Here is a 111,246-nt window from a genome sequence, read left to right as displayed (position 1 = left end):
CAATGAATCGATGACGCAGCTGGCGCCGGTGGCGGCCGAGTTCTCGTCGCAGGTGGGGCGCGGTTTCGTCGAGGGACTCGGCGCGAAGGCGGAGGAGAAGAGCGATGCACTCGCTGCCCTCCTCGAGGTGGCGGGGCGGAACTTCGTTCACTCGCTCGTGGGGCAGCTCGACACGGAGCTGCGGGAACGGTGGCACGCGAGGGAGGGGGAAGTGAGCCGGGCCGTGGCGGACACGGCCGAGCAGGTGGCAGCGGCATGCGTGCGGGGCGCCACCGAGGAGCTGGTTCGCCAGGTGCGCTCCCTGGGCAGCTCCACATCGCCCGGGGTTGCACTCCGGCAAGCGAGCCGCGAGGTGTCCAGCGGCATCCTGGCCGCGCTGGGAGAGGGCCTGCGCAGGCCCCTCGTGCTCGCGGCGGGAACGGGCAGTGCGCTCCTGCTCACCGTGCTCCTCGTCACCAGGCTCCGTTGAGTGGCCGGTGGTGGATGGAGTGTGCCTCAGAGCAGGTTCTGGGCGAGCTGCACCACGACGGCGAGGAACTGCCGGTCCACGATGAGCAGCGGCACCAGGGGCGCCAGGGCCGCGGCGGCGACGGCGATGATCGGCCAGCGGCTCCAGGGGAAGAGCCGCATCCGGTGCGTGACATCGAACGCCGTTCCCAGGTCCGCGAGCGAGGAGAACTCGGCGGCACCCAGGAGGCGGCGCTCGATGGTGTCCGCGGGCCGCTGCTGGTCGCCCTGGGGCTCGAACCACTTGCGTTCGAAGTCTCGCGAGTGAAGGGCCGCCAGCGCGGAGAACTGGAGCTCTCCACGCCGCTTCGCCCTCACGAGCGGGAGCCAGAAGGACAACAGCGGACCGAACACGAGGACGAGGGCAACGAATGCGAGGGCGAGCAGGGGAAGGGCGTACTTCAGCGGATCCTCGGTGGGGGACACATGGCTGAGGCGACGGGTGGCACTGGCGGAAGAGCAGGCCACGGCGAAGGTGACGATGGCGAAGCTGCCCTGGCAGGTGCACAGGAACCGCAGGCCGCCCGCGAGGTCCGGGTGGGTCGGTCTCAGCGCGAGGGGCAGCCGTGAGACGCGGAACAGGAACAGGGCCCACACGGTGCCGCGCCACAGCCACCAGAGCACCAGGAACCGGAAGATGGGCAGGCTCACCGCCGCGTACCACGTGCCGGCTGGAGAGAGCTGTCCCTCGCCGCCCGCGAAGATCCACTCCGGGTGCTGCTCGGAGAACTGGTGCGTGAAGGAGAGCAAATAGCTGACGGCCAGCAGCCCGACCTCGACGAACCCCAGGCTCCGGAGCCGCGTCGCCTCGCGCGCGGCGTCGTCGAGGGCGCGCAGGCTCCGCGCTTCGACGAGCTCCGAGGAGACGAGCTGGCGCACGGCCACCGCGAGGCGCCCGTCCACATAGCGCTCGGCGACGATGAGCAGGGGCAGGGAGAGCAGCAGCTGGATGTGGACATGGAAGTCGAGCAGGAAGGCACGACGCCCCTCGGGCTCTGCACGCAGGAGCGTGAGGAGCAGGAGGGGGAGCCAGCTCAGGAGCGAGAGGGCGAGCAGGCGCCAGCGCAGGGTTGGGCTTCCCGGACGGAGGAGATGGAGCCGCCGCCGCAGCTTGAGGAACGGGCCTCCCTGGAGCAGCGAGAAGTCCTGCAATGACGCGGGTATGTCCATGGCCGTGTTCAATCTAGGAATCGGTCCGTGGGCGTGGCGAGCGTCACTCCGTGCACGGCAGGCAGGCGGAGAGTGGGCCTGGTGCCGTGCGGCAGTCGTCCGGAGCGCTCAGGCCCGCGCGCCGGTGGAGAACGGATCCACATACGGCCTGGAGGCGAGCTCCGCCCAGGTGTCGTGGAGTCCGTCGAGGTAGGTGACCTTGATGCCGGCGAGGTTGGCGCCGTCGAGGCAGTGCGCGTTCACGGCGTAGTATTCCCCGCCTAGCTCCGGGATGTTCCCGTGACCGAACGAGCGGAGTCCGCACACCTTGCAGAACCGGCTATGTGAGGCCTCGGACTTCGAGTAGTCGCCCAGGACCTCCTTGCCGGAGAGGAGACGGAAGGCGTTCGGCTTCACGTTGATGCCCCACCACTGCGTCTTGGTGCACACGGTGCAGTTGCACCGGGTCGTCCCCTGGCTCGGGTCGAAGTCGACCTCGAAGCGCACGGCGCCGCACTGGCAGCTGCCTTTGTACGTCTTGAGGCCAGGGGAGATGTCGCTCTTCGCGGAGGTGGGGTTGCTCATGGCTGGATGCTCCAGGGTTCTGGGCGGGAGCCTTCTGGGCTCGCCCTTGGGATGAGTTGAAGGTAGGAAGGGTTGCGGACAGATTCGGTCCGCAATGAGAGGAGCCGTACCGTGGTCCAGACGTCCGCCCGGCTGCTGAAGGTCCTGTCGCTGTTGCAGTCCCGGCGCTTCTGGGCGGGCGGGGACCTGGCGCGGGAGCTCGGGGTGACGGAGCGCAGTGTTCGCCGGGACGTGGATCGGCTCCGGACCCTTGGCTACCCGGTGCATGCGGCCGCGGGCGTTGGTGGCGGATACCAGTTGGGGGCCGGGAAGGAGCTGCCCCCGTTGCCGCTCGAGGACGATGAGGCAGTGGCCGTTGCGATCGGGTTACGCGTGGCGGCGACCGGGCCGGTGAAGGGGCTGGAAGAGGCCGCGGTGCGAGCGCTCGGGAAGCTGGAGCAGGTGCTGCCGAAGAGGCTCCGGCGGAGGGTGAACGCGCTCCAGGCCGTGAGCGTGCGGCTCGGCGACCCGGTGCCCAAGGTCGACGCGGAGGTGCTGGCGGTGATCGCCAGTGCGTGCCGTGACTCCGAGTTGCTGCGGTTCGATTACAGCAGTCGCGGGGGCACGGCGAGCGCGCGGTCCGTCGAGCCCTACCGTCTCGTGCACACCAGCTACCGTTGGTACCTGCTGGCCTACGACCTGGAGCGGGAAGGGTGGAGGACGTTTCGCGTCGACCGCATCGGTCCGGGGCCGAGAACCGGGCGTTCCTTCAAGGCCCGCCCGCTTCCGTCCGAGGATGTGGCCGCCTACGTGTCGCAGGCGGTCTCGACGGACGCATACCGGTTCCGCGCGCGCGTGACGGTGCATGCCCCTGCGCGCGAGGTCTCCGAGCGGTTGTCCGGAGTAGCGGGCCGCATCGAGGAGCTGGATGCGGAGCGCTGCCTGGTCCACGCCGGCGGAGACAGCCTCGAGTCGCTCGCGTTCTACTTCGGGTGGCTGGGATTCGAGTTCGAGGTGCACGAACCCCGGGAGCTCATCGAACACCTTCGCCGCCTGTCCGAGCGTCTCTCGCGGGCCGCGCAGCGGTAGTCGTGCTCAGACCTTCGTGAAGCACGCACTCGCTATTCCGTACTCGCGGGAGGGGGTACCCTGCGGCGCAGGAGAACCCAAGGAGTCACCTCGTGAAAAAGCTGCTGGTAGTCAGTTGTCTCCTGTGGTGTGGCCTGAGCCTGGCGGCCCCTCGGATCCCCAAGGCCGCCGCCAAGGCCGTCCCAGACAAGGCTGCGGTCCAGAGCGTGAGGACTCCCCCGAATCCAAATGGACGGAAAGGAGGGACAGAGCATCAGACGAAGGTCAAGGAGGTGGCCCAGGAGGTCGAGGCGCGCGGACTGCAGCCCAAGACCGAGCACATGGTCGAGACCCCTGGGGGCTCCAAGGGCAAGCGTCCAGAGTTCCATCCTTACAACAAATGAGGCTCCTATGGGGCACCAGGTCAATTTCTTCCTGATGCCAGAAGACACCCGGCTCCTCGAGCAGAGGCTCAGGGAGGAGTGCTCGGTGGTCTTCCTGGATGGTGAGTCGCGGGGCTCCACTCCCGTGCGGCTTCCTGGCCTCGAAGTCTCCGAGTTCGGCAAGACACGGCTGAGGGTCATGCTGGCACAGCCGGAGGATCTGAAGTCAGTCATCCTGAGGCACGTCCCTCAGCAAGGATACTGGGCGGTGGAATCGGATCGTTCGCCGGTGATCGAGCTGGATCGCTGCTACTATGACGGCAAGATACTCAGGGCGGGACGACTGTATTACCAACGGCAGTTCGCCGAGGATGGTGTCTGGGTGGAGAAACCCGAGGTCTTCCAGGCGTGGGCAAGGAAGGTCTTCTCGGTCACCCGTAAGACACTCCAAAAGCTACCAGACAGGCCATACTACGTCGGGCCTCATGCCTTGGCCGGACAGGAGCAGGGGCGCGTCAAGCTGATGGTTTCCACGAACAAGTCGTTGCTCCCATGACCTCAGGCCACCTGGCTGCTGGGCTCCTCGCTAGAAGCTGGGCCGCTTCTCCGAGCCGCCGAACTTCAAGACGCGGCCCGTGAGCTCGAGCAGGACGTAGTTGCGCGGGAGCCGCTCCGCCTGCACGCCCAGGGAGACGTTCTGTTCGATGACGATGTCCGCGCCCAGGATGTGGTTGTAGGTCACCCCGAGGCGGAGGCCGCCGAAGTCGATGCCGAGCTGCGGCGCGATGCCGTAGAACTGGCCGCCCGTCTGCGAGATACCCGCACCACCGTTTCCCGCGCTCACGCTCTGCCCGGCGATCACGTAGGTGCCGCCTCCGAAGCCGACGAACGGCCGCACACCGGAGGACCCGAGGAGGAGTTCCGCCTTGATGAGCGTGCCCACCGAGGCCCCGAGCGCGATCGACGTGGTCCCGGACGGCACAATGCGGCCGCCGAATATCAGGCCCACATCGACCCGCGTCCCCACCGCGAGCCAATCGGTGATGTTCCACTTCGGCTCGACCACCACCCCGAATCCGTAGCTCTGCGTGCCGTAGCCCCACACTCCGCCCATGCCCGAGTGGACGACGATGAGAGGCTGCTGGCGGCCCCTGGGCGCATCGACCGCCGCCGGGTACGCGTCGTCCGTCGTCGAGTACTCCGCGTACTCGTCAGCCGCCTTGGCGACGGGGGCCGTGTTGGCCGCGGGAGCGTTATTGGCCGTGCTGCCGAAGCCACCCGCCTTGGGGGCTGGCGCGGTGGCCACCGCGGGGGCGGGCGCGCTGGTCACCGCGGGGGCGGGCTGCTGGGCCGCCTGGGCCTTCCGGGCCTCCTCCAGCTTTCCGGCCTCGGCGAGGATCTCCTGCGCCATGACCGTCACGCCCTTGTCGCTCAGCTTCGGGGTGGTGAACTCATAGGCGAGCTGGTTGTGGAGCTTCGGCGCCTGCTTCGTCTGGAGGACATAGACGAGGCGGAACTTCGCACCGTTGCGATCCAGCTTCGCCCCCACCACCACATCCGCGCCCTCGGTCGCTCCGGCGGGCACCAGCGTGGCCTTGTCCTGCTCGGCCTTGAGGGCCTGCGTCAGTCCGTAGAGGGTGCGCTCCTGCAGCGACTGCGTGCTCAGCTCGGGGATGTCGGTGATGGTGCTCTCACCGCGCAAAAACTGGACGCGCAGCGGTGAGGCGAAGACGCAGAGGGGGAGCAGGGAGACGGCCAGCACGGCGCTGGCTCGGAGCGGAGGGAGTGCACGGCGCATCGAAAGTCCTCGGGGGTGGTGTGAAGCCGCCCTTGGACTATCAGCCTGTGCACAATATTCACATGAGGCCGTACCCCCTCCCACAGGGAGAGGGGGCCAGCCCGGGTGCAGCGGGCCTTGCTCAGTAGGCCTTGGAGAAGACGATGCGGCCCTGAGAAGGCTCGCCCGTCACCACGCACTTGCCCGGCTCTTGTTTGAGCGCAAACGGCCGGTTGCGCGTCGTCAGGCCCGTCTCATCCTTGATGCGCGCCTCCACCTTGGGGTCGCCGTTCCAGTGCGCCAGCAGGAAGCCGTCGTCCGCCTTCGCCTTCATCTCCTCGTAGCTGTTCACCTCGAAGGTGCGCGAGTCGCGGAACGACTTCGCCTTCTCGAACAGGGACGTCTGCATCTGCTCGAGCATCTCCTGGGCCTTGGCCACCGCCTGGTCCAGCTGCACGAACTCCTTCTGCTTCACGTCCCGGCGCACCATCACGCACGAGCCCTTGGCCAGGTCCTTGGGGCCCAGCTCCACCCGGAGGCAGGTGCCAATCAGCTCGTGCTCGCTGTACTTCCAGCCCGGGCTCTTGGTGTCGTCGTCGTCCACCACCACGCTCAGGCCGGCCTTCTTCAGGTCCGCCGCGAGCGCGTGCGACTTCTCCAGCACCTGGGTCTTCTCGGCGTCCGTCGCCTTGCCGGCGATGGGGATGATGACCACGTGCGTGGGGGCCAGGCGCGGCGGGACGATGAGGCCCGCGTCATCCGAGTGCGTCATGATGAGGCCGCCGATGAGGCGCGTAGACACGCCCCAGGACGTCTGCCACACGTGGTGCTGCTTGCCGTCACGGCCCTGGAACTGCGTGTCGAAGGCCTTGGCGAAGTTCTGCCCCAGGTTGTGGCTGGTTCCCGCCTGCAGCGCCTTCTTGTCCTGCATCATCGCCTCGATGCTGTAGGTGCGCAGCGCGCCGGCGAACTTCTCCGACTCCGTCTTGCGCCCCGTCATCACCGGCATCGCCATGTAGTCCTCGGCGAACTTCCGGTAGACCTCCAGCATCTGCAGCGTCTCCTTCTCCGCGTCCTCCTCCGTCTCGTGGCAGGTGTGGCCCTCCTGCCAGAGGAACTCGGTGGTGCGCAGGAACAGGCGCGTGCGCATCTCCCAGCGCATCACGTTCGCCCACTGGTTGATGAGCAGCGGGAGATCCCGATAGCTCTGAATCCACTTGGAGAAGCTGCGGTTGATGATGGTTTCCGAAGTGGGCCGGATGACGTAGGGCTCCTCGAGCTTGGCGCCGCCGGCGTGCGTGACGACGGCGAGCTGGGGGTTGAAGCCCTCGACGTGCTCGGCCTCCTTCTTGAGGTAGCTCTCGGGGATGAGCAGCGGGAAGTAGGCGTTCTTGTGGCCCAGGTCCTTGAACATCTTGTCCAGGACGCGCTGCATGTTCTCCCAGATGGCATAGCCATTGGGACGGATGACCATGCAGCCCTTCACGTCCGAGTAGTCGGCGAGCTTCGCCTTCTGGACCAGGTCCACATACCACTCGGAAAAGCCCTTCTCGCGCGGTGCCAGCTTCTCGGCCATCTGCTTGAAATCCTTCGAAAATGAGTGAGGGCCGTTGCCTACGCCGGCCCCCGTCGGAAATCAATGGTTGCGGGCTACTCGCAGCGCTGGGCCTCGTGCCGGCAGTCATGGCCGGAACGGTCCAGCTCCAGCTGGTAGAGGGACTGGAGGGCCTCGTTCTCCAGGGAGACCCCCACCCGGCGGGGCCCCGTGCCCGGCTCGTTGAGGAGGATGTCCACCGTCTCCAGGCCGCGCTGGGGCACCGGGTCCGCCGGGGCCGCCACCACGTCCCGCTGCTCGAAGCGCTTCCAGCTCCGGCTGCCGGAGCCCGCTACGGCGGAGAAGCCCTCGGCACAGCTTGCCGTGCCCCCCACGAAGTCCGCCTGGTAGACGCGGGCGCTATGGCCCCCCGAGGCCGCGCACAGGCCCCCGGCCGTCCCGGGCTCGAAGCTGTTCCATAGCACGCACCCGTTGACGATGGCCGTTCCACTGCCCGTCTGCTCTCGGGGGGCGTGGTAGCTCACGTACCAGCCTGCTTCCAGCGAGCCGGCCTCCCTCGCCCCCGACGTCACCCGCCCGTCCGAGGCGAACTGGGACACGTCCACCAGCCGGTCCTCCGTCAGCAGGCCGGACTCGTACGTCGTGGCCGAGGCAGCGGTGTCGAAGGTGCGTGCCTTCTTCACCCCGTAGCTCCAGAAGCCGTAGAAGCGGTGGGCGCTGGTGGCCGGTAGGGGCTTCGTCGCGGCCACGGGCATCCAGTCATCCCGCGACACCCGGCAGCCGGTGCCATCACAGGTGTACTCCAGCCGCCCCGAGACGCTCGCCGAGCAGCCGTTGGCCGAGCCGTAGTCCCAGTCCAGCGACACCTTCGTCGCACCACAGACGGCCCCCGCGGCTCCGGGGGCGGTGGGGACGGTGCTGGTGTTCGTGTAGTTGTCATAGGTGGTGCGGGTGCTCCAGGCCGTCGAGCCGCCGCGCTCCACGGTGACGGTCTGGCTCGCGCGGCAGCCGAGCTGGGCGCACCCCAGCGGGTTGGAGAGCCGGCACGTCGTTCCGCCGCTCTCCGCGAGGTTGTAGCGGTCGCCCGTCCCCACGAAGGTGCGCAGGTAGCCCGTGTCCGGCTGCACCGTGTTGGAGGTCATGTAGCTGAAGGCGGGCCGCACGGCGTTCGGGCCAGAGCCCTTCACCTGGAAGGCGCGGGCGGCGAACCAGTTGTTCACCGGGCCTCCCGCGGCGGGCCGCTCCCCGGGTTGCCAGAAGCGCACCGTCCACACCTGGCCGCCGTAGTCCGCCACCGTCGCGGTGTCGAAGAGCAGGTCCCCATCTGGCTTGGAGCTGAGCTCACCGCCAATGTCCATCATCGCCACGCTGGCCGCGAAGGGATTGCGCAGGTGCTCGGAGCGTGCGCTGCCGTCGCCATGGAAGAAGCTCCACAGCGTCTCGCCCGTCTTCATGTCCACCATGGCCAGGCCCCGGCCCCGGTTGAGCGAGCGGTCATACCCGCCGTTGAGGATGACGACCCACGCCTCACGGGCCTGCGTGCCCGCGACGCGCCACGGGCCGGCAGGGTCCGCCATGGCCACGGGGCCGATGGGTGGAGGACGGGGCGCGAAGTGTCCATCGCTCTCGCCGAGCTGGAGCGCCAGTGCGTCACACGGCTGCGGCCACATCCACAGGAAGTCCCCCTTCTGGTTGGGGGCACGGCCCGGCTGACCCACGCCGGGGCTGGCCAGCAGCGCCGTCACGTCCAGCGCGAAGCGGTGCACCCCGCCCGTACCCGAGCCCACCACGGTCACGGTGCGGAACTCGCTGGCCTGTTTCTTCCCGTCGGCCGCCGCGTCTCCGGCCTTGCCCACCCCGTCCAGCCAGACCTCGCGCACCATGGGAGTGCCGTCCACGAACCAGCCATGCTGGCCCAGCTTGGGCAGCAGCTTGGGCAGCAGGTCCGGCGGGACGAAGGCCCAGAGCTCTTCGCCCGTGCCCTCATCGTATTGCGGTAGGCCGGTGAGGGGATCCTTCCCCGTGCGGCTGCCGTTGTGAATGGCGTGCAGCATGCCGCCGTTGGAGCCCACCAGCACCACCCGGTCTCGCTGCTCGTGGCGTGCCACGTACTCGTCATAGGCGTCGTGCGTGCGGCCCGAGCTCGTGCTCGTATAGCTCTGCTGCGGTGTGCGGCCGTCGTAGAGCGTCTGCAGGCACTGCGGCGAGAAGCCACAGAACTCCCGAGGCATGGGCGGCTCCACGCTCTGGGGCGCCGAGTGGAAGATGTCGTGCAGCAGGAAGGGTCGGTCAAAGTCACGCCGGGTCGTGTCTGTGTTCAGCACGTCCGCGCCCCGGTAGTAGCGGATGACGGCCCGGGCGCAGTCGTCTGGGCTGAGCTTGTCACCGGCCACGGTGCACCCGCTGGCGCTGATGCCCAGGGCCTCGCGCAGCAGCGGGGCATTGGCCTCGGTGAAGGCCACCGGGGTGTCGTGCGAGTCCAGCATCCCGTCCGGCCCGCCCGAGGGGCCTCCGTTGTCCACGAGGGTGTAGATGTCGCGCGTCTTCCAGCGCTGTGTGGGCGCCGACGTGGGCTTGAGCTTCTGGCCCGCCTCCCAGAAGGGCTTCGTCGGCAGCAGCCGGTCCCTCACCTTCACGAAGTCCCCCACCTCGTTCTCCACGACGGCGTCCCCGTCCATGTCGATGAGGTGAACGTCCTCACAGTCCTTGTCGTGGTTGAGGTCCCACGGATCCCCGCCCGCGGTGGCCAGTGACGGCTTGCAGCCGAGCAGCAGCTCCGAGGCGAGCTTGTAGCGGTAGAGGTAGCCGCGCCATGGCTCCTGCTTGTCGCGGCCAGGGCGCAGACGGGGCACCAGCGTGCCGCTCGCCGAGCCGAGCTGCGAGCCGGACGTGGACGCCGCCGAGAAGGAGGTGGAGCGCCGGTTCACATTGGCGATGATGTCCTCCAGGGCCTGCTTGAGCCCCGCGCCGTCGTTGGCCTGGTAGTAGAGGCCGCCACCCACGCGGGCGGCGTTCTTGAGGATGTTGGCGTTGATGCCGAAGCCGATGGCATGGACGGTGAGGCTCTGTCGGCCGTTGGTGTCGAAGTCCCCCACCACCGCTGGGCTGCTCTGCTGCAGGTCCTGCGTGGCGAGCAGCTTCGCTACGTCGTCCAGCTTGTGAAGCGCATCCTCCGGGCAGGGCTCGGAGGAGGGACACGCCACCGGCCCTCCGTTGAGGGCCTCGATGCTGGCGGCGGGGAGGTGCTCGTCGGCGCTCGGCTCGCCGTCCGTGACGATGACGATGGAGGTGGACTGGCAGCCCCAGCACCAGCTCCGCTCTGGGAGCGAGAGGGACATGTTCTGGAAGCCTCCCTTGAGGAAGCTGCCGTCGAAGCCGAAGAGGCTCGTGTAGATGGAGTCGCTCGAGGAGAAGTACTGCCCGAGGTTGAGGAGCGACTCGGCCAGCGGGGTCGCGGCCTTGAAGCGCAGTGCGTCCACGGCCGCCAGGTAGTTGGCGCGCACGGTGGCGAAGGCCCGAGGGTCCGTCCCGAGCTGCGTGCACGAGGGGCCCTGCGGCATGGACATCAGCGCGCCGTGCGCCGAGTTGTCCGCATCGAAGTAGCTGATGCCCACGCGCACCTGGCGCATGTCTCGGAGAATGGACTTGAGGACGGTCTTCGCCGTCACGTACTTGGGCGGGTTGAAGTTGAGGAAGCGGCCCGAGAAGGCGAAGGTGTAGCGCCTCGGGTCAGTGCCCGGCCGCGAGCCCGTGGCCCCAGGCCGCTTGTAGAAGCCCTTCGTCTGCATGCAGGAGAGGCAGGTGTTGTAGAGCGCTCGCGTTGGATCCGCGCTCGCCGGGTGCTGGTAGGCGCAGACCTCCTCCTTCGTGTTCCACTGAGCGGTCGGCGCGTTCAAGTCCTCCCAGAACATGTACGCGTAGAACTTGTCGTCCTTGAACAGGCCGGGGTGGTCCGCGTCCGGCACCGGGTAGGCGACGCTGGGGTCCCACCCGTTGGCGGCCTGCATGGCGAGCAGGTCCGGGTTGGAGCAGCCATCGCCCGCGGCGAAGAAGGCCTCGTGGTTGCCCTCGTCCACCTGGGGCAGCTCACGCATGGACGCCGAGGTGTCGATGAGGAAGTGGACGTTGGGCGGCGTGCCCTCGCTCATGAAGAAGCGCTCGTCGCCGGTGATGTCCTGGCCGCGCAGGGCCTCGGAGGCGAGCGAGGTGGTGAGCTGGCAGCAGGCGGCCTTGGCACCCGGGGGCTCCGGCGTGGAGGACCAGGCCGGGGCGCAGGTGAGCAGGATCGCGGGGACGGAGAGGCGGAGGAGACGGCTCCGGGGGTTCATGGATTCCTCAGGCAGGAGCTACTGAAGGCCGACACGGATGACGAACTCGACCTCGCGCTCGGGGCCGCCCGGGTACTCCTGGCAGAGCGCCGTCACGGAGTACCAGTAGGCGCCCTCGGCGGCGTCGCCGAGCGTGTTGCTGATGTCTCGGGCCGCGCCGCGCGAGGCTCCCACGGCGTTGGCGGGCAGCCGCTCCACATGCGTCAGCGTGGGCGCTGGCGTCGAGCCGGTGAAGTGGCCCGCGCGGATGAGGCCCTGGCCGTATGCGTCGTCGAGCTGTACCTGGCCAGTGCTGCTCGGGGTGAGCACCCGCAGACGGGCGAGGAAGAGATTGCGCGCCGCCTGGGTGCAAGCCGAGAGCGAGTCCTCACGCGTCTGGAGCGCGGAGGCATTGCGCTCGGTGCCGGTGAAGGAGATGGCGCCCGCCACCAGCAGGGTGACGAGGACGACGACGAGGAGCGCCATGATGAGGGCCATGCCGCGAGGGCCGGTAGGGCGGGAGTGCATGGGCTCAACCTCCACCGAGGTGGACGGGGGTGAACTGGGAGCGCATCAGCAGGTTCTTGGGAGCGATGGAGCCGCGCAGCACGGCGCGGGAGAAGCCGCCGCCGCGCGGGTCGAAGGCCTTGGCGGGCGTGGTGCCGAGGTTCTCGAGCTGTCGCCAGGAAGTGGTGCCAGAGGGGAGCGGGGGGCCCTCGGAGCCCAGGACGCCGGGGGTGAGCACGTCATCTCCGGGGCGCTGCGTGTCGGCCCGAGTGCTGCGCGCCACGAGGGTGAGCCGCACCTGTCGGATGTTGGCCGGGTGCGAGCCGAGGCGTCGGGGCGAGGCATAGGCGTCCACCAGGCGCGGCCGGTCCAGCTCGGGCGTGGCGATGTGCCACGTCTCGCCCCAAGGCACGGCGTCGTCCACGCCCACCAGCGGCGGTGGCGTGTCTCCCAGGGTGTTGAGGATGTAGGCCACCTGAAGCTGCTCGATGCCCACCGCGAGGGGCGTGGCGTCGGCTGTATCGACATTGCCGTCCTCGTTGATGTCCACCCCCCGGTGCAGCATGAGGTAGGGCGTGGTGCCGGCGGTGGCCGGGTCTCCGTCATCGTCGAAGGACGAGACGTAGAAGCTGGTGCGCTCCACCCGCACCACCACGGGGGGCTCCGTGTCGTGGAAGCAGGCCTCGTTCAGCGTGCTCAGCTCGCGGAAGAGCGAGCCTGGAGGCCCCGAGGGCGAGTCCAAGGGCGCGGGGGTGGTGTCCAGCCGAACGGAGGTGGCCTTGGCCTGGGCCGTCTCTCCCACCGTCACGTAGGCGTAGCGGACGGCACCGGGGCAGAGGACGAGCAGTATCTCCCCCTTGTGCAGCGTTCGCTGGAGCGGGAGATCGAAGCGCAGGAAGTCCGTGCCCACCTCGGTGGCGCGACGGCGGAAGTACAGGTCGCGCGCGTGGACGGTGATGCCGTCTGGGTACCCGACACCGCGCGCGTTGCCGACGGCGTCGAAGGAGTCGTAGGCGAGGATGGCCCGGTCCGGATCCACGCCGTAGCCCGCGTTGCGCACGTGGCGCTCCACGAAGCTCATGGCCTGGCGCACGCTGGACTGCACCGCGCGGCGGCTCGCATGGGCCTGGTACTGCGTGGCCTGTGAGACGAAGACGAGGCCGATGCCGGTGAGCACCAGGGCGCCGATGGCGGTGCCGACGAGCAACTCGATGAGGGTGAAACCGCGAGGGCGGTGAGGCGCGGGCATGCTCAGATCTCCGGGATGGCCGCGGCGCCCCGGCCCAGGGCCTGGGGGTTGAACTTCACCGCCCAGACGTTGACCTGCTTGAAGCCGCCCGCCGTGGTGGGAAAGCGCACCATCACCAGGATGCGGCGGGCCTCGGTGCTGCCGTCCGCGGCCTTCACGGGAGCCACCCGCCAGGCCACCTCATAAATGGGCTGGGAGCCGGGCTTGGAGCCGCCCTCGGTGCTCACGCTGGCGTGCGCCGCGCCGAGAAGCGGACGCTCCCCGACGAGGGCCAGCGCGTCCGTCAGCTTCACCCGGCCGTCGGCCTCATCGAAGTTCGTGAAGCGCGGATCCGCGGGGTTGATGGTGCTCTCGTTGGACAGCAGCGTGTGGCCGTAGGGCAGCCGCTCGAAGGCATCCACCAGGTCTCGCGCCACCTTGCTGGCGGTGGACTGGCGCCGGGCGAGCCCGTTCTGCTGGCTGGCCAGCACGTTCATGTGCAGCACGCCGAGCAGGCCGATGGAGAAGATGGCGAGTGCCGCCATGGCCTCGACGAGGCTGAATCCACGGGAGCGAGGAGTCGGAGACATGGAGAGGGGTCCTCCTAGTAGACGCGGATGGCACCGGCGGGAGCGGCGATGACGACCCAGCGGGGCGGGCTGGACTGGCCGCTGCGCGAGCCGGCAGCGAAGGCGATGACGCCGCCGGCCTCCGCTGTGCCCGTCATCACGCGGACGGTGCCATCGGGAGAGAAGCGGATGACGCCCCGAGCGCCGCCGGTGCCCTCGGTGCAGAAGGTGCACCCGCCGAGCAGCCGGCTCGCGCCGGAGGGCGTGAGGAGGATGGCGGCGAAGGGGGCGGGCAGCGTGTGGAGCTGCGTGCGAGGGGCTGCGAGGTCGAGGAAGCCCAGGCCGCCCTCGTTGGAGAGCCGGAGCTGCTCGTGGCGGACGCCGCCCACGGTGGAGGGGGTGAGCACGTCCTCGCTGGCCCAGTTGAAGGCGCCGAGGGAGTCCGCGCGCTCGAGCAGGTAGACGCCGAAGTCCTTGCCGTCGTCGTGGAAGACGACGTAGTGGGGCACGCCCATGCTGGTGGCCCGCATCTGTGCGGCCGTGTACAGGGCGCCCACCTCGAAGGCGGCATTGCTCACGCGCACGCGAGCGGTGCCGTGGAACACGGCGAGGCTGGCGAGTGTCGCCAGGATGGCGAAGATGGCGGCGACGACGAGCGCTTCGACGAGGGTGAAACCTGCGGAGCGGGATCGGACGGACAAGCGGAGACTCCTCCCGCCCGGCTGCTTGTGCAAAGTGTGGCCCACCTACCCCACAGGGCAGGGATTACCTGTGCAAGCCCTTGGAACGAGAGGGAAGCCCGCTACCTCACGTGACCGCCGGAGTTACCTCTGGCTGGCCTTTCTACTGGGAAAGAATTATCCCTCCATGTAACGAATGCACCCCCGCCTGCCCCCGACTTTGGGACAGGGGGTGGCCTGCGCGACCCCCCTGTTCTCGGGGTACCCAGCACCTGCATCTCCAGGTCATGTTCGTGGAGCCTGTTCACGGCCCGACAGCTGTTCGAAGGCCGTGCACGGGTTCACATCCAAGAGGGGTTTGAACATGAGGAATGCACTGCGTCTCGCGGGATCGGGTTTGCTGGCTCTGGGGCTGATGGCATGTGGGGGCGAGGAGGTGTCGCAGCCCAAGATGTCGGAGCTGCACGTGAACCGCGAGGCTCGGGCAGCCGCGGCCGGGCGCGTGGCCGAAGGTGCGGAGGGGAGGGTGCACCAGCTCGGACCTGCACCGAACCTGTCGTCGATACACGTCATCGCGGTCTGCTCGGCGGACTTCTACGCCACCTATGCGCCCTATGACTGCGAGGACGTCTCCACCAGCGGCTCCACCGTCTTCAATCACGGTGGCGCCTGGATGGAGGTCATCACCCAGGAGATGGGCTACCGCGCCTATGGCTCGGCCACGATGGCGGGCAACTCGGTGTCGGAGATCCACAACCAGGGCATCCTGAACGTCTACAACGAGTACATCGGCTGGTACCGCTGGTTCGACGTGAGTGCCTATTCGAGCGGGTACTTCTACTACTCCGCCGCGTCCATCAACACCTACGCGGTCTATTCGGACTCCGTGACGGTGCTGTAGCTCGCGCGGGTGACTGGCTGGCCGACGGTCCCATCGTGGGCCAGCCTCACTCCGCCCTGAGGAACCACCTCGAGTACGAAGCGTATGAGCCATGCGCGCGGCCATGAGGGCCGCGCCGGGCCCGTCCCTCAGCGTGCTCCGAGGAAGTCCGCCTTGCCGATCTCCAGCCCGTTGTGGCGGAGGATGGCGTAGGCGGTGGTGACGTGGAAGTAGAAGTTGGGCAGCACGAAGGTGATTAGGTAGGCTTGGCCCGTGAACTGGGCCTCCCGGCCGCCCATCTTGAGGACGATGTTGCGCTCCTCGCTGCCGTCGATCTGCGCCGGGGTCAACGATTGCAGGAAGGTGATGGTCTTGGCGAGGCGCGCCTGCAACTCGGGGAAGGTAGTCTCCGTGTCGGGGAAGCTGGGGACCTCGACTCCTGCCAGCCGGGCGCCACAGCCCTTGGCCAGGTCGCTCACGCTCTGAATTTGAAAGGACAGCGGGCGCATGTCGGGCGCCAGCCGGGCGTTGACGAGGACGGACGGCTGGATCTTCTTCGTCTCCGCATAGGCGGCGGCCTTGTCGAGGATCACCGACAGGTTGCTCATCATGCGGATGAGGACGGGGATGGAGGCCTGGTACATGGACAGGGACATGGGGTCGCTCCGGTTGGGGAAAGGGAAAAGCGGCCCTGGTATGTGGACCGGACCGTGCCCTGTCAACCAGATCGCCCAGGCCCGGAATTCAGGGGTGCAGCTTCTCGTGCCGCGCTAGCATCTCGACGAACTGGGTGATGCGCTTGGTACGGGTCTCGGCCTTCTTCGCGGTGTGGATACGGAACAGCACGGCGTAGCGGTTGGCCGAGTTGAGTGTGGCGAAGAAGGCGGCCGCACGGGGGTTGGCGGCGAGGGCAGCCGACAAATCCTCGGGCACGGCCGCGCGGCTCGGCGAGTCGTAGGCCGCCTCCCAGCGACCGTCCTGTTTCGCGCGCTCGACCTGCTCGAGCCCTGGGGGCTTCATCTTGCCCGCCTCGATGAGCGCCAGGGCCTTCTCGCGGTTGATCTTCGACCAGATGCTCTTGGGGCCGCGCGGGGTGAACTTCTGGAGCCACGCCGAGTCGTCGTGGCTGGCTTTCTGGCCGTCGATCCATCCCCACGCGAGCGCGACCTCGAGTGCCTCCGGGTAGGTGACCGACGCGACGCCGGACGCCTTCTTGGCGAGCTTCAGCCACAGGCCGCGCGAGGACGCATGATTCGAGGCGAGCCAGTCCGCCCAATCGCTCGGCTTCGAGAAGGCGATGGTCGGAATCTCCCCCGCGGGCTCCTTCTTTGGCGTCTTGGCCGTGGCAGTCTTTTTCGCCGTCGCGGCCTTCTTCGCGGGCGTCTTCGCCTTCTGGGTCGTGGCCTTCTTCTTCGTCGGGCTCATCGGGTCCCCTGTTGGACTTCCTATCGGGACTTCTTGCGGCTGGAGCGTTCGCCCGCCTCGCCATTGAAGCCCGAGACGCGCATCCCCAGCGACTGCGCCAGGAGCACGGCTGTCTCGACGGGGACGTGGGTGCCCTTGATGCGGTTGTTGGTCGGGTCGAGGAAGGCGCCCACCGAGGTGGAGAAGTCCGCCTTGGTGAGGTTGCAGCCCCGGAAGTTGCTGCCCGTGAGGTCCGTGCCGGAGAAGTCCGCTTCCGTCAGGTCCAGGTCGAAGAAGTTCGCCTCCATGGCCGAGCAGCCCAGGAAGGCGGTGCGCCGCAGGCTGAGGCCGACGAAGGACGTGTAGCGCAGGACGCACTTGTCGAACGCCAGCTCGGGGTTGGGCGACACGGGCGTCCAGTCAATGCCCATCAGCTTCGAGCCCTCGAAGCGCACGTCCCGCAGCGCGGTGGACTGGAGCTGGGCGCGGCTGAGGTCGCAATCGCTGAAGACGCAGGCCTCGAGCTTGGTGTTCTTCCAGCGGCTCTCCTGGAGCTGACACCTCTGAAAGGTGCACCGGTAGAACTCCTTCTGGCCGAGGTCACCTCCCTGGAGGTCCAGGTCCGTGAACGTCTCGTTCTCGAAGTAATCCTCTTTCGCGAGCCGCTGCGCATCCATGCCGCCATCCTAGGGAGCGCGGCGGATTTTCCAAGTAGCTTGAAAAGGATGAAGCCGGACGGCCGAGAGAGGGGCGGCGCGTCCGGCTTCGTGCTGTACTACACCCTGCTGCGAGTTCTGCTCATGCGGCCGAGCTGGACGTCTCCGAGCTGCTCGACTCCAGCTCCGCGAGCATCCGCTCCCCCTCCAGCTCATCAATGGGGGCGAAGCGCTCGAGGTCCGGGCGGTAGGCGTGCACCCGCGCGTGGCCGATGTCGAACCACCAGCCGTGCAGCCGCAGCGTGCCGGCCGCCAGGCGCTCGCGCACCAGGGGATAGGTGCGCAGGTGCGCGAGCTGCTGCAGCACGCTGTACTGGCTGAGCCGGTCATACGGGGGCAGCCCCTCGCCGAGCTTTCCACCGCGCTCGAAGGCGGCCAGGGCGGGGCGGCCCACGTCCAGCCAGCTGCTGAGGTTGGGCGTCTTCTGATCGTTGTACCCGGAGAGGATCGCCTTCATGGCTCCGCAGCCGGAGTGGCCGCACACCACGATGTCCTTCACCGGCAGGTTCAGCAGGGAGAACTCCAGGGCCGCCGCCTCGGAGCGGTCACTCAGGGACAGGCCCGTGGCGTCCGAGGGCGGCACCATGTTGCCCACGTTGCGCATGACGAAGAGGTCACCCGGGTCGGTGGACACGAAGAGGTTGGGCACCACGCGGCTGTCGGAGCAGGCGATGAACAAGCAGTCGGGGGACTGTCCATGGGCCAGGCGCGCGAAGGTGGCGCGGTAGGCCGGAAGTCCGTGGCGCTGGAAATCGAGGAGACCCTGAACGAGCTTCTTCATCACGCACCTTCCGAGGAGAGAGTTGTAGAAGAGGAAACGGAAACAACGGGCTTGGAGGCGGCGGCAGCGCCCTTGCGCGTCCACACCTCCTCGAGCGGCTCCATCCACACCTTGCCGCCCGTCTTGCGGTGGTTCTGGCACCAGCTCTCCAGCGCCTCGTAGCCGGAGTGGTCCAGCGTCTCCACCGCGAGGTCCAGCTCCACGTGCGCGCCATTGGGCACCGCGGCGAGCGCGGCGGACAGCTGAGGCACGCCCACGAAGGTGAGGGCGCCGCCCACGCGCACCTGGTGCACCTCACCCTCCTTCTTCACTTGCACCTGCACACGGCCCAGCCGCCACAGCAGCCGCGCCACCGCCACGCCGAAGCCCAGCGCGATGCCGGCCAGCAGGTTGATGCCCACCACGCCCACCACCGTCACCACGTACACGGACAGCTCGCCGCGCCGGCGCAGCTCCTGGATGTGGTGCATGTTGACCAGCTTCGCGCCCACGTGGACGAGCAGGCCGGCCAGCACGGTGAGGGGCACCAGTCCGAGGTACGAGCCCAGCAGCGAGACGAAGAGCAGCATCCACACGCCGTGCAGGACAGCGGACACGCGCGTCTTTGCTCCCGCGGCGATGTTGGCGGCGCTGCGCACGATGACGCCGGTGATGGGCAGGCCGCCCGCCAGACCCGAGAGGGTGTTGGCCAGACCCTGTGCGAACAGCTCCTTGTCCAGGTTGGCGCGATCGCCGGTGTGCAGCTTGTCCGTGGCCACCGCGCTCAGCAGCGACTCGGCGCTGGCCACCAGGGCGAGCGAGAACACCGCGGCCGCGAAGGCGCCCCAGTTGCTGGGCAGCGCGGGAAGCTGGAGGCTCTCGAAGAGGCTGCCGGCCAGCTCCACCCGCTTCACGTCCGTGCCCCACACCGCCGCGGCCACCGAGGCGCCCACCACGGCCACCAGCGGTCCGGGCACCTTCTTGAGGCGGCTGTTGGGCATCACCTGCCACAGCACCAGGATGCCGATGGTGATGAGACCCAGAATCGTGGCGGGGCCGTGCAGGTCGGCGATCTGCCCTGGCAGCTCGCGCAGGTTCGCCCAGGCGTTGGACTGCGGAGCGCCGCCCAGGACGATGTGCAGCTGGCCCAGGACGATGAGGATGCCGATGCCCGCCAGCATGCCGTGGATGACGGCCGGGGAGATGCCCAGCGCGGCGCGGGCCACCCTCAGGCCGCCGAGCGCCATCTGGATGACCCCCGCGGCGGCCACCGCGGCGCAGGTAGCGGCGAAGCCCAGCTCCTGAATGAAGCCGAACACCATCACCGCCAGACCCGCTGCCGGGCCACTCACCAGCAGCGGCGCACCTCCAATCAGCCCGACCACCAGGCCGCCCACCACACCGGCGATGAGGCCGGACATGATGGGGGCGCCCGAGGCCAGGGCGATGCCCATGCACAGCGGCAGGGCGACCAGGAACACCACCAGGGAGGCGGGCAGGTCGCTCGCCAGCATTGCCTGGAGCCCGGTCTTCTGCTCGTTGGACTTCATTCTCTCAGCCTCCACACCGAAGTAGGCGCCGCACCCTGGAGGGGGACGGCGCGTTTCCAGCCCTACAGGGCAAACGGCGTGCCACCTATGTGGAGCGGGCCTCCCTCTGAAGGACGTCGAGAGAGGCCCCGGAGGACTTCAAGAATTTTGAAGTGCGGCCGGGGCGATGAAAGAACTTTAAAGAAAGATTCTTGAACTACTCCTCGCCGAGCCGACGCAGGAAGGTGGGATAGGAGATGCCAAGCGCGCGGGCGGCATCCATCCGGCGCCCCTCCAAGCGCTCGAGGACATGTCGGACATACATCCGCTCCACCTCTTCCAAGGGAAGCGGGGGGCCGGCCACGATGAAGGCATTCGGGTCCGTCGGCATGGCCTGGCCGCCGGTGCTGGGCGCGAGCGCCTCCAGCTCCAGGGTCGAGCCGCTTTCGAGCACCAGGGCTCGCTCGAGCACGTTGCGCAGCTCGCGCACGTTGCCAGGGAAGGGGTAGCGCTCGAGCCGCCCGCGTGCGGCGGCGGAGAAGCCCACGGGGCGGCGGCCCAGCTCCGCGCACAGCTCGACCACCAGTGACTCGGCCAGCGGCAGCACGTCCTCGCGCCGTTCCCGCAGCGGGGGCACGTCCACCTTGAAGACGCTCAGGCGGAAGTAGAGGTCCTCGCGGAATCGGCCGGCGGCCACTTCTTCGTTGAGGTTGCGGTTGGTCGCAGCCACCACGCGCGCGCTGCTGCTCAGCTCGCTGGTGCCTCCCAGCCGCCGGAAGGCGCCCTTGTCCAGGAAGGTGAGCAGCTTGGCCTGCAGGGGCAGCGGCAGTTCACCCACCTCGTCGAGGAAGAGCAGGCCGCCGTTGGCCACCTCCACCAATCCGCGCCGAGCGGTGCGCGCGTCGGTGAAGGCGCCGCGCTCGTGGCCGAACAGCTCGCTCTCCACCATGGTGTCTGGCAGGGCGGCGCAGTTGACGTGGACGAAGGCTCCCTGCTCCTCGCGCAGCAGGTGCAGGTGGCGGGCGATGACCTCCTTGCCCACGCCCGTCTCCCCCAGCAGGAGGACGGGGCTGCGGGGCGAGGTGGCGATGCGCTCGAGCATCCGCAGGGTGTTCTGCATGGCGGGCGAGCGCGGCTCCAGCAGGCGGCGCCGGCCCTCCAGTGCGCTCTCGGCCCGGCGCAGTCGCTCTTGCAGCCGCACGTCCTCGGCGGCCCGGCGTGCGCGCAGCACCAGGTCATCCAACTCCACTGGCTTGGACAGGTAGTCGCGCGCGCCCGCCTTGATGGCCTCCACCGCGCTGGCGATGTCCCCGTGTGCCGTCACCATCAGCACCACGGTGCCGGGCGCCTGGGTGCGCAGCTCCGGCAGGAAGGCGAGCCCGTCCCCATCCGGCAGCCGGCGGTCGAGGATGACCAGGTCGGGGGACTCGCGGGCGAGGGCCGTGCGCGTCTCGTGCAGCGAGCGGGCGGTGCGGACGCGGAACCCCTCCTGGCTGAGCACGGAAGCGGCGAGCGAGGAGAAGGTGCGGTCGTCATCCACCAGGAGCAGGGAGGTGCTCATTCGGTGCTCTCCAGGGGCAGGCGCAGGGTGAAGCGGCTGCCATCAGGCAGGCGGGTGAAGGTGAGGTTGCCACCGTGAGCCTCCACAGCGGTACGGGCCATGGGCAGTCCCAGGCCTACGCCCTTGGCTCGTGCGGTGGCGAAGGGCTCCCACAGGCGCGGCTCCAGTTGCGGGTCCACTCCGCCCGCGTTGTCCTCCACGCGTAGGACTGCCTCGTGGTCCTCGCGCGCGAGGCTCACCCGGACCCAGGGCGAGGGACGCAGGCCCGTGTCGCGTGCCACCGCGCCCGCCTCCACCGCGTTGCGCACCAGGTTGTCGATGGCGGACACCAGCAGCGCTGGGTCGGCCTGCACGGTGAGGTTCTCCTCCAACGACACATGCACGGGCACGTCCTCGGCCTCCGGCAGCAGGCGCACCGACTGCAGGGCCTCCTCCACCAGCAGGCGCAGCTCGCAGGTTCGGCGCAGGGCGGCCCGCGGAGCGCCAAAGGACAGCAGCGAGCGAGCCAGGTGCCCCAGCCGTTGCACCTGAGCACGCAAGGCGGGCAGGGCCACCTCTCCAGCGGTGGCGGCGGGCCTCAGCAGCGAGAGCGCCGCCTGGATGCCATTGAGGGCGTTCTTCACCTCGTGGGCGATGAGCTGGCTGGCGGCACCCAGCGCGGCCATCGTCTCCTGGTGTCGCAGCCGCTCCTCGGCGGCCAGCAGCGAGCGGTACGAGCGCCGCAGCAGGAAGGTGAAGAGCAGCAGGGTGCTGCCCAGCAAGGCGATGTGGAAGAGCAACTGCCCGAGGAAGCGGCGCTGCAGCCGGGCGATGTCCCGCTCCTCTTCCTCCAGCACGGCCAGGACCATGCCGCTGACGCCGGGGACGGGGACCCGGGCCGCCGCGCCCAGCATTCGCTTGCCGTCCAGCACGAGCGGGCCGGGGGCCTCGGCCAGGGCGCGCAGGCTCGCGGCGCGCTCCGGGGTCCAGGCGAAGTTCGGCATGGGGACGGGCAACAGGAGCTGGCCGCTCTCATCCAGCAGCAGGGACATGTCCGCGCCCCCCGAGTGGACACCCGGAAGCGGACGGGCCCCTGCGCGCAGCTCGCCCACCAGCAAGCCCGTCACCATTCCGCCGTGGAGGATGGGGACCGCCACTACCAGTGGTCCGTCCGTCCCCTCCAGCAGATCAATGTCCGAGACGCCTTCGGCCAGCACCCTGCGGAACCAGGGGCGGGTGTTGAGGGGAGAAGCCCCCAGCGACATCTGGGTAGGGTCGCTCCACACGCGGCGTCCCGTGGGGGTGAGCAGGGCCACGCCCTCGGAGAAGAGGGGCGAGTGGTGGAAGGCGCTGTCCAGCATGGCGACCTCCGGGCTGGAGGAGCCATCTTCGGGGATGAGCTGGGGGTTCTCCGCCAGACGGCGCAGCTCCGCCTCCAGCAGCCCCAGGTGCACGCCCAGCGCCTCGGCCTGCACCTGGGCCTGGCTGGAGAGGTTGCCGAGCACCTCCTCGCGGGCGTTGCTCAGATCCTCCCGGTAGGCGAGCAAGGGACTGGCCAGCGCCACCACGCCGAGCAGTGCCAGTCCCACCGTGGCGGAGCGTCCGGCCCGCTGCTGGGTGCGCGCGAGCTCTCCGAGGGCGGAGGGCAGAGAAGGGCCCGGTAGGGGAGGCGGTCGCGACATGGGGCGCATCATGCGTCAAACAGCGGGGAGGCCACCTTCTTTCCGTGCCACGGGTTGACCCCGTGACGGGAGGCGGGCTTCAATCCTCGTGCTTCGGAGGGTCGCGGTGGGGCCGGCGCCAGCACTCCGACGCGGAGTAAACGTGAGCCCTCCGTGGGTAGCGCTGGTCGGCCCTGAAATCGAAGAGAACCTTTCACTCCGCGATGAGCACGCGCTTCGACGTGGAGGTGGTGCGCCGCTTCCACCCGGAGCAGCTGCGGCCCGAGTGGTCTGGCGAGGGCCAGGCGCTCTGCCGTGCGTTGGGGACGGGCAGCGTGCGCGCGATGCGCGACATCATCGCGCGGGTGCGGCAGGGAGCAGCGCCTTCCGGTGACGAGGCGTTCTCCCAGGAGCTCGCGGCGCGGCTGCGCGCAGAGGAGTCGGAGCTCCGAGAGCGGGCGAGGAATCTGGCGGCACGGCTCGCCCGAGTGGTTCCGGTGGGCCGGCCATTGACGGAGATTGGTGACCGGGTGGCGACACCGCTCCAGCGGGCCCGTGCGGAGGTGCGGCCATGAAGGACGATCGCAAGCGGTTGATGCCCGAGATTCTTCCCGGACCGGGGCCGGTGGTGTCCTCCACCTCGGTGCGTCAGCGGGTGCTCCGGCACATGAAGCTGCTCATCGCGACGGGGGCCGCGACCACGACCCTTGCGGCATGCCCGTACGGAGTGGTGGACCCGTTGCCGCCTCCCGCGCGTTGCCGCACCACGGGGAGCGTGCTCGAGGACCTCCGGGTCGAAGTAAGGCCCAGCGCTCCTGGTGGTGAAGTGGTGGTGGAACTCCACTTGGACGAGGGCGGAGAGCCCGTGGATGTCCCCTCTCCCTCTGGGAGAGGGCTAGGGTGAGGGTGTTCCCTTGGACTGCGTCATCGCGAGGGAACTCAAGGCAGAGGGCCGCAATGGGGCACGGATGCTCCGCGATGCGCGCCGGGGCGCGGAGCACGGGTGAAGACCCTCACCCCCCGCCCTCTCCCAGAGGGAGAGGGGGCATGCGCAACACGACCATGTCCGAGAACTTCGTGGACACTCCACTCACCCCTCCGCGGCGGGCCATGAAGAATGCTGGCGTTTTTCTGACCGTTAGTTAGATTCTGATGCGACGGTTGAAAAAGGAGCCACGCCATGTTGCGTCCGCTGTCCGATGACCTCTTTGTCTTGGATGTGCCCTTCCGCATTGGAGGCATGGCGCTGGGCGGGCGGATGACGGTGATCCGCCTGCCAGATGGCGGATTGTGGCTCCACTCGCCCGTGAAGCTGGACGCGGACGCGCGGAGCGCCGTGGATGCCCTGGGGCCGGTGCGCTTCCTGGTGGCGCCCAACACGATGCATCACCTGTCACTCGGGGACTGGGCCGCGGCGTACCCCTCGGCGAAGGTGCTCGCGCCCGCGGGGCTGCGCAAGAAGCGGCCGGAGCTGCGCATCGACGTGGAGCTGTCGGACGTGATGGACGTGGGCCAGTCGCCATCTATCGAGCTGCTTCTGGCGCACGGCATTCCCAAGCTCGAGGAGTTTGTCTTCTTCCACCGTCCCAGCCGCACGCTGCTGCTCACGGACCTGGCCTTCAACATCCACGAGACGCCCTCGTGGCTGACGCGCACGTACCTGAAGCTGTGCGGGGCGTACGGGAAGCTGGGCGCCACCTGGCTGCTCAAATCGATGGTGAAGGACAAGGCCTCGTTGCGTGCCTGGCGGGACCGCGTGCTCGGGTGGGACTTCGACCGTGTGGTGCCGTGCCACGGCCAGGTGGTTGAGCGGGGCGGCAAGGAGGCGATGCGCGATGCCTTCGCGTGGGCCTAGGCGCCCGGCATCCAGCGACCGGAGCGGCACGGAGTCTCCCGAGGCGAAGCGTGAGGCCCGCAAGGCCCGGCGTCAGGAGGACCGGCGCGCGGCGCTGCTGGAGGCCGCTCGTGAGGTGCTCACCCACAAGGGCGTGGGAGGGCTGACCATGGAGGCCGTGGCCGCGGCGGCGGACGTCAGCAAGCCGGCGGTCTTCTACTACTTCCGCACCAAGGAGGAGCTGGTGGGCGCGCTCGTCGCCGAGCAGCTCGAGGCGGAAGTGGAGGTGCTGCTGCGAGCCATCGCCGCCGCACCAGACGGGGTGGAGGCGCTCGTGGCGCTGCTGCGCGCGAAGGTGGACTTCTACGCGGACGACCTGGCGGCCTTCCGCGTGGCGTACCTCTGGCCGCAGCTCATCGGCATTCCGCCCGAGGTTCTGCTCGAGCGCGTGTACCCCGCGAGCCAGCGGGTGAACGAGGTGCTCGAGGCGCGCTTGAAGGCAGAGGCCCGCGAGGGCCGGCTTGCTCCTGGCTTCGAGCCTCGGCGCCTCGCCAACCTTGCCTGGACCACGGCCCATGGGCTGCTGTCGCTCATGGCCGGCATGGAGCAGGTGGGGGGGGGCACTCGGCACACGCTCGCCCAGTTGCGTGACGAGGCCTGTCTGCTGCTGCGCCGAGCGAGAGCCTAGTCCTTCTGCCTGGCTGCTCTCCGGCCTGTCTCGGGAAGGGTGGGAAGACGAGCGCGCGGATTGCTGCAATCATCGGCCCCCCTTCATGCGAATCGACCGACTCCTGGCCGGCCTGTTCCTCGCGACTTCGCTCGCGTGTGCCTCCTCCCCCTCGTCCCTCCGCGCTGATGCGGCACCGGTGACGCCCTCGGTCTCCGAGGCGCGGGGCGAGGGCGATCTGCGGGTGATGACCTTCAACATCCAGTCGGCCATTCACGGCCTCGACAAGGTGGCCGAGGTCATCCGCTCCGCCTCGCCCGACATCGTGGCGCTCCAGGAAGTGGATGTTGGCTCGCGGCGCGCCAACGGGTTGGATCAGCCCGCCGAGCTGGCCCGGCGCACGGGCCTGAAGTACTACGCCCACTTCCGCACCACCACGCTGTTCGGCGGGGACTACGGTGTAGCGCTCCTGTCCCGCTTCCCTCTGGAGTCCGTGGAGCAGCATCCGCTGCCCGTGGAGACGGGCACCGAGCCGCGCACCGTGGCCCGTGTCCTCATGAACGTGCACGGGCAGGGCGTGAGCGTCTACGTCACCCATCTCACCCGTCGCCCCTTCAACGGCAGCATCCGCGTGCGCCAGAGCGCGGCCATCATGAAGCTGATGGAGCAGGACCCGCGGCCCAAGTTGCTGATGGGCGACATGAATGACACGCCTGACGCGGGCTCCATCCGGCTCTTCAAGCGCGAGCTGTCGGACGTGTTCGCCCTGCGCGGCGTCGGGAGCGCGGACACCTACCCTCTGCCGGTCATCCCCAACCTGCGCATCGACTACGTGCTGGCGTGTGACCGCTTCATGCCGAAGAGCAGCAAGGTGCTGCGCGTGAAGGCGTCCGACCACTACCCGGTGGTGGCCGATCTCACGCTGCTCGAGCCCATGAAGGCGCCCGCCGCCGAGGTGGTGGAGCGCCCGCGCGAGGCGGCTCCCACCAGCAGCTCGCAGTAGCCAGCGGCGGGGGCGGCCGGCTCACTCGAGCTGCAGGCCGCAGTCGCTGCACGCGCCTCTCACCAGGGGCGCGGCGGTGCCACAGGCGGGGCAGGGCAGCTCGCCGTCCTCGGGCACCGCTTGCATGGCCTGCCCTTCCGGGACGAGCCCCTCGCGCTCGAGGGTGTCCCTCCAACGCTGCTGGAGCAGACCCGCGACCCGGGGCGCGTCCTCGGGGCGCACGAGCACCTGGAACTTCGGGGAGCACGAGGGCTTGCTGCACGCCTCGCGGTGGACGAGCGCGGGGACGCCCTCGGCGAGACACGCCTCCACCAGGTTGCGGGCATCCGCGAGGGAGGCCTCCACGCACGGCACCACTTCCGCATCCGCCAGGACCTTCTCTGCGTCGTGAGGAGTCATTGCCCGCAGTGAAGCGCAGCCGGGCGCAACCGTCCATGATCTCGGAGTGTCTGCGTTCGGCAGGGGAGCAGGGGAGCCGGCGTGGGAGGGGTCTTCCAAATTGGCGTCACCGGGAGTCGTGCCGAAATTTGCCCGGTCAGGAAAACCCTACGCACCACCCATCGAGGGGAGGCAGCATGGACGCCATTGCACTGTTGAAGCAGCAGCACCGTGAGGTCGAGGAGCTCTTCGAGAAGTTCGAGAAGGCCAGCGAGGGCAAGGGCGAGCAGGTGCTGATGGACTTGTTCGCGCGCATCGCGGACAACCTCGCGGCGCACGCGACCATCGAGGAGAAGCTCTTCTATCCCAGCGTCTACGTGGGGCCCACGGCGGATAAGTTGCAGGAGGCCGTGGAGGAGCACCTGGCAGCGAAGCGGGTGATCGCGGACCTGCTCGACATGGACCCCGCTGACGCGCAGTTCAAGGCCAAGATGAAGGTGCTCAAGGAGCTGGTGGAGCACCACGTGGAGGAGGAGGAGAAGCAGCTCTTCAAGGATGTGAAGAAGCTGTTGTCCAAGGACGAGCTGGCCAGCATCGGTGAGCAGCTGGAGGTCATGTTCAACGAGCTCATCCAGACCGAGCCGCGCATGCAGGTTCCGCGCGAGACCGGTGAGGCTGCGCCGCTGGCGTGAGTCCGAGGTCAGGCCGGACGCGCCTCGTGGAGGCTTCCACGGGGCGTGCGTCGTCAATGACGGGGCCGCTCGCATAGAGTGCTCGCCGGAGGACGACCATGGCCCGCAGTACCATTACCCCCGCACTGACCGTTTCCCTCGAGCGAGTTCGCGCGCACTGGCACCGCAAGCAGGGCCTCGACGAGCCCATTCAAGCGAGTGTCGAGGAGGTGGTGGCGGCCACGGGCTGGCTGCGGACGCTCGGGGGCGTGGACGCCTACCTGGCCATGCGGGCGCGCGTGCCCGGGATGAAGCGCCGGCAGCTCGACGAGGCAGTGGAGCAGTCCCGGCTGCAGGTGATTCCCGCCGTGCGTGGCTGCATCTACCTGGTGCCACGCCCGGAGGTGCCGCTCGTGTTGCGCATCGCCGAGGAGCAGCACCGCAAGCGCGCGGACCGTGAGCACGAGAAGGCGGGCATCGCCCCGAAGGAACTCGCGGATGTGGGCGAGGCCGTGCTGAAGGCCCTGCGCAAGGGGCCGCTGTCCACGGATGCGCTGCGCAAGGCGCTCCCCGAGGGCACCGTGCGCAGCCTGGGGGACAAGGGCAAGAAGGTGGGCATCTCCTCGACGCTGCCTCCGGCCCTGCGGCACCTCGAGTTCGAGGGCAAGGTGGAGCGCACGCTGGACGGCGGGCGGCTGGATACCGAGCGCTACCTCTGGCGGCTGCCGGCGAAGAATCCCCTCACCGGTGCGAAGGTGCCCGCCGAGGCCGTGGAGCGGCATGCGCGCATCGCCGCCACCTTCTTCCGGCAGGCCGGGCCCACCACCCTGGAGAGCTTCACCACCTGGGCGGCGCTCTCCCAGCGCGAGGCCCGCGCCGCCATGGAGAAGCTGCCGCTGGTGCCGGTGGCCGTGGAGGGCCTCGCCGCCGAGGCCTGGGTCCTGGAGGAGGAGCTCGCCGTGCTGCGCGAGAAGGTGCCTGTCTCCTCGTCGCTGTCGATGCTTGCATTCGAGGACAGCTACCTCGCCTTCCACGGAGGCCCGGCACTCTTCACCGACCCCAAGCACCACGCGCGGGAGGTGCCCGTGTGGGGCACGACGAAGGGCAGCACGCTGGGTGATGCGCGCTACCTGTTCATGCGCCCGTTGCTCGATGGGGACAGGCTGGTGGGCTTCTGGGAGTACGACGTGGACGCGGGGGCCGTGGTGTTCGGCACCTTCGACAAGGTGGCGCCCAAGCGCCGCAAGGCCGTCGAGGCCCTCGCCGGGGAGATCGCCACCTTCCTGCGCGACGACGTGGGGCGCGCGCACAGCTTCTCCCTGGACAGCGACGACTCGCTCCGGGAGCGCGCGGCGCTGGTCAAGGAGATGTGAACCACCGCTGGTCCACGGTGGCGAAGCCCGCGAGCAACTCTCCCGCGAGTCGGGGGTGCACGGTCTTCTCGGTGCGTCGCAGGTAGTCGTTGAGCACCTGGCCCTTCGCATCCCGGCGGAGGGCGGGTTGGTGCAGATGTAGCTTCGAGCGCTTCACGCCACCGCCCACGCGGTGCACGAAGGTCACCGTGCCGTCCCGCTCCACGCGCTCGACCACGCCGATGTGCGTGAGACCGTCGTTGCGGCGCCCGTCGCGGTTGCGGTCATAGGTCTCGCGGAAGAAGACCAGGTCTCCCGGACGGGGCTTGGAGTGGAGCGAGCCGAGGCTCTGGGCCTTGCGGTAGATGGCGGCCACGCCATTCTCGCCCGGGAGGGGGCGCTCGGGCAGCAGGCTCAAACCTCGCTTGCGGTAGGCGAGGTTGGCCAGTCCGGAGCAGTCATCGTTTACCGAGGGGCTTACGGCTCGGAGCGAGGGAAGCCCCACCCAGAGGGAAGCGCGGACCGCGGCGCGGCGCGCGAGCGTTCCGGAGGCGTTTTGGGTGCTCTGGCGCGAGGAGGCACGGCGAGCGGCCTCGACTTCGGGTCCCCAGAGCATGACGCCCATCAAGGCACACAGCAGGAAGGCACGGTGCATGCCCGAGCCCCTTCAGCAACCGGCGTGCCCTCGACATTCACCGTGGGGGATGTCTACCCGCTGACGGCCGGGGTCCTCTTCTGTACCCCGCACGTGGAAGAGTTCTGCCCAACCTGTTCCCGGGAGACGTGTTTCCCAGACTCAGACTTCCTCGTCGGGCAGAAGCGAAAGAAGCAGCTCGTCGTCGGGGCCGTGCGGGCGCCAACCGGGCGGCGGTGGTGTTGCGAGGAGCGCATCGCTGGCTTGGTCGACGCGCTCCCTATGGGTCTCAGGGGTATCGGCAAACCACGAGCCGAGCGCCTTGGCAACCTTGAAGCGATTGGCGTCATCCAGTACGGTCGGCCAGCCGTCGGGAAGACACTCGGACAGCTCACGCACAAGCACATCGCGCACGAAGCGCGTGACCTGCTTTCGCTGTTCCGCCTCGGCGTGCAACCCGCTCAACACCTGCACCCCGACGACGTCGTCCTCGCCGAGTTCCTCGGCCAGCGCTACCAGTGAGGCAGTAGGTTGGGCGTTCGCAAAGGCAGTGAGCGAATCGTAACCGCGCTCGCGCACCCGCTCATACAGGCGGACCCTCCAGTTACCCCGCCAAGCCTGTCCGCCACTCATTGCCCTCTCCATCGAATGAACTCCATCGGGACACCGTAGCGCCTCATGCGATACGCGACGATGTCCAGCACCTCGATTCGCGTCAACATCCGGCCCGCTTTGGACTCGGCTTGATATAGCGCATCCATGATCATCCGGTTCCATTCACCCGGCCATGTGCGGCCCAGCTTCCAATTGCCACCGCCGTGAATGGCCTCGTGGTGCGCCTGCTCCAGCTTCACGCAGAACTCGTCGATATCCATCTCGCCGGTGAAGCCGCGCTTCTCGAACCAGCTGCGGAACTCTTTTGGCATGACGTGGTGCTCCGGTGGCTCGGCCATGCCGGCCCCCGTTTTGCCCGTCACACGCATGCCTCGAACCTCGGGCCCATCGCCGAGTGCCTCGCGCACGCCCCTCGGCAGCTCGCCATGTGCCTGCGCCATCATCACCTGGCCGGCCTGAATCCGCACGGCGGCGCTGACGACGGGGAGCGAGAGTACGCCCGCGCGCACCAACTGGCGCATCATCTCCAACCACTCGGCGGAGACGACAATCCGCGTACCCATCATCACGCCGTCGCCGCCTACCGCCAGGCCGATGCCGACCAGGGCGGGAGCGGACGGAGGCACCGAGGGCAGCGAGAACCGCATCGCCGAGAGCATCGTGACAGTCTCGATGGCCTCCTTGAGCACCAGCACCCTCTGGAGGTTCTCCGCCGCCACGCGCATTCTCTCCACAGTGGCCGCGAATTCGGCTGTGAGGTGACCTACCAGCTGGGGCACGTCTTGCGCCGCGGCCTCCACCTGCTCGTGCTCCCGGGAGGAGAGCGCCGTCATCGCGGGCTCGAGCATCTCCTGCCTGCGCCACATCTCCGCGAAGAGCGTCTCCACGGGGTAGAGGTGCTCTCTGAGTGCGATGTCGGCGAGGTGGAGGATGTCGAGCCAGACGGAGAGCAGGATGGAGCCCATCATGGCGGCCTCGAGCCGTGGGCCGGCCAGACGCAGCAGGGCGAGCTGCATGTCCGGGTCCTCCACCTGCGAGGCGGCGGTGGCCAGCCGGGTGGCGGCAGCCAGCTCGGCGTCAATCCACCGTCGTTGACGTTCACCATGGTCGACGTAGCGGACGAAGATGCCGTTGCCCGCGCCGGCGATGCCCTGGTCGCTGGCCTTGAGTCTGGACAGCTCGCTGGAGACGCGGCGCGAGGAGGCGGACACCTCGTCCACGGCACGGAGAAACGCCACGTGGGCCGCGAGGGCGCTCCGCCTCGCATTCCCCTCCATCCCGGCAGGGCCCGCTGCCGTCACGGCCTCTCGGGAGCCCCGGCGGCGGTGTATCCGCTCCGAGGCGGCGGTCTCGGACGGGGAGTGCTGCGGGAAGGGGAGGGCAGACGGAGGCTCGTCGCCCGGTCCGGCCGCCAACACAGGCCCCGTGGCCTCGCGTGGCGCGTAGCTCAGGTCCATGCTCCGAGCATGCGGTGGCGTCACCGACGCACAGCCTGCGCCCAACAGGGCCAGGACGAGCATCAGCCCCGCCCACCGGGACCGGAGCGAATCAGCGCGCATGGTTCGCCCCCAGGCGCGGTGCGCAAGATGGGTTGTCGGACAGTGCGGAAGTCATTGGAGAGTCTCCCCCAGGAGCTGGCCGACGTCGGGTCACGTCCCCGAGGACGATAGTGTTGTGCACCAGACGACACCTGCGCCCCACGCATGTGAGAGTGGATGTGTGTGGTGTCCGCCAGCCAGCATGTGCGTGACATGAGGGCGATCTCCCGAGTTCAATCTTTTTCCCATTGCTCGCACCTTGGTCGGCGGGTGATTAACCGTCGCTCCTTACCCCTACAGGGACGGCGCCGATGAACTCCGCACCAGGCCAGGACTCTTTCCCCGTCATCCGCGCGGTGGAGCGACTGCTTCCCCCCCATTACGCCCGCCAGGACCAGATCATCGGCTCCCTGCGGGAGCTTTGGGCCACTCGCCACTACAACATCGAGCGGCTGGAGGAGCTGCATCGCTCGGTGCAGGTGGATGGGCGCTTCCTCGCATTGCCCATCCAGCAGTACCCGGGGCTCGTCACGTTCCAGCAGCGCAATGACGCCTGGATTCAGGTCGCCACGGACCTGGGCGAACAGGTGGTGCGCAAGGCGCTGGACCGCACGGGACTCACTCCCCAGGACGTGGACCACGTCTTCTTCGTCACCGTGACGGGCATCGCAACGCCGAGCATCGACGCGCGGCTGATGAACCGGCTGGGCATGCGCCCGGACATGAAGCGCACGCCCATCTTCGGGCTCGGCTGCGTTGCGGGTGCGGCGGGCACGGCACGTGCCTCGGACTACCTCCGGGCGTGGAAGGGCCAGACTGCGCTGCTCATCTCGGTAGAGCTGTGCTCGCTGACGCTGCAGCGCGAGGACCTGTCCATTCCCAACATCATCGCCTCGGGCCTGTTCGGAGATGGGGCGGCGTGTGTGGTGCTCCAGGGTGGAGAGCGGGCCGGCGCGGGTCCTCGCATCGTGGCCACGCGCTCGGTGCTCTACCCCAACACCGAGCGCATCATGGGCTGGGATGTGGTGGACACGGGCTTCAAGGTGGTGCTGTCGGCCAAGGTGCCGCAGCTCGCGCGCGAGTTCATCCGCCGGGACGTGGACGGTTTCCTCTCTGAGCACGGCCTCACGCGCAAGGACATAAAGCACTGGGTGGCGCACACCGGTGGCCCCAAGGTGTTGCAGGCCTTCGAGGAGGCGCTGGAGCTGGCGCCGGACACGCTCTCTCTCTCCTGGGCCTCGCTGCGCGAGGTGGGCAACCTGTCCTCGGCCTCCGTGCTCTTCGTGCTGGGCGACATGCTGGAGTCCGGCAAGGCCCAGCCCGGAGACTGGGGCGTGATGATGGCCATGGGACCGGGCTTCTGCGCGGAACTGGTGCTGCTGCGATGGTGAGCACGCTCGGCGGGTATCTCGGCTTCCTGGGGTTGCTTGTCGCCGAGCGGTTGGTGGAGCTCGTCCTCTCCAAGCGCAACGCGGCGCGGGCCTTCGCGCGTGGCGGGGTGGAGACGGGACAGGGTCACTACCGGGTCATGGTGGTGTTCCATACGCTCTTCCTCGCCGCGTGTGGCGCCGAGGTGGTGTGGCTCGCGCGTCCGTTCCCGGGGGCTCTCGGTCTCGGCGCACTCGGTGTAGCGCTCGTGGCGCAAGCGCTGCGTTATTGGGCCATCGCCTCGCTGGGAGAGCACTGGAATACGCGCATCATCGTGGTGCCGGGCCTGCCGCCGGTGACGCGGGGGCCGTATCGCTTCCTGCGCCACCCCAACTACGTGGCGGTGGTGCTGGAGCTGGCCGCGGTGCCGCTCATCCACGGGGCCTGGGTGACGGCCCTGGTCTTCTCGCTGGGCAATGCCTTGCTGCTCTGGGTGCGCATCCGCGCCGAGGAGGCCGCACTGGGCGCGGCCTATGCCCAGACTTTCGCCGACAAGCCCCGCTTCATTCCGGAGGTACCCCGTGGTTGAGAACGAGCTGGTCGTCCTTGGCGAGATACGCCGCATCGTCTCCCAGGAGCTGGATTGGCAGGGCGAGGTGGAACCTTCGCACCACCTGATGAGGGACCTGCAACTGGACAGCCTGGGGCTGACGGTGCTGGCGGTGGAGCTGGAGAACCGCTTCCGCATCCGCCTGTCCATGGAGGACTCGGTGGAGGTCAGCACCGTAGGGGAGCTGATGCGCCTGGTGGCTGCTCGTGCCGCTGAGGAGCCTCAGGCGGCGTGCGCGGTGGGAGGTGCTTCATGAAAGGGTCGGAGCTGCCTCGGTTGAAGCACGCCACCCTCAACGAGATGCTCGCCGCCGCGGCGCGCACCTCCTCGGGGCTCGTCTTCGTGGATGCTGCCGAGCGGGAGACGTCGCTGTCCTGGGCTCAGCTGTACGAGCGGGCCCGGCGCTTCGCCGCGGGCCTGAGGCGCATGGGGGTGGCTCCCGGCGAGCGCGTGGCGCTGCTGCTGCCCACCTCACCGGGCTTCATGGATGGCTTCTTCGGCACGCTGTTGGCGGGCGCGGTGCCGGTGCCGCTCTATCCGCCGGTGCGGTTGGGGCGGCTGGAGGAGTACCACCGCTCCACCGCGCGCATGTTGGAGGTGTCGGCCGCGACGGTGGTGATCACGGACGCGAAGGTGCGGCTGCTGCTGGGCGAGTCCGTGGCGGCGGCGCGTCCGAGGCTCGGCTGCCACACGGTGGAGGCGGTGTCGCGCGAGGAGGGTGAGCTGGCCGAGCCCGTCACACCGGAGGCGCTCGGCCTCATTCAATTCTCCTCGGGCTCGACGGTGGACCCGAAGCCGGTGGCGCTGCGTCACGGCAGCCTGGTGGCTCAGTTGGCGGCGCTGGAGGTGGAGATGCCGCTGACGCCGGACGTGGCGCGGGTGGGCGTGTCCTGGCTGCCGCTGTACCACGACATGGGGCTCATCGGCTGCCTGCTGTCGGCGGCGTACTACCCGGGCACCCTGGTGCTGATTCCTCCCGAGGTGTTCCTCGCGCGCCCCGCGCTGTGGCTGCGCGCGCTGTCGCGGCACCGGGGCTTCGTCTCGCCCGCGCCCAACTTCGCCTATGGGTTGTGCCTCAAGCGGGTGAAGGACGCGGAGATGGAGGGCGTGGACCTGTCGGGCTGGAAGCATGCGCTCAACGGCGCGGAGCCGGTGTCGGTGGAGACGCTGCGCCTCTTCTCCGAGCGTTTCTCGCGGTGGGGCTTCCAGGCGGGGGCGCTGCGGCCGGTGTACGGACTGAGCGAGGCCTCGCTGGCCGTCACCTTCCCGCCTGCGGGACGAGGGCCTCGCGCGCTGAGCGTGGACGCGCGGGTGCTGGCCACGGAGCGGCGCGTGGTGGACGGCTCGCGCCAGGTGGTGTCGGTGGGGCGCCCGGTGCCAGGCTTCGAGGTGGAGGTGCGGAACGAGCTGGGCCACGTGGTGGAGGAGCGGCAGGTGGGGCGGGTGTTCGCGCGAGGGCCCTCGGTGATGGCGGGCTACGTCGGCCACCCGGAGGCGACGGCGCGCGCGCTGGACGCAGAGGGCTGGCTGGACACGGGGGACCTGGGCTTCGAGGCGGACGGTGAGCTGTTCCTCACGGGCCGCGCGAAAGACCTGGTCATCATCCGCGGCGCCAATCACGCGCCCCAGGAGTTCGAGGAGTGCTTGGAGCCAGTGGAGGGCGTGCGCACGGGCTGTGCGGTGGCGCTGGGCTTTACGCCCGAGGGGGTGAATGACGAGGCGCTGCTCATTCTGGCCGAGCACGCGCCGGGCGTGGAGGTGGAGGGGCTGGAGGAGCGCATCCGCGAGGCGGTGCTGGCGGGCACGGGCGTGCGAGCGCACACGGTGCGGGTGCTGGAGCCGGGGACGCTGCCGCGCACCTCGAGCGGGAAGCTGCGCCGGGGTGAGGCGCTGCGGCGCTACCTGGCGGATGAGCTGACGGCGCCGAAGAAGGTAGGCACGGTGGGGCTGGTGGTGGAGATGGCGAAGAGCGCCCTGGCCTTTGCCCGGACGGGACGCGACGGGTGAGTGCCTGGGATGTCGCGGTGGTGGGCGGCGGGCCCGCGGGGCTGGCGGTGGCGATCACCACTGCGAAGCGGGGCCTGAACACGGTGGTGCTGGAGCGTGCCGCCGTGCCCCCAGACAAGGCGTGTGGTGAGGGGCTGATGCCCTCGGGCGTGGCGGCGCTGGAGCGCTTCGGGGCGCTTGCGTTGTTGGGGCCACGCGAGTGCGCCCCTTTCGTAGGCATTCGCTACGTGCAGGAGGACGGGAGCGGCGCGGAGGGACGGCTGCCCGCCCCCGGGGGCCTGGGGGTACGGAGAGTGGCGCTGGTGACGGCGATGGCCGCGAGGGCGCGGATGCTCGGCGTGGAGCTGCGCGAGCGCTGCGCGGTGGTGGGCCAGCGGCGCACGGCGGACGGGTGGGAGGTGGAGACGGCGGATGGGCCGCTGCGGGCGAAGATGCTGGTGGCGGCGGACGGGCTGGCCTCGCCGCTGCGGCGCGCCGAGGGGCTGGAGTTGGAGGTGGCGGGGCCGAGACGTTTCGGGCTGCGGCAGCACTTCCGGATGAAGCCGTGGTCTCCCTTCGTAGAGGTGCACCTGTCCGAGGGCGTGGAGGCGTACGTGACACCCGCGGGTGAGGAGCGGGTGGGCGTGGCCTTCTTGTGGACGGACGGGTTGCCGGGGCGCATCGGCTTCGAGTCCCTGCTCACGCGCTTTCCCTCGCTGGCCGAGCGGGTGGCGGGAGCGGAGCCGGACTCGAAGGCGCGGGGAGCGGGGCCGATGGCGCGGGCGGCGCGGACACGGGTGGCGGACCGCTTCGCACTGGTGGGGGACGCTGCGGGGTACGTGGACGCGGTGACGGGGGAGGGGCTGTCGCTGGCTTTCACCTGCGCGGAGGCGCTGGGCAACCTGTTGCCGGATGCGCTGGCGAAGGGGGCGGCGCGAGAGTCGCTGCTGCCCTACGAGCAGGTGTTTCAGCGGGCGTTCCGCAAGTACGCGTTGCTCACGGGGGCCATGCTGATGCTGGCGAGCAGGCCAACGCTGCGCCGTCCCCTGGTTCGCTGGCTGGGGACGAATCCGCGCGTCTTCGAGTGGGTTCTCGCCCACGCCATCGTGTAGAGCTCCAGGCACGAGCGGTTTCTGGCGGGACGGAATCTCACGAGGGTAGGAACGGCCTCATGCTCCTACTCCGATACTTCCTGCTCCTCCTGCCCGTGCTGCTCGTGATGAACCCTGCTCCCTCCTCCGCGGAGCAGCTTCCCACGGTGGTGGTGACGGGTGACCCCGTTGCACCCTCGCCCTCGCAGCCGGGCACCGGCCTCTGCTCTATGTCGAGGATCTCGACGGACCCGGCCACTGACTTTCCCCAGAGCAATTCCAGCTTCGCCGGGGGAATCAGTACGTTCTTGGAGGCTCTGCCCGGTGCCTCCAATCCCAATGCACGCGTCACGTCGGTGCTCCGGACGCAGTTGGATCTCTCCAACAACAACATTTCCGGACAGCAACTGAGCCTGGGTGACTTCGTGAACGCCGTGCCGGGATGCCCGAGCGGTGGCTGTGGCTTCTTCGTCAACGACGCCTCCACCTCCTTCGCCACCCGCCTGCGTGGCTATCTGAATGTGACCGCGGACATGGTGAGTGTGCCTGTCCACTTCGGGTTCTATGTTGACGATGCGGTGGCATTCTCCATCTACGACCGGAGCGCCCGCAGCTACCCGGTCATCAACCGGCCGCCGCAGCTTGGTTTCCCGACCTATCGCACGACCAACAGCGTCACCTTCGCGAAGCCGGGTCTCTACCCCGTCGAAGTGCTCTACGCGGAGATTGGTGAGCACGCCGCGCTCGAGATGTCGCTGCGGGTCGGGACCTTCAGCGACTTCGAGCGGCCAGCGAACCAGGCTCCCGTCATCAAGCTCAATGCCGAGGGGTTCAACCTGGTTGCTCCCGAGATGTTCTACCAGTCCGAGACGGGGCAGCCCTCGTTCCCGGAGCTCGACAAGTGCGTCCAGTGCAGTCGGCAGTACGCGAACACCGCGGGCAACAATGGCTGTAGCGCCGGCTACTACTGCAATGGCGCGGCGGTATGCGATGTCTGTGATACGCCGATCTTCTGCGGGGCATCGTGCTCGCCTTGTGGTCAGGCGACTCCCTTCTGCGTGGCCCGGTCCCGAGACCACGTTTGTGCGGAGTGTAGACAGAGCGAGGACTGCACTGCGCCCGATGCGTGTCACGTCGGAGTCTGTGATGCGGCGGGTACCTGCTCCTTCCCCGCCGTGACGGATGGGACGGCGTGTCCGGGTGGGACGTGCCAGGCGGGCGTGTGTATGCCTCCAGATGCGGGCAACCCGGACGCTTCGACTCCTGATGGAGGTGGAGATGGCTCGGATGGGGGAACGGTTCCGGATGGCGGGAACGTGGGCTCGGACGGGGGAGCGGGCTCGGACGGCGGGGACGTGGGTCCGGATGGCGGAGGGAACGCTCCGGATGGAGGGAGTGCGGGTGATGGTGGCCCGACGGGTGGTGAGCCGGATGCGGGCCAGGGTTCGGATGCGGGGACGGGCTCAGGAAGCGGCGACGGGGATGGATGCCCAGACCCTGATGGACAGCCCGTCGGGTGCGGTTGTGGCACGGCTCTGCCGTCGCTCGCGCCGCTGGCCTTCTTGGGCCTCGCGTTCCTCCTGAGAAGGGTCCGGAGGACGAGCGCTGGGTGAGGGCCCGGGTCCCGTCAATGCAAGACGCCGGAGCGCTTGGGGCGCTCCGGCGTCGGGACTTCATGACTTCACGCGTGGACTTCCTGCCAGCGCTCGTCAGTTCGTCGCACTCGCCGAGCCGACTGGCTCGAGCTGATCCACCCGCTGCTTCAGGACCGGATCATCCGGAACCGTCGGGCTCAGGGTGAAATAGGAGAGCTGGTGCGCGCGCCCGCCGGTGGGAGGTTTTACGTCCACCTCTGTCTCGAGCTGCCGCAGGCGGCCCTCCAGCTCCTTGATGGTTTGGGTGAGCTCGGCGCGCGTCTGTTCGTCCTTGGCGCTGGCGAACCGCTCCTGCGCCTTCAGGATGTTGTCCTCCACCACGCGCAGCTGCTGGCGGGCCCGCGTCCCCGAGCCCAGGTCCACCGAGGGCCCCGGTCCGTCCACGCTCAGCTCCAGCCGGGTAATCTGGCGTCCGAGCCCCCCCGAGGGGAAGACGGCGGTGTGGCTGCCCACCAGCTCGCCAATGCCGATGCCCTTGGCGTCGTGGGACTGCACCACGAAGTCCACCGCGTCCTCGGCCAGCAGGGCCATCTTCACGGCCTGTTGGTAGGGCACCGCCGCCAGCACCACCACCACGTCCACCTTCTTCGTCTGGCGCAGCTTGCGGGCCTCGGCCAGCGCGGTCTCCACGGGAGGGCGGCCTTTCAGCCCGGGCTCTCCGGCAGGCGAGCCCTCGGGGGATACGCCCACCACGCCCACCTTCAGCCCTCCAGCTTCCACCACCATGGACGCCGCGAAGGGGGCCTTGCCGGCCTTGTCCACCAGGTTGGCGGACAGCAGCTTCATCTTCTTGCGCGCCCGCGTGGCCTTCTGGAGGTAGGCCAGGCCATGCGACAGGTCGCGCTCTCCCACCGCCATGGCCACCGTGCCTTGCGCCTCCATCTGCTCGAGGATCAGCTCCGCCTTCTGTTGGACCAGGGCCGCCTCCAGGCGTCCAGTCTCGCGGAACAGAGCGTTGCCCGCGTCCATCAGCACCACCGGCAGACCGAGGGCCCTCTCCGCCTCAATGGCTGTCTTTCTTCGGGACAGCCCTCCCTGCGGCTCTTGCTTGCAGCCGCACGGTGCAATCTCTCCCCGGTTGTCGCCGGTGAAGAGCAGCACCAGCCGCCGCGGCGCCGCCTGGGCCCCCAGGGGCATCAGCAGCAGCACGGCCACCATCATCAATGACAATCGCGCCTTCACTTCTTCTCCTCGCACGAACGCGGGCCGTAGGGCCCTCTGGGTCTCCGCATGCTACGCCAGCGCCTTCCGCTCACGGGCTCGGGGGCCGCTTCCACGGTGAGACCCAGGGGCAGGGCAATTCATTGCGTGCGCAATGATTGATGCGTTGCGTAATTCATTGTCCCTACAATGGTTGATGCGGAGGGTAATCGTTGTGCGTGCAATGATTGCCGCGAGGAGTCAAGCAAAACCTGATTAAAAAAGAATGAAGGGATTGATCAATTTTTAGGATTAACTTAAAAGATACATCCCCTTCGGTTGGTTTTTCCCAATTGGGAAAGGTGGATTCACATGCGGATGATGAAGACGGTTCTGGCTTTCGGTGCGATCGCGGCGATGACTGGCTGCGGCCCTGTGGACGAGGCGGAGCAGCTGGCCGCCGAGGGTGTGGAGCCCCAGGCCGCTCCGGCGGGCCGTCAGTGCGGCGCCGAGGAGTTTGACGCGGAGCAGGTCGCGCAGATCGAGGCCCGCTTTGAGACCCTCAAGGCTCGTCAGGCGATGGGCGGTGACGTGCATGCCATGGCCGTCTCCATCCCCGTGTACTTCCACGTCATCCGCACCAGCACCGGCACCGGCGGCGTGACCACCACGCAGATCAACAACCAGATCACGATCCTCAACAACGCCTACGCTGCGGCTGGCTTCAGCTTCTATCTGGCGGGCACGGACTACACCAACAACTCCACGTACTACACCTGTACGGGTGGCACGTGTGAGTCGCAGATGAAGAACGCCCTGCGCAAGGGCACGGCGACCGCCCTCAACTTCTACACCAACAACATGGGCGGCGGCCTGCTCGGTTGGGCCACCTTCCCCTGGAGCTACACCAGCTCCCCGAAGATGGACGGCGTGGTGGTGCTCCAGAGCTCGCTGCCCGGCGGCTCCGCGTCCCCCTTCAACCTGGGTGACACGGGCACGCACGAGGTCGGCCACTGGATGGGCCTGTACCACACGTTCCAGGGCGGCTGCGCGGCCCCTGGTGACAGCGTGAGCGACACCCCGGATGAGGCCTCGCCGGCTTCCGGCTGCCCGACCGGCCGCAACACCTGCTCCACCGCTGGCAACGACCCCATCGACAACTTCATGGACTACAGCGACGACGCCTGCATGAACAAGTTCACCGCCGGCCAGAACAGCCGCATGAACAGCATGTGGACCTCGTACCGCGCGGGCAAGTAAGCCGCCCCCGGTCGAGACAGCTCTCGTCTCGGACTTGAGCAGCGGGCCTCCCACCTCTGTGGGGGCCCGCTGTTTGTCTTTGCGGGCCTTGTCGTGCATTGCCCGCGCGAGACTCGAGTGGCCTTTGGCTTCTCCCTTGTCCAACTCTCTGAGCCGTTGCTCCCGCGCGCCCGGAGCCCCTTTCCCTCACAGGTTCTTTCGGAGAGGGACTGACGCCCCGGACTGGCGGAGCGCGGCGGGTGGGCTCTGGTGGAGCGAGGATGAGCCCTGACGCGGCGCTCTTTCCCGGGTGCCCATCACACCTCGTGGGGCGAAGCGGAAGCTGGCTCGGCCCCGTTCTCCACCCGCTCCCGGGCCTTCCCCTTCCACCGGAGAACGAGTCGCTCGAGAGTGGGCGGCCGGGCCCGCTCGTGGCGTGGGCGGCTTCCGCGTCACTGGGAGTTACAAAAGCAAGACGCCGGAGCGCGTGGGGCGCTCCGGCGTCTCGGACTTCAGAAGCTCAGGACTTCAGGCTCGAATCACAGACCGCGGTACTGGATCACCAGCGCCTCGGCGCGATCGACCTGGCCGGCCGAGAAGGTGTTCATGCAGCTGTCGTCGGTGTAGTCCATGAAGTTGGTGATGGGGTCCACGCCGCCACCCGAGCAGGTGTCGCGGCCAGCGGGGCAGCCGAAGGCGGAGGAGGCCTCGGGCGCCGTGTCGGCCACGCTGTCACCCGGGTTGGCGCAGCCACCCTGGAAGGTGTGGTACAGGCCCAGCCAGTGGCCGACCTCGTGGGTCGCCGTGTCACCCTCGTTGTACGGCGCCGCGGTGCCGCCGGGCAGCGAGCTGTACAGGATGACCACGCCGTCCATGCTCGGCTGCGAGGCGTAGCTGGAGGGGAAGGTCGCCCAGCCCAGCAGGCCCTGGCCCATGTTGTTGGAGTAGACGTTCAGGTCGGCCGCGGTGCCCTTGCGCAGCGCCGCCTTCATCTTCTTCTCGCAGGCGCCACCGGCGCAGGTGTACCACTGAGAGTTGGTGGTGCGGTCCGTCGACGTCAGGGTGAAGCGGTACGGGGTGTTCGCGTAGGCCGAGTTCAGCACGGAGATCTGGTTGGCGATCGCCGCGTCCGAGATGTTGCCCGCGGAGGTCGTGCCGTTGTTGATGACGTGCCAGTAGACCTTGATGTTCACCGAGCCGTTGGCGCGGGCCTGACCCTTCACGCGGCCGGCGATCGCCGCATCCACCGCGGCCTGCTCGGTCTCGGAGAGGTCCGCCGTCGCGCAGCCGCGAACGTTCGGAACGGCCTGCTGGGTCGCCGGCTGCTGCTCCTCGGCTGGCTTCTGCTCGGCGGCGCAACCGCCCAGCGCGAGAACGGCACCCACGACGACCGCGAACTTTCCACCCATCGAAACAACGCTGCGGGACATTTCCAACTCCTCGGGAAAGATTGCTGTTACTTGTAACTTGAGAATTAGGGCCGAGCAAGGGGCCCAGCGCTTTTTCTGAAATATTCTAGATAGATGGATGTGGGGAAACCTCGGCAAGCCGGGCGGAGTGAGTAATCCGGGGGAAACCGGGACGCTTCGTGAAGCGACCCATACGAAAAGCAAAACGCCGGAGCACGCGAGGCGCTCCGGCGTCGGGACTTCAGGGCTTCAGGCGAGGCTTACTTGCCGTAGCGGTAGGAGGCCCACATCGAGTCCATGCGGGCGATCTGGCCGGCCGTGAACGAGTTCATGCAGGAGTCGTCGGTGTAGTCCATGAAGTTGGTGATGGGATCGTTGCCCGTGCTGGTGCAGGTGTTGCGGCCCGTGGGGCAGCCGTAGGCGGGAGAGGCCTCGGCCGGGGTGTCGCTCACGCTGTCACCCGGGTTGGCGCAGCCGCCCTGGAACGTGTGGTACAGGCCCAGCCAGTGGCCGACCTCGTGGGTGCCCGTGTCGCCCAGGTTGTAGGGGGCCGCGGAGCCGCCGGGCAGCGAGGTGTTGAGGATGACCACGCCGTCATCCTTGGGGTTGCCGGCGTACCAGCTGGGGAAGGTAGCCCAGCCGAGCAGACCGCCACCGGGCGAGCTGAAGTACATGTTCAGGTCGTCCGCGGTGCCCTTGCGCAGCGTGTTCTTCATGGACGCCTCGGCCGAGGTGTCCGGGCCGGCGGTGTACCAGGTGCTGTTGGTGGTGCGGTCCGTGCTCACCAGGGTGAACTTGAACGGGGTGTTCTTGTAGGCGTTGTTGAGGACGGAGATCTGGCTGGCGATCATCGAGTCGGAGATGTCGCCGTTGGACGCGCCCGTGCCCTTGCGGATGACGTGGGCATAGACGTTGATGTTGATGGAGCCCACGGGATAGGCCTGGGCGTTGACGCGGCCGGCCAGGAGGGCGTCCACCGCGGCCTGCTCCTCCACGCTCGGAGCCGGCGTCGCACAGCCGTGAAGCGGGGCGGCCTGCTGAGATGCCGGCTGCTGCTCCTCGGCGGGCTTCTGCTCGGCGCCGGTGCAACCACCCAGCGCGAGGACGGCACCCATCATCACCGCGAACTTGCCACCCATCGACACGACGCTACGGGACATTTCCGGCTCCACGGAAAAAGTTGGTGTGTCTTATATCGCAGAACAAACTATCTGACAAGGGATTCAGGGGATTTTCGGGAATACCTCGTTTCATCGATGGGATGGGGGAGCTGGAGTGGGGCTGCGTGAAACGCAAAACGCCGGAGCACGCGAGGCGCTCCGGCGTCGGGACTTCAGGACTTCAGGCGCGCACTACTTGCCGGCGCGGTAGGTCGCCCACATGGACTGCATGCGGGTGCACTGGCCCGTGGTGAACGTGTTCATGCAGGAGTCGTCGGTGTAGTCCATGAAGTTGGTGATGGGGTCCACGCCGCCACCGGAGCAGGTGTCGCGGCCGGTGGGGCAGCCGAAGGCGGAGGAGGCCTCGGGCGGGGTGTCGCTCACGCTGTCACCGGGGCTGGCGCAGCCGCCCTGGAACGTGTGGTACAGGCCCATCCAGTGGCCGACCTCATGGGTGCCCGTGTCGCCCAGGTTGTAGGGGGCCGCGGAGCCGCCGGGCAGCGAGCTCTGGAGCACCATCACGCCGTCCATCTTCGGATTGGAGGCGTAGCTGGAGGGGAAGGTGGCCCAGCCGAGCAGGCCGCCGCCCATGTTGTTGGTGTAGAAGTTGAGGGAGCTCGCCGTGCCCTTGCGCAGGGCGTTCTTCAACTGCGTCTCACACGCGCCACCGGAGCAGGTGTACCAGGTGGTGTTGTTGCTGTAGTCCGTGCCCGCCAGATAGAAGCTGAACCCGCAGACGGCGTAGGCGTTGTTGAGGACGGTGATCTGGTTGTTGATCTGCGTGGTGGTCACGCCGCCAGCGCCGCTCGAGTCGCGGATGACGTGGAAGTACACGGGGATGGCGGTGGCCATCGCATGCACGTCACCGCCCATCGCCCGCCGAGCCGCGAGGGCCTCGTCCACCGCCTTCTGCTCCTCGAGGGACGGCGTGGGCGTGGCACAGCCGTGAAGCGGGGCGGCCTGCTGAGATGCCGGCTGCTGCTCCTCGGCCGGCTTCTGCTGCTCAGCGCCGGTGCAACCCCCCAGCGCGAGAACGGCACCCAGGACGACTGCGAACTTGCCACTCATCGGAATGCTACGGGCCATGTGCGACTCCTCGGTGAAAAGTCGCGGACCCTTATACTCTGAGTATGGGTATCAATCCAGGGAAGGACCGGAGTTCGAGAAACAGTGAATTTGAATGTCTATCCTGTAATTCCGGTCCTCAGTGGACGATGGCCTGGCGGGCCGGAGGCGTCACCAGGAGCGAGAGGCTCTCGAAGGCCTCGATGTTCTGGCGGATGTAGGCGCGTTTGATCTTCCCGCTGGTCGTCTTGGGCACGGTGTGCGGGCCGACGGGGATGACGCGGTTGGGGCGCACGCCGGAGCCCTGGTAGACCATCTCCTCCACGTGCTTGCACTGCTGGCGCAGCACCTCGGGCTTCGTCTCGGTGGTCTCGCACACGATGACGATGTCCTCGGTGCCCGTCTGGAGGTTGTTGACGCCCACCGCGGCCACGCAGCCGGCGCGCACTCCGGCCACCTGGGCGGCGGCGCTCTCCATGGTGTACGGGTGGTGGTTCTCGCCCGCCTTGATGATGAGATCCTTGCTGCGTCCGCAGATGAAGAGCTCGCCGTCGGCCAGGTAGCCCAGGTCTCCGGTGTGCAACCAGCCCTCGCGCAGCACTGCGTCGGTGGCTTCCGGGTTCTTGAAGTAGCCGCCGAAGAGGGACGTGCCGCGCAGGTGGATTTCGCCCTCCTGGCGCTCGCCCAGCACGTGGCCCTCGTCGTCGACGATGCGGATGTCGATGCCGCGCAGCACCCGGCCCACACTGAGCACCGTGAGCGCATCCGGGCCGCTCTCATGAATCGGGACGGCCTGCCGCTTCGAGGCCAGCGCCGAGCGGGAGATGGTCTCCAGGCGCAGGGGATCGTTCCGATCGCGGATGGAGATGCCCACCACCATCTCCGCCATGCCGTAGGCGGGCCGCCAGGTGTTCGGCTCGAAGCCGTGGGGCTGGAAGCGCTCGGTGAAGTGGCGCACGGTGTCGGCGTGGATGAACTCGGCGGCGTTGTAGGCCCGCTCCCACGCGCTCAGGTCCAGCCCCTCCAGCTCCGCGTCCTTGATGCGCTTGATGCACAGCTGGTAGGCGAAGTTGGGCGCGAAGGACGAGGTGGCGCGGAAGTAGTGAATGGCCCACAGCCAGCGCACCGGCTTGAGCAGGAAGCCGAAGGGGGGCAGCAGCGCTGTCGGAATCCCGTGGACGAAGGAGGCCAGGGTGGAGGCCACCAGTCCCATGTCGTGGAACAGTGGCAGCCAGCACACCATCAGGTCATCCGAGTCCCACTGGCTGATCTCCCCCATGGCCGCGCAGTTGGCGAACAGCGCGCGGTGGGAGATTTGAACGCCCTTGGGCGCGTCCGTGGTGCCGGAGGTGAACTGGATGAAGGCGATGTCGTCGGGGTTGGCGGTGGGCGGCTCGAAGTCAGGGGCCTTGCCCGCCAGCTCCTTCACGCTGGCCACGAAGGGGGCCTCGTGCTCCAGCTCGGGGGCGTAGTCCAGCAGGGCCTCGTGTGCCAGGTCCGCGAAGTCTGGATCGATGAGCATCGCCCGGGCGTCCAGCAGGCGCAGCTTCACCCGAAGGCGCTCGCCCCAGGCGCGCACGGAGACCTTCGAGGAGGGCAGCTCGATGAGGCAAGGCGTGGCCCCCACCAGGCCGCAGGCGAAGAAGCTCTCGAGGAACTCGGGGCTGGTGTCGAAGGAGAGCACCACCTTGTCGCCCTGCCGCACGCCGCGCGCGTACAGGTTGGAGGCGATGCGCAGCGCGGTGTGGTGCAGGTCCGCCGCGGTGAGGACGGTGAGCTTCTCCTCCAGGTCCACGAAGTAGAAGAGTGGCTGGGAGGGGCGGGTGTGCGCCCAGTGCACCACGGCCTCGGCGAGCGTGCTCACCGGTGCCACGTGGGCGCGGGTGGGGGCCCGCTGGGCAATCTCTCGGCTGGGGTGGCGCTCCACTCCGGGGCCCAGTTGCACGGACCCCGTCTGGCGGCGCAGCGGTTCCTGGCTCATCGCTGTCTGACCTCGGTGAAGGACCGGCTCGGACTTAGAAACGGACCAGCATGCCCTCGACGGTGAGGCCGGGGCCAAATCCCATCATCACGCCGTACTCGCCGCGCTGGGGCTTGTCCGTCTTCAACGCCTCTTCGAGCACCAGCAGGGCGGTGACGCAGCCGCAGTTGCCGAACTCGCTCAGCACATGCCAGCTCGCGCGCATGGACGACTTGTCCAGCTTGAGCTGCCGGGCAATGGCCTCGAGAATCTTCGGCCCGCCCGGGTGGATGAGCCAGTGCTTGATGTCTGCCTTGCCCAGCTTCTCCGGGCCCAGCAGCTTCTCCAGGAAGGCATCAATGTGCTCGGCGAGCACGAAGGGCACGTACGGCGACAGGGTCATCTTGAACCCGTCGGTGTACATGTGCCAGCCCATCAGCTCGTTCGTGTCGTAGAGCTGCTCGGTGTGGGAGCGGATGAACTGAATGCCCTCGCCATCCGGGGCGCTGCCCATCACCAGCGAGCACGCCGCATCTCCGAAGAGGCCCATGATGACGGCCTGCTCCGCGTCCGCGTCATCGCGGAACTGCAGCGAGCTGTACTCGGAGGCGTTGGCGATGACGTACTCGTCCGGGCGCGCGGCGATGCTGTCCATGGCCGTGCGCAGCACCGGGAAGGCCGCGAAGCAGCCCATGTGGCCCACGAAGGTGCGGCGGATGTTCGAGTTCAGCCCCAGCTTCTTGGCCGTGAACAGGTCCAACCCGGGGCCCGAGTAGCCCGAGTTGGTGGTCATGGTGAAGGCGCCCACCTTGGAGCGCTCGATGTCGCCCAGGGCCTTCTCCACGGACTGGCTGGTGACCTCGAGCCCCACGCGCTCGAAGACGCGAATGCGCTCGCTCAGGCCGCGGTTGCCGTTCTTGAGCTCCACGCGCGGGTCCCACGCGAAGTGCCGCCGGCGCACGCCCGTGTTCTTGATGATGCGGTCCGCTGCCGGAAGGTCCTTGTACCAGTCCTTGAGCAGCCCTTCGTACATCTCCTCCTGGGTGAGCGAGAGCGGGGGCGTGGCGGACGCGATGGACAGCAGGGTGGGGCGCAGTAGGGGTGCTGCCTGCCTCATGCAACCTCCACGTCGAGCTCACGCGGCTCGGCGTTGGAGAGGTGGGTGGCCCTGCCCTCGGGCAGCTCCGCGGGAGCGTTGCGCACCAGCCGCTCGTCGATGAAGTCCACCAGGCTGCCCACGGTGTCGTGACCGCGGCGCGAGGCCTTGATGTACCAAGGGGTGAACTCGATGTCCGCCACTTCTTCCTTGAGCCGGGAGATCATCGACTCGAGATGGAAGGAATCCATGCCCAGATCATACGTCATCGAGGCGAACTCGCTCACGTCGTCCGGGAACAGGCCCTGGTTGGTCGCCAGGATGATGTTGCGGACGTGATCGAGAATCTCCTGCCGGTGCATATGGACCTCCCGCTCAGGGCGAGTCTGCTGGTGGCTCGCCCGTGCAACGATGACAGAATATTACAGGCATGGAGCACATGTAGTCAACCTGGAATTTTCGCTTAAACCTGGAATGTAGGTCTGACGCAAAGCGTCACCTACACGGCCCTGACGGAGGGAGTAGTCCTCCAGGAGCAGGGTTCATCCTGTACATCGCGGAAAAAAACGAAAAGCCCGGGAGTACCCTGTCCTGAAGGGTAGGGCAGGGTGGGGCTATTCGACGTGGTACTGGCCGGCCACCTGGCTGACCTGGGCGGAGACCTTCTGGAGGGTCTGCGCGGCCTCCTGGGTGGACTCCAGCCGCTCCATGGCCTGGTCCATGCTGCGCGACAGGTCGGCGATGGCGTTGAAGATTTGAGCGAAGCCGGCGTTCTGCTGGCTCACGGCGGCGGTGATTTGAGTCACGGCGGCGGAGCTCTCATTCACCATGAGGGAGAGCTGGAGCAGGCTGTCGCCGGAGGTCTTCACCTTGCCCAGACCGCCCTCGACCTGGGCGGCACCCACGTCCGTCATGGCGACGGCGTCACCGATGGCGTTGCCCACCTCGTCGAGGATGTTGCTGATGCGGCTGGTGGCGCGGATGGATTGATCTGCCAGCAAGCGGATTTCGCGGGCGACCACGCCGAAGCCCTTGCCGTGCTCACCGGAGCGAACTGCCTCGATGGCGGCGTTGAGCGCCAGCATGTTGGACTGGTCCGCCAGGTCCTTCACCGTCTGGGTGATTTCGCCAATCTGCACGGCGCTGGTCTGCAGCCGCTCCATCTTGCCGCGGATGGCGAACACCGAGTCGCGGATGGCGCTGAAGCCGGCGATGGTCTGCTCGATGGCCTGGGTGCCGGCGCGGCTGAGCTCCTCGGCGTGCCGCACCACGTTGAGCACCTCTTGGGCGCGGGTGGCGGTGAGGTCGGAGGTCTGTTTGATCTCCTGCGCGGTGACGTTGGTCTCCTGGATGGCGGTGGCCTGCGTGGTGAGGGCGCGGCGCTGGGCATCGTTGGCGTTGCGCAGGGTGGCACCGGCCTCCACGAGCTGGTTGGCGGACTGCTGGAGGGTGCGAGGCAGGGCACTCAGCTGCAGGACGATGGAGTTGAGACCGAAGGCCAGGTCACCAATCTCATCGGTGGAGATCCACTGGGGCGGGCGCACCTTGCCGACGGAGAGGCCCTCGATGGCCTCGAGCACGGAGAGGGAGCCGCGCTCCTGGCGGCGCGCCAGCATCCACGCGGAGACGGTGGGGATGGTGAGCAGCAGGAAGGCGAGCACCGCCACGGGCATGCTCAGCTCGGAGAGGAGCGAGGAGGACATCCCCTCCATCATGATGGCGGCCTGGTGCTGGCCGGCGGCCTGGAGATCCTCGATGTAGCGGCGCTGGACGTTGTTGGATTGCACGGCCACGGCCACGCCGCCGAGGATGATGAGCGAGAGCACGCAGACGGCGAAGGCGTACGGGAGGAACCAGGACTGGCGCACCCAGAAGAAACCGCCGCTGAGGACGCGCAGGTTGGGGTGGCGCTGCTGCTCCTGGAGGGCCAGCGGCTGCACCCAGCGCTCGATGACGATGCCAGCGGGGAATGCCAGCAGGAGCCCGACGGCCAGCCCCACTGCGCCGCCCCACACGGCCAGCTTGATGTCCTTGCCGAACCACAGGCAGACGCCCGTGCTGAAGAAGGTCGCGCCGACGGCGTAGGTGCCCACCAGGTTGTAGAAGGCCAGGCGCCAGGGCAGCTTGAGGATGCGCACCAGCCGCAGTCCGGGCTGATCGCCCGGGTTGACCCGCAGCGCGTCACCGACGAGGTAGTGGATGATGGCCAGCGGGCAGAGGACCGCGAAGATGAGGAGCGTCGGCGGGAGGATCACCAGGAGCGCGCGTGAAACCTCATCCCCCTCGAGCCCGAGCACCATGCCCAGCAGGTAGGCCACGAAGGGCGCCAGGGGCAGCGCGCAGGCGCGCATGAGTGCGTCAATGCGGCTGGGCAGGGAGCGGTCGCTGCTGCTCGATGATTTGGAGGACGCCATGATCGAGGCCCGGGGCGGAGCCGGACGCGGGCTCCGGGCGGGACGCTATCACCTTTCATCTCCCATGGCGCGAAGGGTGCTGGAGGAGCAGCCGGTGGTGGGGAGCGGGCCCACCGTGAGGGGTAGGATGGTCGCCTGCCCGCCCGTCACTCGGGCATGGAGACCGTTGAGTGCATCACAGCTTCATGCGTTTGAAGACGCGCTCGGGGATGCCGCGGATGGCGAACATGATGGGGCCCCAGAAGCCGGGCAGGTAGACCTCGTCCTTGCCCGCATCCGCCGCCCGGACGATGCCTCGGGCCACCTTGTCCGGGGTGGCGAAGAGGGCGTTCTTCTTCATGTCGGCCGTCATCGGCGTGTCCACGAAGCCAGGCTTCACCGTCACCACCGCCACGCCCGAGCGCGCCAGCCGGTTGCGAAGCCCCTGGAGGAACACGCTCAGCGCGCCCTTGGAGGCGCCGTACACGTAGTTGCTCTGCCGCCCCCGGTCTCCTGCTACCGAGGAGATGACCACCAGCGTGCCTGCCTTCTGGGCCTCGAAGCGGTTGGCCAGCGGCGTCAGCAGGGACACCGCGCTCAGGAAGTTGGTCCGCAGGACCTTCTCCGCCTCCGAGTAGGAGCGCTGGGCGGCCTCCTGGTTGCCCAGGATTCCATGGGCGAGCAGCGCCCCATCCAGCCCTCCGAGCGCCGTCGTCGCGCGCTCCACCAACGCCTCGTGCTGGGCGAGGTCGTCCAGGTCCAGCGCCTCGGTGTACACGCTGGCGGCGCCCCGCGAGCGCGCCTCGTTGGCGACGGCCTCCAGCCGCTCGGCGTTGCGGCCCACCAGGTACAGCGACGCGCCACGGGATGACAGCAGCTGCACCGTGGAGCGAGCAATGGCGCTCGTGGCGCCGAGGACGATGACCTTCTTCATGGACTCCCTCATGTCGCGGCCAGCAGTACGCCCAGGGCGAGGAGCCCCACCCCGTAGCTCACCTTGTCCTTCAACGCGAAGACCAACGGGTCCTCGTTCACCTGACCCCGGTGCGCCAGCAGCCACACCCGGCCCACCCAATACAGCATCACCGGGCACAGCAGCCACAGCCGCTCGGGTTGGGCGTAGAGCGCCGTCACTTCCCGGCTGGTGATGTAGAGCGCGAGCACCAGCACGGACAGGTAGCCGCTGGACACGCCGAGGATGGCGAGCTGCTCGTAGTCCCCCGCCATGTACCCCCGGCCTGGCGCCGCTGACTCGTTGGCCTGCCGCAGCCGCCGCACCTCGCTCAGCCGCTTCACCAGCGCGAGCGAGAGGAAGAGGAACATGGAGAAGGTGAAGAGCCAGCTCGACGTGGGCACGCCCACCGCCAGCGAGCCGCCGAAGATGCGCACCGTGTACAGCCCGGCCAGCACCAGCACGTCCAGCATCATCACCTGCTTGAGGTACAGCGAGTACGCCAGCGTCACCGCGTAGTAGGTACCCAGCAGGGCCAGGAAGGAGCTCGGCAGCAGCAGCGCCAATGCCACGCCCGCGCCCAGCAGCAGCGGCGTCATCCACAGCCCCGCCCTCACCGGCAGATCTCCCGCCGCGAAGGGGCGCCGCCGCTTGGTGGGGTGCTGGCGGTCCGAGTCCAGGTCCAGCAGGTCGTTCAGCACGTACACGCTCGAGGCGCACAGGCTGAAGGAGATGAAGCCCAGCAGCGACTGGAGCAGCAGGGGCAGTTGGAGCGCCTTGTGCGCGGCCAGCAGCGGCACGAAGAGCAGCACGTTCTTGGCCCACTGGTGCACCCGCAGCGCCTTGAGCAGCGTGCGCGGGAGCGGCTTGGAGGGCTCGGTCCGGCGTGCCTCCTCGTGAGGCTCGACGAGCGGCTCGCCATTGGCGTGGATGGCATCGAAGAGGCCCAGGTGTGCGGCCACCGCCTCCGCCACCCGCCGGTCCGCGGCCGTGGCCAGCACCACCCGGCGGCCCCGGGCCTTCTCCTCGGAGAGGTGTGACAGCAGCACCTCGTCATAGGGCAGCCGGGTCACGTCCAGCTCCACTCGCCGCGCCACCTCCGCTCGAAGGAAGGCCTGGCCCCGCAGGCTCCACCCCAGCACCACGGGCGCCAGGTACGGCTGGTGCTTGAGCAGCCTCAACAGGCCCTCATGCAGCGTGTCCGTGCGCGCGAGCACTCCGTCCAGCTCGACGGCGAGCGGGCGCATGTCCTGTGGCGCGGGAGCGTTGGAGGAGGTGGGCTGCATCGTCGGGCCGCGCAGGGTAGCGCAGGGGGAGGGCCTCGCCTCCTTTTATATGGGACTGCCTGTTCGCGGGCCGATGGATGGCCGCGGAGAGGGCAGCCGGGCCTACTCGGGCCGGGCGATGATGAGCGTCTGCAAGGGCAGGTGGCGCACGGGCCGGGTGCTCTCGATGCGGAAGCCCGCGTCGTCCAGGAAGCCCTCCATCTCCGCCGGCGTGTAGGCCGCCGCCTTCGAGGTGAGGAAGTAGTGCAGGCCGATGAGCGGGGCGGCGCTCGGCGGTTTCTCCACGTCCTCGCGCAGGTACTCCAGCACCGCCAGCGTTCCCTTGTGCGTCAGCGAGGTGCGTACCCGGCGCAGCAGCGCCACGTTCTGCGCGGGCGACAGGTGGTGCATCACCTGGAAGAGGAGCACGCCGTCATACGGGCCGCCCAGCTCCGAGGCGAGGATGTCCCCCTCCTTGTGCGTCACCAGGTGCGCCAGGCCGGCCTGGGCGATGATTTCTCGCCCCACCCGCACGCTGCCCTCCAGGTCCAGCACCGTGGCCTTCACTCCGCGGTTGCGGCGGCACAGCTCCGCGGCGAACCAGCCGTGCGCGCCCCCGAGGTCCAGCACGTGCCGCGCTCCCCGGGGCAACGGGATGGAGCGCACCACCTCGGGCGCCGACAGCCGCGCCATCTGGTGCATTGCGTGGATGTAGGCGCGCCAACGCGGGTCGTCCGGGGCGAAGCGGTGGATGTCCACCGACTCTCCCGTGCGCACGGCCTCCTCCATGTGGCTCCACCACTCCCATTGGGTGTAGTTGAAGTCCAGGAAGCCGCCGACGTACTGCGGCGAGCGCGGATCCAACCAGCGCCGGGCCCGGTCCGCCATCCGGTAGCGGCCCTTCTTGCGCTCCACCGCGTCACACGCCTCCAGCGCCTCCATCAGCGCGCGCGTGCCCTCGGGCGACAGCTTCAGCCGCGCCGCCAGCTCCTCCACCGTGGCCGAGCCATCGGCCAGCGCCGCGAACACGCCCAGACGTTCCCCGGCCATCAGCGTGCGCGATGCCATCATCCCGAAGAAGGCGTGCGCCAGCGGCTGGGGCGCCAGGTTCAGCCAGTCCGCCACCCGCTCCAGAAGGTTGTCCGCCTTGAGTCCGAGCCTCATCGTCCCTCCTGGCCGCGCCGCCGCGCTGCCACCACCAGGCCCAGCCCCAGCCCCACCACCGCCAGGCTGTCCTCGGGGCCCAGCAGACAGCCCACGCGCTCGGCCTGGCGGATGCCCGTGTAGCGGCACGCACCCTGCGTACAGCTGAAGCGCGACGGGCATTCGTGACTGCTGCGGCAGGCTCCCCCGGGCCGGCCGTCCTCGTTCTCCTCGTTGTCGCGGTCCGCTCCTCCGCTGCCCACCGAGGCGTCCGGGACGTCATACACGCTCCCCGCATCCCGGGTGCCCGCGTCCTGTGCGTGGACCGCTAGGGGGAGTAGCAGGGCCAGGGTGAGGCCCAGGCACGACACGATGCGACGGGTCAGGTGGGAGGACTTCATGGGGTGGATCTCGACGGCTGGGGGGACCCCAACCTATCCGCCTGGCAGCCGGGATGCATCCTTCGCTGCATCAAGCTCTTACGAACGGACGGGCTTTTGGCTAGGGTGTGCGCGCGATGGCTCCCCGAATCCTCGTCGTCGATGACAACCAGGAGCTGCTCACGCTCCTCACCCAGCTCTTCGAAGATGCAGGCTACGAGGTGGTGGGCGCGACCAAGGGCAAGCAGGCAGTCGAGGTCTCGCGTGCCCAACCCCCTGCGGTGGCCGTGCTCGATATCCTGCTGCCCGACATGATGGGCTACCACCTGGCGGACGCGCTCCGGAAGGACCAGCCCCAGCTCCCGCTCATCTTCATCACTGGCGTCTTCAAGGGCGGCAAGCACGCCATGGAGGCCCGCCAGAAGTACGCGGCCGCCGGCTACTTCGAGAAGCCCTTCGAGGCCGCCAAGCTCCTGGAGGCGGTGCAGAAGCTGGTGCCCACCCAGAAGCAGGCCCCCTCTCCCACGTCCATGCAGGACGCCTTCGACGTGGAGCTCGACATCGACGTCGAGGAGGAGGGGCCCCAGGACGCGATGGAGCTGACGGGCCGCATCAAGGTGACGGGCGGCGACAACCTCACCGCCGAAATCCGCGGCGCCAACCTCACCGCCACCCCGCTGCACAAGGTGGCCGCAACCCTGGTGCGCCCGCCCGTGCCGGGCCGTCCGCCAGACCCCATGCCCGTGGGCTCGGGGGGGCCAGGCCAGCGCCGCGGCGAGCTCAAGGACAACCTGCCCTCGCTCCTCACCGCCTTCTACCTGGCGCGCGAGACGGGCGAGCTGGGCGTGCAGCGCGGCAAGGTGCGCAAGGTCGTCTACTTCGAGCGCGGCACCCCGGTGTTCGCCCTCTCCAACCTGCTGGCGGACCGCTTCGGCCAGTTCCTCGTGCGCGTGGGGAAGATCAAGCCCGAGCAGCTCGAGGACGCCGCGTCGGTGGCCACCGCGAACAACCGGCGCACCGGCGACGTGCTGGTGGAGCGCAGCCTGCTCAAGGACACCGAGCGCCTGTACTACGTGGGCCAGCAGGTGAAGGCCATCATCTACTCGCTCTTCTCGTGGGAAGACGGCACCTACGTGATGAGCTTCAAGGAGAAGGCCACCGCCGAGTCCATCAAGCTGGACGTGCACCCGGCGAACCTCATCGTCCGCGGCATCAAGAAGCTCTACAAGCCCGAGCGCCTGCGCCGCATGCTGCGGCCCGAGGACCGGCTCATCCCCGCCGTGGCCCCGGCCTACCAGCTGCACGAGGTGGAGCTGGAGCGGTGGGAGGCGGAGCTGCTGCCGAAGATCGACGGCAACCGCACCGTGGCGGAGCTGCTCGCGTACGCCAACCGTCCCGACCAGGTCGTCTACGGCTTCCTGGTGTCGATGATGTCGCTGGGCATCCTCGAGCAGCGCACCAATAGTCAGTAGAAGAACCCGGGTCGCGCATGCACCCTCTCCCGCTGGGAGAGGGCGGGGGTTGAGGGTCGTCGCCTGGGTTGCGGACACACCGGGCAGGGCAAACCCTCACCCTGACCCTCTCCCAGCGGGAGAGGGAAACTCAGAAGCGGCTGGCGATCCAGAACAGGCCGAGTGCGGCGGAGGCGACGGCCACGAAGCGCTGGAGCCGCTCGGCGATGTTGGAGCTCAGGCGGGCGAGGCCCTCGGCGAAGAGGAGGCCCACCGCGCCCATTCCCAGCAGGATGCCGAATGCGAAGCCGGGCAGGTACGTCCACCCGGAGGACTGCATGCTGCCACCCACGAGCAGTGGGGGCAGGGCGAGCAGCAGCGAGCGCACCCCGCTGACGGCCATGAGGGCACCGGCGGCGGTGCTCACCTGGTCGTGCATGTGGGAGTGCGGCTCATGCGTGTGGCCGGGCAGGTGAGGGTGGCCGTGGCGCAGCACGTTGGGGAAGAGGAAGGCGGTGACGGCGAGCGCGACCAGCACCGCGCCGCCGAAGATCTCCGCCCAGCGCTCGAAGGTCTCGGAGAGGCCCACGCCGGCCAGGAGGCAGAAGGTGGCGACCCCGCCGAGGACTGCCGCATGCCCGATGGCGAAGCGCAGCGCGACGAGCAGGGTGGCACGGCGCCGGGAGGGCCCCAGTGTACCGAGCGTGGCCATGGCGGCGCAGTGGTCGGGCCCTACCGCGTGGAGCAGGCCCTGGCCGAGACCGAAGAGGAATGCGAAGAAGAGGGGAGACACGGGGAGCACCCTATCCGCCCTTCGTGTCCGAGGCCAGCAGGAGGGTTGCACGTGTCTTCTAGCTACCGAAGCCGTCGGGTCGTGGTGCCGCTCCTGCTGAGCCTCCTGGTGACGCTGGGGGCCTGCAAGCGGGACAAGGGGCCCGAGCAGCTCGCGCGCGCCGAGGCGAAGCACGCCGAGCTGGTCGAGCGCGGAGTTCCTCCGAAGGACCCTGCCTGGGATGCGGTCATCAGCGAGCTGGAGAAGGTGCCGCCGGACTCCAAGGCCTATGCGGAGGCCCAGCGGCGGCTCACCCGACTCCGGGAGCTGAGGAGCACCCCGCTGCCACGCCGCCCGCTGTCGAGGCCCGGTGTGCCGGAGGGGGGATCCACCTCGCTGGACGAGCACGGCCACCCCATGCACCCGCACCCCGAAAACGCCGACGGCGGAAGGTGACCGGAAAAGTGGGGCTTGCGAAGGCGTGCGATTGGGTTATCCAAGGGCGCACCTATGCCCATTCCCCAGACAGGCAATCCGGCTCCCGATTTCCAGCTGCAGGACCAGAACGGCAACGACGTGAAGCTCTCGAAGCTGCGAGGGAAGAACGTCGTCCTCTACTTCTACCCGAAGGATGACACCTCGGGCTGCACGCGGGAGGCGTGCGACTTCCGGGACGAGCACTCGGCGCTGCAGGCGGCGGGGGCGGTGGTGTTGGGCGTGTCGCCGGACGACACGAAGAGCCACCTGAAGTTCGCCACGAAGTACTCGCTGCCCTTCCCGCTGCTCGCGGACACCGAGCGCAAGGTGTGCGACGCCTATGGCGTGTGGGGCGAGAAGTCGCTGTACGGCCGGAAGTTCATGGGCGTGACGCGCGCGACCTTCCTCATCGACACCGAGGGCAAGGTGGCCCGGGTCTGGCCGAAGGTGAAGGTGCAGGGCCACGTGCAGGAGATCCTCCAGTCGCTCCAGGGCGGCGCACCCGAGGGGGAGAAGACTGGAGCAAGTGGGGCGGCGGCGGAGCCGGCTCGGAAGAAGAGCGCCACGAAGAAGGTGTCCGCGAAGAAGGCGGCTCCAGCGGGCAGGACCGTGGTGAAGAAGGCCGCGACGAAGAAGCCGGCGGCGAAGAAGTCGGCGGCGAAGAAGTCGACCGTGCGCCGGTAGTCCCCGGACACGGAGCGAGCATCCTTCCCCTCGCCCCCCGGGAGAGGGACGGGGTGAGGGTATCGAGCCCCCCTGCTTCCAGCCGGTGCGCCAGAGCCCCCTCCGTCCGTCTCCGTACGGGCAAGCAGCCCTTGCCCGCCTGCTCGCGGCTACCGGTCTCCTCTGTGCATGTGCACCCCTGTCCTTACAAGGCACGACGACAGGGAGGCGGTCATGCGGAAGACGGGGATGAAGCTGGTGCTGCTCGGCGCGTTCGCTGGCGCGGCGCTGCTCGCCGGGTGCAGCAACCCCTATGACTACGGGCGCAAGGGGTCCTTGGTGGCCCAGGACGACTACTACTCCGAGCAGACGCAACAGGGCACAGGTGGCGCCGGTGAGGCGGATGCGAAGCCCGCAGACAACGAGTCGTCCAAGCAGGCGCAATCCAACCTCTGGTTGAAGCAGGACATGCGCGTTCCGTATCCGCCGCCTCAGCTCGATGGCCTGGTGGCCCTGGAGCTCGGGACGGGCAAGCCGCTGCGGGTGGGCCCCAATGGCGCCTGGGTCCAGGGCACTCGTGGCGTCGAGATGGGCTCTGGCCTCGCTACGTCGGTCTCCACCTCGGGCAGTTCCATCGAGCCGCGGGAGCAGCCCACGGGCGCGCCGTCGCTCCCCAACGAGCCATCCGGCGAAGGCCAGCAGGCGCCCAAGGGGCAGATCGGCCAGCCTCCGGCACCGGATGATCAGTGACGAGAGCCCGGTACCCGCGCTGGAGGGCGGCCGGACGAGCGGGCGCTCGACAGAGACCCGCTCGGTAGCCCGGAAGCCGCCGGGTGCCCATCCCTGATGACGCGGCGTGCTCCGCCCTCGCACCCCGCGAGGGGCGAGAGCGCCAGACGTGGTTCCGGGAGACGGACATGCACGACAGCGGTTTCAAACGGTGGATGGTGTTGGGGGCGCTGGCCTCGGCCTCGTGGCTGGTTTCGGCGTGCGGAGCCCTTCCGCAACAGGGGAACACCTATGCGGTCGCCCCCGGCTTCGTGCGGCCCGCGGAGCAGGCCGGCTACAACGGCACCATTCGGGACATCCCCACCAGCATCGACCCTCGCACTCCCGAGGCGGACGGCGTTCAAGGCCGCTCCCTTCGGATGGACGCCGGGGAGCGGGCGCTGCTGGGGGCGGAGCAAGGACTGGGCGGCAGCGGCTCCACTCCGCCCGCTCAAGGCCCCGAGGGCGGCCCGCTCTACGAGGAGAAGGGGGCTGAGGGCAAGAACAAGCCCACGAAGCCCAACACTCGGAAGTAGGTCATCCACCCGCGACACGGGACGGGAGGCGACTCACACGGGCCTTTAGGGACCTGTGCGGTGACACCTGCCCGCGGCTCGGACCAAGACTACCGGGACGCCAGCATGACTTCGGTGGGGTCCTTCCCGTTGAAGCCGCTGGCGAGCCCCTCGGAGAGCGCGCGGTGCTCAGCGTCACCGAGCGTGGCCAGCCGGTCCTCGGGGCCGTGAGCGAAGCGCGCCTCGAGGCGGGCCAGGCGGCGGTGGGCCTCGTCGATGCGCGCGCGCGGCACGCGGCCGGACTCCACCGCGCGCACCAGTGCCTCGATGCACCGCCGCTGCAGGTCCGCCCGGTGGCAGACGAGGAAGAGGTCCACGCCGGCCAGCGTGCCCTGCACCGCGGCCTCCTCCACCGAGTAGTTGTCCGCGATGGCCTTCATCTCCAGGTCATCGCTCACCAGCACGCCGTCGAAGCCCAGCTCCCGGCGCAGCACGCCGTCGAGCACGCGATGGCTCATGGTGGCGGGCACCTTCGGGTCGAGCGCATCGAAGAGCACGTGCGCCGTCATCAGCGAGGCGAGCCCAGCCTGGGCGAAGGCGCGGAAGGGCACCAGCTCCACGCGGCGCAGGCGCTCCATGTCGTGGGGCAGCCGCGGCAGCGTCAGGTGGCTGTCCGAGGTGGTGTCCCCGTGTCCGGGGAAGTGCTTGCCGCACGAGGCCACACCGCCGGCCTCCAGGCCGCGCGCGAGCGCCACGCCCATGCACGCCACCTCGTCCGGGTCGCGGCTGAAGCTCCGGTCGCCGATGACGGGGTTGGTGGGGTTGGTGTCCACGTCGAGCACGGGCGCGAAGTCCCAGTCGAAGCCCACCGCACGCAGCTCGTGAGCGAGCAGCCGGCCCACGCGCTCGATGAGGGCCACGTCGCCGCGCTGACCCAGCTCGCGCATGGGGGGCAGGGCGGTGAAGGGCGCGCCGCGCAGTCGGGCCACCCGTCCGCCCTCCTGGTCCACCGAGAGGATGAAGGGCCGGCGCGCGCGCGACTTGATGTCGCGGCACAGAGAGGCCGTCTCCTGCGCGGTACCTACGTTCCGTTTGAAGAGGATGGCGCCGAAGATGCCGTCATCCATCAGCGCGGCGAAGTCGTCGTCGATGCGGGTGCCGGGGAAGCCCACCATGAAGAGCCGGGCACAATCCCGGTAGAGAGCGTTGCTCATAGGCTCGTACCTTCTCACGCCGTCCGCTCCACGGGGAGGGAAGAGCGTGACGGATGCCTGCCTCCACACGTGGCTGCCTGCTCATTCGTCAGGAATGCCGCACTCGGGAGGAGGGGCGGCGGGCGGGCCAGCCCCCCTGCTGGCGGAAGGGCTCTCAGCCCATGACGGGAAGGAGGAGGGCAGAGGGATGCGCGGGGTCATGAAAGACAGCCTGGTCCGCGGGCACGAGTGTCTTCGCGGTGGCGAGCGGCTCGCCGGTGCCAGGGTTGCGGGCGAACCGGGGATGCGCTCCGCTGGAGACCTGGAGCCGGATGCGATGGCCCGCCAGGAAGCGATGGGCGGTGGGCCACAAGTCGATGGTGATGCGCAGGGTTCCATCAGGCCCGGCGGAGGGCTTGCCCGGCACGAGGCGCAGCAACCCGTCGCAGAGGTTGATGGATCTGCCCGAGGGCTCCACATCGCACAGGCGCGCGAAGAAGTCGGTGTGCGGCAGGCTGGAGCGGACGAAGAGCTCGGCTTGGACGGGGCCGATGACCTCCAGGTCCTTCTCCAGCGGTGCACTGGTGTACGTGAGGACGTCTGACCTCGACTCCAACTCGCGGTTGTCTCGTGCTCCCGCCTCCCGCGTCAGGAGCGCGCCTCCCAGCGAGGGCGTGGGGGCGGCGGGGTCGTAGCGGTAGCGATCAGGCCCCGAGGTCGCGGGCGTCGCTTGTGAGAGGCCCCGGCCCGGTTGCAGGTGCCAGCGCCGCGTCTGGATGCCCGGCGGAGGCCACTCGGAGAAGTCGCGCCAGGTGTTGGCGCCCATGACGAAGACGCGCACGGGTGCCTCGCGCAGCTGGCTCCGGTCTCCCTTGAGGTGAGCCTTGAGCCATACCAGTGACTCGCGCGCGGCGACCACAAAGCCTTCGGGGGAGACGTGGGTCCACGGCCCGATGGTCAGGTAGGGCGCGCGCCCGGCCCTCTGGAGTGCGGTGTAATCGCTCACCTGCCACGGCAGGAAGATGTCGTACCAGCCGCCAATCAGATGGACCGGTGCGGTGAGCTCCGAGCGCGAGCCGCTGAAGTCCGCGGCGTTCCACCACGGATCTTCCGGAGCGCCGTGCTCGAGCCAGTCCTGGAAGAAGGGCACCCGCTCGCCAGTGGCCAGCGCGTCCACCTCGTTCAAGGGCAGGTGCCGGAAGAGGGGCTTGAGCTTACGGGCCGCGCCGAGCCGGGTGAGGCTGGCTTGCAGCCCGGTCTTCTCCTGGTTGCGGACGAGATGCACCCAGGACAGCGTGGTGTCGAGCGAGTAGGCGCCGCCCGCGTAGGTCTGACTGCGGAACTCGGATGCGGTCTCATGGGCGACCAGTGCCTTCAAGCCGGGCCCTGCGTCACGGGCGAGCGCCCATTGCACGAGGCCCAGATAGCTGGCGCCGTGCATGGCGAACTCGCCGGAGAACCAGTCCTGCTGCTTCATCCACTCGATGGTGGCCAGACCATCGGCCTTCTCGTTCCGGAAGGGATCGAGCTGTCCACCCGAGCCGAAGGTTCCGCGCACGCTTTGAACGAGCACCTGGAAGCCGCGCTCGGCGAAGAGCCTTCCGTACTGGAGGCCGAAGATGCCCCGCCGACCATAGGGAGAGCGTACGAGGATCGTCGGAAGCTTGCCGCCATGACGAGGGGCATAGCGATCGGCCAGTAGCTTGATGCCATCGGGCATCGGCACTTCGAGGTCCCGCTCGACAGCAACGTCATGGGTGTCCGCGGGGGGAAGCTCCAGGAGACGAGCGAGGAAGCGGCTGGCGAGCGTCATGGCCGCTCATGATGACACCCCGCCGAGCACCCGGTCACACCTGAAGTGAGGGCGACTCCTCTCTATATGAGGGGCGCGAGATTACCATCCAGGTCAGGGCGCTCCGGAAAGTGAGGATGCCACCGTGAGCACAATTCTACTGGTCGATGACGAGCCGGACCTGATGGAGCTTTACACCGACGTGCTGGAGGTCATGGGGTACGAGGTCGTCCAGGCGCACGATGGCATGGAAGCCCTGGAGAAGGCCCACCAGCATCGCCCGGACCTGGTTGTAACGGACTGGATGATGCCTCGCATGGATGGGGTCGAGCTCTGCCAGCACCTGCTCCAGGAGCCGGAGCTCAAGGGGGTCCCCATCATCCTGCACAGCACCAGGCGGGCACCCCGCCTCCCGGGCGTCCGCATGGTCCTCTCCAAGAGCAGCCCGCTGGAAGAGTTCGAGGACGCCGTGGCGCTGGTGATCGACGAGAGCCACAGCGAGTCGCTCCCCGCCCCCACTTCCCTGGTGCCCTCCGCGGAGGCCCACCACTGAGGCTCCACGTGCTCCTCAATGGGCCGGCTGGAATCGCGGGTCCTCGAGGAAGGTCTCGTCGGTGAGCGCGTGAAGGAACGCGACGAGGTCCGCCTTTTCCTGCGTGGTCAGCTCGAGCGGGTGAATCGTCGGGTCCGTATTGGGATGACCCTGGCCACCTTGTGCGTAGTGCTCGATCACGTCCTCCAGGGTCTCCAGTGAGCCGTCGTGCATGTGCCTGCGTTGGGGGCATTGATTTGCCCCGAGCGCAGCCGGAGATGCGGACTCCGCCGCCGAATTACAGGTGGATTATCCGAGCGATTTGCTCAGCGGACCTCTACTTCCCGGAACACCACGCCATCCAGTTCCAGGCGCTTCACCGCCTCCACCAGTCGCTCGCTGGCGACGATGCAGCCGGGCGCATCGCGGAAGCGGAAGACGTCTACGTCCTGGGGGAGCGAGGAGGCGTCGAGCCAGAACTTCTTCGGGAGATGGTTCTGGTGGCTACCGCAGGAGGGGCAGATGGGCTTGTGATCTGGCGGAATGCACCCAGGATGGAACTGGCCATGCAACTCCAGTTGCAGTTCCAGCAACTCCGGATGCTTCTTCTGCCGGAAGCGGATCTTGACGGGGCAGCCCTTGAGGCCGCGCATGCCGGCCTCCTGTAATTGCTCGAGCGCCTCGCGGCGCGCGTAGAGCGTCCAGGGATTCTGCATGAAGAGCTGGCCGAAGTACCCCAACCCCGAGCCTTCCACCGGACCAAAAGCTGCCCCCGGTTCCAACCTGGCCCAGGTGGGAGCGAGTGGACGTACCAATTCACGCAGCCGGACGAACTCCTCATAGGGGACCGGCTCTGGTTCATGAAACTTCTCGCGCTCCGGGAGGACGGAGATGTCCACGCAGGGATAGTGAAGCCCTCCAAGAGCGCCACCCAGGCGGCAGGTCGGACATGGGTGGGACCAGTCCACGCCGGGTAGGCCCCACTTGTGTCCGGCGTTGAGGTTTCCCGTATAGCGGGGAGCGTCGTCGCCTGTGACTTCATAGAACTTCAAGCGTTTCTTCCTCCAACTCGCTCAGCCATCAGTCAGCGAAGAGCTGGGGGCCCGGCGATACAACCTGGTGACCGTAAGGAACGATGGGACCAACGATGTCGAAGCGATAGGCCAGCTCGAAGGCTTTGCGCATCATTTCCTCCGGAGGCACTCTGCGGCCGAGGTTCGCGTTCATGAACTGTCGCCATGCCGTGTTCCACAGGCCACCGTTCGCGCCACGATGAATGCGCAGGTGCACCTGCTCTGGGATGGCCATCGTCCATGCGTGGACGTCAATGCCACTGTTCTTGAACCATTGCCTGAACTCCTGCGCCTGGGGGAACAGGTGGTGCTTGATCAGCGTTCCTTCGAGCCGGGGAAAGGCTGGGAGGAAGCCATGCCGGTAGCGGAAATGGAACGTCATCCGGGGCCGTGCATCGTCCCGAAGCCCCGCGCGCCTCCAGTTACGCTGGGTGCTGGGACTCCGCATGGGCGGGCGATAGCGCGCTAACTCCGCACCGTGCGCCAGAGAGGCCTGTGCCACGGCCTCCGGGTCCACGTCCTCACAGCTGAAGACGCCGCATTCGCCCTCGTCGCATGCGAGCACGACGCACTGGTCAGCGCTCGGGGCTTCGCATGCGGTGGGGTCGTCTCGCTGCGGGTCCTCCCACGTGTGCGTTGCCGGTGAAGGAGCAGCGCACGCGGACAGCAGTAGGACGGCAAGAAGGACAGATCGAAGGGGCGGGGGCGGTCTGGTCACGGCTGCACGGAAGTGTACCGGTTCCCCCGGCGCAGAGAGCGGTAGACCCTCACCCCAACCCTCTCCCAGAGGGAGAGGGGGGGCTACTTTCGGAGCAGGGTGCCCTCGAAGAAGAAGGCGAGGGCGGCGGCCACGATGAGCCACGTCCACAGCGGCACGGGCGGGCGCTCCGCATCCGAGCTCGACGCCTTCACCGTCTCCTCGCCGAAGTGCGCCGACAGCGCGTCCTGGGGCAGCCGGCTCAAGTCGCTCTCGGCCGGGTCGAGTGTCGCCGCGAAGGCCAGCGCACTCACCGGCTGGCCATCCGCGCCCAGCACCGAGAACGTACCCGGCTGCTCCACTGGACCCACCACCACCGTGCCGTCCGGTTGCGCCTTGTGCGGCACCTCCGCTCCGTCCGGTGCCTTCACGGCCGTCACCTTCTGCGTGCCCTCGGGCCTCAGCTCGAGCGTCTCGCCTACGCGCACCTTCTGCTCCTCGCGCTCCTCCAGCGAGCCTGCCAGGTACGCCGCGAAACGCTGCATCAACGGCAGGAAGCTGGTGCGGATGGGGAAGTCGCTCCAGTCGCGGTCCACCGTACTGGTGAAGAGCGCCACCCGGCCCTTGCCCCGCCGCGCCACCGCCACCGCGGGGGCTCCATCCTCGTACGTGGCCAGCACCTGGCTCGCGCCCTGGGTGGCTCCGCTTCCGTCGGCCTCCAGCAGCATGTAACGGTAGAAGCGAGCCCCCACGAGGCCCTCCTCGGCGCGTCCCGTGAAGGGCGCGAAGAGCGGATGCTCCACCTTCACCTGCGCCAGCTTCGCCGCCCGGCTGTCCGCGTCGGGGTCATCGCGCTCCACGCTGGTGCGCACCAGCCGCAGGTTGCGTGGCAGCAGCGCGCCCAGCCTCGTGTTGTACGCCTCCGGGTCCACGTGGTCGCCCACGCTGACGAAGAGGCCGCCGCCGTTCTCCACGAAGGCCCGTAGCTTCGCCGCATCCCCTTCGTCCGGAGCCGTCACGTTCAGCAGGTACACCAGGTCGTAGCCTGTGAGGTCCTCGCGCCACCCGGCCGCCGCGTCCCGCACCGCCACCTGCACCGGCGAGCCCGGTGCCGACAGGGCCGCCTCCATGAAGAAGGCCTCGTCCCGGTAGCGCGTGGCGTGCGGCGAGCCGTTCACCACCAGCGCCTTCAATGGCCTCGGCACCGTCAGCACGAAGGCCCGCCGGTCATCCTCGGCCAGCCCGTCTGGCGTCAGCATCCCCTGGCCCACCACGGTGCCTCCCTGCTGGAAGCGCACCGTCAGCGACTTCTGCGCCGTGCCGTTGGCCGGCACGTCCACGAAGCCCTTGCCCACCGTGGTCTCGCCCACGCGCACCGCTGCCTCCAGGTCCTTCAGCGGCGTCTCCGAGAAGTTCTTCACCGTGAAGGTGAACAGGAAGGCGCGCGGGCCCGCCTGCAGCGCCGGCTCCACCTTCAGGTCCACCAGCGCGTGGTTGGGCAGGGCGTCCTTGCCGTTGGCCGCGTCGCGCAGCACCACCTCGGGTCGCACCGCCTCGCCCGTGGGGCCCTTCACCGTGGGCGTTGGCGCCTCCAGGCGCATGGAGCCGGCCGTCAGGTCCGACACCACCACCAGGCGCTTGCCCTCCATGGGGCTCTCCTCCAACGAGCGCGCCGCCAGGTCCAGGCAGCGCGACAGGTCCGCCGCCCCATACGTGGGCTGGGCCTCGTCAATCACCTGGCGCAGCTTCGAGCGATCAAATCCCGGCGCCGCGGGCGGCAGGGGCGAGCCCGTGCACACCAGCACTGTCGCCGGCTCCTCGGGCCGCAGGTCCGCCAGTGCGTCGCGCGCCTCGTCCCGGCCGCGCTCGAAGAGCGAGGTCCCGTCCGACCAGCGCATGGACAGCGAGGCGTCCAGCACGATGGCCGTGGCCGCCGGGCCCTTCACCACCGCAGCTGCCTCTGTATCCCGCTTCAGCTCCGGCCGCGCCAGCGCCACCGGCAGCGCGAGCAGAATCAGCGTGCGCAGCGTGTACAGCAGCAGCCGCTTGAGCTTGAGCCGGCTCGCGGTGCGCTTCTGGCTGCGCAGCACGAAGGCCAGCGGCCCGAAGGGATGGGGCCGGGGCCGCCGTCGGTCGAAGAGGTGGATGAGCAGCGGAATGAAGGCCGCCAGGGCGCCCAGCAGCATCCACGGGTGTGCGAAGGTCACCGGCGCCTCCCGCGCTTGCCCAGGAAGCGCAGCAGCACGTCGTCCAGCCGCTCGTCGGTGCGCACCAACTCGTAGTCCACGTCCGCCTCCGCGCAGGCCGACTTCACGTTCGCCAGGAAGGCTCCGAACTCCTCCAGGTAGCTCTCCTTGATTTCCCGCGGATTCACTTCGATGCGGCCCTCGCCCTCCATGTCCAGGAAGAGCGTAGGGTCATCGAAGGGGAAGGTCAGCTCGGCCGGGTCCACCAGGTGGAACACCGACACGTCGTTCTTGCGCTGGCGCAGCGCGAGTATCCGCTTGAGCGCTTCCTGGTTCTCGTCGAGGAAGTCCGACAGCACGACGACGGAGGAGCGGCGCGGGAGCACCTCGGCGAGGTGGTCCGCGGCGGAGATGAGGTTCGTGCCGCCGTTGGGCGAGGTGTGCTCGAGCGCGTCCAGCAGCACGTTGAGGTGGCCGGCCGAGGCGCGCGGAGGCACATCCTGGATGCGCCCGTGCGTCATCACCGCGAGGCCCGCGGCGTCCTGCTGGCGCACCAGCAGGTAGCACAGCGCGCCGGCCAGCGTGGTGGCCACCTCCAGCTTGGAGAGCGCGCCGCTGCGGTAGCCCATGGAGGCGGACGCATCCACCACCATCACCGCGCGCAGGTTCGTCTCGTGCTCGAAGCGCTTGACGTAGTACTTGTCGAACTTGCCGTAGGCCTTCCAGTCCAGGTGGCGCAGCTCGTCACCGGGCGCGTACTCCTTGTGCTCGGCGAACTCCACGCTCTGGCCCTGGTGAGGGCTCTTGTGGAGGCCGGACAGCACCCCCTCCATCACCGCGCGGGCGCGCAGCTTCACGCCCTGCAGCCGGGCCAGTGTCTGGGAGTCCAGCATCATGCCCGGGTGCTATCCCTTCACCAGCGCGACGAGCTGATCCACCAGCTTCACCGAGGTGGTGCCCTCGCTCTCGGCGGTGAAGTTGGGCAGCACGCGGTGACGCAGCACCGGGCGAGCCACCGCCTTCACGTCCTCCACCGAGGCCACGAAGCGCCCATTCAGGATGGCGCGCGCCTTGGCGGCCAGCACCAGGTACTGGCTCGCGCGAGGTCCCGCGCCCCACGAGACGTTCTTCGCGATGAAGTCCGGCACCCCCGGCTCCTTGGGTCGCGTGTGGCGCACCAGCTCCACCGCGTACCGCACCACGTGGTCGGGCACTGGCACCCGGCGCACCAGCTCCTGCAGCGCCAGAATCCGCTCGGGTGAGAGGATCTTCTCCAGCGTGGGCTGCGAGCCGCCGGTGGTGGACTTGACGATCTCCACCTCTTCCTCGGCGGTGGGGTAGCCCACGTCCACCAGGAACATGAAGCGGTCGAGCTGGGCCTCGGGCAACGGATAGGTGCCCTCCTGCTCGATGGGGTTCTGCGTGGCGAAGACGAGGAAGGGCAGCTCCAGCGGGTAGGTGCGGCCGCCAGCGGTGACGCGGTACTCCTGCATCGCTTGCAGCAGCGCGGCCTGCGTCTTGGGCGGAGTGCGGTTCACCTCGTCCGCCAGGATGATGTTGGCGAAGAGCGGTCCCTTGAGGAACCGGAAGGCGCGGTGCCCGGTGGCCTTGTCCTCCTCCAGGATGTCCGTGCCGGTGATGTCCGAGGGCATCAGGTCCGGGGTGAACTGGATGCGGTTGAAGGACAGGTTGAGGACGTCCGCCAGGGTGGAGATGAGCAGCGTCTTGGCGAGGCCAGGCACGCCCACGAAGAGACAGTGGCCGCGGGCGAAGAGCGCGATGAGCAGGTGCTCGACCACGTCCCGCTGCCCCACGACGCGCTTTTCGATCTGCGCGAGAATCTCGGCCTTGGCCTGGGCGAGCTCCGCGACGGCCTGAAGGTCCTCGCTGGTGGCTTCCGGTACCGGTGTCGGGGAAATGGGGGCGGCGTTTTGCATGAGAAGCGTTCTCTTAATCTCGGGCGGCGCGCGGTCCAAGGGGGTCTCAGGGGGAGCAACGCACGAACGTGGGATGCCAACCGTTATAGAGGGCTCGTATTCCTGCATTGGACGTTCGTCCACCCCTGGACACCCTCCGGCCGGTTCCCTACCCCCCAGGGGGGTTCGGATGGACCCCGGGCCAGGGGGATGCCGGAGCGAATGACCCCATTACCTTCCCCCGGTTCGTCCCTCTGGTCCCCTCTGGCCGGAGGGGTGGGGGAGCATGCATGCACCGAGAGTCAGGAGTACACACCCACCGCCCTTGGAGGTGGCTCGTTCCTACCGCGTTGCTGGCACTGGCCACAGGATGTGGTGGGGCGGATGGTCCTACCAATCCAGGTGGGTCCCGGGGCGAGACCCACCGTGAGGGGGAGGAGACGGGCTCCAATCCGGTTGCCTCGACGCCCCCCGAGCCACCTCCCGTGCTTCCGACGGAGACAGGGGCGCCTGCTCCAGAAGCGGGCTCCGAGCCTCGGGGGAGCTCTTCCTCATCGGCAATGCCTTCCTGTACCCGCTGGACTTCGGCCTGGGCGAGGCCAATGACGGCTTCCTCGCGAAGTTCTCCGGGGATGGCCAGCCCCTCTGGCAGCGGCGCGCGGGACAGGGTGGCCAGCTGTGGCGGCACGTTGAGCGCGTATGCGCCCGAGGGGGTGCAACGGGATGAGCGCACGTTGCCACCCGGTGATTGCCCCGAGGAGGACTGCCCGGTGGCGGGGACCACGCTGGACTTCGCCCCGGGCCAGGGCCTCACCCTCGCGGGCTACCAGCGCCATGGTGGGGCTCGCGCAGGGGCGGCGTGGGACCAGGAAGCCTTCCTGCGGCTGCTCGCTCCGTGAGCTGTCCACCGCTCCGTGTCGCGATTTCCCAGAAGGTTGAAAGAATCTGATGGGTCCTGCGGGTGGGATGCGTGGGCCTGGGTCATCCATGTGCGTACCTGGCGCGGGAGCGCGGCAGGCAGGGGAGCGGGGTCGGAGAGAAAGACTTGAGCGGGACACTCTTACCCGCGACAGTCAGACGCTATGGATCAGGGACGGCGCGCCGCGGACCGCAAGGCCGTGGGTCTGCTGGTAAAGCTCAAGCACACGGACATCGGCAGCTTTGTCGAGGAGTTCGCCGTCAACATCAGCCCCGGGGGCATGTTCATCCGCTCGCGCGAGCCGCAGCCGGTGGGTACCCCGGTGAAGTTCGAGGTGCGCATTGCCGATGGCCTCCGGGTGATGAAGGGCTCGGCGGTGGTGCGCTGGGTGCGGCCGCCCGAGGACCTGTCCGGGCCTCCGGGCATGGGCATCCAGTTCACGGAGCTGGACGCGCCCTCCCAGTCGCTCGTCGATCGGATGCTGCAGCGCAAGGGCGAAGTCCCCGTGGCGATGCCCGTGAGCGCGCCTCCGGCCGTGAGGCCACCGGCCGCGCCGGCGACGGCGCCCATGCAGGGAATTCCCTCCGTGGCGCCCGTTGCCCCCGGTACGCGGCCCGTCCCCGGTGCCCGCCCGGCCGAGTCCTTCGCTCCGCCTCCACCGCCGCCGATCACCGCCGTCGACATTCCGATCGACGAGCTCGTCGCCGCCACGCTGCCGCCCGAGAGCCCGAGGGCCGAGGCTCCGCCTGCCGCGAAGCCACCCCCGCGCCAGCGCAACAGCATGCAGGAGTTCGACCTGGCGGACCTCTCGGCGGCGGCCACGTCCGGGCCCGTCTCTCCGCCGCAACCCGTGCGCACGGGCCAGGCCAGCAGCGCGGTGGAGCTCGAGCTGGAGACGTCCGACGACGACGAGCCGCTCGAGTTCGCGCGGCCTGTCGCGGGGCAGCCCTTCAGGCCACCGGCGAGGAAGCCCGCGCCGCCTGCTCGCCCCGCGGCTCCGGCACCTCCGCCCGCTCCAGCACCGCCGCCCAGGGCCCAGGCACAGCCGACGGCACCGCAGCTCACTCCGGCGGCGAAGCCGGCCGCGCCACTGCCTCCCGAGCCCAAGAGCTCTCCGGGACAGGTGCGCACCGTCTTCCTCACGCCGCCAGCGAACATCGAGAGCAAGGGCCCGGTCATTGGCATCGACCTGGGCACCTCCAACTCGTGCGTGGCGGTGGTGACGAACAACAAGCCCATGGTGCTGCGCTCGCGCGAGGGCTACAACACCATCCCCTCGGTGGTGTCGCTCTCGACGCAGGGCAAGCTGCTGGTGAGCCACCGCGCGAAGAGCCAGGTGCTGCTGCGCCCCGAGCAGACCATCTACGGCGCCAAGCGCCTGGTGGGGCGTCCCTTCGACAGCGCGGTGGTGAACCAGGTCCGCGAGCGCTTCCATTACGAGATCATCCCTGACTCGCGAGGCCGGGCGGCGGTGCGGATGGGCGAGCACGTGCTGTCGCTGGAAGAGGTGCAGGGCATCATCCTGCGCGAGTGCAAGGAGTTGGCGGAGCAGCACCTGGGGCAGAAGGTGGAGCGCGCGGTGGTGACGGTGCCGGCGTACTACTCGGAGCCTCAGCGCGAGGCGGTGCGCCGGGCGGGGTGGATGGGGGGGCTGAAGGTGGAGCGGATTCTCAACGAGCCCACCTCGGCGGCGCTGGCGTACGGGCTCAACCGCGAGGTGACCAAGAGGGTGCTCGTCTATGACCTGGGAGGCGGCACCTTCGACGCGACCATCCTGCGCATTGACCGGAACGTGTTCGAGGTGCTGGCCACGGGTGGCGACATCTTCCTGGGCGGCATGGACTTCGACAACGTGCTGGTGGACCTGCTCTTGGAGCGCTTCCAGCAGCAGGAGAAGGTGAACTTCCAGGGAGATCGCATCGCGCTGTCACGGGTGACGGACGCGGCCGAGCGGGCGAAGGTGGCGCTCTCGGAGGCCAACTCCTACGACGTCCACATCCCGATGCTGATGATGGACGAGGCGGGTCAGCCGAGGGATTTGCACGTCACGCTCACGCGCGTGGAGATGGAGCGGGCGTGCCTGCCGATGGTGATGCGCACGCTGGACGTGGTGCGGGACGTGCTGCTGGACGCGAAGATGAGGCCGGGGGAGATCGACGACATCCTCATGGTGGGCGGGCAGGCGCGCATGCCGCTGGTGCGCGAGAAGCTGAAGGAAGTGTTCGGCAAGCCGCCGCACGCGGGAGTGAACACGGACGAGGCGGTGGCGCTGGGCGCGGCGCTGTACTCGAACGCGGTGGACAAGGTGAGCAGCGTGGTGCTCATCGACGTGTTGCCGATGACGATTGGCGTGGCGATGCCTGGAGGCGCGTTCACCCGGGTCATCGAGCGCAACACGCCGCTGCCGGCGCAGCGCTCGTTCGCGATCTCCACGACGCGGGACAACGAAGAGGTGATGGAGCTGTCCATCTTCCAGGGAGAGGACACGCACATCTCGGCGAACGAGTACCTGGGGACGGTGCGGCTGGAGGGCCTGCCGAAGGGTCCGAAGGGCTCGGTGCGGGTGGCGGTGACGCTGCGGCTGGACTCGGAGTGCGTGCTGCACGTGAACGCGCAGGAGTACTCGACGCGCAAGGAGATGAAGGCGACGTTGGCGACGCGCTACACGCCGGAGGAGCTACGGCAGCGGTTGGGCGTGGCCTCGGACGCGGCGCGAGCGGCGGAGGAGCGGCGGGGCCAGGACCTGAAGGAGCGCTCGGGCCGCTTCTGGGGCTTCCTGAAGAAGGTCGTGGGCAAGGCCTGAGGTGGTGTTGGGAGAGAATAAGGGTGCTTCCGCGGAGTTGTCGGGTTCCACGCGCGCGGTTGTTCGCTGGCTTCCTACTGTTGGCAGTCAGCGGCCAGCCAGGATGCACCGACAGCAACAGCGTTGTCGGGCGCATCACTCCCGAGCACTTCTGGTTCAAGACGACCGTCGAGGAGTCCGAGGTGCAACCGGGTGGATGGCGAGCCGTCTGTATCCACGCTCGCATCACAGAGGGTGATTCGGGGGCAACCTCCGTATGCAAATTCGAGGTCGGTCTACCGCTGCGAAATGGCCAGAGGGAAATCGGTTTGCGGACTGCCCAGCGGGACGCGGCGGAGATGGCCAATCGCGCAGCGTATAGGGTCCTCTCCAACGCCCGGCGGGGTGAAATGATGTTCACGCTGTGCAGCGAGTTCAAAACCCTCTACGACCTGATGCTCAAGGAGAAGCACCCGGGCGCCAAGGTAACCGCCTGTGTCTCCGATGACATCGAGATTGTCCCCTTCGACATCCCAAGGCCTTCCAACCCATGAGGGCATTCACGAAAGCGGAGCTCATTCGCATCGCGCACCACCACTACCCTCCCGGAAGCACCGTCTTCATCGACATCGACAGGTCCACTCCCGAATTCCAGCGGTTTTCTGCGGCCTGGAAGAAGGCGCTGACCTGGGCGCAATGGGCTTCTCTTCTCGGGGAGCTCAGGGCTGCATTTCCCGGCCGTCCCGTCGGGAACGTGACGCAGCCCGGTATGTCCGCCTGTCTCCGGTGTTGCGTGTACCTGGAGAGCCCTCTACCGGAGGGAGGGCGGGTTCTGACCCGTCTGGCGGGCGCCGTGAGCGTGCTCGCCCCGCTCTACCTCGTCTACGCCACGGTGCAACACATCCAGGCCGATGGCACCTGTACCCGGCCGCGGCTCTTCTGGCAGCCACCGGATGAAATCAGGCCATACGCGGAACTGCTCGTGCAGCACCTTGAGCGGGAACTCGACTGCCGACCATTCCCGCTCGAGCTGGCCAACGTGCCCGTTCCCGGCCGCTGCGTCTACTTCCTCAATGCGGGAGAACCCTCGTTGCTGGATGCTCTCCTCAGCAATGATCTGGGCAATCTGCCCTGAATCCGTGGGTCGGGGTTGGAGCCCGGCTCAGCTCCAACCCCAGGTCACTGCCTCAGCGGTTCTGGTACCAGGCCCAGCCCAGCCACTTGGGCGTCAGCGCGCAGCTCCACTTGCGGACGCGCACCGTGTAGTTGCCCGCGACGCTCGGGGTGAACTCACCGATCTCGTAGGTGTTGTCGAAGCTGGCCGAGCTGGCCACCACGCCGCCGGTGGGCGAGAGCACCTGCAGGTCCAGGTCGGCGCTCGGGCGGTTGGCGTAGCTGGCGTAGCTGGTGTTGGTGTCCCAGGTGATGACGACGCGGGCCGGACGGTTGGCCCACAGCGGCATGGTGGCGACAGTCGTCCACGTGGGCGAGGCGCAGCTGTAGCTGATGCCGCCCCAGTTGCCGTCCACCCCGCGAGCGACATCATCCGCCTGCGTGGTCACCACGGAGCCGGCACCCTCCAGCTCGCTCAGGCGCGTGGCGCCCTCCACGTTGTGCACGGCGGTGGCCATGAGGATGGCCTTGACGCTCTCGGGCCACACCTGGAGCGCGGTGCGCCGCTGCATCAGCTGCGCCGTCACGCCCGTGACGGCCGGAGCCGAGAAGCTGGTGCCGGAGGTGGTGTGCAGCCACGGCGAGGCGCCATTCAGGGTGGTGATGTTCTCACCGGGCGCGGCCAGCTCGGGCTTCTCCCGGTCCCCGTAGGTGGACGCCGGGTCCAGACCGCTGCTGAAGCTGCTCATCACGTCCCCGCTCCACAGGACGGTGTTCTGGTCCTTGAAGCTGCCCACGCTGATGAGGTTGTAGCCGCGCGCGGGGCTGGCGACGCGGACGTTCCAGCCACTGTTGCCGGCGGAAGCCACCACCGTGCGCCAGCGGTTCTGCACCAGGTCGTCGTAGTAGCGGTCCATGGTGCCCGGCTGGGTGCCGGCGGTGCTGCCGAAGCTGAGGTTGAAGACGCGGGCGCCCCAGTTGGAGGCGCGGTTGGAGGCCGCGGTGAGGCCGCTGGTGGAGCCGAAGCAGTCTCCGCCGAGGTAGATGGAGGAGTTGGGCGCGATACCCTTGTGCGTGGTGTGCCTGCTGGCGATGACGCCCACCACGGAGGTGCCGTGCCAGTGCAGGCAGCTCCCCGTCAGGTCCTGCGTAATCGGCGGCATGTACGGGTTGGTGGTGTGGGCCCGGCCGCCCACCTCGATGACGCCCACCCTCACGCCGGAGCCCGTGATGCCAGCGTTCTGCACCAGGTCCGACTCGATGGTGGCCCGCGCGACATCCATGGTCGGCTCGGCGAACCGCGCCGCGTCCACCTCGGTGATGTCGTCCCAGCGCGCGATCTCGCGGATGGTGTCCGGCTTGAGGGTGACCTCCACCACGGGGGCCTCCTCGTCGGCCGTGGCCTGGTAGCCCATGGCCGCGAACCGCTCGAGCAGCGGCTTCGTGGCCGCGCTCACCACCTCGCGCCGCCAGGACTGCTGCTGCTGGTAGACGCTGTCCACGTCGGCGGGCTGCAGGTCCTTGTTGGCCTCGGGGCGCACGAGCCCCTCTCCCATCGTGCTGGGCTCACGGGCCCAGATGGCGACCTTCAGCTCCTGGTCCGGGGGCAGCTTGGCCAGGTCCTCCAGCAGGCCCGTGGAGATGCGCCCGTTGCGCTCCACATAGCGCGTGTCCTCCTGCTCGTTCAGCTTGAGGGCATCCACCTCCACGGCGTTCGGATCCAGCGCCACACCGGCCGTCTCGCCCTGGGGGCTGCTCCCCTTGAACTGGTAGGTGGTGAGCCCCTGCCCCGGATAGGCGACGGCCACCGCGCTCAGGATCTCGATCTCCGACGCACTGGCGCCGGTACGTGCGGCGATGATGGAGCGGGCCTTGTCCTGGATGGACTGCGGAATTTCGCTCGTCTGAGCGAAGGCACTGGTGGACAGCGTCAGGGCAATGGCCAACGGAAGCCGGTTCATGGGGTTCTCCAAAAGCAGAGAGAGGAGGTCTGCCTGCTCCAGCGGGAATTGCAGGGACCGTGCCGGAGCGCCTTCAGAGAGGAGGACACGAGCCGCGTAGCCTGAAGGGCAACACGGGACGAGGGGGTGCTGTTGCCTTGTCGGCCACGGCGCCTCCGATGGCGCTGATTCAGGCTTCGCGCGGGGCCTGGAGGTAGGGGAGCTCCAGCGTGAACGAGGCCCCTTGCCCCGGCCCATCGCTGTGGGCCCTCAATGCACCCCCCAGCTCTTGGGCCGCCAGGGCACTGGAGTGCAGACCAAAGCCGTGCCCCTCGTCACGGGTGGTGAAGCCGTACCGGAAGATGCGCACGAGCATCTCCTGAGAGATGCCCACCCCGTTGTCTCGGACCTCCAGGCGCACCTGCTCGCCAGTGCGCTCCAGCTTGACGGTCAGGCGCCGCTCGTCCGGGTTGGCACCCGTCAGGGCATAGCTGGCGTTGCTGATCAAGTTGACGAGGATCATCAGCACCTTGTGCTTGTCGGTCAGCACGGGCGGGAGCGAAGTCAGCTGCCGCTGCACCTGAACCCGGTGATGGGCGAGCCCACTCGCGTTGATGCGCAGCGCGTCCTCTACCAGTTCCTCCAGCCGCACGGGCTCGTGCACCCGGGGCGTGCGGGCGTAGTTCTGCTGCACCTTGACGATGTCTCCGATGTGCTCGGTGTACCGGCCCACGTCCTCGAGCAGCGAGAGCAGCTGCTTGCGCTCATCCAGGAGATTCTGTCCCAGCTTGCCGAGGAAGGGCGCCACATGTCGGCCGCGCTCGTCCTGAGTGAGGAAGGCGCTGGCGTCGGCCTGATGCTCCTGGAGCATGGCCGCCACCCGGCCCACGTGCTCGAGCCGCATCTGACCCACCCGCTCCCGGGCGATCTGGGCCGACGTGTAGACGCTGTTGAGCACGTTGCCTACGTTGTGCAGCACGTTGGTGGCGATCTCCGCCATGCCCGCGCGCCGAGCCGTCTGCTCGAGCCGACGGTGGACCTCCCGCAGCTCGCGGGTGCGCTCCTCGACCCGCTGCTCCAGGCTCTCGTTGGCCTGGCGCAGGGCTTCTTCGCGATGCTGGACCTTGTCGGCCATCAACCGGATGGCGCGAGCCAGCTGCCCCAGCTCGTCCTCGCGCGAGGTGTCCAGCTCGACATGGAAGTCACCGGCGGCCACCCGGTCCGTGGCCTGGGTGAAGGCCAGCAGCGGGCGGGTGAGCTGCCGCTTGAGTACCCAGGACATGATGGCCAGCTCCAGCAGCAGCGCGACCATGCCCACCAGCAGCACCTGGCGCGCGGCGTGGAACGCGGGCTGGGACACCACGCTTTCGGGCAGCACCGTGACGAAGTTCCAGCCGGGACCCTCGAGCCGGGACATGCCGAGGTACTCGTCGTGCTCCGGGAGCTCCGCCACCGCCTGGCCGGGCGGGTTGTTGCGCACCTTCTCGAAGATGCTCCGCAGGTTGCGCTGCTGCTCCTCGGTGACGCTGGGGCCGTCATGATTCTGCCCGGCGGTGCCCGGGATGTAATAGATGCCCGTGTTGCCCTCCCGGGTGAGCTGGGGATGGGCGATGAGCTGCCCGTCGTCGCGGAAGAGCAGGTTGTACGCGCCAGGCAGGTGGTCATTGATGGTGCGGGTCATCAACTCCTGGATGAGCACGTCGTGGCCAATGGTCGCGACATGGCGGCCGTTCAAGTCCAGCGGCGTGGAGACCGAGACCATCCAGCTCTTGTCCACCGGATCCGAGTAGATGCCGCACCAGACCGTCCCTCGCTTGGGGTTCTTGCCGGGCAGGCTCAGCTCGTAGAACTCCAGCGGCATGAACGACATGTCGCGCTCGGCGTCATGAATCCACGTGGGGCGCTCGGGCCAATAGAGCACCAGCACGTCCTCCGGCAGCACGACGTAGGTGTTGGTGAAGCGCGTGTGAAGGGCAGGCCCGTATTGGGTGAGCACGTCATACGCCGCCAGGATGCGCTGGCGCAGTCCCGCGTCGAGCTGGACGCCCTTGGGCACGATGACGCCCGCCATTCTCGTGCCGTCGAAGACCTCGGGGCGGTTACGGATGCTGCCGTCGGGCAACCGGACGAAGAGGGTGTCGAAACGCGCGCCCACGTCCTCTCCCTGGAGGGCGTGGAACCGTTCCGTCAGGGCCTTCAGGAGGACGGCGTGGTTGTCCTGCGCCAGCACGAAGATGCCCTGCTCGCGCTGGCTGCGCTCCACGACGTACCGCTCCAGCCTCGCCAGGTTCTCGGCCCGCACCGAGTGGAGCACGTGCAGGTAGCTGAAGAGAGTGGCCAGGGCGACAACTCCCGCGATGCGTACCCCCATCTGCAGAAGTGTCGACCGGGACAGCGAGGTGGAGGGACGGCGGGAGAACGGCATGGCGCGGCCTGTCTCGAGCGGAAGTTTTCGCTACTTGACAGTACGCCTTCCTTTGACTCCCAAGCATTGAGAAAACCCTCGATTTCCCAAGGGTAATCGTGAGTGGAGGAAATGATTCGTGGGGGTGAAGGCAACCAACTGCGTCATGCACCGATAATTCAGGTGTAACTCCTACATGCCGCCCGAAGCGCGAGGTTGCCACCATGACGACTCTCTCCAAGCTCTCCAGCCCGTCCGTTCAGGTGAAGGCCTCGCGTCCCACTGAGGTGGCGGCTCCCAAGGCTCCGGCCGCTCCCGCCGCGGTGCGCGCGGAGGTGGGCCGCCCGGTGGATGGCTTCGACCCGGCGCCCGCACGCTCGAAGTTCGTGGACCGTCCCACGGGACAGCGCCCCGAGGCGCAGCCACTCGGACTGCTGTCGAACCCGTCCGTGGCGCCGCTGTCCACCCCGCGCACCACGGAGGTCTCCGACGCGGTGGCCTCCAAGCCCAAGCCCACGGGGGCGCCCGTCATCGCCGTGTTCGACGGCGGCGTGGACGCGAAGCACACGGACCTGGATGGGGCCATGTGGACCAACCCGGGCGAGGTGGCGGGGGATGGCATCGACAACGATGACAACGGCATCAAGGACGACCTCCACGGCTTCAACGTGGGCTTCAACTCGGGTGACTTGCTGAAGGGCGAGGGCGCGGATCACGGCACGCACGTGGCGGGCATCATCGCCGCCGAGGACAACGGCGAGGGCAACACCGGCGTGGCCGCGGGCAAGGCGCAGATTCTGTCGGTGGGCGGCCTGTACGACGGGAAGGATCTGCTGACGAACTTCGAGCGCGCGGTGGACTACGTGGTGGACATGAAGTCCAAGGGCGCCAACATCCGCGCGGTGAACGCCAGCTTCGGTGACGAGTTCCGGGACGCGGCCTCGCAGGAGCGCTGGAAGGCGTCGGTGCAGAAGCTGGCGGACGCGGACATCCTGCTGGTGGCGGCCACCGCGAATGGCCACGGCAGCAACATGAACAAGGTGGCGGACTTCCCGGCCAACGTGGACCTGCCGAACGTCATCACCGTGGCGTCCATGGACAAGAACAACGACAAGCTGGCGAGCTACTCGTCGCATGGCGACAAGGTGGTGGAGCTGGCCGCGGTGGGCGAGGACGTGCTGAGCACCGTGCCGGGCAACCGCTGGGAGGAGATGAGCGGCACCTCCATGGCCACCCCGCGCGTGGCGGCTACCGCGGCGCTGATGTTCGCGGAGAACCCGGACCTGACGGCCGCTCAGGTGCGCGACATGCTGGTGAAGACGGTGGCGCTGGACCCGGACCTCAAGGGGAAGGTGAGCACCGGCGGCAAGCTGGACCTCGAGGCCGCCGTGGCTGCTGCCCGCGCTTCGGCCGCCTCCTCCCGGCCCAACGCGGCCTGAGCCACGGGTCCTCAGTGCTCCTGGGGTGGCTACTCCTCGGGAGCCCGCGTCTCTGCCCCGGGGCGGGACCGTGAGTCGGGAGGCATGAGCCGCCCCTGTTGATGCACTCCGCGGAGCTCCGCGCTCCTCCAGGGCCAGTGCCCCTCGAGCTCCACGGCGAGGGTGAAGCTCAGGAAGGTGCGGATGAGCACGATGAGCCCGAGCACGATGACCCCCTCCCGCGTGGGCTTCTCACTGACGGTGCGAATGATGTCGGCGGCGACGAGCAGCTCCAGCCCAAGCAGGATGGAGCGGCCGACCTTCTCCCGGAAGCTGCGGAAGGCATGCTCACCTCCGCCAGGGCGGTACTGGACCGCCACCAGCCCGAGCGAGATGATCGTGCCCACCACCATGACCGCCACGCCCCCTCCCTCGAAGAGGAGCGCTGAGCGCGACACCCACGCTGTGAAATCCATGACAGCCACCATCCCCGTGTGCTTGTTCAAGGCTTAAGCACGCACCCTCTGAACAACCACCGTCCCGCCGGCTGGGATGTCGATTCCTGGCCGGTCCAAAGGGCTGGAGGGTGGCTGCAATGGAGCCGTTCCGGAGAGGACGAGGTCGTGCGGCGCGCGGCCCGGTGTGCCGTCCTGTCAGGCGACCGGTGACGGGCTCGCGGGTGGACCATGGGGCGGGTGCACGGGGGCCGGGTGCTCGGCCACGCTGCGGAAGTACGTGAGCGTCTCCCGGAGGCCGTCCTCGAGCCTCACCCGAGGCTCCCATCCGAGCAGCTTGCGCGCCCGGCTGATATCCGGCTGGCGCTGGTTGGGCTCGTCCCCGAGCAGTGGCTTGAAGCTGATGCGGCGTTGCCCGCCCATGGCCGCGCGCATGGCCTCGGCGAACTGGAGGAGGGTTGTCTCGCGCGGGTTGCCGAGGTTGATCGGCTCCTCCACCTCCGACATCGCCAGGCGCACGAGGCCGTCGAGGAGATCCGACACGTAGCAGAACGAGCGCGTCTGGCTCCCGTCGCCGAAGATGATGAAGTCCTCGCCCCGGAGGGCCTGCCCCAGGAAGGCAGGCACCGCGCGCCCGTCGTTGAGCCGCATGCGGGGACCATAGGTGTTGAAGATGCGGACGATGCGGGTGCGCACCCCGTGCGCGCGCCGGTACGCCGCCACGAGGGCTTCCCCGTAGCGCTTGGCCTCGTCGTAGCAGGAGCGCGGGCCGATGGGGTTCGACTCTCCGCAGAGCTCTGATGTCGAGGCCTGGAGGAACACCGCGTCCTTCTGGTGCGCCAGCCTGAGACCGTTCTCGGTGCCGAGCGCGCCCACACGCAGCGTTTCGATGGGCAACCGCGCGCAGTCGATGGGCGAGGCCGGCGAGGCCATGTTGAAGACGTAATCCACGGGGCCGCTGAAGCTGAACGGCTCGGTGATGTCGTGGTGCAACGACATGAAGCGCTTGTTCATCCGGAGGCCGGCGAGGTTGCGCTCATCCCCGGTGATGAAGTTGTCGAGGCTGATGACCTCGGAGGCCCCATCAGCGAGCAACCGTTCACACAGGTGCGATCCGAGGAATCCCGCCCCGCCCAGCACGACGACCCGTTTCCCATGGATTCGATTCATGGCGGGGAGGCTGGGCTCGCCCGCGGCTCCCAGGGAGCGGTGGCTGCTCACGCCGCTGACCCCGGGGTTGATTGCCCGACATGCCAGGAAGGACCGCGTACGGCAGAAAGCAGCGAGGCCGTTCTGCGGTACACGGCGCTGACCTCATGCCACCTCGCGTCCTCACATTCCGAGAGGAGTGGCGGAGACAACGGCGGCTGGAGGCGCGAACGGTCACTCTGGAGGCAGCGGCGTGTACGTGCCTCCCCGGGACTCCACGGCTTGCCGGATGGCCTGCTCGAACGCCTCGCGTTGGTTGAACATGCGGATGCCACCCAACGTGATGCTGGCCATCGTCACGCCCATCTCCACCACGCTCGCGCTGAACAGCACATTGAGCGACTCGAGCCGGGACATGAGGCGCAGGCCCAGCTCCGTCAGCTCGGTCCGCGCCTCGGTGGTGTAGAGCTTCATCTCGTGCCAGTCGTGGAAGATGTGCATCTTCCCCAGGTTGCTGGCGGCGAAGTCGTTGATGACCGTCACGGCGACCCGGGAGAACTCACCCTCGAACAGCGCTCCGCGGAACCTCAAGACGAGGACATGAGGGGCGGGCTGCCAGAGACGCAGCTCCCCGTTGGGGGAGGTCCACGTCCTGGTTCCATTCGCGAGCGACCGGGAGAGCATGGCGGGGTGGCGAGTATGGCACGCCTTACTCGGCGTACAGCGTCACGCCGAGTCCGGGTCGGAAGGTTCCGATGACGAGGGTGTCCGTGTTGGACATGGTGGCCAGGCCCAGCATCAGGGTCGTGCTCACCGAGAGCTGCGGAGCGAGCCAGTACTCCAGGCCGCCACCGGCCGCTCCAGGTGGAGCGGGCCTCGGATGGCTGAGGCTCTACCCTGCGTACGAGGTAGCTCGTACGGTCCGCGCGGTGCCTGGCCGCTCAGCGCAGCTTGCGCCGCAGGTGGTTGAGCAGATCGATGCGGGTGATGAGGCCGATGAACTCCTCGCCATCCACGACAATGGGCACGAAGCCCTTGTCGAGCAGCGGGAGCAGCTCGCGCACCGGCGTGCGCACGTCCACGGTCTGCAGGCGCGTGGTCATGATGTCGCGCACCGGCAGGCGCAGACGCGTCTCGTCGTCGATGGCCGCGAGCAGCAGGTCCGACTCGTCGATCATCCCCACGATCTTGTTGCCCTCGAGCACCGGGAGCTGGGAGACCTCGTAGAGCTTCATGCGTCCGTAGGCGACGAGCAGCGTGTCGTTGGGGGACAGGGTGACGACGGCCCGCTCGGCGTAGCGGCGGGTGATGACGTCGCGCAGATCTCCATGGGCCTGGCGAGGCAGGAAGCCCTGGTCCGCCATCCAGAAGTCATTGAACATCTTCGACAGGTACTTGTTGCCGCTGTCGCAGACGAGGGTGCACACGCGCTTGGGCGTGGTCTGCTCGCGGCAGTAGCGCAGCGCCGCGGCGATGAGCGTGCCGGAGGACGAGCCCGCGAGGATGCCGGCCTTCCTGAGCAGCAGGCGCGCCGTCTCGAGGCTCTCCTTGTCGGAGATGGTGTAGGCCTTCTTCACCCGGGAGAGGTCCGCGTTGGGCGGGAGGAAGTCCTCGCCAATGCCCTCGACGACCCAGGAGCCGGCCTTGCCCATCTTGCCCGTCTGCACGTACTCCGTGAGCACGGAGCCCTCGGGGTCCGCGAGCACCATCTCGCACTCGGGGAGGGCCTTGGCGAAGTAGCGCGAGAGGCCCGCGATGGTGCCGCCGGAGCCGACGCCACACACCATGGCGTCCACACGGTTGCCGAGCTGGGCGGCGATCTCCGGGCCGGTGGTGGTCTCGTGGGCCAGCGGGTTGGCGGGATTGGCGAACTGGTTGACGTAGAAGCCCCCCAGCTCCCGGGCGATGCGCTCGGCCATGTCCTGGTAGTAGTCGGGGTGGCCCTTCTCCACGTCCGAGCGGGTCATGACCACCTCGGCGCCGAGCGCCTTGAGGTGGAGCACCTTCTCCTGACTCATCTTGTCCGGAATGACGAGCGTGAGCCGGTAGCCCTTCTGCGACGCGACGAGGGCGAGGCCCAGTCCGGTGTTGCCGGCGGTGGCCTCGACGAGGTGCTTCTGGTGGGGGCCGAGCTGACCAGACTGCTCGGCGGCGGAGATCATCGAGAGGCCGATGCGGTCCTTGATGGAGCCACCGGGGTTGTGGCTCTCCAGCTTGAGGAACAGCTCGCACGGTCCGGTGTCGAGCTGGGTGACCTTCACCATGGGGGTGTTGCCGATGAGGCCAATGAGGTCGGTGGGAAGCGGTGCGGGGCGCATGACCGGCCACTGTACACGAGCGCGACCGGCCTCAGGGGGGACCCGGTGTGGTGTGCCGGGCCTCACCCCTGCGCTTGCGCCTAGCGCAGGCTGGCGGCGTCGAACACGAAGCGGTAGCGCACATCGCCCTTGAGCATGCGCTCATAGGCCTCGTTGATCTTCTGGATGGGGATGACCTCGATGTCGGAGGCCACGCTGTGCTTCGAGCAGAAGTCGAGCATCTCCTGAGTCTCGCGGATGCCTCCGATGAGCAAGACGGTTCGCTGACACGAGCGTGTGGAGCCGCAGTGAGCGGGTGGAGGTCCCTCTCAGCTGGGGCGGTTCTGGCTCCGAAATGAGACGTCGCTCGCGCAGGGACCTTGGGACACGAGGTCGATATTCCTCCCTAGCAGCCGTTCGAGGTGCTCCAGGACGGCGTCTTCCTTTGCGTCACCTTCCTCGAGCGAAGGCGTTACGCGCTGGAGCCATCCGGCCAGCCGGGCCTGACGCTCGAGTGAGGGCGTCGTGGAAACGGCCAACCGCGTGACGAGCCCAGCCCCGGTACGGTGCGCGATGAGCTCGGAGTCACCCGGCATCGGCTCCTGGTGGTAACCCGCACAGACCTTCCAGGTGTGCAGCCGTTTCGATAGGTCGAGGTGCGTGATGGCCAGTGCGTCGACTCCGCCCACCACGTCGAGCGCGTACCGGGCCAGCACCGCATCGAACCAGCCGTAACGGACATTCCCTTGCCACGCGTTGTGGATGTTGTGCTCGGACAACACCGGCCGGAGGCTTTCCGTCTCCGTAGGCAGCGGCCCCGCACCATGCCGGGCCACGTGGCTTCGCAAGACGCCAATCCGTTCCACGTCGGCGTCCAGCCCGCTCTCGGCAATCAGAGCCAGCGCATTCGCGGCGGTGCAGTTCGACCAGGTCGTGAACGGATGGAAACCATGCCACTCATCGAGCAGGACTCCCTGTGCCCCCTCGAACACTGTGGCTGGGGACTCCTTCATCCAGGCGCTCAGCATCGAATCGGGCACCACCAGTCCGAGCTTCACCAGGTGCGTTGCTTGTTCGAGCCACGCATCGATGACGCTCTCGTGCTCGAAGATGGCGCGTTCACGCTCTGCTTGTGCCCCCGCGGGACTGGCTCCCCACAGCGCCCGCATCTCCCCGTGTTTACGTTCGCGGATGCGCTGGAGCTTCCTTCGAGACAGGGCTGCATCGCGGAGGTCCCCGGCGAGCACCGTCTCCTCCGGATGCTCCAGTGCATCCTGGACGGTTTCCCCGACCCCAACGCCACAACTCCCATGTCGCGACTCACCGCGGGCGAGCTCGCGCAGACGGTTGGCGGATTGATGAAAGGGAGTGATGACGCGTGCGCGCTCACTGATGCGGATTCGCGAGAACACGTCACCTACGCCTTTGGCGCGCAGCGCCTCGCCTTCCACTCGTAAAGCCGTGGGGTGGATGACGACATGCCGGGACAGGAACGTCCGTACGCCTGGAACGAACGTTCCCGCACCGAACTGCGCGAAGGTGTGATGCCGGCCGTCGGGCGTGACGACGTTGTGCCCCGCCTGGGCGCCGCCGTTGTACCGCACCACGACGTTCGCCCCCGTCTGCCGCACCAGGAAGTCCGTCAGCAGCCCCTTCCCGCAGTCACCGAAGCCCAGGTCGATGACGATGGAGACGCGCTGCCCGCGCGGACCCTTCATTTGAAGACGCTACGGATGAGCTTCTGCAGGCCCCCCTCCTCCGTGGGAGACCCGGACAGGGCAGGGCCCCCAGTCCTTCCGAGCGCCTCGGCCAGGGGCGTCAGCGACCGGATGGTCGAGGCCAGCCGGTCGTTGGGCACGTTCGCCTCTCTCAGGACGCGGCTCAATCCCTCCACGTCCTTCACCAGTCCCTCGTACAGGCAGACGGCGCCCGCGGTCACGAAGCAGATGTCCTGGGGCGACTCCATGCACAGCACGTGGTCTCCGAGCAGGTCCCTCCACCGCCGCTCGCACTTGTTGCGGCGCTCCAGATCCGGGATGACGAAGAACGGCACGAAGGTCTTCTGCAGCTCGGCGACGATCTCCTCGGTCTTCAGGTCGTCGTCCACCCTGTCCCCGATGATTCCCTCGACGATGTGCTTGGACAGGCTCGGATAAGGCAGCTCGTCGCCCGTCATGAAGAGGTAGCCCTTCTTCTTCCGCTTCACCCAGCAGTCCATCTCCGTGTGCTGGGCCAGGAAGTAGAGGCCGAGCTCATACGTCTCGTGGCCCGTCCCTCCGCCTCCTCCCTCGAGGAAGCTCCAGGTCAGCCACTGGTCCATCAGCTCGGCGGTGGACTCGAACTGCCCCACCTGGAGCGGCGCGCTGTCGCTCGTCGCGTCCCCCACGGCCATGAAGAGGAGCTGGGGATCCGGCACCTTGCAGTCGGTGAGGACCTTCATGAACTTGGGCAGCAGCTGCGTGGCCAGCAGCTTGGGAATCGTCCCCATCGAGCCCGTGACATCGAGCGCGAAGACGACGCCCAGCGAGTTGGGATGCTCGGCGCTGTCGCGGCTCTCGCGAACGCGGACCCCCTTCGGGTTCATCAGCGGGTGGCAGGACTTCTGCGTGAAGACCTGCTGGGTGGGAAGCTGGGCGCGCCCGCGAAGGAGTGCCTCGTGTGCCTCGTTGCTGTAATTGCCGTGTCCCATCGTCAGTGCTCCTTCGTCTCCGCGAGCGGCCGCGCCCTCACGGCATCACGAGCGGGTTGAAGCTCGGGCGGCCAAAGGCTGCGTGGCTCACTTCACCAATGCGCTCGCGAAGTGTCCAGGCGTCCTCCCCCGTTTCCTCGACCCCGTCCCCCGAGGCCACGCGCCGGATGAGCGCCGCCAGCGGGCCCGGCACCGAGCTCGGCACTGAGCCTCGCGAGGGAGCTCCTCCGAGCACCGCGGCCATGCAGCGCGCGCTCATCTTCAGATCGGCTGCGGGCGTGAGCCTCTCCGAGCGAAGGAGGCCCTCGGGGTAGAAGTCCTTGAAGCGGGTGCTCACCGCGCGCAGGGGCGTCCCGATGCGGTCCGCGCAGCTGTACCCCACGAGCCGCACGCCGTGCTCACCGTGTTCGACCAATAGGTGCTGGGGGAGCACCGCGCCATGCACGACTCCCGAGCGGTGGAGGAACGAGAGCGTCTCGAGGATCCGACGCCACATCCAGATGGACACGCGCGGATCGACGCCACCTGGGTACGCGTTGCGCACGGCCTCGAAGGTGTGGACGAAGCTCCCATGCCACCGCAGGGCCATGGCGCGGGAGCCCGCGTGCGGCCCGTCGCGCAGGACACCGCGGGCCACGGGCTGCGGCAGGCGGGTGGTGAAGGTCGCGGCCCCGGCCGCGGTGCTCTGCTGAAGCTCCCCGAGGATGTCCCACTCGTGGTCGAACAGCGGCGCGTCATCCGGGTTGCGGAGCACCTTCAGGAGGACGCGCTCGGTGGGCCACCGCGCCCTCTCCGCGACGTAGACCGTCGAAATCCCACCGCGAGCGACGAGCCTTCCAGGCGCCCAGTGGCTGTCGCCCATGGACCACCAGGCCGTGTAGCCGTGGTTGGACGGCTGGTTCCACGCTTGGAGCGCCTCCCGGAAGCGAGCCGCGGAGACAGCCGTCGGGTCCACCTGCACCGTGGCACCGCAGAAGGTGCAGACGACCGAGCGCGCGAAGCGGCCCGGCGACAGCGGTGCATTGCACTGAGGGCACTTCAGAACTCGCTCGACCATGGCGGGACTCATCCTGGGAGGGGCTTCCGGCGGTGCGGAGCGCGTCGCATGCTAGGCGACATGGCGGGTGCCTTGCCGACCTGTGTCTACATAAACTGTAATCTGGTACTTGAGTTGTAACTTTTCCTGCTTCCAGAATCCTTCAGCCCTGCTAAACATGGAGCTCTAAGAAAACGAGAACTCCATGCGAAACGCCCACCAAGACTTCCTGAATGCCCGCTTCTTCGCCGGACTGGATGGACTGCGGTGCCTGAGCATCGTGGCGGTGGTGGCCTACCACGTGGCGGGGAGCCACCAGGGCCTGATCGGCCGGGGCTACCTGGGCGTGTCGCTCTTCTTCGCGATCAGCGGCTTCCTCATCACCACGCTGCTGCTGCGTGAGCGTGACAAGGCGGGGCACATCTCGCTGCGCGGCTTCTTCGCCCGGCGCGCGCTGCGCATCTTCCCGCTCTACTACGCGGTGCTCGGCCTCTACGCGGTGCTGGTGTTCCTCTCCGAGAAGGACCCGGTGGTGCGCGGAGACTTCTTCTCCAACCTGCCGGCCTTCCTCACCTATACGTCCAACTGGTTCGTCCCGCCGGCCGCGGACAAGCGCGTCATCTTCTACTTCGCCTGGTCGCTGGCCACCGAGGAGCAGTTCTACCTGCTCTGGCCGCTCGTCATGGCCCTGTCGAGGCGCACCTGGATGCCGGTGCTCTTCATGGCCGGGCTGCTCGGGGTGTCGTTGTTCGCGCCGTGGGCCGTGTCGGCGGGGTTTCTGGATGCGAGCCAGCTCGGGGGGCGCGTGCTCACCAGCGTCTCCGCGTCCATCTGCATGGGGTGCCTGGCCGCGCACCTGACGCACTCGCCGAAGGGGTTTGCCTGGGTGGCCCGAGTGCTGGGCCAGGCGTGGAGCGTGCCGCTCATGGTGGTGCTGCTGGCCGGCGTCGTGGTGTGGCACGAGGCGCCCAATGGGCTCATCTCGCTGGTGATGACGGCGCTGGTGGTGGCCACCTGCATTCGTCCGGAGCAGCCGCTGGCGCCGGTGCTGGGCCACGCGTGGGTTCGCTACGTGGGCACGGTCAGCTACGGCGTCTACCTGATGCACATGCTTGCCCTCAACCTGGTGCGGAGGGTGGTGCCGGGGCAGGGCGTGGCCGTCTACTTCGTGCTGACGCTGCTGGTGAGCGTGGCGGTGGCCACGCTGAGCCACCGCTACTTCGAGAGCTGGTTCATCAAGCTCAAGGGCCGCTTCGACTGGCGCGAGCAGCCCCAGAGCGCCCCAGAGCCGCGCCGTCCGCGGGCTCCCCAGCCGGCCTCGCGTGAGCCCGGCTCGCTGGTGGGAGTGAGCGTCGAGGCCTGAGTCAGCGCTTGGGCTTCTTCTTCGGCGCGGGCTTGGACTTCTCCGGCTTGTCCTCGGGCAGGCGCGGGCCGGAGGCGAGGTCGAACTCGTAGGTGCCTCCGAGCAGCACTCGGAACTGGTAGATGCTCGAGAGGTCCGGCGTCACCGCGATGCCGGCGACGGCCTCCAGCACCAGTCCGGGGGACACCTCGTGGCGCACCACGGGGATGATCTCCACCTGGTTGGCGTTGTTCGTCCACACCGGGGTGATGGCTGGCTCGAAGTAGCGGCGGCCGATGATCTCCAGGCCCACCAGGGTGAAGTTGTCGAGGTTGTACGTCCCCGCCAGGCCGAGCTGGACGGCATCCGGGACGTCGAAGTCCGGGAGCGCGCCGCGGTCACGCGTTCCTTGGTGGAGGTAGCTCGCGTTGAGCATGAAGCGCAGGTCCTTGCTCACCCGCAGCTCGCCGACGAGCGTCCCCTCGTAGTCCCACGTGCCGTCGGAGAGGCTCGGAGGAATGGCGTCCTGATCGCTGGGCCCGGTGGGGAAGGTGACGCGCGCGTAGGCCGCGAGGGCAAAGGGGCGGGTCTCCAGGAACGTCCACTGCAGGCCGAGGGGGATGTCACCGAAGGCGATCTCGAAGTCGTTCTGGCCGGGCATGCCGAGCCCGAGGACCTCGAAGTAGACGTTGGCCTCCAGGTTGTCGAGGATGCCCCACCGGATGCTCGGGGAGACCTGGTGGTAGGGGAGGGACTTGTCGGAGTCGAGGGCGAAGAAGCCCTGGTAGCGCAGACCGAGCTCCATGTTCCCGCTGCGCGTTGTCTCCGCGGTGCGGGTCACCATGGCCCGGTAGGGTTTGGCCCACGCCGCGGGGGCGAGGAGGGACACGGCAGCAACGAGGGCGAGGATCGATGGCCGAGCAATCATGCGGCGGGACACTAGAGGACCCGCACGCATGGAGGAACCGGCTTCGTGTTCTCCCCCGTTGGCTACGGCCCCCCGTCCTTCGCAGGGGCCGCGGGCGCACCGTTGTTGCCGGAATTTTCGGTGATGGCGTCCTCGCCTTCGACCAGCGCCTTGTCCTCGCGCATGAACTCTCGGGACACCTGCTCCACGTCCTCGGGCTTCAGGCCGGTGAGCACCGCGCTCGCCGCCTTGGTGCGCGTGACGAGCGCCGTCTCGCCCAGCGCCCCGTGGATGCGCATCAGCGCGATGTGAATCTCCGGGTCGAACGGATCCGCCGCCAGGGCCTCCAGGTAGGCCTGCTTGGCCTTCGGGTAGTCCTTGCGGAACAGCAGGATGCGGCCCAGGTGCACGTTGGTGCTCGGCGAGCCCGGGTGCACGCGCAGTGAGCCGCGCAGCACCTCCTCCGCCTCGTCCAGCCGCCGCAGCTCCAGCAGCGCCAGCGCGTACTTGTTGGACACGGACTCGTACTTGTCGCCCACCAGCTTGTGCGCCTTGGCGTACTCCTCCGTTGCCGCCTTGATGCGGTTGCGCTCGCGCATCAGCTCGCCCAGGTGCGCGAACTTGCGCGCCGGTACCTCCGTCACCTCCGCGAAGTCCCCGAAGGAGATCTCCCGCCCCTTCTTCTTCTCGTCCTGGTCCTTCGCGTTCTCCTTCAGCACCACCTTCTCGGGCGGCAGCAGCTCCTTGGGGAAGGGCTGCTTGCGGATGTGCGCCAGCCAGTTCTTCTCGAACTGGGCGAAGGGCATCCCCGTGGCTGCCTCCACCGCCTTCCGGTCCGGCTTGCCATCGCGCAGGCCGAGGATGATCTCCCGCAGGCCCTTGTTGCCCTGCGTCTCGTACACGTAGTCGATGGCGTAGTAGACCTCGGCGAAGGCCGTGGCCGCGTCCTCGGCCGTGGGCAGCATGGCGATGGACGGGTGCATCTTCTCGAAGGGGATGAGCTTGTCCTCCTTCACCCGCCTCCCCAGCAGCGCCTGCGTCGAGGGCGTCATCGCCAGCCCCGGCGCGCCGCGCCAGCGCGACTCCAGGAACTTGGCCAGCCCCTCGTGCAGCCAGATGGGCACCGTGTTGTGGCTCATCTGGCTCACCACCAGGTGGATGTACTCGTGCGCCAGCGTGTCCTGCCAGTCGTAGCCCCTCGCCACCGCCTTGGGGCTCGTCACCATCAGCTTGTTGAACTTGCAGATGGCGATGGTGCCCGTCGTTTGAATCTGCTGGTACGTGAGGGTGCTCACCTTCGACAGCTCGCGCGCGTTGTTCACCACCTCCACGCGAATCTTTCCCCCCGGCGGCTGGTGCCCCAGGTCCGCGGCCAGCGCCCGGTGGATGGACTCCAGCGTCTCTAGCGCGTACGGCACCAGCACCTCGTCCTTCCCCTTCGGGTAGAAGAAGATGAAGTGCTCGCTCTCCGCGCGCGCGTAGCTCTTCACGATGGCCCGCGTGTCCTTCGCCAGCCTCAGGTAGCTGCCCGGCTTGTCCTCGATGTTGGCCGCCTGCAGCAGCTCGATGGCCTCCTCGTAGCGGCCCTCCTCGAAGGCCACCCGGCCCTGGAAGTATTTGAGCGGCTCGGCGTCCTCCGGGACGATTCCCTCCAGCGCTTGCAGCTCCCGGCGCGCCGTCGGCACGTCCCAGCCGTCCAGCGCTGCTTCCACCTTCCCCAGTCGCTCCTTGGCTTCCGCCTTCTGCGCGTCCTGGGCCCACGCGGGGGCCATGGTGAGGAGCACGGCCAGAGACAGCAGCACGGTGAGGAAACCCGAGGTGCCCGATACCCTCACCCCGACCCTCTCCCGGGGGGCGAGGGAGTGGCTGGTGGAGGGAGTGGCGGGATGGGGGGAAGTGATGGGGGTCTGGGTCATCACTTCACCAGCTCCTCGTAGTAGCGCTTCACCTGGTCCTGGTACTTCTCCGGCGTCCCTTCCTTCATCGCGTCCAGCAGGTCCTTCCGGAACTCCTTCGGCGCCTGGTAGGCCTCCTCGTCCGGAATCTCCACCTTGTCGCGTGGATCCCTCCCGTTGCCCTGCTGCCGGCCCATTCCCATCGGCAACGGCAGCCCGCGTCCCTTGCCCTTCCCCTGCTGCTGGCTCTCCTTCATCTGCTGCTGGAACTGCTTCAAGCCCTCCAGCGCCGCCTGCTGCTCGCCGTAGCCCCGGTTCGCGTCCTTGCCCTGCATCCGCTGCGCCGCCTCGCCCATCCGCCGGCCAATCTCATCCATCTGATCTCCCGCCTCCTGGCCGAAGATGGGCGCCATCTGCTCCATGTCCTGCATCTGCTGGCGCAGCTCCTTCGCCTTCTGCTCCAGCGACTGCTGCTGCTGCGCCAGTTGCTGCAGCTGCTGCTTCTCCTGCGGTCCCATTTGCGAGCCCGGCGGCGGGAAGAGTGACTGCAGCTTGCGGTTCGCGTCCTCCACCGCCTTCGCGTCCTTCTCCAACTGCTCGGCCAGCTTCGCCGACTGCTTTCGTACGTCCTCCGGGTTGCCGTACAGCTCGTCCAGCGCGCGCTGCTGCTCCCCGTAGCTCGCCAGCTGCTGCGCCGCCTCCGAGGCCCGCTGCGTCGCCTCCGCCGCCAGGTCGAAGTCATCCACCTTCAGCGCGTTCCTCGCGTTCTCCAGCTCCGCCTGGGCCTCCTCCAGCGAACGCGAGGCCCGGCTGTTGATCTCCTCGGGCCGCAGCGCCTGGTAGTTCTTCTGCACCTGCTCGAGTTGCTGCTGCAGCTCGTCCTTCATCGCCCGGCCCTTCTCCGCCAGCCGCTCCTTGTTCTGCTGCCGCGCCTGGTCTCGCAGCGCCTTGGTGGCGTCCGCCACGCGCTGCTGCTCCTGCGCCGTCTTCTGCAGCTCGTTCATGAACTCGCCGAACTTCTGCGCCAGCTCCGGGTATTGCTCGTTGCCGAACTCGTCCTGCGCCTCGTTCAGGCCGTTGAGCATCTCGTCCATCTGCATGGACAGCTCCTGCAGCTTCGCGAGCGCCTCGTCCGTCTTGCCCTCCCGCATGAGCCGCTCCACCTCATCCAGCGCGCTCTGCATGTCCTGGTCCTTCATCATCTCCTGAAGGGCCTCGGCGTTGAGGTGCTCGTCCCGGATGCCCTGGCGCATCTCCGACATGCGCTGCATCAGCTCCTGGATGCGGTTGCGCACCTGTTGAATCTGCTGCATCACCTGCTCGCGCACCTGCTCATCCGGGTTCTGCTTGTACTGCTCGATGAGGCTGGCCAGCTCACGCCGCTCGGAGGCGAGCTGTTTGGCCAGCTCCTGGAGCGCCTCCAGCTTCTGCCGGTCCAGCAGCGACTCCAGGTAGAGGATGTCCTTCTCCAGCTCGGCGATCTCCTCTTCCACCAGCACGCCCAGGCGGGCCCCGGTGCCGAAGTCGTCGCCCGTGCGGCGCTGCTGGGTGCGCAGGTAGATGCGGCGCAGGTCCGCCGTGGCGCGCACCTTCTGGCCCAGCGTCTGGGCGACGTTGGCGAGTGCGGCGACGAGCTCGGCGGGGTTGTCCCGCTCGCGGCTCAGCTCCTGCGCGAGTGCACGCATGTCCGTCACCAGCGTCTGGCCGCTGGCGTCCACCGACTGCGCCGCCGTCACCTTCTGCACGTCCTTCGTCCTGTCCCGGTCCGGGCCCTCCATCCGGTCCGCCAGGTGGTCCACCATGCGGCCCCAGATGGCCTCGGCCTTCTGCAGGGCGGCGCGGCGGTGCTCGGCGGCGCTGTAGACGCGCAGCACCTGGGTGCGGCTCACGCCCCGCTTGGGGCCCTCCACCGCGTCGTTGTCCTTCGCCTCCACGTAGTAGGAGATGCGGTCTCCCGCCTCCACCTTCAGCGAGCCCAGGTTCCACTTATAGGTGCCCTTGTCTCGCCGGCCATCCTCGCGGGGCAGCGGAATGCGCGTCTCCTCCTTCGCGCCCGGCGTGCGGAAGACGAGCGCCAGGCCGTTGAGGCCGTAGTCGTCACTGGCCTCGTACTTGAGCGTCACCTCCTGGCCCGGGTCGATCTCGATTTCCGTCGCGGGCGTGAGCAGGGTCACCTGAGGCGGGGTGTCCGCCTCCACGTTGAGCGGGGTGTCCGGGCCGGTGGCAATCGCCTTGCGGCCCGTGCCGTAGAAGACGAAGTGGTAGTGGCCGCTCTTTTTCGTCACGAAGGTGCCGGTGAGCTCGCGCTTGTCGTTGACGGTGAGCGGGAGCGTCTCGCCATTGACGACAATCTCCGCGCGCTCCACTTCCCGGTCCGAGCGCGTCTTGAGCTGCACCTCGGTGCCGGCCGGGGCGCTCACCTCGCCATTGGTGCCTGGCACGGTGCGCTGGGCAAGCCCCGTGTAGGCCGGGTAGCGGTACGTCAGCTCGATGTCGCCGGTGATGGGCTCGCGCTGCTCGGCCACCGTCGTCCGCCCCGAGGCCGCGAGCGCCTTGTCCAACCCCGCGCGCCACGAGGAGCCGGCCAGGCCCAGCACCACCACCAGCGCGAGCGCCACGCCACCCACCACCAGTCCCGTGTGTTTGAGCCGGGTGGAGTCCACCACCGTGCCCGCGTCCACCTGCCTGGCGCGCAGGTCCATCTGCCGCAGGAAGGCCTCCGCGAGCTCCGCCGAGTGCTGGGGCTGGTGGCCACGCTCGCGCGACAGCTCCACCGCGGCGAGCACATCCAGGGACAGCTCGGGCTGGCGCTCGCCGATGAGGCGTGCGGTGCGCAGGTCATCGCCCACGGTGCGCAGGGCGAGTCCCACCCCGAAGGCACACGCCACGAGCGTGCCCACCACCGGGGACAGCAGCATCACCCAGCGGCCGGCCGCGGGGGCGACGAGTGCCAGGAAGCCGCCGGCCACGGCGAGCACGAGCAGGGTGGCCATGCCCAGCAGTGTGCCCTGGAGCCAGAGCTGGCGGCGCTGGCGGGTCCGAACCGCGGCGAGCAGCTGCTCCACGCCGGGCGAGCGCGGCTCGGCCCTGGGCTCCGGTGGCGGAGCGGGTGGCTGCGGGGGAGGCGGAGGCGGGAGCTCCGCGCCTGGAGTCTGCGGGGATTCGAGGTTCACGCTGTCAGGTCCGCTCGGTCGCGTAGCAACCCATGGCCGGGCTGCCTATTTCCCAAATCTGTAGCAGGCCCGAGCGCGCGGCGCGTCCCCCCTGCTTCAGGGGGGGTTGCTTCCGGTCCCGGGTGTCCGCCGGTGGAAGCTTGAAGGCTCACCAGGAGACAGCGAGGGTTCAGCGGCTGGCGCTCTTCTGGGAGCCCGCCTCGCCGCCCTCTGCCGCCGGCGCGTGCCCCTCGTCCCTGGGCGTGGCCATGCCGGTGCCGTCGGCCGGGGGCGGCTCACCGGCGCCCAGCTCCTCGGCGAGCGCCATCAGCACGTCCTGGGCGTTCGTCAGCCGGGCTTTCGACATGCGGGAGATGGCCCGCTGCACGGCGTGCTCCACGGTGCCTTCGGAGGGCACGTCCAAGGCACGGCCCGCATCGGTGAGCGCGAAGAGCGCCTTGCGCCCATCGAGCGGATCCGACTTGCGCTCCAGCAGCCCGCGCTTCTCCATGCGCTTGAGCACACCCGTCAGCGTGCTGGGGTGGACGTGCATGATGTGCGCGAGCCGGCCCGCGGTGATGCCAGGGAAGCGGCCCACCAGCCGGAGCACCAGCCGCTGCGGGCCTGTCAGCCCCAGCGTGGCCTCCATGCGCTTGGAGGTGGACTGCAGGCCATGATCCACGGCCCACAGCAACCTCATGAACTCCAACACTTCGCCAAGTGGAGGCCCTTTGGACTTGTCCTGAGTGGACGTCTCGGTGGCCTCATCGATGGGCTTCATCTCTACAGTGTCCCCCAAATTCTACCTTCCTGTCGCCTGCTCCATCTGGGACAGGTAGTACATTCCGGCCTGACCTGCCTGGAAAATCAATTGCTTGGCAACCCAGGGCGGGCTAGGGCGCGCGCGTTCCCACCAAGGGAGGGGTCAGGCCTTTGTTTGATGCCATACTTTCGTCGATTCCCGAGCCAGATGCCAGGACTGCCGCGCGGTGCCAGGAACTGCTGGACGCGAAGACGAAGCCGCGAGGGAGCCTGGGGAGGCTGGAGGAGCTGGCCTGCCGGTTCGCCGCGCTGACGGGCAAGCCGGTGCCGCCGCTGCCGGCGAAGGCGGTGGTGGTGATGGCGGCGGACCACGGGGTGGTGGAGGAGGGGGTGAGCGCGTACCCGGCGGAGGTGACGGGGCAGATGGTGGCGAACTTCGCTCGGGGCGGGGCGGCCATCAACGTGCTGGCAAGACAGGTGGGGGCCCGGGTGGAGGTGGTGGACGTGGGGGTGCGCTACCCGGTGGAGGGGTTGGAGGGGGTGAAGGTGCGGCGGGTAGGGCCGGGGACGGCGAACTTCACGCGGGGCCCGGCGATGACGCGCGAGCAGGCGGAGGCCGCGCTGGCGGTGGGCGTGGAGGTGGCGCAGCGGTTGGCGGACGAGGGGGTGGGGCTGGTGGGGCTGGGGGAGATGGGGATTGGCAACACGACGGCGTCGAGCGCGCTGACGTGCGTCTTCACGGGGCTCCCGCCCGAGGTGGTGGTGGGGCGGGGGACGGGGGTGGACGACGCGGGCCTGGCGCGCAAGGTGGAGGCGGTGCGGCGCGGGCTGGAGGTGAACCGGCCGGAGGCGGCGCGGCCACTGGAGGCGCTGGCGAAGGTGGGGGGCTTCGAGCTGGCGGGGTTGGCGGGCGTGGCACTGGGCGCGGCGTCGAGGCGGGTGCCGGTGATGATGGATGGCTTCATCGCCTCGGTGGCGGGGCTGGTGGCGGCGCGGCTGTGCCCCCGGGTGACGCCGTACCTGCTGGCGAGTCACCTCTCGGTGGAGGTGGGTCACGCACGGGTGCTGGAGCAGCTGGGGCAGCGGCCGCTGCTGGACCTGGGGCTGAGGCTGGGCGAGGGCAGTGGCGCGGCGCTGGCCTTCGGCCTGGTGGACGCGGCGCTGCGGGTGCTGCACGAGATGGCGACGTTCACCGGGGCGGGCGTGACGGACATTCCGCCTCCGGTGCGCTGAGGCGGGGGAGCTGGGAAGCAGGGTGGGACAAGGGTGCGTCAGGTTGTCGCGTTGACCCGGGCATCGAGGGATGCGAAGCGGGGGAGAACGAGGTCCCCCATGTTGAAGACCCCCATCGGCCGTTTCCGTGCTGTTGCCCTGCTCGAGGGCCTCTCCTTCGTCCTGCTCCTCTTCATCGCCATGCCGCTGAAGTACCTCGCCGGCATGCCCCTGGGGGTGAAGCTGGTGGGCTGGGCGCACGGGATGCTGTTCGTGCTCTACCTCCTGTTTCTCGCGGAGGCCGCCGCGGCGCACCGCTGGTCACTCGTGCGCATCGTGGGCGCGTTCCTCGCGTCGCTGGTGCCCTTCGGGACGTTCGTGCTCGACGCGCGGCTGCGCCGTGAAGAGCAGGCCCCCTCGGAGCCGGCCGCGAGCTGAGGCTCAGATGGCGAAGTCGCCGAGGAACACCTTGGCCATGCGCACGTCCGCGTGGACATGGTCGCCCTCGACGACACCCAGGTCGTCGAACTCGGCGCGGGGCACTTCGACGGTGACCGTCTCCCCAGAAGGCAGCTTGAGCAGCACCTTCACGTAGCCGCCCACGGACTTCAGCCGCTCGACCCGGCCCGTGGTGAGCTCGTTGCTTCCATTCGCGGACCTGGCGAGCTTGATGTCATGGGGGCGGACGAAGGCCTGGACCGCCTCGCCCTCTTGGGCGCTCTGGGGGGCATCCACCACGAGCGAGCCCACCTCGGCCCGGCCCGAGCGGACGCGCCCGCGCAGGACACTGGTGCCACCCACGAAGGAGGCGACGAACGGCGTGGTGGGCCGGTCATAAATCTCTTCAGGCGGTCCGGCCTGGGCCACGCGCCCGTCGGAGAGCACCACCACGTGCTGGGAAATTTCGAGCGCCTCCTCCTGGTCATGGGTGACGAGCAGGGTGGTGACGCCCGTCTGCTCATGCAGGGACTGGAGCCACTCGCGCAGCTCGATGCGCACGCGACTGTCGAGCGCACCGAAGGGCTCGTCTAGCAGCAGCAGCTTGGGCCGGATGGCGAGCGCCCGCGCGAACGCCACTCGCTGCCGCTGTCCGCCGGAGAGCTGTCCGGGGTAGCGCTTGCCCAGCTCCTCCAACTGCACGAGCCGCAGCATCTCGTCCACGCGCGCTTCGATGTCGGCGCGGGGCAGCCGGCGCGTCTCCAGCCCGAAGGCGATGTTCTGCCGCACCGTCATGTGCTTGAAGAGGGCGTAGCTCTGGAAGACGACCCCGATGCCCCGCTTCTGCACGGGCAGGTGGGTGCAGTCCACGCCCTCGATGCGCACGGAACCCGAGTCCGGCAGCTCCAGGCCCGCGATGAGGCGCAGCAGGGTGGACTTGCCGGCGCCCGAGGGCCCGAGCAGGGTGGTGATGGCAGCGGACGGAGCGTGGAAGGACACCTCCGAGACGGCGGGTGTGCCCCCGGCGGTGAAGCGCTTGGTGAGTTGCTCGACGATGACGCTCATGAGGGCTCTGCCTTCCACTCGACGTACTTCTTGACGGCCAGGGTCACCAGCGCGAGCACCGTGAGCAGCGAGGCCACGGCGAAGGCACCGGCGAGGTTGTACTCGTTGTAGAGAATCTCCGCGTGCAGCGGCAGGGTGTTGGTCACCCCGCGCACGTGCCCGGAGACGACGGACACGGCGCCGAACTCGCCCATCGCGCGTGCGTTGCACAGCAGCACGCCGTAGAGCACGCCCCACTTCACCTTGGGCAGCGTGATACTCAGGAAGGTGCGCCAGCCGCTCGCACCCAGCGACAGGGCGGCCTCCTCCTCGTCGTGTCCCTGCGCCTGCATGACAGGCAGCACCTCGCGCACGACGAAGGGGAACGTCACGAACACCGTGGCCAGCACGATGCCCGGGACGGCGAAGATGATCTGAATGTCGTGCTCGGCCAGCCACGGCCCCAGCCACCCCTGCCTGCCGAAGAGCAGCACGAAGACGAGCCCCGCGATGACGGGCGAGACGCTGAAGGGCAGATCGATGAGCGTGAGGAGCACGTCCCGGCCGGGAAAGCGGAAGCGGGCGATGAGCCACGCGGCGGCGAGCCCGAAGACCAGGTTGAGGGGCACGGCGATGGCGGCGGCCAGCAGCGTGAGGCGGATGGCACTCCAGGCCTCGGGCTCCAGGATGGCGGCGAAGTAGGCACCCACGCCCTTCTGCAGGGCGTAGGTGAAGACGGCCACCAGCGGCACGACGAGGAAGAAGCCGAGGAAGGCGAGCGCCACTGCGATGAGCAGCCAGCGCACGGGCGCGGGGCCCGAGACGAGGCGGCGGTTGCGGCGCGGGGAGTGCGAGGTGGGGTGCATGACGCTTCTATCCGGGCCGGGCCTCGAACCGACGGTGGGTCCAGCGCTGCAGCAGGTTGACGGCGAGCAGCAGCGAGAACGAGGCCGCGAGCATCACCCCGGCGATGGCCGTGGCGCCGGCGTAGTCGTACTGCTCCAGCCGGGTGATGATGAGCAGCGGGGCTATCTCCGTCTTCATGGGCATGTTGCCGGAGATGAAGACGACGGAGCCGTACTCACCGATGGCGCGGGCGAAGGAGAGGGTGAATCCGCTGAGCAGGGCGGGCAGCACGCTGGGGAAGAGGACGCGGGTGAACACCTGCCAGGGCGTGGCGCCGAGCGTGGCGGCGGCCTCCTCCACGTCCGCGTCGATGTCCTCGAGCACGGGCTGGACGGTGCGCACCACGAAGGGCAGCCCGATGAAGGTGAGCGCCACGACGATGCCCACGGGTGTGAAGGCCACCTGGAAGCCGAGCGCCTCCAGGTGTTGCCCGTACCACCCGTTGCGCGAGTACAGCGTGGTGAGCGTCAGCCCGGCCACGGCGGTGGGCAGGGCGAAGGGCAGGTCCACCAGCGCGTCCACGAGCCCCTTGCCCGGGAAGCGGTAGCGCACCAGCACCCAGGCGACCAGCAGGCCGAAGACGGCGTTGAGCAGTGCGGCGAGGAAGGCCGCTCCGAAGCTGAGCCGGTACGCGGCCAGCACGCGGGGGGAGGCGACCGTCTCCCAGAACTGCGCCCAGGTGAGGGTGAAGGTCTTGAGGAAGAGTCCGGACAGGGGCAGGAGGACGATGAGGCCCAGGTACAACCAGCTGAGCCCCATGGTCAGTCCGAAGCCCGGCAGGACGCGGCGTCGTGCGCTGCTGTGCATGGCGTGCGCGGCTCCGGACTACTGCGCCTTGGGGACGTAGAGCTGGTCAAAGGCTCCGCCGTCGTCGAAGTGCTTCTTCTGCGCCTGCTTCCAGCCGCCGAATACCTCGTCGATGGTGAAGAGGCTCACCGCGGGGAAGCGGCTGGCGTGCTTCGCGGCCACCGTCTGCGAGCGGGGCCGGTAGTGGTGCTTCGCGGCGAGCTCCTGGCCCTCCTCGGAGTAGAGGTACTGCAGGTAGGCCTCGGCCGCGGCGCGGGTCCCCTTGCGGTCCACGTTCCGGTCCACCAGGGCCACGGGCGGCTCGGCGAGGATGCTCACCGAGGGGACGATGATCTCGAACTTGTCCTTGCCCACTTCCTCGGTGAGCAGGAAGGCCTCGTTCTCCCAGGCGATGAGCACGTCGCCCAGGCCTCGCTCGGCGAAGGTGGTGGTGGCGCCGCGTGCGCCCGAGTCCAGCACCGGCACGTTCTTGAAGAGGTTGGAGATGAACTCCCGCGCCTTCGCCTCGTCACCGCCGTTCTTGCGCAGCGCGTAGCCCCAGGCAGCCAGGTAGTTCCAGCGCGCTCCGCCAGACGTCTTCGGGTTGGGGGTGATGATGGCCACGTCGCCGCGCAGCAGGTCCTCCCAGTCGCGGATGGCCTTGGGGTTGCCCTTGCGCACCACGAAGACGATGGTGGACGTGTACGGCGAGCTGTTGTTCGGCAGCCGCGCCTGCCAGCCCTCGGGGATGAGCTGGCCCTTGTCGTGGATCATGTCGATGTCGTACGCGAGCGCCAGCGTCACCACGTCCGCGTCCAGCCCGTCGATGACGGCGCGCGCCTGCTTGCCGGAGCCGCCGTGGGACTGCTTGATGACGATCTTCGTCCCATTCTTCGCCTCCCACTGCTTCGCGAAGGCGGCGTTGAGCTCCGTGTAGAGCTCGCGCGTGGGGTCATACGAGACGTTGAGCAGGGTGATGGGCTCGGCCTGCGCGGCCCCCGGCTTCGAGCAGCCACCCAGCGCGGGCACGGCGGACAGCAGCAGCGACAGCAGGGCGGCGGTGAGCTTGCGGGTGGACGGCGACTTCATTGGGTACCTCGGTGCAGGCGAGGGCGGCGACCCCTGAAATTCAAAAGCCCACCGTCCCTCACGGGGTGGTGGGCTCTTCAAGAGATCGCGGCCGTCAGCCTTCAGGCTTCTGGCGAGCGAGCACCCACCCCCGGAGACCGGCGGCAACACACCTTCATGTGCAGGGGTCGGGGGGCGGGCATGAACGGCTCATAAACTGCCCGCCGCACCTCCGTTTGTCAAGCAGAGTGTCCGTTATAGCGGATGGGTGCCCAAAGGTGCGTCTCACCGATTATCGTGTTGCCCCCGGATTCCAGGACCTGGAAGGGGGCCGTGCATGGCGGACAGGAAGCAGAACCTCGGGCGCGAGCGGGTGCTCGACTTCTCCACCCTGGAGGAGCCGAAGGATTCTCCCTAGCACTACGCGCGCTTCCTCCATGAGCTGGTGGAGACGCTGATCTCCGGTGGCATCAAGGTCCGCGTGCTCGTGCTGGACGAGGAGGGCGTCACGCTGAAGCAGGCCCGGACGGCACAGCGAGGCCGTCCGGCGCCGCGGGCTCAGGGGCGCCGAGGGTGGGGGAGCCGCCTACTGGTGCTGACCTTCGCGCTGGGGTTGGTGGCGGGGCGGCTGGTGCCCTGGGAAGGGGTGGATGCGGCCCTGGTCCGAGCGGCTGCTGCCGTCTGGTCGGGGGTGTCGGCTCGGGTAGGTTCCGGCCCCTGACGTCGAGCGCTGGTGCCATTGGCTCGAAAACGTGGCAAGAGGCGCGCTCCCCATGAGGCGCCTGTTTGCCGGCATCGCATTTCTCAGCCGCATCCCCGTGCCTGGGGCGGCCACGTTCGACGCGGCGGACGTGGGCCGTGCGACGTTGCTCTTCCCGCTGGTGGGGATGCTGCTCGGGGGGTTGTTGGTGCTCGCGCGCCACGCGCTCTACCCAGCGCTGCCGCCCCTGGTGGCCTCTTTCCTATTGCTGGCCTTGGGGGCGCTGCTCACGGGAGCGCTGCACCTGGATGGCCTGGCGGACATGGCGGATGGTTTCGGAGGTGGGCGCACAAAGGAGGATGTGCTGCGCATCATGCGCGACCACCTCATTGGGGCGTACGGGGCGGTGGCGTTGCTGCTGGTGGTGGGGCTGAAGGCGAGCGCCCTGGCGTCCCTGCTCGAGCGGGGACAGGCGGACGTGGCGCTGGTGGTGGCGCCGACGCTGGGCCGGTGGACCTCGGTCTGCGCGGGACGGTTCCTGCCGTACGCGCGCCGCGCGGGGGGGCTGGGGTCCGCGATTACGGACTATGTGGGGTGGACGGAGTTCGTGGGGGCAACGTTGCTGGCATTTGGGGTGGTGGGGGGGCTGCTCGGGTGGCGGGGAGGCGTGATAATCGGAGGGGTAGCGGTGGTGTCGGCGATCCAGGGCGCCTGGTGCATGCAACGGATTGGGGGGATTACGGGAGACACGATGGGAGCGAACACGGAAGTAAACGAGACGTTGGTGTTCGTGGTGCTGCTCGGGCTGGGGGAGGGGTGATGGACTGGCGGCAGCCAAAGGGTGTGACACGGATGGTGCTGGTGCGACACGGACAGCCCGTGGAGGAGATGCGGGGCCGGTGCTACGGGCGGCTGGACGTGGGGTTGTCCTCCACGGGCCGGTTGCAGGCCGAGCGCGCCGCGCGTTTCCTGGCCGAGGCGCCCCTGTTGCGCATCTACACGAGCCCCCGTCAGCGGGCCCTGGAGAGCGCGGCGCCCCTGGCGGAGTTGAAGGCGATGTCGGTGGACACGGAGGCGGCGTTCCGGGAGATCGACTTCGGTCTCTTCGAGGGGCTCAGCTACGAGGAGGCGGAGAAGCGCTACCCGGAGGTGTACTCGGAGTGGATGGCGCATCCGACGCGGGTGCGCTTCCCGGAGGGGGAGAGCTACCCGGAGATGCGCGAGCGGGTGCTGTCGGCGGGCCGGTTGCTGCGGACGCGACATGCGGGCGAGACGTTCGTGCTGGTGTCGCACGGCGGGGTGAACCGGACGCTGCTGGCTGAGGCGCTGGGCATGCCGGACGCGAACCTGTTCCGACTGGAGCAGGGGTACGCGTCGGTGAACATCATCGACTTCTATGGGGACGAGCCCATCGTGAAGCTGATGAACGTGACGTTCGGCTAGGGCGAGGCCCCCGGTGTGGGTGGGGGTAATTCCGTGGTGGGGCAGGAAGTCGGATAGGCTGGCCTTTCATGGAAGCCGCCGCCCCCCGCGTACCGCACTCCGCGCGCCTGCTGCAGGAGTACCTGGATCAGGACGTCGTCCCGCGCGAGATGGCCATCGCGCGCTTCATGCGTGGGATGATGTTGCTGGGCTGTACGGCCTCGCTGCTGCTCATCGGGGTGATTGGTTGGGGCCTGGGGCTGAGCCTCGCGGGGCTGACGGGGGCCCTGGGCATCTACTACACGCTCATGCTGCGGGCGCTGCGGCAGGACGGCTTCCACCCCGCGATGCAGTGGGTGGACAGCGCCGTCACCGTGTCCATCCCGGCGGTGGCCTGCGCCATCGACGCGTACTTCCATGATGCCGTGTACGCGCTCACCACGCCGCCGGCGCTCGCCTGGGGCGCGCTCATCGTGGTGTGCGCGCTGCGGGCCGGCAAGCGGCTGGCCTACGCGGCGGCGTTGCTCGCGGCCCTGGAGTACATGGCGCTGTACCTGCTGGTGCTCCAACCCCGGCTCCCACCCGAGCCCCTGAGCACCCTGACGTTCCCCATGGTCCTGCTGCGCTGCGTGTTCCTCTTCGCCTACGGGCCGCTGACGGCGACGCTGGCTGGCCTCATCGTGAGCAAGGCCGAGGCCGCGCTGCGCGCCATCCGTGAGAAGGACGTGATGGGGAAGTACTTCCTCCACGAGCGGCTGGGCGTGGGCGGCATGGCCGAGGTGTTCCGCGCCACCTACAGCCCCGAGGGTGGCTTCGAGAAGCAGGTGGCCATCAAGCGCATCCTCCCGGCGTACGCGGACAACGAGGAGTTCCTCGGGCTGTTCCGGCGCGAGGCGGAGCTGGGCTCGCTGCTCATCCACCCCAACATCGTTCAGGTGCTCGACCTGGGGCGGCACCAGGGCACGGTCTTCCTCGCCATGGAGTTCGTGGACGGCATGCCGATGAGCTCGTTGCTGCGGCGCGTGTACTGGAAGCGGTTGCCTCCGGCGGCGGTGGCCTATATCGGCGTGGAGGTCGCCGCGGCGCTGGCCTACATGCACGGCCGCACGGGCCCCAAGGGCGAGCCGCTGGGACTGGTGCACCGGGACCTCAACCCGCCCAACATCCTGCTGTCGCGCATCGGCGAGGTGAAACTGTCGGATTTCGGCATCGCGCGCGCGGCCAATCAGCTCTCCCTCACCCAGGCCCAGACGGTGCGCGGCAAGGCGGGCTACATGGCGCCGGAGCAGGCCTACGGCAAACCCCTGGATGGCCGGGCGGACCTCTTCGCGCTGGGCCTCACCCTCCACGAGGCCCTCACCGGCGAGCGCGTCCTGCAGGGTGAGAACGAGGCGGAGCTGATGGTCGCCTCCACCCGTCAGCAGCTTCTGCCGCCCTCCCAGTCCGTGCCCGGCATTTCGCCCGCGCTGGACGCCATCATCATGGGACTGCTCCAACAGGACCGGGAGCAGCGCATCCCCTCGGGCGAGGCGCTGCAGAGCCAGTTGATGTCGCTCACCGGCCCGGAAGCGCCCTATCCCCATGGACGGCAGCAGCTCATCGAGGCCATGCGAGAGGCCACGACCCTGACCTCCGCGCCCGCCCAGCCCCTCCAGCTCACGCCCGACATGGCCCTCACCGAGCAGGCCGACGCGCTCCAGTTGCCTCGCGAATCCAGCGGGTGAGGGACTCGCGGGAGAGAGGATGCCCGGGGACGACGGGCACCCTGCCTCCCCACGCACTCAGTGCTTCGCCACCGAGCCGGTGACGTGGACCTCGTCCATTCTCACCGGCACCTTCTCCACCTTCAGCGTCGTGGGGCCCTGCAGCGTCAGGTACGGCTTGAGCTTCAGGAACTGCTTCTTGCCGAAGCCCTTCACCCGCACCAACTCCTCGATGCGCTTGAAGGCCCGCTTCTCTCGCCAGGTGACGATGCGTTGCGCGGCCTTCTCGCCCACGCCCGGCAGCAGATCCAACTGCGCCACCGTCGCCTCGTTCAGGTTCACCACCCCCGTGTACTGCGCCCGCGTCTTCGCCTGAGCCGCCTCCGTGCTCGCGGGCAGCAGCATCAGCCCCAGGACCGCGGCCACCAGCATCCCCGTCACCCGCCCGCTCACGAGTGCCCCCCCACCGGCAGCGAGTCCAGCCCGCCCTCCATCCCGTAGCGCCCGCCACCCCCCGCCTGCACCGTGTCCTTCTTGTCCCCCGCCTCGCGCACGTGCAGCTTCCCATCCAGCGGCAACACATCCAGCAGCACGTTGAGCGAGCCATCCTTGTTCACGAAGGCGCTCCCCGCACGCACCCAGATGCTCCCGCCCTTGCCCTCGCGGATGGAGAACACCGCCAACCGCTTCCCCGCCGTCAGCATCTCGACCACCTTTGTCCTTCTCCTTCGCGCCTCCATGGCGCGGTTGTCTGGCGCACAGAGCAGGTGCCGTGCCAGCGGTGTCTCCCTCTGAGCGCGCTCGCGCAGGGCGTACAGCCTCGCCTCATGTGTCCAGTTCACAGGACGGGCACGGAGGCCCAGTGCAGGGGAGAACCCGAGGCACTCGATACCCTCACCCTGTCCCTCTCCCGGAGGGCGAGGGGTAGTCGCTCAGCGTGATTGCTCGGAGTGGTTGCTCAGCGTGGTTTCTCGGAGTGGTTGCTCGGGGTGCACCTCCACCGCGGCTGTCCTCCCCTCCCTCACCGGCCAAGGGGGACTGGCCCGGATCTCCCTCCATGCACACCCTCTGCTTTACCCCCCTCGTGTGCTGGAGGGTCGTCCCGTGCACCTGAAGTTCTCTGCCCTCGCTTCTCAATTCCTCGATGACCCTCACTCCGTGCGACACGCGGTGCGGTGGCCGGTGCTGGTGTGGGAGGCACCTCCCATGGGCGTGCGTCCCCTCTTCACCCGGAGCACCATGACGGGCCTCTCGCTGCGCCGGCCCACGCTCGCCGAGCCTCTCGTGCTCGAGGTGCGCAAGCGTCCACAGGGAGTCACCACCCCGGTGGCGGGCGTCACCCTGGGCCGTACACCGGACAACGACATCATCGTCGAGGACCCCACGGTCTCGCGGGTGCACGCCACCTTCAGTGAAGAGAAGCACACGGGTGTCTGGTACCTCGCCGACAAGGGCAGCCACAACGGCACCTGGCACAACGGCACGCTGCTGATTCCCGGCCGGCCCACGCCGCTGTTCGACCGGGCCTCGCTGCGCTTCGGGGATGTGCTGGCCACCTTCCTCGACTTCTCCGCCTTCAACCGGTTCATCCTCGACTGGCTGGAGCGTCACTCCCGCGCCGCCCGGACAACGTCCGTCGCCGAGGGTGGCTTGACGCGCGGGAATTGAGCCCCTAGGAAGGGCCTGCCCTTGGGTGCCCATGCCGGGCCTTCAAGAGGGAAGCCGGTGCGAGTCCGGCGCGGTCCCGCCACTGTGATCGGGCAGCCCTGAGGTCAGGGCAGGGGTCCTCGGAAGTCGCCACTCCGGCCTTGCCACCGGGGGAAGGCGGAGGAGCCCCTTCTGAAAGGCGCGCGGTGCGCCTCGGCCAGAGTCCGACAGCCAGGAGACCTGCCCAGGGGTGTGGGCGCGAGCTGCCCGCGTTGGCCTTCTCTCTTCGACGGAGAGAGCGGAAGGCGGGTTCATGCGGCGGTTGCACCTCGCCGGGCGGTTGCTCTGCCTGGCGCTCAGCACGAGCGGTTCCGCGCTGGCGCAGCAGGCGGCGGAGCCTCCCCAGGAGACGCCGGCCCAAGACACCGGGGCCAAGGACACGGGGACCCAGGACGCGCCCGAGGGCGAGCCGTTTCGCGTCCCCACCGTCGAGGTGGAGGAGAAGGCTGTCGCTCCCGAGCCTCCGGACTCCGCGTCGAGGAGAGACCCGAGCGGCGCCCTCACCGTCATCCGCGTGGACGAGTTCGGCGGAGCGGCCCGGGACACCGCGGCGATGCTGTCCACCGCTCCGGGCGTCACGCTGCAGGACGTAGGAGGCTACGGGCAGAGCAAGAGCCTCGTGGTGCGCGGTGCGTCCTCCAACGGGACGCTGGTGCTGCTCGATGGGATTCCTCTCAACGGAGCGGGTGGCATCGCGGACCTGTCGCGCGTGCCCGCGGCGATGGCCGAGCGCTTCGAGGTGCTGCGCGGCGGTGCTGGCGCGCGCTACGGCTCGGGAGGGCTGGGTGGTGCCATCAACATCATCACCCGCCGCCCTGGCCCGGACGCACGTGTGGCGGGTGAGCTCTCCTATGGGAGCTGGGACACGGCGCTCGGGTGGCTGTCCGCCTCGGGGCCGCTCGCGGGCGGGGAGGCGTTGGTGCTCGTCCATGGAGGCACCTCCAGCGGGCGCTTCCCCTACCTCTTCGATCCGAGCCCTACGCTGCCCGGGGACGCGCTCATCGAGCAGAAGCGCACGAACAACGATGCACGTGGGGCAGGGGGCCTGTTGCGGCTGCGGCGCGAGCTGGGCCGGGGTTTCTCCGCGGACCTGCTGGGTGAGCTGTCCTTCGACGAGCGGGGCCTCGCGGGCACCGCGCAGAACCCGAGCGAGGACGCGCGGCAGTCGGGAGGGCGCGGCTCGGCGAGCCTGCGGGTGATGGGCACGTTGCCGGGCGGTGTGCGGATGAACGCGCGCGCGTACTTCCGGCGGGACGAGGTGGCGCTGTCAGGTGGGCCCTGGAGCCAGTCCGAGCCGCAGGTGCAGCAGTTGGGCGGGGTGGAGCTGGAGGGGCAGGTGTTGCTGGGCGGGTGGCACGCGCTGTCCGCGCTGGTGAGCGTGGGCGGTGAGGGCGTGACCGCCGCGGAGACGGCCGAGGCCTCCGAGGGAGACCCGGCGTGGCTGCGCGCGAGCGTGATGCTCATGGACGAGCTGCTGCTGTGGGACGAGCGGCTCATCGTCGCGCCCTCGCTCCGAGTGGAGCAGGCGGGACCGTACACACTGCTGTCTCCGAAGGTGGGCGTCACCCTGGAGCTGCCCTCTGACTTCGAGCTGCGTGCCAATGCCGGCCGGGCCCACCGCGCGCCCTCCTTCCTGGAGCTGTACGTGCGCCAGGGCACGCTGCTGCCCAACCCGGACCTGCGCCCCGAGAGCGCCCTATATGCGGACGCGGCGGTGGTGCACCGCACAGAGGAGTCCCTCGCCTCGGTGGGCGGCTTCGTCAGCCTCTACGAGGACCTCATCTCCTATGAGGCCTACCCGCCCGGCGCCGCGAAGCCGTACAACTTCGCCAATGCGCGAGTGCTGGGCCTCGAGGCCGAGGGCGAGTGGCGTCCGCACCCGCTGATCTCCGGTACCTTCAGCTACACGCTCACCGTGTCGAGCGACCTGCAGCGGGATGGGCGCTTCTACCTGCGCGAGCTGCCGTACCGGCCCCGGCACAAGCTCGCGGCGCGGGTGATGGGCGGACCCCGGTGGCTCACGGGTCGCATGGAGGTGGTGGCTCAGTCGGCCCATGCCCTCACCCGGGATGGCTCCATGTCGCTGCCCGGGCGCGCCTTTGTCCATGCCGGCCTGTCCAGCACCCTCGGCTCGCGCCCGGAGTTCACGGTCTCCTGCGAGGTGAAGAACCTCTTCGATGCACGCGCCGAGGACTTCGTCGGCTACCCGCTCCCCGGCCGCGCCGTGTACCTGTCGGTGTCGGGGGCTTTCTCCGGGACGGATTCTCCATGATGAAAGACCCTCACCCCAACCCTCTCCCAAAGGGAGAGGGGGCATTCACGGTTGTGTTCCTGGTGACGCTGTCCCTGCTGCTGACGGGCTGCCCGGATGAGGGCCCGCTTTGTTCCGAGGGTCAGTCCCGCTGTGGCGACACGTGCGTGGACCTCTCCAGCACCTCGTCCCACTGTGGGGCGTGCGGCGTGGCCTGTGACTCCACGGAGGTGTGTGTCGAGGGCGGTTGTCAGTGCCGCTCGGGTGCCACGCTGTGCGGGGGGGAGTGCGTCGTCACCGCGTCGGACCCCGCTCATTGCGGTGGCTGCGCGGGAGCAGGAGGCACGACCTGCGCTTCGGATCAGGTGTGCGAGCAAGGTGAGTGCAAGGCGGCTTGCTCCCTCGCGTCCTCCGAGCGCTGTGACCGTTCGTGTGTGGACCTGGACACGGATGCCTTCAACTGCGGGGCCTGCGGCAACGTGTGTGCGGACTCGCGGAGCTGCCGGGGCGGCACCTGCACCTATGATCTCATCGCCGCGTGCTTCAACACCGGGCAGGTGGTGGGCATCCAGGTGGGGCCGGATGTGAAGGGGCCCTCGGTGGCGGTGGGGACCAGCCCCCAGACCGTCGCGCGCATGCAGGACGTGCTGCTGGTGCTGGATGCGTCCATGCGGCTCCTCCAGGCCCGGCTCTCCGACTATGGCGAGCTGCCCGCTCGCAACTCTACTGGCCTGGTTCCCAATCACCTTCTTGTCCAGGACCCCTATGTCTTCGTCCTCAACTCCACGAGCAACACGCTGCAGGTGCTCCGGCGAGACGGGGAGCCCGCGGGGGGTCCCGGTCCGCGCTTCCCCGAGGGCATCACGCTCACCAACGTGGGCAGCGTGAACTTCGGCGCGAACACCAACCCGTATGGCTTCACGTTGCAGGGCTCGGACGTGTACGTCACGCTGCTGGGCAATTTGCAGACGGACGTGTCCGCGGGCGGCAAGGTGGTCCGAGTCTCGGTGGCCGACCCCAGCGCTCCCGCCATCACAGACACCTTCGAGCTGCCCACGGGCGAGGCCCTGAAGCCTTTCCCGGGCCACACCTCCGTTCCCTCGCCCGCGGGCATCAGCACGCACCAGGGCCGGGTGTACGCCGCCCTCGGCAACCTGGATCCCCAGAACTTCTCTGTCGGAGGTCCCGGCTTGCTGGCCCGCATCGACCCCGCCTCCCGCGAGGTGGACCTGCTCGAGCTCGGCGAGGGCTGCCTCAACCCGTTCTGGGTCGTCCCCGTGGGGGAGCGGTTGCTCGTGAGCTGCAGCGGCGCGGCGACCTATGACCGCAACTTCAACCTCATCGACGTGCAGGGGACGGGGCTGGTGCTGCTCGGCGCAGATGGCGGCGTGGTGGCCTCGTTCGCGCTGCGGTGCCCGCAGGGGACCTCGTGCCCGCTTCCCTCCGCGGGGCGGTTCGCCGTGGTGGGCAACCGCGCCTATGTGGGTGACAACAACGCGGGTCGTCTCTTCGTCGTCGAGGTGGTGGGCGACTCGCTCGTGGAGCGGCGCGGGCTGGGTCCTGGTGCCGAGCCCCCCATCCCCGCCTGTTCACGCGGCAATGGCCCCTCTCTCGTCGGTGATGTCGTCGCGATTCCCTGAGCCTCTCATGAAGACCCGTCTCGCTCCGTTTATCCTGCTCGCCGCGCTGTGCCTCGTCACCACCGCACATGCGGCTCCTCCCAAGGGTGGCCCTCGCTTCCTGGGCCCCAAGCCCCCCGAGAAGGTGAAGCGCGTGGTGACGCTCGCTCCCTCGCTCACGGAGGCGGTGATTGCCCTGGGGGCGGGGAGCACGCTGGTGGGCGTCTCCCGTTTCGATGAGGCGAAGGAAGTAGCCGGACTGCCCCGAGTGGGGGGCTTCGTCGACCCGTCCGTCGAGGCCGTGGTGGCGCTCAAGCCGGACCTCGTGCTCGTGCAGCCGGGGCCGGGCAACCAGCGGCCGGTGGAGAAGATGGCGGAGATTGGCGTGCCCGTACTGTTGCTGCCCCTGCACACCGTGGCCGATACCCTGGCGGCCCTGCGCGCGGTGGGAGGGGCACTCGGGAAGGAGAAGGAGGCCGGCGCCCTCATCCAGAGCATCGAGTCCACCCGGGCCCGCATCCGGGAGACAGCCAAGACGCTGAAGCCGCCCCGAGTGCTGTTTGCCTATGGCTTCGAGCCCCTCGTTGTCGCCGGGCCTGGCTCCTTCGCGGACGAGCTGCTGCGCGACGCGGGAGCCATCAACGTGGCGGCGGACGCGGGCTCGGCGTACCCCGTGTATTCCGTCGAGCGGGCGTTGCGTGCACGGCCGGACGTGGTGGTGGATGCCGCGGATGTGGACGTGGGCAAGGACAAGCTCGCCGTGCTTCCGGGGCTCTCGCAGGCGCGGTGGGTGCAGGTGCCGTCCCTGGCGTTGCTGCAGCCGGGGCCCTCGCTGGGCCGGGGGCTGGAGGAGCTGTTCTGGCTGTTGCACCCCTCCGCGAAGCCCGATGCGGGTACTGTGCGCTGACCGTGTATGTCCCCTCTCCCTCTGGGAGAGGGCTAGGGTGAGGGTCGTAGGTGATGGATGCGTGAGAGAGGAAAAGGGGTGAAGGGCTTCACTCTGGCTCGGGTGTTCGGGCTCGGCGGGGCGTTTCTCGTCGTGCTGCTTGGCGCTTTCCTCCTGGCCATCCTCTTCGGTGATCAGTCCATCCCCTTCTCCGCTGTCTTTGGTGACCCCAGCTCCATCGACACCGCCATCTTCTGGTCCCTCCGCCTGCCGCGTGCCCTGCTGGCGGCGATCATCGGCGCGGGACTGGCCGCCTCCGGAGCCACGTTGCAGGGCGTGCTGCGCAACCCGCTGGCGGACCCTTTCGTCCTCGGCGTCTCCGGCGGCGCGGCGCTCGGGGCCACTCTTGCCCTGGCCCTGGGGTTCGCCACCGTGGGCGAGGTGGCTTCAGGCCTCGGGGGCGGGCTCGAACGCATCTCCGCTCCGGCCCTGTTCGCCTTCTTTGGGGCCGTGGCGGCCACGCTCTTCGTGCTCGCCGCCAGTCAGGGCCAGGGAGGCCGCGCGCCCTATGCCGCGCTCCTCACGGGCGTCATCTTCAACGCCTTCGCTTCCGCTGCCATCACTCTCGTCAAGACGCTCTCCGACCCGGATCGGCTGGGGGAGCTCCTCTATTGGCTCGCTGGGGCCCTCGGCTACGAGAACATGGGCACGCTCCTCTTGTCCGCGCTCCTCCAGGCCGTGGCCATCGGTGTGATGATGGCTCTCTCGGGGCGGCTCAACCTGCTTACGCTGGGGGATGAGGACGCGGCGTCGCTCGGCGTGTCCGTGGCCCGGACGCGGCGGTGGTTGCTGCTCGCCGCGAGCGCCAGCGTGGCGGGAGCCGTGGTGCTCTCGGGGCTCATCGGCTTCGTGGGGCTCATCGTGCCCCACCTGCTGCGATTGGCCTTCGGGCCGGACCAGCGGCAGCTCGTACCGCTCTCGGCGCTTGGGGGCGCGGCGTTCCTCATGCTTTCGGATCTGCTGGCGCGGTTGGCCATCCCGCTGTTCGGGGGCGAGCCTCCCGTGGGGACCGTCACGGCATTGCTCGGCGGACCGCTGTTCCTCGCGCTCCTGTACCGGCGCGGACGGCTCACGGTGGCCTGAGGAGCAGGCGGGCCTCGCCGTGTCCCCGCGTGCGCAGCCGTTGTCAGGAACGGATTCATGCCGCGTCTTTTCTGGATGAAAGGAGCGGTGACCATGACGACGGTGACGAAGCAGAGCCCGATGAACCTCAAGTTCCTGAACGATACTGACACTGGCATCGACGCGCTCTCGCGTACCGATCTGGCCACCGCTCTGGACCTCCTGCTCGGACTCGAGCTGACGGGTGGTCTACAGCCCGGACTCTGACGCTTCCGCGCCTTCGTCCCAGACGAGGCGCGGGACTCAGAGGCCGGGCTCCCAGAAAGGGACCCGGCCTTTTGCATTTCCGGGTCCTGCTCTCCTGCCCCGTTCGTCTATCGGCGAGGACACCGCGCTCTCAATGCGGAAAGACGGGTTCGACTCCCGTACGGGGTACACGCAACACAAGCTCCTGAATGCAACTGGTGCGCAGCACGGCCGTCTACCGTGTGAACAGGGTTCGATTCCCTGCAGGAGCGCAGCAACAAACGCGGCCGTGGCCGAGAGGCTCGAGGCCCCTGAGCGCCACTCAGGGTTACGCGGGTTCGAATCCCGCCGGCCGCTCTTCGCAGTTCAGCAATCCCATCGCCGGAGTAGCCCAACTCGGTAGAGGCGCCAGATCGAGAGTCTGGAGGTTGCGGGTTCGAATCCCGCCTTCGG

General features: G+C 68.6%; 102 protein-coding genes, 3 tRNA genes, 1 pseudogene and 1 riboswitch (2 of these 107 running past the window's edge). Of the genes and pseudogenes, 45 read left to right on the top strand and 61 right to left on the bottom strand.

Going from position 1 to position 111,246, the window contains the following annotated elements:
• Window positions 1-469, top strand: the 3' portion of a protein-coding gene (locus OV287_RS47740; protein WP_267540739.1) for a hypothetical protein. Its footprint begins 461 nt before the window's first position; only the last 469 of its 930 coding nucleotides appear in the window; its start codon lies off the left edge, out of view; its stop codon occupies window positions 467-469.
• A 26-nt stretch (window positions 470-495) separates the two neighbouring features.
• On the opposite strand, the gene OV287_RS47735 is transcribed toward OV287_RS47740, so the two are convergent.
• The gene (locus tag OV287_RS47735; RefSeq protein ID WP_267540738.1) at window positions 496-1,677 is read right to left on the bottom strand and encodes a hypothetical protein; all 1,182 of its coding nucleotides are present in this window, start codon (window positions 1,675-1,677) and stop codon (window positions 496-498) included.
• 108 nt (window positions 1,678-1,785) lie between these two features.
• Window positions 1,786-2,241 carry a GFA family protein gene (locus tag OV287_RS47730; RefSeq protein WP_267540737.1) on the bottom strand — a complete coding sequence of 152 codons (456 nt, stop codon included), beginning with the start codon at window positions 2,239-2,241 and terminating at the stop codon, window positions 1,786-1,788.
• 111 nt (window positions 2,242-2,352) lie between these two features.
• Between OV287_RS47730 and OV287_RS47725 the strand changes: the two genes are divergently transcribed.
• A complete protein-coding gene (locus tag OV287_RS47725) occupies window positions 2,353-3,309 on the top strand; it encodes a helix-turn-helix transcriptional regulator (protein WP_267540736.1) in 957 nt (318 codons plus the stop codon).
• A gap of 390 nt (window positions 3,310-3,699) precedes the next feature.
• The gene (locus tag OV287_RS47720) at window positions 3,700-4,227 is read left to right on the top strand and encodes a hypothetical protein (RefSeq protein ID WP_267540735.1); all 528 of its coding nucleotides are present in this window, start codon (window positions 3,700-3,702) and stop codon (window positions 4,225-4,227) included.
• Window positions 4,228-4,257: 30 nt separating this feature from the next.
• Here the strand turns inward: OV287_RS47720 and OV287_RS47715 are convergent, their stop codons facing one another.
• The 7 genes from OV287_RS47715 to OV287_RS47685 form a co-directional block, all read right to left on the bottom strand.
• Window positions 4,258-5,469 (bottom strand): hypothetical protein, encoded by a 1,212-nt coding sequence (locus OV287_RS47715; protein ID WP_267540734.1) that lies wholly within the window; start codon window positions 5,467-5,469, stop codon window positions 4,258-4,260.
• 121 nt (window positions 5,470-5,590) lie between these two features.
• On the bottom strand, window positions 5,591-7,024 hold the full coding sequence (gene proS, locus OV287_RS47710; protein WP_267540733.1) for a proline--tRNA ligase: 1,434 nt from the start codon (window positions 7,022-7,024) through the stop codon (window positions 5,591-5,593).
• Window positions 7,025-7,098: 74 nt separating this feature from the next.
• Complete coding sequence (locus OV287_RS47705) at window positions 7,099-11,331, bottom strand: pilus assembly protein (RefSeq protein WP_267540732.1); 4,233 nt, start codon at window positions 11,329-11,331, stop codon at window positions 7,099-7,101.
• Between the two features lie 18 nt (window positions 11,332-11,349).
• Window positions 11,350-11,838, bottom strand: coding sequence for a hypothetical protein (locus OV287_RS47700; RefSeq protein WP_267540731.1), 489 nt, complete (start codon window positions 11,836-11,838; stop codon window positions 11,350-11,352).
• 4 nt (window positions 11,839-11,842) lie between these two features.
• Window positions 11,843-13,066 carry a PilW family protein gene (locus OV287_RS47695; RefSeq protein WP_267540730.1) on the bottom strand — a complete coding sequence of 408 codons (1,224 nt, stop codon included), beginning with the start codon at window positions 13,064-13,066 and terminating at the stop codon, window positions 11,843-11,845.
• Between the two features lie 2 nt (window positions 13,067-13,068).
• Entirely contained in the window at window positions 13,069-13,635 is a 567-nt protein-coding gene (locus OV287_RS47690) for a type IV pilus modification PilV family protein (RefSeq protein WP_267540729.1), read from the bottom strand.
• Window positions 13,636-13,649: 14 nt separating this feature from the next.
• On the bottom strand, window positions 13,650-14,315 hold the full coding sequence (locus tag OV287_RS47685) for a pilus assembly FimT family protein (RefSeq protein ID WP_267540728.1): 666 nt from the start codon (window positions 14,313-14,315) through the stop codon (window positions 13,650-13,652).
• Between the two features lie 343 nt (window positions 14,316-14,658).
• On the opposite strand from OV287_RS47685, the gene OV287_RS47680 reads away from it, so the two are divergent.
• Window positions 14,659-15,195, top strand: coding sequence for a DUF4879 domain-containing protein (locus OV287_RS47680; RefSeq protein WP_267540727.1), 537 nt, complete (start codon window positions 14,659-14,661; stop codon window positions 15,193-15,195).
• A gap of 128 nt (window positions 15,196-15,323) precedes the next feature.
• Here OV287_RS47680 and OV287_RS47675 read toward each other — a convergent pair whose 3' ends face one another.
• The 7 genes from OV287_RS47675 to OV287_RS47645 all read right to left on the bottom strand — a co-directional run bounded on the left by OV287_RS47675 (window position 15,324) and on the right by OV287_RS47645 (window position 22,805).
• On the bottom strand, window positions 15,324-15,830 hold the full coding sequence (locus OV287_RS47675; protein WP_267540726.1) for a DUF1993 domain-containing protein: 507 nt from the start codon (window positions 15,828-15,830) through the stop codon (window positions 15,324-15,326).
• An 88-nt stretch (window positions 15,831-15,918) separates the two neighbouring features.
• Window positions 15,919-16,599: a YdeI/OmpD-associated family protein gene (locus tag OV287_RS47670; RefSeq protein WP_267540725.1), complete on the bottom strand. Its 681-nt coding sequence runs from the start codon at window positions 16,597-16,599 to the stop codon at window positions 15,919-15,921.
• Window positions 16,600-16,619: 20 nt separating this feature from the next.
• Window positions 16,620-17,255 (bottom strand): pentapeptide repeat-containing protein, encoded by a 636-nt coding sequence (locus tag OV287_RS47665; protein WP_267540724.1) that lies wholly within the window; start codon window positions 17,253-17,255, stop codon window positions 16,620-16,622.
• Between the two features lie 121 nt (window positions 17,256-17,376).
• On the bottom strand, window positions 17,377-18,075 hold the full coding sequence (locus OV287_RS47660; protein ID WP_267540723.1) for a carbonic anhydrase: 699 nt from the start codon (window positions 18,073-18,075) through the stop codon (window positions 17,377-17,379).
• Complete coding sequence (locus tag OV287_RS47655) at window positions 18,075-19,604, bottom strand: SulP family inorganic anion transporter (RefSeq protein WP_267540722.1); 1,530 nt, start codon at window positions 19,602-19,604, stop codon at window positions 18,075-18,077. Before OV287_RS47655 ends, OV287_RS47660 begins: the two co-directional genes overlap by 1 nt.
• Window positions 19,605-19,800: 196 nt before the next feature.
• Window positions 19,801-21,144 (bottom strand): sigma-54-dependent transcriptional regulator, encoded by a 1,344-nt coding sequence (locus tag OV287_RS47650; protein WP_267540721.1) that lies wholly within the window; start codon window positions 21,142-21,144, stop codon window positions 19,801-19,803.
• On the bottom strand, window positions 21,141-22,805 hold the full coding sequence (locus tag OV287_RS47645) for a sensor histidine kinase (RefSeq protein ID WP_267540720.1): 1,665 nt from the start codon (window positions 22,803-22,805) through the stop codon (window positions 21,141-21,143). The genes OV287_RS47650 and OV287_RS47645 overlap by 4 nt, the downstream gene beginning before the upstream one ends.
• A gap of 203 nt (window positions 22,806-23,008) precedes the next feature.
• Here OV287_RS47645 and OV287_RS47640 point away from each other — a divergent pair, with 203 nt between their 5' ends.
• The 5 genes from OV287_RS47640 (at window position 23,009) to OV287_RS47620 (ending at window position 26,288) form a co-directional block, all read left to right on the top strand.
• Complete coding sequence (locus OV287_RS47640; RefSeq protein WP_267540719.1) at window positions 23,009-23,359, top strand: hypothetical protein; 351 nt, start codon at window positions 23,009-23,011, stop codon at window positions 23,357-23,359.
• Window positions 23,356-23,688, top strand: a complete 333-nt coding sequence (locus tag OV287_RS47635; protein ID WP_267540718.1) for a hypothetical protein — start codon at window positions 23,356-23,358, stop codon at window positions 23,686-23,688. The genes OV287_RS47640 and OV287_RS47635 overlap by 4 nt, the downstream gene beginning before the upstream one ends.
• A 276-nt stretch (window positions 23,689-23,964) precedes the next feature.
• Window positions 23,965-24,639, top strand: a complete 675-nt coding sequence (locus OV287_RS47630) for a DUF4336 domain-containing protein (RefSeq protein ID WP_267540717.1) — start codon at window positions 23,965-23,967, stop codon at window positions 24,637-24,639.
• Window positions 24,620-25,306: a TetR/AcrR family transcriptional regulator gene (locus OV287_RS47625; RefSeq protein WP_267540716.1), complete on the top strand. Its 687-nt coding sequence runs from the start codon at window positions 24,620-24,622 to the stop codon at window positions 25,304-25,306. Before OV287_RS47630 ends, OV287_RS47625 begins: the two co-directional genes overlap by 20 nt.
• An 85-nt stretch (window positions 25,307-25,391) precedes the next feature.
• On the top strand, window positions 25,392-26,288 hold the full coding sequence (locus tag OV287_RS47620) for an endonuclease/exonuclease/phosphatase family protein (protein ID WP_267540715.1): 897 nt from the start codon (window positions 25,392-25,394) through the stop codon (window positions 26,286-26,288).
• 21 nt (window positions 26,289-26,309) lie between these two features.
• On the opposite strand, the gene OV287_RS47615 is transcribed toward OV287_RS47620, so the two are convergent.
• Complete coding sequence (locus OV287_RS47615; protein ID WP_267540714.1) at window positions 26,310-26,687, bottom strand: hypothetical protein; 378 nt, start codon at window positions 26,685-26,687, stop codon at window positions 26,310-26,312.
• Window positions 26,688-26,863: 176 nt separating this feature from the next.
• Here OV287_RS47615 and OV287_RS47610 point away from each other — a divergent pair, with 176 nt between their 5' ends.
• Together OV287_RS47610 and OV287_RS47605 are read left to right on the top strand one after the other, a co-directional pair.
• Window positions 26,864-27,358, top strand: a complete 495-nt coding sequence (locus tag OV287_RS47610) for a hemerythrin domain-containing protein (protein ID WP_267540713.1) — start codon at window positions 26,864-26,866, stop codon at window positions 27,356-27,358.
• A 98-nt stretch (window positions 27,359-27,456) separates the two neighbouring features.
• On the top strand, window positions 27,457-28,710 hold the full coding sequence (locus OV287_RS47605; protein ID WP_267540712.1) for a DNA glycosylase AlkZ-like family protein: 1,254 nt from the start codon (window positions 27,457-27,459) through the stop codon (window positions 28,708-28,710).
• On the opposite strand, the gene OV287_RS47600 is transcribed toward OV287_RS47605, so the two are convergent.
• The 3 genes from OV287_RS47600 to OV287_RS47590 form a co-directional block, all read right to left on the bottom strand.
• Complete coding sequence (locus OV287_RS47600) at window positions 28,697-29,344, bottom strand: C40 family peptidase (protein WP_267540711.1); 648 nt, start codon at window positions 29,342-29,344, stop codon at window positions 28,697-28,699. The two genes, OV287_RS47605 and OV287_RS47600, sit on opposite strands and share 14 nt — an antisense overlap.
• 141 nt (window positions 29,345-29,485) lie before the next feature.
• The gene (locus tag OV287_RS47595) at window positions 29,486-29,956 is read right to left on the bottom strand and encodes an NUDIX hydrolase (protein WP_267540710.1); all 471 of its coding nucleotides are present in this window, start codon (window positions 29,954-29,956) and stop codon (window positions 29,486-29,488) included.
• Window positions 29,953-31,497, bottom strand: a complete 1,545-nt coding sequence (locus OV287_RS47590) for a DUF2380 domain-containing protein (RefSeq protein WP_267540709.1) — start codon at window positions 31,495-31,497, stop codon at window positions 29,953-29,955. The genes OV287_RS47595 and OV287_RS47590 overlap by 4 nt, the downstream gene beginning before the upstream one ends.
• Before the next feature lie 290 nt (window positions 31,498-31,787).
• Between OV287_RS47590 and OV287_RS47585 the strand changes: the two genes are divergently transcribed.
• The 6 genes from OV287_RS47585 to traA are packed head-to-tail and all read left to right on the top strand — an operon-like array spanning window position 31,788 to window position 38,144.
• Window positions 31,788-32,867, top strand: a complete 1,080-nt coding sequence (locus OV287_RS47585) for a type III polyketide synthase (RefSeq protein ID WP_267540708.1) — start codon at window positions 31,788-31,790, stop codon at window positions 32,865-32,867.
• Window positions 32,861-33,433: an isoprenylcysteine carboxyl methyltransferase family protein gene (locus OV287_RS47580; RefSeq protein WP_267540707.1), complete on the top strand. Its 573-nt coding sequence runs from the start codon at window positions 32,861-32,863 to the stop codon at window positions 33,431-33,433. Before OV287_RS47585 ends, OV287_RS47580 begins: the two co-directional genes overlap by 7 nt.
• Entirely contained in the window at window positions 33,426-33,710 is a 285-nt protein-coding gene (locus OV287_RS47575; RefSeq protein WP_267540706.1) for an acyl carrier protein, read from the top strand. The genes OV287_RS47580 and OV287_RS47575 overlap by 8 nt, the downstream gene beginning before the upstream one ends.
• Window positions 33,707-35,461 (top strand): fatty acyl-AMP ligase, encoded by a 1,755-nt coding sequence (locus OV287_RS47570; protein WP_267540705.1) that lies wholly within the window; start codon window positions 33,707-33,709, stop codon window positions 35,459-35,461. Before OV287_RS47575 ends, OV287_RS47570 begins: the two co-directional genes overlap by 4 nt.
• The gene (locus OV287_RS47565) at window positions 35,458-36,552 is read left to right on the top strand and encodes an NAD(P)/FAD-dependent oxidoreductase (protein ID WP_267540704.1); all 1,095 of its coding nucleotides are present in this window, start codon (window positions 35,458-35,460) and stop codon (window positions 36,550-36,552) included. Before OV287_RS47570 ends, OV287_RS47565 begins: the two co-directional genes overlap by 4 nt.
• Before the next feature lie 59 nt (window positions 36,553-36,611).
• A complete protein-coding gene (gene traA / locus OV287_RS47560) occupies window positions 36,612-38,144 on the top strand; it encodes an outer membrane exchange protein TraA family protein (protein ID WP_267540703.1) in 1,533 nt (510 codons plus the stop codon).
• 96 nt (window positions 38,145-38,240) lie between these two features.
• Here traA and OV287_RS47555 read toward each other — a convergent pair whose 3' ends face one another.
• On the bottom strand, window positions 38,241-39,368 hold the full coding sequence (locus OV287_RS47555; RefSeq protein WP_267540702.1) for a bifunctional UDP-sugar hydrolase/5'-nucleotidase: 1,128 nt from the start codon (window positions 39,366-39,368) through the stop codon (window positions 38,241-38,243).
• Between the two features lie 336 nt (window positions 39,369-39,704).
• Between OV287_RS47555 and OV287_RS47550 the strand changes: the two genes are divergently transcribed.
• Window positions 39,705-40,586 (top strand): zinc metalloprotease, encoded by an 882-nt coding sequence (locus tag OV287_RS47550; RefSeq protein WP_267540701.1) that lies wholly within the window; start codon window positions 39,705-39,707, stop codon window positions 40,584-40,586.
• Between the two features lie 518 nt (window positions 40,587-41,104).
• Here the strand turns inward: OV287_RS47550 and OV287_RS47545 are convergent.
• The 11 genes from OV287_RS47545 to OV287_RS47495 all read right to left on the bottom strand — a co-directional run bounded on the left by OV287_RS47545 (window position 41,105) and on the right by OV287_RS47495 (window position 53,409).
• Window positions 41,105-41,995 (bottom strand): zinc metalloprotease, encoded by an 891-nt coding sequence (locus tag OV287_RS47545; RefSeq protein ID WP_267540700.1) that lies wholly within the window; start codon window positions 41,993-41,995, stop codon window positions 41,105-41,107.
• Between the two features lie 239 nt (window positions 41,996-42,234).
• A complete protein-coding gene (locus OV287_RS47540; RefSeq protein ID WP_267540699.1) occupies window positions 42,235-43,134 on the bottom strand; it encodes a zinc metalloprotease in 900 nt (299 codons plus the stop codon).
• Window positions 43,135-43,326: 192 nt separating this feature from the next.
• Window positions 43,327-44,220 (bottom strand): zinc metalloprotease, encoded by an 894-nt coding sequence (locus OV287_RS47535; protein ID WP_267540698.1) that lies wholly within the window; start codon window positions 44,218-44,220, stop codon window positions 43,327-43,329.
• 118 nt (window positions 44,221-44,338) lie between these two features.
• The gene (locus tag OV287_RS47530) at window positions 44,339-46,180 is read right to left on the bottom strand and encodes a fatty acyl-AMP ligase (RefSeq protein ID WP_267540697.1); all 1,842 of its coding nucleotides are present in this window, start codon (window positions 46,178-46,180) and stop codon (window positions 44,339-44,341) included.
• A gap of 34 nt (window positions 46,181-46,214) precedes the next feature.
• Window positions 46,215-47,276: a type III polyketide synthase gene (locus tag OV287_RS47525; RefSeq protein WP_267540696.1), complete on the bottom strand. Its 1,062-nt coding sequence runs from the start codon at window positions 47,274-47,276 to the stop codon at window positions 46,215-46,217.
• Window positions 47,273-47,617 carry an acyl carrier protein gene (locus tag OV287_RS47520; protein WP_267540695.1) on the bottom strand — a complete coding sequence of 115 codons (345 nt, stop codon included), beginning with the start codon at window positions 47,615-47,617 and terminating at the stop codon, window positions 47,273-47,275. Before OV287_RS47520 ends, OV287_RS47525 begins: the two co-directional genes overlap by 4 nt.
• 252 nt (window positions 47,618-47,869) lie before the next feature.
• Complete coding sequence (locus OV287_RS47515) at window positions 47,870-49,669, bottom strand: methyl-accepting chemotaxis protein (RefSeq protein WP_267540694.1); 1,800 nt, start codon at window positions 49,667-49,669, stop codon at window positions 47,870-47,872.
• Between the two features lie 175 nt (window positions 49,670-49,844).
• Window positions 49,845-50,582 carry an SDR family oxidoreductase gene (locus OV287_RS47510; RefSeq protein ID WP_267540693.1) on the bottom strand — a complete coding sequence of 246 codons (738 nt, stop codon included), beginning with the start codon at window positions 50,580-50,582 and terminating at the stop codon, window positions 49,845-49,847.
• An 8-nt stretch (window positions 50,583-50,590) separates the two neighbouring features.
• Window positions 50,591-51,886 carry a UbiA family prenyltransferase gene (locus OV287_RS47505; RefSeq protein WP_267540692.1) on the bottom strand — a complete coding sequence of 432 codons (1,296 nt, stop codon included), beginning with the start codon at window positions 51,884-51,886 and terminating at the stop codon, window positions 50,591-50,593.
• Between the two features lie 102 nt (window positions 51,887-51,988).
• Window positions 51,989-53,029, bottom strand: coding sequence for a class I SAM-dependent methyltransferase (locus OV287_RS47500; protein WP_267540691.1), 1,041 nt, complete (start codon window positions 53,027-53,029; stop codon window positions 51,989-51,991).
• Window positions 53,026-53,409: an MXAN_6627.5 family MYXO-CTERM protein gene (locus OV287_RS47495; RefSeq protein WP_267540690.1), complete on the bottom strand. Its 384-nt coding sequence runs from the start codon at window positions 53,407-53,409 to the stop codon at window positions 53,026-53,028. Before OV287_RS47495 ends, OV287_RS47500 begins: the two co-directional genes overlap by 4 nt.
• Before the next feature lie 116 nt (window positions 53,410-53,525).
• Here OV287_RS47495 and OV287_RS47490 point away from each other — a divergent pair, with 116 nt between their 5' ends.
• Window positions 53,526-54,860 (top strand): response regulator, encoded by a 1,335-nt coding sequence (locus OV287_RS47490; RefSeq protein WP_267540689.1) that lies wholly within the window; start codon window positions 53,526-53,528, stop codon window positions 54,858-54,860.
• A gap of 130 nt (window positions 54,861-54,990) precedes the next feature.
• Here OV287_RS47490 and OV287_RS47485 read toward each other — a convergent pair whose 3' ends face one another.
• Complete coding sequence (locus tag OV287_RS47485; protein ID WP_267540688.1) at window positions 54,991-55,632, bottom strand: hypothetical protein; 642 nt, start codon at window positions 55,630-55,632, stop codon at window positions 54,991-54,993.
• 51 nt (window positions 55,633-55,683) lie between these two features.
• Between OV287_RS47485 and OV287_RS47480 the strand changes: the two genes are divergently transcribed.
• The 4 genes from OV287_RS47480 to OV287_RS47465 all read left to right on the top strand — a co-directional run bounded on the left by OV287_RS47480 (window position 55,684) and on the right by OV287_RS47465 (window position 58,055).
• Complete coding sequence (locus OV287_RS47480; protein WP_267540687.1) at window positions 55,684-56,067, top strand: hypothetical protein; 384 nt, start codon at window positions 55,684-55,686, stop codon at window positions 56,065-56,067.
• 54 nt (window positions 56,068-56,121) lie between these two features.
• Window positions 56,122-56,772 (top strand): thioredoxin-dependent thiol peroxidase, encoded by a 651-nt coding sequence (gene bcp / locus OV287_RS47475; protein WP_267540686.1) that lies wholly within the window; start codon window positions 56,122-56,124, stop codon window positions 56,770-56,772.
• Window positions 56,773-56,985: 213 nt separating this feature from the next.
• Complete coding sequence (locus OV287_RS47470; protein WP_267540685.1) at window positions 56,986-57,501, top strand: hypothetical protein; 516 nt, start codon at window positions 56,986-56,988, stop codon at window positions 57,499-57,501.
• An 83-nt stretch (window positions 57,502-57,584) separates the two neighbouring features.
• The gene (locus OV287_RS47465; protein WP_267540684.1) at window positions 57,585-58,055 is read left to right on the top strand and encodes a hypothetical protein; all 471 of its coding nucleotides are present in this window, start codon (window positions 57,585-57,587) and stop codon (window positions 58,053-58,055) included.
• Window positions 58,056-58,144: 89 nt separating this feature from the next.
• Here the strand turns inward: OV287_RS47465 and nagZ are convergent, their stop codons facing one another.
• Together nagZ and OV287_RS47455 are read right to left on the bottom strand one after the other, a co-directional pair.
• Window positions 58,145-59,248, bottom strand: coding sequence for a beta-N-acetylhexosaminidase (nagZ, locus tag OV287_RS47460; RefSeq protein WP_267540683.1), 1,104 nt, complete (start codon window positions 59,246-59,248; stop codon window positions 58,145-58,147).
• Window positions 59,249-59,402: 154 nt separating this feature from the next.
• Window positions 59,403-61,040, bottom strand: coding sequence for a CocE/NonD family hydrolase (locus OV287_RS47455; protein ID WP_267540682.1), 1,638 nt, complete (start codon window positions 61,038-61,040; stop codon window positions 59,403-59,405).
• 124 nt (window positions 61,041-61,164) lie between these two features.
• Between OV287_RS47455 and OV287_RS47450 the strand changes: the two genes are divergently transcribed.
• Window positions 61,165-61,572, top strand: coding sequence for a response regulator (locus OV287_RS47450; RefSeq protein ID WP_267540681.1), 408 nt, complete (start codon window positions 61,165-61,167; stop codon window positions 61,570-61,572).
• Between the two features lie 15 nt (window positions 61,573-61,587).
• Here the strand turns inward: OV287_RS47450 and OV287_RS47445 are convergent, their stop codons facing one another.
• From OV287_RS47445 to OV287_RS47420, 6 genes are all read right to left on the bottom strand, one after another.
• A complete protein-coding gene (locus tag OV287_RS47445; protein WP_267540680.1) occupies window positions 61,588-61,785 on the bottom strand; it encodes a hypothetical protein in 198 nt (65 codons plus the stop codon).
• A gap of 92 nt (window positions 61,786-61,877) precedes the next feature.
• Window positions 61,878-62,603 (bottom strand): SitI6 family double-CXXCG motif immunity protein, encoded by a 726-nt coding sequence (gene sitI6, locus OV287_RS47440; RefSeq protein WP_267540679.1) that lies wholly within the window; start codon window positions 62,601-62,603, stop codon window positions 61,878-61,880.
• Window positions 62,604-62,631: 28 nt separating this feature from the next.
• Window positions 62,632-63,342 carry a SitA6 family polymorphic toxin lipoprotein gene (gene sitA6 / locus OV287_RS47435; protein WP_267540678.1) on the bottom strand — a complete coding sequence of 237 codons (711 nt, stop codon included), beginning with the start codon at window positions 63,340-63,342 and terminating at the stop codon, window positions 62,632-62,634.
• A gap of 83 nt (window positions 63,343-63,425) precedes the next feature.
• Entirely contained in the window at window positions 63,426-65,528 is a 2,103-nt protein-coding gene (locus OV287_RS47430; RefSeq protein ID WP_267540677.1) for a BatA domain-containing protein, read from the bottom strand.
• On the bottom strand, window positions 65,525-66,403 hold the full coding sequence (locus tag OV287_RS47425) for a DUF58 domain-containing protein (RefSeq protein WP_267540676.1): 879 nt from the start codon (window positions 66,401-66,403) through the stop codon (window positions 65,525-65,527). Before OV287_RS47425 ends, OV287_RS47430 begins: the two co-directional genes overlap by 4 nt.
• A gap of 9 nt (window positions 66,404-66,412) precedes the next feature.
• On the bottom strand, window positions 66,413-67,444 hold the full coding sequence (locus tag OV287_RS47420) for an AAA family ATPase (RefSeq protein ID WP_267540675.1): 1,032 nt from the start codon (window positions 67,442-67,444) through the stop codon (window positions 66,413-66,415).
• Between the two features lie 611 nt (window positions 67,445-68,055).
• Here OV287_RS47420 and OV287_RS47415 point away from each other — a divergent pair.
• From OV287_RS47415 to OV287_RS47400, 4 genes are all read left to right on the top strand, one after another.
• Complete coding sequence (locus OV287_RS47415; protein WP_267540674.1) at window positions 68,056-68,322, top strand: hypothetical protein; 267 nt, start codon at window positions 68,056-68,058, stop codon at window positions 68,320-68,322.
• 183 nt (window positions 68,323-68,505) lie between these two features.
• A complete protein-coding gene (locus OV287_RS47410) occupies window positions 68,506-71,145 on the top strand; it encodes a TIGR02266 family protein (RefSeq protein WP_267540673.1) in 2,640 nt (879 codons plus the stop codon).
• 308 nt (window positions 71,146-71,453) lie between these two features.
• Window positions 71,454-71,678 (top strand): hypothetical protein, encoded by a 225-nt coding sequence (locus tag OV287_RS47405; RefSeq protein ID WP_267540672.1) that lies wholly within the window; start codon window positions 71,454-71,456, stop codon window positions 71,676-71,678.
• Complete coding sequence (locus OV287_RS47400; RefSeq protein WP_267540671.1) at window positions 71,675-72,259, top strand: hypothetical protein; 585 nt, start codon at window positions 71,675-71,677, stop codon at window positions 72,257-72,259. Before OV287_RS47405 ends, OV287_RS47400 begins: the two co-directional genes overlap by 4 nt.
• Window positions 72,260-72,311: 52 nt before the next feature.
• Here OV287_RS47400 and OV287_RS47395 read toward each other — a convergent pair whose 3' ends face one another.
• The gene (locus tag OV287_RS47395; protein ID WP_267540670.1) at window positions 72,312-74,198 is read right to left on the bottom strand and encodes a S8 family peptidase; all 1,887 of its coding nucleotides are present in this window, start codon (window positions 74,196-74,198) and stop codon (window positions 72,312-72,314) included.
• A 169-nt stretch (window positions 74,199-74,367) separates the two neighbouring features.
• Complete coding sequence (locus OV287_RS47390) at window positions 74,368-76,602, bottom strand: ATP-binding protein (RefSeq protein ID WP_267540669.1); 2,235 nt, start codon at window positions 76,600-76,602, stop codon at window positions 74,368-74,370.
• 203 nt (window positions 76,603-76,805) lie between these two features.
• On the opposite strand from OV287_RS47390, the gene OV287_RS47385 reads away from it, so the two are divergent.
• Window positions 76,806-78,020 (top strand): S8 family peptidase, encoded by a 1,215-nt coding sequence (locus OV287_RS47385; RefSeq protein WP_267540668.1) that lies wholly within the window; start codon window positions 76,806-76,808, stop codon window positions 78,018-78,020.
• A 29-nt stretch (window positions 78,021-78,049) separates the two neighbouring features.
• On the opposite strand, the gene OV287_RS47380 is transcribed toward OV287_RS47385, so the two are convergent.
• From OV287_RS47380 to OV287_RS47345, 8 genes and pseudogenes are all read right to left on the bottom strand, one after another.
• Entirely contained in the window at window positions 78,050-78,475 is a 426-nt protein-coding gene (locus OV287_RS47380; RefSeq protein WP_267540667.1) for a DUF1622 domain-containing protein, read from the bottom strand.
• Between the two features lie 177 nt (window positions 78,476-78,652).
• Window positions 78,653-79,624 (bottom strand): NAD-dependent epimerase/dehydratase family protein, encoded by a 972-nt coding sequence (locus OV287_RS47375; protein WP_267540666.1) that lies wholly within the window; start codon window positions 79,622-79,624, stop codon window positions 78,653-78,655.
• 213 nt (window positions 79,625-79,837) lie between these two features.
• Window positions 79,838-80,194 (bottom strand): hypothetical protein, encoded by a 357-nt coding sequence (locus tag OV287_RS47370; RefSeq protein ID WP_267540665.1) that lies wholly within the window; start codon window positions 80,192-80,194, stop codon window positions 79,838-79,840.
• A 350-nt stretch (window positions 80,195-80,544) separates the two neighbouring features.
• On the bottom strand, window positions 80,545-81,921 hold the full coding sequence (locus OV287_RS47365; RefSeq protein ID WP_267540664.1) for a pyridoxal-phosphate dependent enzyme: 1,377 nt from the start codon (window positions 81,919-81,921) through the stop codon (window positions 80,545-80,547).
• A gap of 80 nt (window positions 81,922-82,001) precedes the next feature.
• A pseudogene (locus OV287_RS47360) lies at window positions 82,002-82,172 on the bottom strand (NAD(P)-dependent alcohol dehydrogenase); the annotation flags it as partial.
• 57 nt (window positions 82,173-82,229) lie between these two features.
• Window positions 82,230-83,618, bottom strand: coding sequence for an adenylosuccinate synthetase (locus OV287_RS47355; RefSeq protein WP_267540663.1), 1,389 nt, complete (start codon window positions 83,616-83,618; stop codon window positions 82,230-82,232).
• Window positions 83,615-84,589: a VWA domain-containing protein gene (locus OV287_RS47350; RefSeq protein ID WP_267540662.1), complete on the bottom strand. Its 975-nt coding sequence runs from the start codon at window positions 84,587-84,589 to the stop codon at window positions 83,615-83,617. Before OV287_RS47350 ends, OV287_RS47355 begins: the two co-directional genes overlap by 4 nt.
• Before the next feature lie 37 nt (window positions 84,590-84,626).
• A complete protein-coding gene (locus OV287_RS47345) occupies window positions 84,627-85,646 on the bottom strand; it encodes a serine/threonine-protein kinase (RefSeq protein ID WP_267540661.1) in 1,020 nt (339 codons plus the stop codon).
• 184 nt (window positions 85,647-85,830) lie between these two features.
• On the opposite strand from OV287_RS47345, the gene OV287_RS47340 reads away from it, so the two are divergent.
• The gene (locus OV287_RS47340; protein WP_267540660.1) at window positions 85,831-86,988 is read left to right on the top strand and encodes an acyltransferase family protein; all 1,158 of its coding nucleotides are present in this window, start codon (window positions 85,831-85,833) and stop codon (window positions 86,986-86,988) included.
• A 1-nt stretch (window position 86,989) separates the two neighbouring features.
• On the opposite strand, the gene OV287_RS47335 is transcribed toward OV287_RS47340, so the two are convergent.
• The 4 genes from OV287_RS47335 to OV287_RS47320 all read right to left on the bottom strand — a co-directional run bounded on the left by OV287_RS47335 (window position 86,990) and on the right by OV287_RS47320 (window position 93,702).
• On the bottom strand, window positions 86,990-87,895 hold the full coding sequence (locus OV287_RS47335; protein ID WP_267540659.1) for a transporter: 906 nt from the start codon (window positions 87,893-87,895) through the stop codon (window positions 86,990-86,992).
• 62 nt (window positions 87,896-87,957) lie between these two features.
• A complete protein-coding gene (locus OV287_RS47330; RefSeq protein ID WP_267542564.1) occupies window positions 87,958-89,646 on the bottom strand; it encodes a peptidase MA family metallohydrolase in 1,689 nt (562 codons plus the stop codon).
• A 143-nt stretch (window positions 89,647-89,789) separates the two neighbouring features.
• A complete protein-coding gene (locus OV287_RS47325) occupies window positions 89,790-92,942 on the bottom strand; it encodes a DUF4175 family protein (RefSeq protein ID WP_267540658.1) in 3,153 nt (1,050 codons plus the stop codon).
• 169 nt (window positions 92,943-93,111) lie between these two features.
• Entirely contained in the window at window positions 93,112-93,702 is a 591-nt protein-coding gene (locus OV287_RS47320; protein WP_267540657.1) for a MarR family winged helix-turn-helix transcriptional regulator, read from the bottom strand.
• Window positions 93,703-93,854: 152 nt separating this feature from the next.
• Between OV287_RS47320 and cobT the strand changes: the two genes are divergently transcribed.
• Both cobT and OV287_RS47310 read left to right on the top strand, forming a co-directional pair.
• Entirely contained in the window at window positions 93,855-94,916 is a 1,062-nt protein-coding gene (gene cobT / locus OV287_RS47315; RefSeq protein WP_267540656.1) for a nicotinate-nucleotide--dimethylbenzimidazole phosphoribosyltransferase, read from the top strand.
• 99 nt (window positions 94,917-95,015) lie between these two features.
• The gene (locus OV287_RS47310; RefSeq protein WP_267540655.1) at window positions 95,016-95,333 is read left to right on the top strand and encodes a DUF3817 domain-containing protein; all 318 of its coding nucleotides are present in this window, start codon (window positions 95,016-95,018) and stop codon (window positions 95,331-95,333) included.
• 3 nt (window positions 95,334-95,336) lie between these two features.
• On the opposite strand, the gene OV287_RS47305 is transcribed toward OV287_RS47310, so the two are convergent.
• From OV287_RS47305 to OV287_RS47290, 4 genes are read right to left on the bottom strand one after another with little or no spacing between them, the layout of a single operon-like run.
• Entirely contained in the window at window positions 95,337-96,398 is a 1,062-nt protein-coding gene (locus OV287_RS47305; protein WP_267540654.1) for a sulfate/molybdate ABC transporter ATP-binding protein, read from the bottom strand.
• A complete protein-coding gene (cysW, locus tag OV287_RS47300) occupies window positions 96,395-97,243 on the bottom strand; it encodes a sulfate ABC transporter permease subunit CysW (RefSeq protein ID WP_267540653.1) in 849 nt (282 codons plus the stop codon). The genes OV287_RS47305 and cysW overlap by 4 nt, the downstream gene beginning before the upstream one ends.
• A gap of 7 nt (window positions 97,244-97,250) precedes the next feature.
• The gene (gene cysT / locus OV287_RS47295) at window positions 97,251-98,090 is read right to left on the bottom strand and encodes a sulfate ABC transporter permease subunit CysT (RefSeq protein WP_267540652.1); all 840 of its coding nucleotides are present in this window, start codon (window positions 98,088-98,090) and stop codon (window positions 97,251-97,253) included.
• A gap of 18 nt (window positions 98,091-98,108) precedes the next feature.
• A complete protein-coding gene (locus tag OV287_RS47290) occupies window positions 98,109-99,158 on the bottom strand; it encodes a sulfate ABC transporter substrate-binding protein (RefSeq protein ID WP_267540651.1) in 1,050 nt (349 codons plus the stop codon).
• Between the two features lie 424 nt (window positions 99,159-99,582).
• On the opposite strand from OV287_RS47290, the gene OV287_RS47285 reads away from it, so the two are divergent.
• The 4 genes from OV287_RS47285 (at window position 99,583) to OV287_RS47270 (ending at window position 102,983) form a co-directional block, all read left to right on the top strand.
• Window positions 99,583-99,858, top strand: a complete 276-nt coding sequence (locus OV287_RS47285; RefSeq protein ID WP_267540650.1) for a hypothetical protein — start codon at window positions 99,583-99,585, stop codon at window positions 99,856-99,858.
• 52 nt (window positions 99,859-99,910) lie between these two features.
• Window positions 99,911-100,657, top strand: coding sequence for an adenosylcobinamide-GDP ribazoletransferase (gene cobS, locus OV287_RS47280; protein WP_267540649.1), 747 nt, complete (start codon window positions 99,911-99,913; stop codon window positions 100,655-100,657).
• Window positions 100,657-101,280 (top strand): histidine phosphatase family protein, encoded by a 624-nt coding sequence (locus OV287_RS47275; protein WP_267540648.1) that lies wholly within the window; start codon window positions 100,657-100,659, stop codon window positions 101,278-101,280. Before cobS ends, OV287_RS47275 begins: the two co-directional genes overlap by 1 nt.
• A 68-nt stretch (window positions 101,281-101,348) precedes the next feature.
• The gene (locus tag OV287_RS47270) at window positions 101,349-102,983 is read left to right on the top strand and encodes a serine/threonine-protein kinase (RefSeq protein WP_267540647.1); all 1,635 of its coding nucleotides are present in this window, start codon (window positions 101,349-101,351) and stop codon (window positions 102,981-102,983) included.
• A gap of 57 nt (window positions 102,984-103,040) precedes the next feature.
• Here OV287_RS47270 and OV287_RS47265 read toward each other — a convergent pair whose 3' ends face one another.
• Both OV287_RS47265 and OV287_RS47260 read right to left on the bottom strand, forming a co-directional pair.
• The gene (locus OV287_RS47265) at window positions 103,041-103,415 is read right to left on the bottom strand and encodes a ComEA family DNA-binding protein (protein WP_267540646.1); all 375 of its coding nucleotides are present in this window, start codon (window positions 103,413-103,415) and stop codon (window positions 103,041-103,043) included.
• Window positions 103,412-103,804 (bottom strand): hypothetical protein, encoded by a 393-nt coding sequence (locus tag OV287_RS47260; RefSeq protein WP_267540645.1) that lies wholly within the window; start codon window positions 103,802-103,804, stop codon window positions 103,412-103,414. The genes OV287_RS47265 and OV287_RS47260 overlap by 4 nt, the downstream gene beginning before the upstream one ends.
• Before the next feature lie 262 nt (window positions 103,805-104,066).
• Here OV287_RS47260 and OV287_RS47255 point away from each other — a divergent pair, with 262 nt between their 5' ends.
• From OV287_RS47255 to OV287_RS47215, 9 genes are all read left to right on the top strand, one after another.
• On the top strand, window positions 104,067-104,630 hold the full coding sequence (locus OV287_RS47255) for an FHA domain-containing protein (RefSeq protein WP_267540644.1): 564 nt from the start codon (window positions 104,067-104,069) through the stop codon (window positions 104,628-104,630).
• Between the two features lie 6 nt (window positions 104,631-104,636).
• A riboswitch (cobalamin riboswitch) is annotated at window positions 104,637-104,871 on the top strand.
• Window positions 104,872-104,922: 51 nt separating this feature from the next.
• Entirely contained in the window at window positions 104,923-106,941 is a 2,019-nt protein-coding gene (locus OV287_RS47250; protein ID WP_267540643.1) for a TonB-dependent receptor plug domain-containing protein, read from the top strand.
• Window positions 106,938-108,560 carry an MXAN_6577-like cysteine-rich protein gene (locus OV287_RS47245; RefSeq protein WP_267540642.1) on the top strand — a complete coding sequence of 541 codons (1,623 nt, stop codon included), beginning with the start codon at window positions 106,938-106,940 and terminating at the stop codon, window positions 108,558-108,560. Before OV287_RS47250 ends, OV287_RS47245 begins: the two co-directional genes overlap by 4 nt.
• Before the next feature lie 7 nt (window positions 108,561-108,567).
• Window positions 108,568-109,446, top strand: coding sequence for an ABC transporter substrate-binding protein (locus tag OV287_RS47240; RefSeq protein ID WP_267540641.1), 879 nt, complete (start codon window positions 108,568-108,570; stop codon window positions 109,444-109,446).
• A 78-nt stretch (window positions 109,447-109,524) separates the two neighbouring features.
• Entirely contained in the window at window positions 109,525-110,568 is a 1,044-nt protein-coding gene (locus tag OV287_RS47235; protein ID WP_267540640.1) for a FecCD family ABC transporter permease, read from the top strand.
• A 93-nt stretch (window positions 110,569-110,661) separates the two neighbouring features.
• Entirely contained in the window at window positions 110,662-110,814 is a 153-nt protein-coding gene (locus tag OV287_RS47230) for a hypothetical protein (RefSeq protein ID WP_267540639.1), read from the top strand.
• A 96-nt stretch (window positions 110,815-110,910) separates the two neighbouring features.
• A tRNA-Glu gene (locus OV287_RS47225) sits at window positions 110,911-110,982 on the top strand.
• Window positions 110,983-111,076: 94 nt separating this feature from the next.
• Window positions 111,077-111,150 (top strand) — tRNA-Gly (locus tag OV287_RS47220).
• A 23-nt stretch (window positions 111,151-111,173) separates the two neighbouring features.
• A tRNA-Leu gene (locus OV287_RS47215) sits at window positions 111,174-111,246 on the top strand; it runs 2 nt beyond the window's last position.

The organism is Archangium lansingense (assembly GCF_026626635.1).
Lineage (GTDB): Bacteria > Myxococcota > Myxococcia > Myxococcales > Myxococcaceae > Archangium > Archangium lansingense.
This window is presented reverse-complemented; position numbering and strand designations above follow the sequence as displayed.

Excerpts from the sequence above, each read along its gene's own strand:
- OV287_RS47735 (WP_267540738.1), bottom strand. The coding sequence starts at position 1,677 with ATGGACATACCCGCGTCATTGCAGGACTTCTCGCTGCTCCAGGGAGGC.
- OV287_RS47730 (WP_267540737.1), bottom strand. The coding sequence starts at position 2,241 with ATGAGCAACCCCACCTCCGCGAAGAGCGACATCTCCCCTGGCCTCAAG.
- OV287_RS47720 (WP_267540735.1), top strand. The coding sequence starts at position 3,700 with ATGGGGCACCAGGTCAATTTCTTCCTGATGCCAGAAGACACCCGGCTC.
- OV287_RS47715 (WP_267540734.1), bottom strand. The coding sequence starts at position 5,469 with ATGCGCCGTGCACTCCCTCCGCTCCGAGCCAGCGCCGTGCTGGCCGTC.
- proS (WP_267540733.1), bottom strand. The coding sequence starts at position 7,024 with ATGGCCGAGAAGCTGGCACCGCGCGAGAAGGGCTTTTCCGAGTGGTAT.
- OV287_RS47705 (WP_267540732.1), bottom strand. The coding sequence starts at position 11,331 with ATGAACCCCCGGAGCCGTCTCCTCCGCCTCTCCGTCCCCGCGATCCTG.
- OV287_RS47700 (WP_267540731.1), bottom strand. The coding sequence starts at position 11,838 with ATGCACTCCCGCCCTACCGGCCCTCGCGGCATGGCCCTCATCATGGCG.
- OV287_RS47695 (WP_267540730.1), bottom strand. The coding sequence starts at position 13,066 with ATGCCCGCGCCTCACCGCCCTCGCGGTTTCACCCTCATCGAGTTGCTC.
- OV287_RS47690 (WP_267540729.1), bottom strand. The coding sequence starts at position 13,635 with ATGTCTCCGACTCCTCGCTCCCGTGGATTCAGCCTCGTCGAGGCCATG.
- OV287_RS47680 (WP_267540727.1), top strand. The coding sequence starts at position 14,659 with ATGAGGAATGCACTGCGTCTCGCGGGATCGGGTTTGCTGGCTCTGGGG.
- OV287_RS47675 (WP_267540726.1), bottom strand. The coding sequence starts at position 15,830 with ATGTCCCTGTCCATGTACCAGGCCTCCATCCCCGTCCTCATCCGCATG.
- OV287_RS47670 (WP_267540725.1), bottom strand. The coding sequence starts at position 16,599 with ATGAGCCCGACGAAGAAGAAGGCCACGACCCAGAAGGCGAAGACGCCC.
- OV287_RS47665 (WP_267540724.1), bottom strand. The coding sequence starts at position 17,255 with ATGGATGCGCAGCGGCTCGCGAAAGAGGATTACTTCGAGAACGAGACG.
- OV287_RS47660 (WP_267540723.1), bottom strand. The coding sequence starts at position 18,075 with ATGAAGAAGCTCGTTCAGGGTCTCCTCGATTTCCAGCGCCACGGACTT.
- OV287_RS47655 (WP_267540722.1), bottom strand. The coding sequence starts at position 19,604 with ATGAAGTCCAACGAGCAGAAGACCGGGCTCCAGGCAATGCTGGCGAGC.
- OV287_RS47650 (WP_267540721.1), bottom strand. The coding sequence starts at position 21,144 with ATGAGCACCTCCCTGCTCCTGGTGGATGACGACCGCACCTTCTCCTCG.
- OV287_RS47645 (WP_267540720.1), bottom strand. The coding sequence starts at position 22,805 with ATGTCGCGACCGCCTCCCCTACCGGGCCCTTCTCTGCCCTCCGCCCTC.
- OV287_RS47640 (WP_267540719.1), top strand. The coding sequence starts at position 23,009 with ATGAGCACGCGCTTCGACGTGGAGGTGGTGCGCCGCTTCCACCCGGAG.
- OV287_RS47635 (WP_267540718.1), top strand. The coding sequence starts at position 23,356 with ATGAAGGACGATCGCAAGCGGTTGATGCCCGAGATTCTTCCCGGACCG.
- OV287_RS47630 (WP_267540717.1), top strand. The coding sequence starts at position 23,965 with ATGTTGCGTCCGCTGTCCGATGACCTCTTTGTCTTGGATGTGCCCTTC.
- OV287_RS47625 (WP_267540716.1), top strand. The coding sequence starts at position 24,620 with ATGCCTTCGCGTGGGCCTAGGCGCCCGGCATCCAGCGACCGGAGCGGC.
- OV287_RS47620 (WP_267540715.1), top strand. The coding sequence starts at position 25,392 with ATGCGAATCGACCGACTCCTGGCCGGCCTGTTCCTCGCGACTTCGCTC.
- OV287_RS47615 (WP_267540714.1), bottom strand. The coding sequence starts at position 26,687 with ATGACTCCTCACGACGCAGAGAAGGTCCTGGCGGATGCGGAAGTGGTG.
- OV287_RS47610 (WP_267540713.1), top strand. The coding sequence starts at position 26,864 with ATGGACGCCATTGCACTGTTGAAGCAGCAGCACCGTGAGGTCGAGGAG.
- OV287_RS47605 (WP_267540712.1), top strand. The coding sequence starts at position 27,457 with ATGGCCCGCAGTACCATTACCCCCGCACTGACCGTTTCCCTCGAGCGA.
- OV287_RS47600 (WP_267540711.1), bottom strand. The coding sequence starts at position 29,344 with ATGCACCGTGCCTTCCTGCTGTGTGCCTTGATGGGCGTCATGCTCTGG.
- OV287_RS47595 (WP_267540710.1), bottom strand. The coding sequence starts at position 29,956 with ATGAGTGGCGGACAGGCTTGGCGGGGTAACTGGAGGGTCCGCCTGTAT.
- OV287_RS47590 (WP_267540709.1), bottom strand. The coding sequence starts at position 31,497 with ATGCGCGCTGATTCGCTCCGGTCCCGGTGGGCGGGGCTGATGCTCGTC.
- OV287_RS47585 (WP_267540708.1), top strand. The coding sequence starts at position 31,788 with ATGAACTCCGCACCAGGCCAGGACTCTTTCCCCGTCATCCGCGCGGTG.
- OV287_RS47580 (WP_267540707.1), top strand. The coding sequence starts at position 32,861 with ATGGTGAGCACGCTCGGCGGGTATCTCGGCTTCCTGGGGTTGCTTGTC.
- OV287_RS47570 (WP_267540705.1), top strand. The coding sequence starts at position 33,707 with ATGAAAGGGTCGGAGCTGCCTCGGTTGAAGCACGCCACCCTCAACGAG.
- traA (WP_267540703.1), top strand. The coding sequence starts at position 36,612 with ATGCTCCTACTCCGATACTTCCTGCTCCTCCTGCCCGTGCTGCTCGTG.
- OV287_RS47550 (WP_267540701.1), top strand. The coding sequence starts at position 39,705 with ATGATGAAGACGGTTCTGGCTTTCGGTGCGATCGCGGCGATGACTGGC.
- OV287_RS47545 (WP_267540700.1), bottom strand. The coding sequence starts at position 41,995 with ATGTCCCGCAGCGTTGTTTCGATGGGTGGAAAGTTCGCGGTCGTCGTG.
- OV287_RS47540 (WP_267540699.1), bottom strand. The coding sequence starts at position 43,134 with ATGTCCCGTAGCGTCGTGTCGATGGGTGGCAAGTTCGCGGTGATGATG.
- OV287_RS47535 (WP_267540698.1), bottom strand. The coding sequence starts at position 44,220 with ATGGCCCGTAGCATTCCGATGAGTGGCAAGTTCGCAGTCGTCCTGGGT.
- OV287_RS47530 (WP_267540697.1), bottom strand. The coding sequence starts at position 46,180 with ATGAGCCAGGAACCGCTGCGCCGCCAGACGGGGTCCGTGCAACTGGGC.
- OV287_RS47525 (WP_267540696.1), bottom strand. The coding sequence starts at position 47,276 with ATGAGGCAGGCAGCACCCCTACTGCGCCCCACCCTGCTGTCCATCGCG.
- OV287_RS47520 (WP_267540695.1), bottom strand. The coding sequence starts at position 47,617 with ATGCACCGGCAGGAGATTCTCGATCACGTCCGCAACATCATCCTGGCG.
- OV287_RS47515 (WP_267540694.1), bottom strand. The coding sequence starts at position 49,669 with ATGGCGTCCTCCAAATCATCGAGCAGCAGCGACCGCTCCCTGCCCAGC.
- OV287_RS47510 (WP_267540693.1), bottom strand. The coding sequence starts at position 50,582 with ATGAAGAAGGTCATCGTCCTCGGCGCCACGAGCGCCATTGCTCGCTCC.
- OV287_RS47505 (WP_267540692.1), bottom strand. The coding sequence starts at position 51,886 with ATGCAGCCCACCTCCTCCAACGCTCCCGCGCCACAGGACATGCGCCCG.
- OV287_RS47500 (WP_267540691.1), bottom strand. The coding sequence starts at position 53,029 with ATGAGGCTCGGACTCAAGGCGGACAACCTTCTGGAGCGGGTGGCGGAC.
- OV287_RS47495 (WP_267540690.1), bottom strand. The coding sequence starts at position 53,409 with ATGAAGTCCTCCCACCTGACCCGTCGCATCGTGTCGTGCCTGGGCCTC.
- OV287_RS47490 (WP_267540689.1), top strand. The coding sequence starts at position 53,526 with ATGGCTCCCCGAATCCTCGTCGTCGATGACAACCAGGAGCTGCTCACG.
- bcp (WP_267540686.1), top strand. The coding sequence starts at position 56,122 with ATGCCCATTCCCCAGACAGGCAATCCGGCTCCCGATTTCCAGCTGCAG.
- OV287_RS47470 (WP_267540685.1), top strand. The coding sequence starts at position 56,986 with ATGCGGAAGACGGGGATGAAGCTGGTGCTGCTCGGCGCGTTCGCTGGC.
- nagZ (WP_267540683.1), bottom strand. The coding sequence starts at position 59,248 with ATGAGCAACGCTCTCTACCGGGATTGTGCCCGGCTCTTCATGGTGGGC.
- OV287_RS47455 (WP_267540682.1), bottom strand. The coding sequence starts at position 61,040 with ATGACGCTCGCCAGCCGCTTCCTCGCTCGTCTCCTGGAGCTTCCCCCC.
- OV287_RS47445 (WP_267540680.1), bottom strand. The coding sequence starts at position 61,785 with ATGCACGACGGCTCACTGGAGACCCTGGAGGACGTGATCGAGCACTAC.
- OV287_RS47425 (WP_267540676.1), bottom strand. The coding sequence starts at position 66,403 with ATGATGCTGGACTCCCAGACACTGGCCCGGCTGCAGGGCGTGAAGCTG.
- OV287_RS47420 (WP_267540675.1), bottom strand. The coding sequence starts at position 67,444 with ATGCAAAACGCCGCCCCCATTTCCCCGACACCGGTACCGGAAGCCACC.
- OV287_RS47415 (WP_267540674.1), top strand. The coding sequence starts at position 68,056 with ATGGCCAGCCCCTCTGGCAGCGGCGCGCGGGACAGGGTGGCCAGCTGT.
- OV287_RS47410 (WP_267540673.1), top strand. The coding sequence starts at position 68,506 with ATGGATCAGGGACGGCGCGCCGCGGACCGCAAGGCCGTGGGTCTGCTG.
- OV287_RS47400 (WP_267540671.1), top strand. The coding sequence starts at position 71,675 with ATGAGGGCATTCACGAAAGCGGAGCTCATTCGCATCGCGCACCACCAC.
- OV287_RS47395 (WP_267540670.1), bottom strand. The coding sequence starts at position 74,198 with ATGAACCGGCTTCCGTTGGCCATTGCCCTGACGCTGTCCACCAGTGCC.
- OV287_RS47390 (WP_267540669.1), bottom strand. The coding sequence starts at position 76,602 with ATGCCGTTCTCCCGCCGTCCCTCCACCTCGCTGTCCCGGTCGACACTT.
- OV287_RS47385 (WP_267540668.1), top strand. The coding sequence starts at position 76,806 with ATGACGACTCTCTCCAAGCTCTCCAGCCCGTCCGTTCAGGTGAAGGCC.
- OV287_RS47380 (WP_267540667.1), bottom strand. The coding sequence starts at position 78,475 with ATGGATTTCACAGCGTGGGTGTCGCGCTCAGCGCTCCTCTTCGAGGGA.
- OV287_RS47375 (WP_267540666.1), bottom strand. The coding sequence starts at position 79,624 with ATGAATCGAATCCATGGGAAACGGGTCGTCGTGCTGGGCGGGGCGGGA.
- OV287_RS47365 (WP_267540664.1), bottom strand. The coding sequence starts at position 81,921 with ATGCGCCCCGCACCGCTTCCCACCGACCTCATTGGCCTCATCGGCAAC.
- OV287_RS47355 (WP_267540663.1), bottom strand. The coding sequence starts at position 83,618 with ATGAAGGGTCCGCGCGGGCAGCGCGTCTCCATCGTCATCGACCTGGGC.
- OV287_RS47350 (WP_267540662.1), bottom strand. The coding sequence starts at position 84,589 with ATGGGACACGGCAATTACAGCAACGAGGCACACGAGGCACTCCTTCGC.
- OV287_RS47345 (WP_267540661.1), bottom strand. The coding sequence starts at position 85,646 with ATGGTCGAGCGAGTTCTGAAGTGCCCTCAGTGCAATGCACCGCTGTCG.
- OV287_RS47340 (WP_267540660.1), top strand. The coding sequence starts at position 85,831 with ATGCGAAACGCCCACCAAGACTTCCTGAATGCCCGCTTCTTCGCCGGA.
- OV287_RS47335 (WP_267540659.1), bottom strand. The coding sequence starts at position 87,895 with ATGATTGCTCGGCCATCGATCCTCGCCCTCGTTGCTGCCGTGTCCCTC.
- OV287_RS47330 (WP_267542564.1), bottom strand. The coding sequence starts at position 89,646 with ATGGCCCCCGCGTGGGCCCAGGACGCGCAGAAGGCGGAAGCCAAGGAG.
- OV287_RS47320 (WP_267540657.1), bottom strand. The coding sequence starts at position 93,702 with ATGAAGCCCATCGATGAGGCCACCGAGACGTCCACTCAGGACAAGTCC.
- OV287_RS47310 (WP_267540655.1), top strand. The coding sequence starts at position 95,016 with ATGTTGAAGACCCCCATCGGCCGTTTCCGTGCTGTTGCCCTGCTCGAG.
- OV287_RS47305 (WP_267540654.1), bottom strand. The coding sequence starts at position 96,398 with ATGAGCGTCATCGTCGAGCAACTCACCAAGCGCTTCACCGCCGGGGGC.
- cysW (WP_267540653.1), bottom strand. The coding sequence starts at position 97,243 with ATGCACCCCACCTCGCACTCCCCGCGCCGCAACCGCCGCCTCGTCTCG.
- cysT (WP_267540652.1), bottom strand. The coding sequence starts at position 98,090 with ATGCACAGCAGCGCACGACGCCGCGTCCTGCCGGGCTTCGGACTGACC.
- OV287_RS47290 (WP_267540651.1), bottom strand. The coding sequence starts at position 99,158 with ATGAAGTCGCCGTCCACCCGCAAGCTCACCGCCGCCCTGCTGTCGCTG.
- cobS (WP_267540649.1), top strand. The coding sequence starts at position 99,911 with ATGAGGCGCCTGTTTGCCGGCATCGCATTTCTCAGCCGCATCCCCGTG.
- OV287_RS47275 (WP_267540648.1), top strand. The coding sequence starts at position 100,657 with ATGGACTGGCGGCAGCCAAAGGGTGTGACACGGATGGTGCTGGTGCGA.
- OV287_RS47270 (WP_267540647.1), top strand. The coding sequence starts at position 101,349 with ATGGAAGCCGCCGCCCCCCGCGTACCGCACTCCGCGCGCCTGCTGCAG.
- OV287_RS47250 (WP_267540643.1), top strand. The coding sequence starts at position 104,923 with ATGCGGCGGTTGCACCTCGCCGGGCGGTTGCTCTGCCTGGCGCTCAGC.
- OV287_RS47245 (WP_267540642.1), top strand. The coding sequence starts at position 106,938 with ATGATGAAAGACCCTCACCCCAACCCTCTCCCAAAGGGAGAGGGGGCA.
- OV287_RS47240 (WP_267540641.1), top strand. The coding sequence starts at position 108,568 with ATGAAGACCCGTCTCGCTCCGTTTATCCTGCTCGCCGCGCTGTGCCTC.
- OV287_RS47230 (WP_267540639.1), top strand. The coding sequence starts at position 110,662 with ATGACGACGGTGACGAAGCAGAGCCCGATGAACCTCAAGTTCCTGAAC.